At 42.9% G+C, this 115343-nt stretch carries 107 protein-coding genes (1 of these 107 cut by a window edge); 68 read left to right on the forward strand and 39 right to left on the reverse strand.

Annotated elements, in window-relative coordinates; all coding sequences use genetic code 11:
• The first annotated feature begins 90 nt into the window (after positions 1–90).
• From ACRHOZ_RS12560 to ACRHOZ_RS12590, 7 genes are all read left to right on the forward strand, one after another.
• Positions 91–1002, forward strand: coding sequence for an alpha/beta hydrolase (locus ACRHOZ_RS12560; RefSeq protein ID WP_431126128.1), 912 nt, complete (start codon positions 91–93; stop codon positions 1000–1002).
• Positions 984–2678: a sulfatase gene (locus ACRHOZ_RS12565; RefSeq protein ID WP_431126130.1), complete on the forward strand. Its 1695-nt coding sequence runs from the start codon at positions 984–986 to the stop codon at positions 2676–2678. The genes ACRHOZ_RS12560 and ACRHOZ_RS12565 overlap by 19 nt, the downstream gene beginning before the upstream one ends.
• Positions 2679–2829: 151 nt before the next feature.
• Positions 2830–4473, forward strand: a complete 1644-nt coding sequence (locus ACRHOZ_RS12570; protein WP_431126132.1) for a helix-turn-helix domain-containing protein — start codon at positions 2830–2832, stop codon at positions 4471–4473.
• Between the two features lie 119 nt (positions 4474–4592).
• Positions 4593–4736, forward strand: coding sequence for a hypothetical protein (locus ACRHOZ_RS12575; RefSeq protein WP_431126134.1), 144 nt, complete (start codon positions 4593–4595; stop codon positions 4734–4736).
• 31 nt (positions 4737–4767) lie between these two features.
• Positions 4768–6393: a S8 family serine peptidase gene (locus ACRHOZ_RS12580; protein ID WP_431126136.1), complete on the forward strand. Its 1626-nt coding sequence runs from the start codon at positions 4768–4770 to the stop codon at positions 6391–6393.
• Entirely contained in the window at positions 6393–8585 is a 2193-nt protein-coding gene (locus ACRHOZ_RS12585) for a peptidase domain-containing ABC transporter (protein WP_431126138.1), read from the forward strand. Before ACRHOZ_RS12580 ends, ACRHOZ_RS12585 begins: the two co-directional genes overlap by 1 nt.
• Positions 8585–9877 (forward strand): HlyD family secretion protein, encoded by a 1293-nt coding sequence (locus tag ACRHOZ_RS12590; protein ID WP_431126140.1) that lies wholly within the window; start codon positions 8585–8587, stop codon positions 9875–9877. Before ACRHOZ_RS12585 ends, ACRHOZ_RS12590 begins: the two co-directional genes overlap by 1 nt.
• Positions 9878–9882: 5 nt before the next feature.
• On the opposite strand, the gene ACRHOZ_RS12595 is transcribed toward ACRHOZ_RS12590, so the two are convergent.
• Positions 9883–10701 carry a thiopeptide-type bacteriocin biosynthesis protein gene (locus ACRHOZ_RS12595; protein ID WP_431126142.1) on the reverse strand — a complete coding sequence of 273 codons (819 nt, stop codon included), beginning with the start codon at positions 10699–10701 and terminating at the stop codon, positions 9883–9885.
• Positions 10691–12754, reverse strand: coding sequence for a lantibiotic dehydratase (locus ACRHOZ_RS12600; protein WP_431126144.1), 2064 nt, complete (start codon positions 12752–12754; stop codon positions 10691–10693). The genes ACRHOZ_RS12595 and ACRHOZ_RS12600 overlap by 11 nt, the downstream gene beginning before the upstream one ends.
• A 185-nt stretch (positions 12755–12939) precedes the next feature.
• Here ACRHOZ_RS12600 and ACRHOZ_RS12605 point away from each other — a divergent pair, with 185 nt between their 5' ends.
• From ACRHOZ_RS12605 to ACRHOZ_RS12625, 5 genes are all read left to right on the forward strand, one after another.
• Positions 12940–13779 carry an RteC domain-containing protein gene (locus ACRHOZ_RS12605; protein WP_431126146.1) on the forward strand — a complete coding sequence of 280 codons (840 nt, stop codon included), beginning with the start codon at positions 12940–12942 and terminating at the stop codon, positions 13777–13779.
• A gap of 233 nt (positions 13780–14012) precedes the next feature.
• On the forward strand, positions 14013–14300 hold the full coding sequence (locus tag ACRHOZ_RS12610) for a helix-turn-helix domain-containing protein (RefSeq protein ID WP_431126148.1): 288 nt from the start codon (positions 14013–14015) through the stop codon (positions 14298–14300).
• Positions 14301–14972: a hypothetical protein gene (locus ACRHOZ_RS12615; protein ID WP_431126150.1), complete on the forward strand. Its 672-nt coding sequence runs from the start codon at positions 14301–14303 to the stop codon at positions 14970–14972.
• On the forward strand, positions 14956–15612 hold the full coding sequence (locus ACRHOZ_RS12620; RefSeq protein ID WP_431126152.1) for an ATPase: 657 nt from the start codon (positions 14956–14958) through the stop codon (positions 15610–15612). Before ACRHOZ_RS12615 ends, ACRHOZ_RS12620 begins: the two co-directional genes overlap by 17 nt.
• 85 nt (positions 15613–15697) lie before the next feature.
• The gene (locus ACRHOZ_RS12625) at positions 15698–16825 is read left to right on the forward strand and encodes an endonuclease/exonuclease/phosphatase family protein (RefSeq protein ID WP_431126154.1); all 1128 of its coding nucleotides are present in this window, start codon (positions 15698–15700) and stop codon (positions 16823–16825) included.
• A gap of 79 nt (positions 16826–16904) precedes the next feature.
• Here the strand turns inward: ACRHOZ_RS12625 and ACRHOZ_RS12630 are convergent, their stop codons facing one another.
• Positions 16905–17576, reverse strand: a complete 672-nt coding sequence (locus ACRHOZ_RS12630; protein ID WP_431126156.1) for an N-acetylmuramoyl-L-alanine amidase family protein — start codon at positions 17574–17576, stop codon at positions 16905–16907.
• A gap of 247 nt (positions 17577–17823) precedes the next feature.
• Here ACRHOZ_RS12630 and ACRHOZ_RS12635 point away from each other — a divergent pair, with 247 nt between their 5' ends.
• Genes ACRHOZ_RS12635 through ACRHOZ_RS12670 form a run of 8 tightly spaced genes read left to right on the forward strand, consistent with a single transcriptional unit; the run spans position 17824 to position 24654 of the window.
• Entirely contained in the window at positions 17824–18117 is a 294-nt protein-coding gene (locus tag ACRHOZ_RS12635) for a hypothetical protein (RefSeq protein ID WP_431126158.1), read from the forward strand.
• 30 nt (positions 18118–18147) lie between these two features.
• Complete coding sequence (locus ACRHOZ_RS12640; protein WP_431126160.1) at positions 18148–18435, forward strand: hypothetical protein; 288 nt, start codon at positions 18148–18150, stop codon at positions 18433–18435.
• Positions 18419–20830, forward strand: coding sequence for a TraG family conjugative transposon ATPase (locus ACRHOZ_RS12645; protein WP_431126162.1), 2412 nt, complete (start codon positions 18419–18421; stop codon positions 20828–20830). Before ACRHOZ_RS12640 ends, ACRHOZ_RS12645 begins: the two co-directional genes overlap by 17 nt.
• A complete protein-coding gene (locus ACRHOZ_RS12650) occupies positions 20827–21408 on the forward strand; it encodes a conjugal transfer protein (RefSeq protein WP_431126164.1) in 582 nt (193 codons plus the stop codon). Before ACRHOZ_RS12645 ends, ACRHOZ_RS12650 begins: the two co-directional genes overlap by 4 nt.
• A gap of 2 nt (positions 21409–21410) precedes the next feature.
• A complete protein-coding gene (locus ACRHOZ_RS12655; protein WP_431126166.1) occupies positions 21411–22247 on the forward strand; it encodes a hypothetical protein in 837 nt (278 codons plus the stop codon).
• Positions 22248–22284: 37 nt separating this feature from the next.
• Positions 22285–22908: a conjugal transfer protein TraK gene (locus ACRHOZ_RS12660; RefSeq protein ID WP_431126168.1), complete on the forward strand. Its 624-nt coding sequence runs from the start codon at positions 22285–22287 to the stop codon at positions 22906–22908.
• Position 22909: 1 nt separating this feature from the next.
• The gene (gene traM / locus ACRHOZ_RS12665) at positions 22910–23824 is read left to right on the forward strand and encodes a conjugative transposon protein TraM (RefSeq protein ID WP_431126170.1); all 915 of its coding nucleotides are present in this window, start codon (positions 22910–22912) and stop codon (positions 23822–23824) included.
• 20 nt (positions 23825–23844) lie between these two features.
• Complete coding sequence (locus ACRHOZ_RS12670) at positions 23845–24654, forward strand: DUF4138 domain-containing protein (RefSeq protein WP_431126172.1); 810 nt, start codon at positions 23845–23847, stop codon at positions 24652–24654.
• Positions 24655–24680: 26 nt separating this feature from the next.
• Here ACRHOZ_RS12670 and ACRHOZ_RS12675 read toward each other — a convergent pair whose 3' ends face one another.
• The 10 genes from ACRHOZ_RS12675 to ACRHOZ_RS12720 all read right to left on the reverse strand — a co-directional run bounded on the left by ACRHOZ_RS12675 (position 24681) and on the right by ACRHOZ_RS12720 (position 33833).
• Positions 24681–25559 carry a hypothetical protein gene (locus ACRHOZ_RS12675; protein WP_431126174.1) on the reverse strand — a complete coding sequence of 293 codons (879 nt, stop codon included), beginning with the start codon at positions 25557–25559 and terminating at the stop codon, positions 24681–24683.
• 143 nt (positions 25560–25702) lie between these two features.
• Positions 25703–26455, reverse strand: a complete 753-nt coding sequence (locus tag ACRHOZ_RS12680) for a phospholipase D-like domain-containing protein (RefSeq protein WP_431126176.1) — start codon at positions 26453–26455, stop codon at positions 25703–25705.
• A gap of 164 nt (positions 26456–26619) precedes the next feature.
• Positions 26620–28161, reverse strand: coding sequence for a ParB/RepB/Spo0J family partition protein (locus ACRHOZ_RS12685; protein ID WP_431126179.1), 1542 nt, complete (start codon positions 28159–28161; stop codon positions 26620–26622).
• Positions 28162–28496: 335 nt separating this feature from the next.
• The gene (locus ACRHOZ_RS12690; RefSeq protein ID WP_431126181.1) at positions 28497–30122 is read right to left on the reverse strand and encodes a type IV secretory system conjugative DNA transfer family protein; all 1626 of its coding nucleotides are present in this window, start codon (positions 30120–30122) and stop codon (positions 28497–28499) included.
• Positions 30123–30127: 5 nt separating this feature from the next.
• On the reverse strand, positions 30128–31156 hold the full coding sequence (mobB, locus tag ACRHOZ_RS12695) for a MobB family relaxase (protein WP_431126183.1): 1029 nt from the start codon (positions 31154–31156) through the stop codon (positions 30128–30130).
• Positions 31157–31160: 4 nt separating this feature from the next.
• Positions 31161–31715 (reverse strand): BfmA/BtgA family mobilization protein, encoded by a 555-nt coding sequence (locus ACRHOZ_RS12700; protein WP_431126185.1) that lies wholly within the window; start codon positions 31713–31715, stop codon positions 31161–31163.
• Positions 31716–32158: 443 nt separating this feature from the next.
• Positions 32159–32608: a JAB domain-containing protein gene (locus ACRHOZ_RS12705; protein WP_431126187.1), complete on the reverse strand. Its 450-nt coding sequence runs from the start codon at positions 32606–32608 to the stop codon at positions 32159–32161.
• Between the two features lie 79 nt (positions 32609–32687).
• Positions 32688–33065, reverse strand: coding sequence for a DUF6876 family protein (locus ACRHOZ_RS12710; protein WP_431126189.1), 378 nt, complete (start codon positions 33063–33065; stop codon positions 32688–32690).
• A gap of 7 nt (positions 33066–33072) precedes the next feature.
• The gene (locus tag ACRHOZ_RS12715) at positions 33073–33276 is read right to left on the reverse strand and encodes a hypothetical protein (protein WP_431126191.1); all 204 of its coding nucleotides are present in this window, start codon (positions 33274–33276) and stop codon (positions 33073–33075) included.
• Between the two features lie 74 nt (positions 33277–33350).
• Complete coding sequence (locus ACRHOZ_RS12720; protein ID WP_431126193.1) at positions 33351–33833, reverse strand: single-stranded DNA-binding protein; 483 nt, start codon at positions 33831–33833, stop codon at positions 33351–33353.
• Between the two features lie 715 nt (positions 33834–34548).
• Between ACRHOZ_RS12720 and ACRHOZ_RS12725 the strand changes: the two genes are divergently transcribed.
• Together ACRHOZ_RS12725 and ACRHOZ_RS12730 are read left to right on the forward strand one after the other, a co-directional pair.
• Positions 34549–35442 (forward strand): hypothetical protein, encoded by an 894-nt coding sequence (locus ACRHOZ_RS12725; RefSeq protein WP_431126195.1) that lies wholly within the window; start codon positions 34549–34551, stop codon positions 35440–35442.
• A 31-nt stretch (positions 35443–35473) separates the two neighbouring features.
• Complete coding sequence (locus ACRHOZ_RS12730) at positions 35474–36931, forward strand: hypothetical protein (protein WP_431126197.1); 1458 nt, start codon at positions 35474–35476, stop codon at positions 36929–36931.
• Between the two features lie 26 nt (positions 36932–36957).
• Here ACRHOZ_RS12730 and ACRHOZ_RS12735 read toward each other — a convergent pair whose 3' ends face one another.
• The gene (locus ACRHOZ_RS12735; RefSeq protein ID WP_431126199.1) at positions 36958–37449 is read right to left on the reverse strand and encodes a hypothetical protein; all 492 of its coding nucleotides are present in this window, start codon (positions 37447–37449) and stop codon (positions 36958–36960) included.
• Between the two features lie 113 nt (positions 37450–37562).
• Between ACRHOZ_RS12735 and ACRHOZ_RS12740 the strand changes: the two genes are divergently transcribed.
• Both ACRHOZ_RS12740 and ACRHOZ_RS12745 read left to right on the forward strand, forming a co-directional pair.
• Positions 37563–38558 carry an AAA family ATPase gene (locus ACRHOZ_RS12740; protein WP_431126201.1) on the forward strand — a complete coding sequence of 332 codons (996 nt, stop codon included), beginning with the start codon at positions 37563–37565 and terminating at the stop codon, positions 38556–38558.
• Positions 38559–38567: 9 nt separating this feature from the next.
• On the forward strand, positions 38568–41093 hold the full coding sequence (locus tag ACRHOZ_RS12745) for a S8 family peptidase (RefSeq protein WP_431126203.1): 2526 nt from the start codon (positions 38568–38570) through the stop codon (positions 41091–41093).
• Between the two features lie 136 nt (positions 41094–41229).
• Here ACRHOZ_RS12745 and ACRHOZ_RS12750 read toward each other — a convergent pair whose 3' ends face one another.
• Complete coding sequence (locus ACRHOZ_RS12750) at positions 41230–42486, reverse strand: phage integrase SAM-like domain-containing protein (RefSeq protein WP_431126205.1); 1257 nt, start codon at positions 42484–42486, stop codon at positions 41230–41232.
• Between the two features lie 347 nt (positions 42487–42833).
• Between ACRHOZ_RS12750 and ACRHOZ_RS12755 the strand changes: the two genes are divergently transcribed.
• From ACRHOZ_RS12755 to ACRHOZ_RS12810, 12 genes are all read left to right on the forward strand, one after another.
• Positions 42834–43505 carry a hypothetical protein gene (locus ACRHOZ_RS12755; RefSeq protein ID WP_431126207.1) on the forward strand — a complete coding sequence of 224 codons (672 nt, stop codon included), beginning with the start codon at positions 42834–42836 and terminating at the stop codon, positions 43503–43505.
• Positions 43506–43629: 124 nt separating this feature from the next.
• Positions 43630–43923: a helix-turn-helix transcriptional regulator gene (locus tag ACRHOZ_RS12760; protein WP_431126209.1), complete on the forward strand. Its 294-nt coding sequence runs from the start codon at positions 43630–43632 to the stop codon at positions 43921–43923.
• A 23-nt stretch (positions 43924–43946) separates the two neighbouring features.
• Complete coding sequence (locus tag ACRHOZ_RS12765; protein WP_431126211.1) at positions 43947–45152, forward strand: DUF5906 domain-containing protein; 1206 nt, start codon at positions 43947–43949, stop codon at positions 45150–45152.
• Positions 45153–45357: 205 nt separating this feature from the next.
• Complete coding sequence (locus tag ACRHOZ_RS12770) at positions 45358–46212, forward strand: toprim domain-containing protein (RefSeq protein WP_431126213.1); 855 nt, start codon at positions 45358–45360, stop codon at positions 46210–46212.
• The gene (gene mbpA, locus ACRHOZ_RS12775; protein WP_431126214.1) at positions 46199–46735 is read left to right on the forward strand and encodes a mobilization protein MbpA; all 537 of its coding nucleotides are present in this window, start codon (positions 46199–46201) and stop codon (positions 46733–46735) included. Before ACRHOZ_RS12770 ends, mbpA begins: the two co-directional genes overlap by 14 nt.
• A complete protein-coding gene (locus ACRHOZ_RS12780; RefSeq protein ID WP_431126216.1) occupies positions 46732–47589 on the forward strand; it encodes a relaxase/mobilization nuclease domain-containing protein in 858 nt (285 codons plus the stop codon). Before mbpA ends, ACRHOZ_RS12780 begins: the two co-directional genes overlap by 4 nt.
• A 10-nt stretch (positions 47590–47599) precedes the next feature.
• Positions 47600–48046, forward strand: coding sequence for a DUF6730 family protein (locus ACRHOZ_RS12785; RefSeq protein ID WP_431126218.1), 447 nt, complete (start codon positions 47600–47602; stop codon positions 48044–48046).
• Positions 48047–48195: 149 nt separating this feature from the next.
• On the forward strand, positions 48196–49269 hold the full coding sequence (locus ACRHOZ_RS12790) for a Fic family protein (RefSeq protein WP_431126220.1): 1074 nt from the start codon (positions 48196–48198) through the stop codon (positions 49267–49269).
• Positions 49270–49473: 204 nt separating this feature from the next.
• A complete protein-coding gene (locus ACRHOZ_RS12795) occupies positions 49474–50031 on the forward strand; it encodes a hypothetical protein (protein ID WP_431126222.1) in 558 nt (185 codons plus the stop codon).
• Positions 50032–50052: 21 nt separating this feature from the next.
• Positions 50053–52917: a DNA methyltransferase gene (locus ACRHOZ_RS12800; protein WP_431126224.1), complete on the forward strand. Its 2865-nt coding sequence runs from the start codon at positions 50053–50055 to the stop codon at positions 52915–52917.
• Positions 52914–54833 (forward strand): ATP-binding protein, encoded by a 1920-nt coding sequence (locus ACRHOZ_RS12805; RefSeq protein ID WP_431126226.1) that lies wholly within the window; start codon positions 52914–52916, stop codon positions 54831–54833. The genes ACRHOZ_RS12800 and ACRHOZ_RS12805 overlap by 4 nt, the downstream gene beginning before the upstream one ends.
• Positions 54834–54844: 11 nt before the next feature.
• Positions 54845–56110, forward strand: coding sequence for a DUF2130 domain-containing protein (locus tag ACRHOZ_RS12810; RefSeq protein WP_431126228.1), 1266 nt, complete (start codon positions 54845–54847; stop codon positions 56108–56110).
• 310 nt (positions 56111–56420) lie between these two features.
• On the opposite strand, the gene ACRHOZ_RS12815 is transcribed toward ACRHOZ_RS12810, so the two are convergent.
• The gene (locus tag ACRHOZ_RS12815; RefSeq protein ID WP_431126230.1) at positions 56421–57170 is read right to left on the reverse strand and encodes a LytR/AlgR family response regulator transcription factor; all 750 of its coding nucleotides are present in this window, start codon (positions 57168–57170) and stop codon (positions 56421–56423) included.
• 3 nt (positions 57171–57173) lie between these two features.
• Complete coding sequence (locus tag ACRHOZ_RS12820; protein WP_431126233.1) at positions 57174–58970, reverse strand: tetratricopeptide repeat-containing sensor histidine kinase; 1797 nt, start codon at positions 58968–58970, stop codon at positions 57174–57176.
• Between the two features lie 196 nt (positions 58971–59166).
• On the opposite strand from ACRHOZ_RS12820, the gene ACRHOZ_RS12825 reads away from it, so the two are divergent.
• The 6 genes from ACRHOZ_RS12825 to ACRHOZ_RS12850 are packed head-to-tail and all read left to right on the forward strand — an operon-like array spanning position 59167 to position 65247.
• Positions 59167–59706 (forward strand): hypothetical protein, encoded by a 540-nt coding sequence (locus tag ACRHOZ_RS12825; RefSeq protein WP_431126235.1) that lies wholly within the window; start codon positions 59167–59169, stop codon positions 59704–59706.
• 15 nt (positions 59707–59721) lie between these two features.
• Positions 59722–60711, forward strand: coding sequence for a hypothetical protein (locus ACRHOZ_RS12830; protein WP_431126237.1), 990 nt, complete (start codon positions 59722–59724; stop codon positions 60709–60711).
• A gap of 2 nt (positions 60712–60713) precedes the next feature.
• On the forward strand, positions 60714–61757 hold the full coding sequence (locus ACRHOZ_RS12835; RefSeq protein ID WP_431126239.1) for a hypothetical protein: 1044 nt from the start codon (positions 60714–60716) through the stop codon (positions 61755–61757).
• A 1-nt stretch (position 61758) separates the two neighbouring features.
• Positions 61759–62973: a hypothetical protein gene (locus ACRHOZ_RS12840; protein ID WP_431126241.1), complete on the forward strand. Its 1215-nt coding sequence runs from the start codon at positions 61759–61761 to the stop codon at positions 62971–62973.
• Positions 62974–62977: 4 nt separating this feature from the next.
• The gene (locus tag ACRHOZ_RS12845) at positions 62978–64222 is read left to right on the forward strand and encodes a hypothetical protein (protein ID WP_431126242.1); all 1245 of its coding nucleotides are present in this window, start codon (positions 62978–62980) and stop codon (positions 64220–64222) included.
• A 32-nt stretch (positions 64223–64254) separates the two neighbouring features.
• On the forward strand, positions 64255–65247 hold the full coding sequence (locus ACRHOZ_RS12850) for a hypothetical protein (RefSeq protein WP_431126244.1): 993 nt from the start codon (positions 64255–64257) through the stop codon (positions 65245–65247).
• A gap of 101 nt (positions 65248–65348) precedes the next feature.
• Here the strand turns inward: ACRHOZ_RS12850 and ACRHOZ_RS12855 are convergent, their stop codons facing one another.
• Positions 65349–66560, reverse strand: coding sequence for a site-specific integrase (locus tag ACRHOZ_RS12855; protein ID WP_431126246.1), 1212 nt, complete (start codon positions 66558–66560; stop codon positions 65349–65351).
• A 434-nt stretch (positions 66561–66994) separates the two neighbouring features.
• Between ACRHOZ_RS12855 and ACRHOZ_RS12860 the strand changes: the two genes are divergently transcribed.
• Positions 66995–68251: a site-specific integrase gene (locus ACRHOZ_RS12860; RefSeq protein WP_431126248.1), complete on the forward strand. Its 1257-nt coding sequence runs from the start codon at positions 66995–66997 to the stop codon at positions 68249–68251.
• Between the two features lie 562 nt (positions 68252–68813).
• Here ACRHOZ_RS12860 and ACRHOZ_RS12865 read toward each other — a convergent pair.
• Complete coding sequence (locus ACRHOZ_RS12865) at positions 68814–69905, reverse strand: Fic family protein (protein WP_431126250.1); 1092 nt, start codon at positions 69903–69905, stop codon at positions 68814–68816.
• A 356-nt stretch (positions 69906–70261) separates the two neighbouring features.
• On the opposite strand from ACRHOZ_RS12865, the gene ACRHOZ_RS12870 reads away from it, so the two are divergent.
• The 7 genes from ACRHOZ_RS12870 to ACRHOZ_RS12900 all read left to right on the forward strand — a co-directional run bounded on the left by ACRHOZ_RS12870 (position 70262) and on the right by ACRHOZ_RS12900 (position 77205).
• Entirely contained in the window at positions 70262–71359 is a 1098-nt protein-coding gene (locus ACRHOZ_RS12870) for a helix-turn-helix domain-containing protein (RefSeq protein ID WP_431126252.1), read from the forward strand.
• 122 nt (positions 71360–71481) lie between these two features.
• On the forward strand, positions 71482–72390 hold the full coding sequence (locus ACRHOZ_RS12875) for a hypothetical protein (RefSeq protein ID WP_431126254.1): 909 nt from the start codon (positions 71482–71484) through the stop codon (positions 72388–72390).
• 25 nt (positions 72391–72415) lie between these two features.
• Positions 72416–73027 carry a hypothetical protein gene (locus ACRHOZ_RS12880; protein ID WP_431126256.1) on the forward strand — a complete coding sequence of 204 codons (612 nt, stop codon included), beginning with the start codon at positions 72416–72418 and terminating at the stop codon, positions 73025–73027.
• Positions 73027–74076 carry an alpha/beta fold hydrolase gene (locus ACRHOZ_RS12885; protein WP_431126258.1) on the forward strand — a complete coding sequence of 350 codons (1050 nt, stop codon included), beginning with the start codon at positions 73027–73029 and terminating at the stop codon, positions 74074–74076. Before ACRHOZ_RS12880 ends, ACRHOZ_RS12885 begins: the two co-directional genes overlap by 1 nt.
• A gap of 436 nt (positions 74077–74512) precedes the next feature.
• A complete protein-coding gene (locus ACRHOZ_RS12890; protein ID WP_431126260.1) occupies positions 74513–75277 on the forward strand; it encodes a metallophosphoesterase in 765 nt (254 codons plus the stop codon).
• A 278-nt stretch (positions 75278–75555) separates the two neighbouring features.
• Entirely contained in the window at positions 75556–76143 is a 588-nt protein-coding gene (locus ACRHOZ_RS12895) for a hypothetical protein (RefSeq protein WP_431126262.1), read from the forward strand.
• A gap of 3 nt (positions 76144–76146) precedes the next feature.
• The gene (locus tag ACRHOZ_RS12900; protein ID WP_431126264.1) at positions 76147–77205 is read left to right on the forward strand and encodes an XRE family transcriptional regulator; all 1059 of its coding nucleotides are present in this window, start codon (positions 76147–76149) and stop codon (positions 77203–77205) included.
• Positions 77206–77410: 205 nt separating this feature from the next.
• Here ACRHOZ_RS12900 and ACRHOZ_RS12905 read toward each other — a convergent pair whose 3' ends face one another.
• From ACRHOZ_RS12905 to ACRHOZ_RS12920, 4 genes are all read right to left on the reverse strand, one after another.
• A complete protein-coding gene (locus tag ACRHOZ_RS12905; protein ID WP_431126266.1) occupies positions 77411–79021 on the reverse strand; it encodes an anti-phage dCTP deaminase in 1611 nt (536 codons plus the stop codon).
• A 257-nt stretch (positions 79022–79278) separates the two neighbouring features.
• A complete protein-coding gene (locus ACRHOZ_RS12910; RefSeq protein WP_431126268.1) occupies positions 79279–80325 on the reverse strand; it encodes a relaxase/mobilization nuclease domain-containing protein in 1047 nt (348 codons plus the stop codon).
• Positions 80306–80662 (reverse strand): plasmid mobilization protein, encoded by a 357-nt coding sequence (locus tag ACRHOZ_RS12915; protein WP_431126270.1) that lies wholly within the window; start codon positions 80660–80662, stop codon positions 80306–80308. The genes ACRHOZ_RS12910 and ACRHOZ_RS12915 overlap by 20 nt, the downstream gene beginning before the upstream one ends.
• A gap of 139 nt (positions 80663–80801) precedes the next feature.
• Positions 80802–81092, reverse strand: coding sequence for a helix-turn-helix domain-containing protein (locus ACRHOZ_RS12920; RefSeq protein WP_431126272.1), 291 nt, complete (start codon positions 81090–81092; stop codon positions 80802–80804).
• A 1013-nt stretch (positions 81093–82105) separates the two neighbouring features.
• Between ACRHOZ_RS12920 and hypF the strand changes: the two genes are divergently transcribed.
• From hypF to ACRHOZ_RS12955, 7 genes are read left to right on the forward strand one after another with little or no spacing between them, the layout of a single operon-like run.
• Positions 82106–84394, forward strand: coding sequence for a carbamoyltransferase HypF (hypF, locus tag ACRHOZ_RS12925; RefSeq protein ID WP_431126275.1), 2289 nt, complete (start codon positions 82106–82108; stop codon positions 84392–84394).
• Positions 84391–85491, forward strand: a complete 1101-nt coding sequence (gene hypD, locus ACRHOZ_RS12930) for a hydrogenase formation protein HypD (protein WP_431126277.1) — start codon at positions 84391–84393, stop codon at positions 85489–85491. The genes hypF and hypD overlap by 4 nt, the downstream gene beginning before the upstream one ends.
• A gap of 38 nt (positions 85492–85529) precedes the next feature.
• Entirely contained in the window at positions 85530–86567 is a 1038-nt protein-coding gene (gene hypE / locus ACRHOZ_RS12935; RefSeq protein ID WP_431126279.1) for a hydrogenase expression/formation protein HypE, read from the forward strand.
• A gap of 56 nt (positions 86568–86623) precedes the next feature.
• Positions 86624–88741, forward strand: coding sequence for a TonB-dependent receptor plug domain-containing protein (locus tag ACRHOZ_RS12940; protein ID WP_431126281.1), 2118 nt, complete (start codon positions 86624–86626; stop codon positions 88739–88741).
• Between the two features lie 34 nt (positions 88742–88775).
• Positions 88776–89417: a TetR/AcrR family transcriptional regulator gene (locus tag ACRHOZ_RS12945; protein ID WP_431126283.1), complete on the forward strand. Its 642-nt coding sequence runs from the start codon at positions 88776–88778 to the stop codon at positions 89415–89417.
• A 16-nt stretch (positions 89418–89433) separates the two neighbouring features.
• Positions 89434–89691 carry a HypC/HybG/HupF family hydrogenase formation chaperone gene (locus ACRHOZ_RS12950; protein WP_012813789.1) on the forward strand — a complete coding sequence of 86 codons (258 nt, stop codon included), beginning with the start codon at positions 89434–89436 and terminating at the stop codon, positions 89689–89691.
• Between the two features lie 15 nt (positions 89692–89706).
• A complete protein-coding gene (locus ACRHOZ_RS12955) occupies positions 89707–90477 on the forward strand; it encodes an AAA family ATPase (protein WP_431126285.1) in 771 nt (256 codons plus the stop codon).
• 4 nt (positions 90478–90481) lie between these two features.
• Here the strand turns inward: ACRHOZ_RS12955 and ACRHOZ_RS12960 are convergent, their stop codons facing one another.
• The 13 genes from ACRHOZ_RS12960 to ACRHOZ_RS13020 form a co-directional block, all read right to left on the reverse strand.
• Positions 90482–91465 carry a DUF6503 family protein gene (locus ACRHOZ_RS12960; protein WP_431126287.1) on the reverse strand — a complete coding sequence of 328 codons (984 nt, stop codon included), beginning with the start codon at positions 91463–91465 and terminating at the stop codon, positions 90482–90484.
• A gap of 68 nt (positions 91466–91533) precedes the next feature.
• Positions 91534–92040, reverse strand: a complete 507-nt coding sequence (locus tag ACRHOZ_RS12965) for a hydrogenase maturation protease (protein WP_431126289.1) — start codon at positions 92038–92040, stop codon at positions 91534–91536.
• A 17-nt stretch (positions 92041–92057) separates the two neighbouring features.
• The gene (locus ACRHOZ_RS12970) at positions 92058–92858 is read right to left on the reverse strand and encodes a DUF6503 family protein (protein ID WP_431126291.1); all 801 of its coding nucleotides are present in this window, start codon (positions 92856–92858) and stop codon (positions 92058–92060) included.
• Positions 92859–92868: 10 nt separating this feature from the next.
• Entirely contained in the window at positions 92869–93195 is a 327-nt protein-coding gene (locus tag ACRHOZ_RS12975) for a hypothetical protein (protein WP_431126293.1), read from the reverse strand.
• Positions 93164–93562: a hypothetical protein gene (locus ACRHOZ_RS12980; protein ID WP_431126294.1), complete on the reverse strand. Its 399-nt coding sequence runs from the start codon at positions 93560–93562 to the stop codon at positions 93164–93166. Before ACRHOZ_RS12980 ends, ACRHOZ_RS12975 begins: the two co-directional genes overlap by 32 nt.
• Positions 93559–94113 carry a hypothetical protein gene (locus ACRHOZ_RS12985; RefSeq protein ID WP_431126296.1) on the reverse strand — a complete coding sequence of 185 codons (555 nt, stop codon included), beginning with the start codon at positions 94111–94113 and terminating at the stop codon, positions 93559–93561. Before ACRHOZ_RS12985 ends, ACRHOZ_RS12980 begins: the two co-directional genes overlap by 4 nt.
• Complete coding sequence (locus tag ACRHOZ_RS12990; RefSeq protein WP_431126298.1) at positions 94100–95974, reverse strand: nickel-dependent hydrogenase large subunit; 1875 nt, start codon at positions 95972–95974, stop codon at positions 94100–94102. Before ACRHOZ_RS12990 ends, ACRHOZ_RS12985 begins: the two co-directional genes overlap by 14 nt.
• 30 nt (positions 95975–96004) lie before the next feature.
• Complete coding sequence (locus ACRHOZ_RS12995; protein WP_012813798.1) at positions 96005–96280, reverse strand: hypothetical protein; 276 nt, start codon at positions 96278–96280, stop codon at positions 96005–96007.
• Positions 96281–96286: 6 nt separating this feature from the next.
• Positions 96287–96577, reverse strand: a complete 291-nt coding sequence (locus ACRHOZ_RS13000; RefSeq protein WP_041326879.1) for a hypothetical protein — start codon at positions 96575–96577, stop codon at positions 96287–96289.
• 1 nt (position 96578) lies between these two features.
• Positions 96579–96869: a hypothetical protein gene (locus ACRHOZ_RS13005; RefSeq protein WP_431126301.1), complete on the reverse strand. Its 291-nt coding sequence runs from the start codon at positions 96867–96869 to the stop codon at positions 96579–96581.
• Positions 96866–97192, reverse strand: a complete 327-nt coding sequence (locus ACRHOZ_RS13010; RefSeq protein ID WP_012813801.1) for a hypothetical protein — start codon at positions 97190–97192, stop codon at positions 96866–96868. Before ACRHOZ_RS13010 ends, ACRHOZ_RS13005 begins: the two co-directional genes overlap by 4 nt.
• Positions 97193–97211: 19 nt before the next feature.
• Positions 97212–97487: a hypothetical protein gene (locus ACRHOZ_RS13015; protein ID WP_148214262.1), complete on the reverse strand. Its 276-nt coding sequence runs from the start codon at positions 97485–97487 to the stop codon at positions 97212–97214.
• An 8-nt stretch (positions 97488–97495) separates the two neighbouring features.
• The gene (locus tag ACRHOZ_RS13020; RefSeq protein ID WP_049764813.1) at positions 97496–98650 is read right to left on the reverse strand and encodes a hydrogenase expression protein HypE; all 1155 of its coding nucleotides are present in this window, start codon (positions 98648–98650) and stop codon (positions 97496–97498) included.
• A gap of 298 nt (positions 98651–98948) precedes the next feature.
• On the opposite strand from ACRHOZ_RS13020, the gene ACRHOZ_RS13025 reads away from it, so the two are divergent.
• Positions 98949–100061, forward strand: coding sequence for an ATP-binding protein (locus ACRHOZ_RS13025; protein WP_012813805.1), 1113 nt, complete (start codon positions 98949–98951; stop codon positions 100059–100061).
• Positions 100062–100122: 61 nt separating this feature from the next.
• On the opposite strand, the gene ACRHOZ_RS13030 is transcribed toward ACRHOZ_RS13025, so the two are convergent.
• Together ACRHOZ_RS13030 and ACRHOZ_RS13035 are read right to left on the reverse strand one after the other, a co-directional pair.
• A complete protein-coding gene (locus ACRHOZ_RS13030; protein WP_431126304.1) occupies positions 100123–101385 on the reverse strand; it encodes a tyrosine-type recombinase/integrase in 1263 nt (420 codons plus the stop codon).
• Positions 101386–101567: 182 nt separating this feature from the next.
• On the reverse strand, positions 101568–101795 hold the full coding sequence (locus ACRHOZ_RS13035; RefSeq protein WP_431126306.1) for a helix-turn-helix domain-containing protein: 228 nt from the start codon (positions 101793–101795) through the stop codon (positions 101568–101570).
• Between the two features lie 98 nt (positions 101796–101893).
• On the opposite strand from ACRHOZ_RS13035, the gene ACRHOZ_RS13040 reads away from it, so the two are divergent.
• From ACRHOZ_RS13040 to ACRHOZ_RS13065, 6 genes are all read left to right on the forward strand, one after another.
• Positions 101894–102160, forward strand: a complete 267-nt coding sequence (locus tag ACRHOZ_RS13040; RefSeq protein WP_431126308.1) for a hypothetical protein — start codon at positions 101894–101896, stop codon at positions 102158–102160.
• A gap of 209 nt (positions 102161–102369) precedes the next feature.
• The gene (locus ACRHOZ_RS13045) at positions 102370–103800 is read left to right on the forward strand and encodes an alpha-L-fucosidase (RefSeq protein ID WP_431126310.1); all 1431 of its coding nucleotides are present in this window, start codon (positions 102370–102372) and stop codon (positions 103798–103800) included.
• 82 nt (positions 103801–103882) lie between these two features.
• On the forward strand, positions 103883–106663 hold the full coding sequence (locus ACRHOZ_RS13050) for an NPCBM/NEW2 domain-containing protein (RefSeq protein ID WP_431126312.1): 2781 nt from the start codon (positions 103883–103885) through the stop codon (positions 106661–106663).
• 10 nt (positions 106664–106673) lie between these two features.
• Positions 106674–107678: a metallophosphoesterase gene (locus ACRHOZ_RS13055; RefSeq protein ID WP_431126313.1), complete on the forward strand. Its 1005-nt coding sequence runs from the start codon at positions 106674–106676 to the stop codon at positions 107676–107678.
• On the forward strand, positions 107675–109819 hold the full coding sequence (locus ACRHOZ_RS13060; RefSeq protein WP_431126315.1) for a GDSL-type esterase/lipase family protein: 2145 nt from the start codon (positions 107675–107677) through the stop codon (positions 109817–109819). Before ACRHOZ_RS13055 ends, ACRHOZ_RS13060 begins: the two co-directional genes overlap by 4 nt.
• A 28-nt stretch (positions 109820–109847) precedes the next feature.
• On the forward strand, positions 109848–111182 hold the full coding sequence (locus ACRHOZ_RS13065; protein ID WP_431126317.1) for an alpha-L-fucosidase: 1335 nt from the start codon (positions 109848–109850) through the stop codon (positions 111180–111182).
• 6 nt (positions 111183–111188) lie between these two features.
• Here the strand turns inward: ACRHOZ_RS13065 and ACRHOZ_RS13070 are convergent, their stop codons facing one another.
• Positions 111189–112019 carry an amidohydrolase family protein gene (locus ACRHOZ_RS13070; protein WP_431126319.1) on the reverse strand — a complete coding sequence of 277 codons (831 nt, stop codon included), beginning with the start codon at positions 112017–112019 and terminating at the stop codon, positions 111189–111191.
• Between the two features lie 229 nt (positions 112020–112248).
• Between ACRHOZ_RS13070 and ACRHOZ_RS13075 the strand changes: the two genes are divergently transcribed.
• The 4 genes from ACRHOZ_RS13075 to ACRHOZ_RS13090 form a co-directional block, all read left to right on the forward strand.
• Positions 112249–112578, forward strand: a complete 330-nt coding sequence (locus ACRHOZ_RS13075; protein WP_420401900.1) for a YegP family protein — start codon at positions 112249–112251, stop codon at positions 112576–112578.
• 253 nt (positions 112579–112831) lie between these two features.
• Positions 112832–113962 (forward strand): galactokinase, encoded by a 1131-nt coding sequence (galK, locus tag ACRHOZ_RS13080; RefSeq protein ID WP_431126321.1) that lies wholly within the window; start codon positions 112832–112834, stop codon positions 113960–113962.
• Between the two features lie 2 nt (positions 113963–113964).
• Positions 113965–115005 carry a UDP-glucose--hexose-1-phosphate uridylyltransferase gene (locus ACRHOZ_RS13085; RefSeq protein ID WP_431126323.1) on the forward strand — a complete coding sequence of 347 codons (1041 nt, stop codon included), beginning with the start codon at positions 113965–113967 and terminating at the stop codon, positions 115003–115005.
• 11 nt (positions 115006–115016) lie between these two features.
• On the forward strand, positions 115017–115343 hold the 5' end (the start) of the coding sequence (locus tag ACRHOZ_RS13090; RefSeq protein ID WP_431126325.1) for a formylglycine-generating enzyme family protein. 810 nt of this gene lie beyond the right edge of the window; 327 of the gene's 1137 nt are visible here — the first part of the coding sequence; its start codon is at positions 115017–115019; its stop codon lies off the right edge, out of view.

A 115343-nucleotide genomic window follows, 5' to 3' on the forward strand; every position in this document is an offset into this window, starting at 1 on the left:
GCGGTAAATTGGTTCAAATAATTTCGATTTTAATAATAAAACTTAGGCTTTAACCTTTGGTCAACTATAAAAATATAATGCCATGTTATCATGAAAAATCTCTTTAACATAATCATCAGTGTTTTACTGACTTTTGGTCCATGTTATGCCCAAGATTCCATTATCAACATTTGGCCAAAAGAAATACCGAATCAGAATGAATCAAATGAATTCGAAATTCAGAAGGCTAATGACATCTTCTGGATTGAAAATGTTCAAGAACCTACCTTAGAGGTATTTCTTCCTTCAGCAGGGAATTCGACCGGCAAAGCTGTAATAATTTGCCCTGGGGGCGCGTATTTAGGATTGGCATATGATCTCGAAGGAACTGATGTGGCCAAACGACTCAATGCTGATGGAATAGCAGCATTCGTATTAAAATATAGATTGCCTACTTCCAAGTGTTTAATCAAGCCCCATGAGGCCCCATTGATGGATGCTAAAAGGGCAATTAGAACTGTTCGGCATAATGCGAAACGCTGGAAGATTCGTGCGGATAAAATTGGTATTATGGGCTTTTCTGCTGGAGGTCATCTAGCTTCAACTCTGGCTACCCACTACCACTCAAACCAAAAGCCTTCAGATACAATTGATCGTCAAAGTGCCAAACCCGACTTCGTTATTCTCGTTTATCCGGTGATTTCTATGGATGCTCAGATTGGCCATGCAGGTTCACGGGAAAATCTTTTGGGGAAAAATCCAAACCACGAATTGATCAAATATTATTCCAATGAATTACATGTAAACTCTGAAACTTCCCCAACATTTTTGGTTCACTCTTCTAATGATACAGTTGTTACAGTGAAGAACAGCATATTGTATTACCAGGCTTTGCAAAGGGAACAAATTTATTCAGAAATGCACATTTATCCCCATGGAGGGCATGGATATGGGCTTGCATTAGACAGTGGATATTTGAAGAAATGGACAAATTACCTTTCTGAATGGATAGAAGGTTTGTAACAAGATGTCTTATGATGATGCTAGCTCTCATTTTTCACCCGTTCAATGATATTATCTCCAAAAAGGTTAATAATCGTAACAGGTTTTTGAACCTTGCTCATCAGTTCATTGTTTGTTATGTCCTTTTTGCTTTAATCGGATGTTCATCATCTGAAGAGCGAATCGGGCGGGCTAAAACCCCCAATGTTTTATTCATTCTTGCTGATGACCTTGGAGCACACGACTTAGGATTCTCAGGAAGTGAATTCTATGAAACACCATTTCTTGACGGTCTTGCTAAGGAGGCATTTGTGTTTAACAACGGCTATTCAGCGAGTCGTGTTTGTAGCCCTTCGAGGGCTAGCATTATGACAGGGAAGTTCACCCCCAGACATGGCATAACAGATTGGATTGGTGCACCTTCAGGAGAGGATTGGCGCAAACTTTCCAGACATGATAAATTATTGCCTCCAGAATATCATCGTAAACTACCAAAGGACGATATCATTTTATCCGAATCACTTCAATTAAACGGGTATAAGACTTTTTTTGCCGGAAAATGGCACTTGGGTGGCGAAGGGTCATATCCGGAAGATCATGGATTTGAAATTAACAAAGGGGGATGGAGTAAAGGAAGCCCTGTCAATGGATATTTCTCACCTTGGCAAAATCCAAAACTAGAAAACCGAAAGGATGGAGAAAACTTATCGATGAGGCTAGCTATGGAAACAATTGATTTTATAAAACAAAATAGGGATTCTACCTTTTTCGCATTTCTATCATTTTATGCCGTTCATGCACCTATCCAAACAAGTCAAGATAAGTGGAAAAAGTATAAAGAAAAGGCCGTGAAAGCGGGTATAAAGGAATCTGGTTATAAAATGGAAAGAGTGTTGCCTATTCGTCAAGTTCAGGACAATCCAATTTATGCCGGTTTACTAGAATCAATGGATGAAGCAATTGGGCTGGTTTTAGAAACTCTGAAAGATTTAGGTCTCGATAAGGACACAATTATAATATTCACATCTGATAATGGAGGGGTGGCCTCAGGTGATGATTTTGCGACATCTAATTTTCCACTAAGAGGGGGAAAGGGATATCAATGGGAAGGAGGAATTAAGGTGCCTTTTTTGATACATGTACCTTGGTTGAATGGCAATGGTAAGCGGATAGATTACCCGGTAATAAACACTGATTTCTATCCAACTATCTTAGATTTGGCCGGGTTTGATTTGTTACCAGAACAACATCTTGATGGGGTTAGTTTAAAAAAATTATTAAATGGAAGAACCTTACCGGACAGATCTTTGTTCTGGCACTATCCACATTATGGTAATCAAGGAGGAGAACCCAGTTCAATAATATTGAAAGATGGGTGGAAATTAATTCATTATTGGGAAGATGGTAGAAACGAATTGTATCATTTATCAACAGATGTTTCAGAAAAACTTGATATATCAAAAAACAATCAAGAAAAAACCAAAAGCCTTTTCCTTGAGTTGGAAACTTTGTTAAATAAGCTTAGTGCACAAGTTCCCAAGAAAGATTCCAAATATGACAATGAAGCGGCTTTGGAGCGAAAGAAGAATATTAAAAATAACTTACTTCCCAAACTTGAAGCAGAAAGAAAGGAATATTTTTTGGAAGGTTTTTCTCCCAATGAGAATTGGTGGGGAAGTAAAGTTACCAATGATTAACGAAGCTCCTGAATTTGAAAGATTTAAGTGGAGTATCACATGGAGCCTTATATGTAAATAGTTTAATAAAACCTTAGAATGACTGCGCTTGTTGTACATTTCTCTTCCTCTATTTTTCAGTTTCATCAATCCAATACAGCTAGTGATTACAATGGTCCATAAAACAACAACATTCCTACTTCTGATAAGTGTTTCAGTTTGGTCACAGAATGGAAGTGGATTGCAGTTTGAATTGTTGCAAGACCTATATCCAAAAGCTGTTGATTTGTGGCGGGTTGAATCGGATAGTGTTGACCCCTATGTTGATGAGTTATATAAGCGGGCAAAAATTTCAGGAAATACTGACATCTATCTACAGTCCTATCATATGAAGGCATTGACCACCTTGGGAGAGCTGTCACGAAACTATACGGATAGCCTATACCAACTGGCAAAATCGAACAATGATGACAAATACTTGGCCACTGCCCATTTTTTGAAGGGCCGCAATGCCTACGATGCCGGACAGTACAAAACCTCTTTGGACCAATACCTTAAATGCAATGAGCTGTTGCGCAGCGATGTGGACAGCGTCCGGCTGGAAAACTTGGTTCGCGACAATATCGGGTTGATCCGCATCCTTGTCGGTGACAATGATGGAGCCATTGAACTGTATGGAGAACTATTGCACAATTATGGGGAACGTGACAACGGCGGTCAGCAATATCTTTGGGCACTCTTTTCATTGGCAGTGGCCCACCACCAGAACGGGGATTTCAGTGTTTCCCAACAATTGGTCCATGAGGGTCTGGGACTGTTGGAAGGAACGCAAAATGGACCCATGCCCTATTTCCTTTCCGTGTACGGGGCCAACCATTATGGGATGGGCGACTACCAGACCGCGATTGCCAATCTCCACAAGGCTAATACCTTTTTCAAACGTGAAAAGGATGCAATGCGACAGGCCATTGCCCACTACTATCTGGGCAGTGCCCATGAAGCCCTTGGGAACATCGACAGTACTATGTACCATATGGAAAAGGTGGATGCCCTCTATGAAAGGGAACCCAAAAGTCTTTACCCGCTGACCCGTGGTGCCTGGGAATATCTTTTAGGGCAAGCCCGGAAAAACGGGGATGCCGAAGCGGAACTCCGATATATCTCATCCCTTCTTGCCATAGACAGTGTGGTCAGCAGCAATTTTAGGTACATCAACCAGAACCTTGTGCGCCAGTACGATATGCCCAGATTGGTGAATGAGCGAAATACCCTGGTCAACAGGTACAAAGGCCGTAACCGGTACTATCTAATGGGATTGGTACTACTATCCCTTGTACTATTGGCCTTTTTTTTCGTCCGTAAAAGAAGGTCCAAAAACCAAAAAACAAAAGAATTGGGGAAAAATTATGGAGGGGGTGGCCTGAGCAAACCCTCATCCGAAGTGGTCCTAAGCCCGGATAACCTAAGTACCGTATCTGATGGTCTGGTGGATCTGGAGGAGGAAAAGTTTTATTTGGAGGCCGGTATCACGGTCAAAAAAACAGCCCGATTGTTGGGGGTTGGGGAAAAAAAGCTCTCCGTGTACCTCAATCGGCATGTGGGGATGACCTTTACCCAGTACATAAATGGGCTCAGGGTGGAACTTTTTCGGAAAAAGTTGCGCTCCGATTCCGACTTCGTAAAAACCTACACCTTGGATGCCATGGCCCAGGAATGTGGTTTCAAGAATAACAAATCCCTCAGCAAGGTCTGCAAACGCAGACTGGGCAAGACTTCCTCCGAACTAGTACGCGAAAGCAGAAACCCCCTTTCCTGAAAAGGGACTGCCCTCCCCTAAAAAGGGATATCTCCTTTCGGGAAAAGTGACTTTTTTGATTGTGAAAGTAGGGCGGCTTTGGATAGCTTTATCCCGTTGAATCTTAAAATCATTTAGAAATGGAAAAGCAAAAAAACACTTCGAAGAACAACACCTTGAAACTGGAAACCTTTAAGGTGATGGAAATGACCCATCCCGAAAAGATACAGGGAGGCGATGGCGGCTGGACGGTCAGACAGGACAAAGATCCCAACCGTTGCTAGGAAACATAGGAACAAACTTGAAACGACACTTATGGTCAACGGAAGATCAATCATGATGGTGCTTTCGGTATCAGTTCTACTTTATGGATGTGGTACCGGGGGTACTTCCGAAAATCCAGAGATTACGGAACAAACAGGCTGGCAACATTTGGACTTGGAAAGTGACTCCATTGTGGGCATCAGCTTGGAAAGGGCCTATTCCGAACGGGTGAAACCCAATGGCAGGGAAGTGGTCGTGGCCCTTATCGACAGCCCCTTGGACATCGACCATCCTGACCTGAAGGCCCAGATATGGACCAACGCGGATGAAGTGCCCGACAATGGCCAGGACGATGACGGCAACGGCTATGTGGACGATGTGCACGGCTGGAATTTTTTGGGCCATGGCGATGGCCAAACACTGCGCTTTTCGAACTACGATTATATCCGAGCTATAAGGCGATTGGAACCGAGGTTTGGGGGAATCGACAGTACGGAAGTGGAACCAAAGGATTCCCTTGAATATAGAATGTACCAAAAAGCATTGAAGCTAAGAGAAAACGACATACCTGACATCCAGGGGGAACTTGATTATTATTCGGGCCAACTGGAAGTTTTTAATGAATGTACATCCCTGTTCGAAATGGCCTATGATACCAAAACAGGTCTTTTCAATGGGGCTCTCCTAGATACTTTACAGCCATCGACCGAGCGCCAAAAGGAACTTCTGGAGCAAGCCAAGGACTATGCTTATTACGGTTGGTATCCCTCCATGATGGAAAGCTTCAGGTACCAAGGGGAAATGCGAAAGGCCGTCTGTGGAAACATAGATGCCGAGCCTAGGTCCGTTATCGGGGACGATATGTATGACCTAACGGACATCCGAGGGCACCATGTGGTGGACGCGCCGAAGGGTTGGATCAGCCATGCAACACAGGTAGCGGGCATAATGGCCGCGACCCGTGATAATGGCACGGGCATCAAGGGGGTCAGCAATAACATCCGCATTATGCCCCTGGTCATCTTTCCGGAGCGGGGCGATGAGACCGACAAGGATCTGGCCAATGCCATCCGATATGCCGTGGACAATGGTGCCCAGATCATCAACTATAGCCATGGACGCTATTTCGTGGAACGTCCGGATTTTATCTGGGAGGCCCTCGAATATGCAGAGGACCATGGCGTTCTGGTCGTTACCGCAGCAGGCAATACGCCCGTGGACATTGATAGACCCGAGGATTCGCCCTTCCCCATGGATAACCCCGATAACGGAGAGGAGCGGCTCACCAACCTTTTGAAGGTGGCTGCCTCGGCCAAAAAATTGGAATGGGTCAAGCCCTCATGGGCCAGTTATGGGAAGAGGAACGTCGACCTCTTTGCACCGGGACGACATCTGTTGACCACCAATTCAGGGAAGCGGCCCTACTTTACCATTGGGGGTTCCTCACTGGCATGTGCGCTCACCTCTGGGGTGGCGGCCCTGTTGTGGTCCCAATATCCCGATTTGGACCACCAACAGATAAAGACCATTCTCATGCTGTCCGGTACACGAATCGAGCAGGAGGTGAAAATGGGGGAAGACATCGCTGTGCCTTTTTCGGAACTATCCAGGACCGGACGTATTTTAAATGCCCATGATGCCCTTTTATTGGGGCGTGAGGCCAGTACCCTGGACTGATGGGCCTGCTCGGTTTCGGTCGAAGGACCTTTCCATTTATCCTTCAATGGGATGCTATGGACTGTGGCCCGGCCTGTCTGGAGATGGTGGCGCAATTTTATGGCCTGCGGACGGACCGTGCCCAGCTCCGGCAGTGGAGCTATCTGGAACACAATGGATCCTCTTTTGCCGGGCTTAAAGAGGCCGCCGAAAAGCTGGGGTTCACATGCCTGCCTGTTGAGATTGGTTTTGGGGAACTGCGAAAGGAGGCCCCTTTGCCCTGCATCGTGCACTGGGAGAACAAACATTTTGTGGTGTTCTATGAGTCCCAAAAGGGAAAGGTGGTCGTCGGAGATCCTGCGCAGGGCGTGCTAAAACTTTCCTTTGACAATTTTTTGGGGCATTGGCTTCCCGAAAGGAAGGCCGAAAAGGGCTTTGCACTCCTGTTGGAACCGCTTCCCGAAACGGATCCCATATACCCACAAGAGGAGCATATTAGAGGCTTTTCCCGCTTATGGAGCTATTTCAGGAGCTATCGGAAAGTGGGCCTGCAATTGGGGATTGGGCTGCTCTTCGGCAGTTTGGCACAGTTGACACTGCCCTTTCTGACCCAGGCCCTGGTGGACTACGGGGTGCAGTTCCTGGACCTCCATTTTGTGCATATTGTACTGTTGGCCCAAGTGGTCTTTTTCGTTTCCCTCTCCTCGGTGGAAATCATCAGGGGATGGACTCTGCTGCATCTGACCCAAGAGGTCAACCTGCGGTTGGTGTCGGACTATCTGCGGCGGTTGCTCCGTTTGCCCATCCCTTTTTTTGCCTCCAAACATTCCGGTGACCTTATCCAGCGGATACAGGACAATAGAAAAGTACAGGAGTTTGTCTCTTCCCAAAGCTTGGGCACCCTCTTCAGTACGGTAACGCTCTTGGCATTTGGGATTGTTTTTTGGTACTATAACATCCAACTGGCCTTGGTCTTTGTGATGATGTTGTTGGGCTATGGACTTTGGTCCCTTTACTTTCTCAAAAAACAGCTACGTTGGGACCACCAACGCTTCCAACGAGAATCAGATACCCAAAGGTCCATCTGGCAGCTTGTCCGCGGCATTGTCGCCATCAAGGACAACCTGTCGGAAAACAAACATCGGACAGTATGGGCCAAACTGCAACGCAAACTCTTCAAGATACAGCACGCTCAACTTGCATTGGTACAAAAACAAAGGTATGGTGCCCTTTTCCTGCACCAACTGGGATCGTTGCTGTTGCTGTTCCTTTCCGCTCGTTTGGTCATCGAGGGCCAATTGACCCTGGGGGCCATGCTCTCCATCCAGTTCATTATCGGGCAGGTGGGGCTGCCCTTGGGCCAGATTGCCCAGTTCTTTGTGAAGGCGCAGGCGGCCCGATTGAGCCTCGAAAGAATGGAAGAGGTCCACACCCACCCCGAGGAGGAAATGGGGGGTGCCGCACCCTATCCAAAGGGCAGTATCCACATTGAAGACCTCACTTTCCGATATGGGCCGAAATCCCAGCCACTGGTACTGGACAAGGTCAGTTTTACGATAGCCCATGGAAAAACGACCGCATTGGTCGGGGCCAGTGGCAGTGGGAAGACCACCCTTTTGAAACTGCTTTTGGGGCATTATACGGATTACGGGGGAAGCATCCAATTGGAAAATACCAATCTAAGGAATATTTCCAAAAAGGATTGGCGGAAAGCCTGCGGTGCGGTGATGCAGGAGGGTTTTCTCTTCGAGGACACGCTGTTGTCCAACATCACCGAATCCGAACAGGGACGAATCGATGAAGGGCGTCTGCGTGAAGCGATACGACTTTCCCATCTGGAAGGGATGGTGAATGGACTTCCCTTGGAACTACAGACGCGCATTGGGGCTGATGGCGCATCGCTCAGTGGTGGGGAACGGCAACGGGTACTGTTGGCCCGTGTGCTCTACAAACGACCCGATTTCTTTTTTTTGGATGAGGCGACCAGTGCCCTGGACACCCAATTGGAGCACAAGGTAATGCATGGGCTACAAGAATTTTATCAAGGGCGTACCGTATTGGTAATCGCCCATAGGATGAGCACCGTGCGCAATGCCGACCACATTGTGGTGCTGGAGAAGGGTAAGGTGATGGAACGGGGAACCCACGGGGAACTGGTGGCCCAAAAGGGACATTACTATGGACTGGTACAATACCAATTGGAGTTGGGCTGATGAAGGACATACAATTCCATAGCCTGGAAGAATATTGCGAATCCCATCAAGGGATGCCCAGGGCATTGCTACGCTACGGGACCTATGCCATTGTCGTTTCCACGATACTTTTGTTCTTGATGGGCCATTGGATCTCATATCCCGATGTAGTATCAGGGCCAGTAAAGGTGATGGGCAGTAATCCCGTGGTACACCTGTCAACCCAACTGGACGGCCGCATCGGTCAGCTTTTCTTCAAGTCGGGGGATATGGTGATGGAAGGGCAGGTCCTCTTGGAGTTGGACAATCCCGCTCGCTATGATGACATCCAAAGGGTATGGCAATTGATCGATACCTTGGAGCTAGCGGCAAGCGATTCCCTCCCATCAGACCATATGCATTTCCCAAAAGGGATGCAGCTCGGCAAGGTACAGCCCTACTTTTGGGCGTTTTTGGAACAATGGAAGCAAAAACTGCTCTGGCAACGGTTGCAACCCGACGACATGCACGGCTCCATTACCCGGGACCGTGTGTCCCACAATTCGCGATGGCTATTGGATTCCGAACGCTTGGAGCGGGAACTTGAAATTGCCGTCCGATTGGGGGCCAGGGATGTGGAACGGTACAAGACCCTTTACCAAAAAGGGGTGGTCAGCACCTCGGAATATGAGGAGCGGCAGCGGCAACAGCTTCTTCGAAAACAGGAACTTACCGCGCTGCGCCAGCGTATGGCGGAGACCCGGTTGTTCATTCTTTCCCAGGAGGATGGACGGCTTCTTCAGGGACTGGAACTCTCACGGGAACAGGGGCTGTTGGAGGACAGGCTCCGCCATACCCGGGCAGAACTGCTGGGTGCTTTGGAAGCGTATGAACGAGATTATGTATTGGTGGCCCCAACATCCGGAACGGTCAATCATTTGCAACCCTTGGCACTCCGTCAACAGGTATTTGAGGGGAAGCCCTTGTTTGCCATATTTCCCCAAAAAAACGGATCGGGCATCGGGCAGATGGAGGTAACGGCCATCAACAAGGGCAAGGTCCGAAAAGGACAAAAGGTGCTGTTGCAACTGGAGAACTATCCCGCAACCGAATATGGCACGTTGAAGGCCCAAGTCCATGGGGTGAACCAAGTTCCCCATCCTGAAACGGGCAGCTACGGAATCACATTGCGATTGCCATCCATGGAGACCAGCTATGGAAGAACCCTCCCATTAGACGGCGTGTCTTTGGGCACAGGACGAATCGTTACCGAGGAGATGAGCCTGCTGCAACGGCTCTTCCGAGGTATTCGGGCACAGTTCCAACGGAACTGAGCCAATTATTTGCCCATACGTGCTTTGCGTGAGGCGTAGGCTCGGTCAAGAAACTCATACAGCAGGTATTCGAATTGGGCATGGTCCGTCAAAAAGCATTTATTGACCTGCATGTGGAGGATATCCCTGATGATCCGGGCCTTGGAGTTTTGGTTATCTCCCTCGATGTCGGATAGGCCCTTGGCCATTGTTTGTACCAAGGGGTATTGGCTTTCAACGTTGATTTTTTCGGTTTCCTGGGGCAGAATGATTTTAGGAACCAATTCCCGATAGGCCTTCGAAATGGCCTTTCGGGAACGCTCGGAAAACTCCAGACGCTCCTTAAAGAATTTTTGTTGTTCCTTGATAAACCAGTGTTGATTCGCACAATCGGGATAGACGGCTGCCAATAGTCGGGGCCATAGATTGGCCAATCTTATCAACCGCTGTTCCTCGGACAACCGTTTCCCAAAAAGGTCTTGGGCATAAACACTTTGGAGGTGGAAGAGCTGGTGCACCGTTTCCATATTGGTTACCCCATAGCGTTCCAATTCCGGGACATAGGGTTTCCATTGGATTTTCCAAAGTTTACGAGCCTCTAGATAGGGGTGCATTTGAGAGGTGATATGTTCTTTGATGACCTGTTGTTTCAAGGGATGTACCAATATCCGAAACCGCATTTGGGGCAGCCCGTCCCAATACCTTACAAAAAACCAGGAAACGATCCATGGCCGAAAGGCATCGATGCGAACAATGGGCAGGAGGTCCCCCATCCCTATATTGTGGGTCATTTGGGGCGTGCCCCAAATCTCTAGGGAAAGCCAAAGCGGGGCGTTATTTCCCATCGCCGTTTGTTTTTTTGAGGAAGGAAAACTGGAACTCACTGGCATAGGCATTGCCATGGGTATCCCTGACCACCGGCCCGCCAGGGGGCAGGTATTCCTCGAAGACCAAAGGCCGATCATTGGGATGCCGTTTTATGAAGATTTGCATAAGCCTCAGATCTTCGGTATCCAACACCAATCGTTGGTCGTCAAGGGACCAACATATTGTTTTTGGCAGGTCGTGATGCTGGCAGAATTTAGGCCACTCAGTTTTAAAAGTGTTTCGGCCATGGATCATTGCTTCTAGTTGGTCAATGGATCCTTGGGCAAAATGCCATTGTCGTTTGGCAACCAACACATCCCTGTACAGCACCCGCGGAAGCCGTAACGTGCTCTCTGGCAACGGGCCCCAATTAAAGTGGGCATAACGGCGTTTCCCTCCAAATTGGTGGTCCCCTAGAAAACGGTAGAGTGCCAACGGACTGCGATGGTGGTCGTGGGCAGTGGTCAGATAGGGCTTGACGTGTTTTCCTGCTACACCATGGGTCAGAACCAGTTCCTTTCCGGTATGGTGCAGCCACAGGTCATCCAAGGCAATGGAATTGGTATTGTCCCTCCGCATCCCGTTGTTCAAATGGAGAACATGCTTCCGCAACATCGGACGGCAGGCCACAAGGGATTCATTGCCAGGCGGAAGATAGGCCACTTCCGTGGAAAGTGTCTCCTGACCATTTTCTTCCCTATCACAGATATGCCCCGCCCATTTTTTGAATACCACGTTTCCAATACCGTGTCGGGCGTGCAACACGGCAGCCGAGGCACCGCCAAAGGAGAGCGGATGGCAAAACGTTTTTTCGCCCCAACCGATCCATTCCACCAGACCAAAAAAGGATTGCCCAAAACCAAAATCGGGCAGCACAAACAACTTTAGGTCCTCATCCCATAATTGGATGGTATCTTTTTCGGGATCGGCTTTCCATTGGGCCAATAACCATTTTTGGCCGGAAGTGGGTTTCGCGAGATCCGTGTTTTCCTTAGAAGCAATTTCAAAGTTTCGAAGATAGCTGTTTGCCTTTCGGTATTGACCAATGGGATAGCCCAGGCCATATTCACCATCCATGGCATCCACCAATCGCACTTTTTCGGTTCCGAATAGGGTAAGGAACGCCTTGGTAAACTCTGCGTAATCCGAATTTTGGTTGCCATCGGAAAAGAGGCCGGAAACCTTCAGGGCATCCCCGAGCTGATGCATCAGGTGATGGTCCAATTTGGCCTGTTGGAATTGGGGATAGCTATTTATAAAAGTGTTCATTTTATTCTTTTCACCCTCATCCTCCTGTACGGTGATATGGGGATGGAACACCGAGGGAGCCGTTTCGGAAAGCAATATCTTGCTGTCAACCAGCTGTTGTAAATATGCGTTGGATAGTGCCTGGGAATGTCCCAGATTTGAAAGGGTGGCAACCAACGCTGGCTTGGTGACCCCATTTTGTGCCCTTTCCAGCAGTCGTTCAAGTGCCTTGGTCCGAGCCACTTCCCGGAGATTTGGGTTTTTTCCAGATTGGTTGAAATCCCAATAGCGCCAGCAGTCCTTTCCTGAATAGAGCATCGGATTGGGGAACCAAAGAGTCTTGTCATAGGACGGTATTTGTTCAAGGGTTTCCCCATTATATTCCAAATTGATTTCGAATCTTTCCACCGAACCTCGGATGTTTTGGCAGCACAATTCAGTGGTGCTCGCAAAACGCCCTAGGGTGGGTCCGGCGAACAGGCCAAAGGGCGTTGCCCTGGTACGGCTGCGGATATAGTATTTCATCAAAGTGTACCATAGGCCATCTGTTTTTTTGGGATTCTTGTTCTCCAGCCACCTCTTGATTTCGCTTGATAGTCCCGGGGCAGCATGCTGTACGGCCCTTCGAAAAGGGATTTCGGACCACAGCTTCCTAATACCGGTTTGGGGAGGTTCCCATTCGGGATTGGGGCCTTGGCTTCCCAAGGGCAATAAGGGGATACGCACAATAAAGGTGTCGTCAATGGAATAACGGTCGAAAAGGTTGCTGTCGCTTTGATCCACAAACGGGTTTTGTTGGGGAATGTAACCCGATTACAGACCCCGGACAATCTTTTTGGAAAAAGGGATTTCCCTTTGTCGGTATTTTCGTTCGCTTTTCGGGATTGGGGCTTTGAAACCCAAGAAAAAATGGCCTTTGAAGCCTAATTTTATAAGAGGGAATCAATACCAAAAACACCCTTACTACCATGGAGGTTTCCACCATCATTTCGGAATTTGACGAAGCCCTTGGTAATCTTCGCCAGGAAAGGCTCTCGGCGCTGGAACGTGCGAATAAGGGAATCGGCCTTTGCCGGAAGACCTTGGGCCTATTGCGTAACGAAGTGGTGGCCAAGGGCTTTCCAAACGAAATTTCGGAAATACATTTTTTTAAGGAAATCAAACCGATCCCCATGCAACATTTGGTATACTACACCGAAGTCCACAAGTGCGAACTGAAACTGCCCAGGCTTGGGCTAAAATCCCAACTGAAGTTTCTCCAAATAGAAAGGAAGCGTCTCAACGCCTTTTTTGGGTCGCACTTGGAATTCCATCGTTATCTATTGGAGGGACGGACGGACCTGGATACGCTTTACTTTATACGGGAAAAGGGAACGGGGCATCCCATCCGGGAGGGTTATGCCTATCGGTACGACAACGAATTCGAGACCTCCCATGACATGCTCCTGGCCACTTTCAAGGGCCTTGAACGATATGGCAATTATCTCGCGGAACTGGAAAACCGGTTGACGACCATGGTAACCGGGATTCCCGAAACCGCCATGGATCGTGCTCCGAACTTTGTATTTACCCTGCCTGATACCGCCGCTGTGGAACTGGCCTATGCGCTTCGAGAGGCAAGGGCGATCAACCACGGGGATTTCGAGATCAAGGCCTTTGTGGAATATTTCGGGAAGGTATTCGGCATTGAGGTCAAGGAGCCCTATATGCTGTTGTCCCAGATTGCCAACCGTAAGAAGGAACGGGCCAAATATTTACGACGACTGCTCGATGCCTTTCTTGGTTTTCTGGATGGAAGGGATGCCTGAGTTTTTATATAGTTGTTATCTACTATATAAAAATGGAATTGGCCGATTTGGCACACTTTTTCCAGACCCTTTCAATCATATTTTTACTGGAATTGTGCTTTTTGGACTAGGCTCCGGCACATTGGAAAAAACCATATAGTCGTTATATACTATATAAAAACTTCGCTTAGGGATAGTCAATTTTGTATCGAAAACAACAAGGACCCTCGGGTTCCTATCAAATACAAAGACAAATGCCCACATCCATTGTTACCACAGAAGACCTTGAGAAGTTCCAGCAGGAACTCCTTGGGGAGATCGGACGGCTTTTGGACGAAAGGAAAAAGCTGGCCAAACCCAAAAACTGGTTGCGCTCGACGGAGGTGATGGACCATCTGAAGATCAGCCATGCCACTCTCCAGAATCTGAGGAACAACCGGACCATTCCCAGCTATAAGATTGAGGGACTGATTTACTATGACCGTGAGGAGATAGATGCGATTATCGCCGAAAACCGGTTGTTCCCCATAATCCAACAGTAGATGAACTATATCCAGCACTTGAACGCTCGTTTTGTGGATTTCTATGATGATGACCGACTGCATCCCGGACATTTCTCCCTCTACATGGCCCTGTTCTTTTATTGGAACTTGCACCGCTTTCCGGAGGAGTTTTATGCCAATCGTGCCGAGTTGATGACCATGGCCAAAATCGGTTCCAAGTCCTCCTACCACCGCCTCATCAAAGAGTTACAGGATTTTGGCTATATCGAATACGATCCCGCCAAAAGTCCCCACGAACTTTCAAGGGTCGCACTGTCCCAAAACTGTACCGATAACAGTACACTAATGGGACGCACCCGTACCATATTTGGGACGTACCGTCCCAAATCTGTACCGGACACTTTATATAGAAAACAATACAAACCCAATAAACGCTCTTTGGGAGCAAAGCCCAGAAGCCAATTGGAAGTATTGGATTTTTTTAAGGAAAAAAAGTATGATTTGGAAGAGGCCTTCAAATTTTTTAACCACTACCAGGCCATCGGTTGGAAAATCGGCGGCAAGGTCACCATCCAGGATTGGAAGGCCGCGGCCGACAATTGGATGCTAAAGGCGCTGGAACTGGCCCGTGAAAGGAAGGAAAAAAGGGCTTTGGACAGCGGGGACCATTTGATCACCACAACGGAAAAGGACTATGGCGAACCCCTCTAAGATAACCGAAGGCAGCGTGGTCTATTCCCTTGGGGAACTCAGCGGCAACCGGGTGGACTACGATTTCAAGAAAATCATCATCTACCTAGAGGCCAAGGGACGGTTGCTCTTCGGTAGGCAGTTCAAGATCTACGATGAGGACAGGGAAATCCTCTTCAAACTTTGCAACTATGCGATCCGTGACTTCGGGACCTGCCGCAAAATGGGCATCGACCCCAACAAGGGCATCCTGCTCTCCGGGCCGGTGGGCTGTGGTAAGACCAGTCTGATGAAATTGCTCCGGTATGTGACACCACATTTCAAACCCTACGAAATGATGCCCTGCCGCAATATCGTTTTCGGTTTCAACCATATCGGGCACCGCATCATCGAGGATTATGGGGATGGGAGGTTCTATTGTTTTGACGATTTGGGCATCGAGCCGATGGGAAGACATTTCGGGAAGGACTGTAACGTGATGGGTGAAATCTTGCTTTCCCGGCACGAGCTGTTCCTGAATTCGGGCCTCCGCACCCATGCCACCACCAACTTGAACGCCCAAGAACTGGAGGAGCGCTACGGAGCGCGTGTCCGCAGTCGGATGCGGCAGCTGTTCAACTTGGTGGCCTTTGACAAGGACTCCAAGGATAAACGCACCTAGGGATCATTGATCCTTTTATTATAAAAATTAAAACTGAAACAATAAGGATTTCCGGCAATTAAGGAATTACAAAACAAAATGAACAATGAAAATAGCAAGCTTTAACATCGAGAATTTGTTCCATCGTGATAGTGGATTGGTGCATGGGAACAAGAGCAGAAACTTCCAATCCTGGGTGGACGAGTTCCACAGGCTGATGGGCAAATCGCTCCGGTCGGATACGGACTATGGCCGACTGCGCGAACTGGCCTTTCTGTTGGGGTTCACTTCAAAGGCAACCGAACCTTACCTGGTGCTCCGTCAAAAAGGGGGACAATTGTACGTCAAGCCCAGGGGAAGCCAAATGGAGGAGCGAGCCACGGACAAAGTGGGCTGGAACGGATGGGTACAGGTACATTCCCTTCCCATTACCGAAAAGACGGTAAAGAACAAGGCCTTGGCCATCGCCACCGTGAATCCGGACGTGTTGGTCTTACAGGAGGTTGAGGACGGGCTTTCCCTGGCCGAGTTCAATGCGATGACACTGGTGGAACATGGGATGGCGCCTTTTGAGCAACTGTTTCATTTGGAGGGGAACAGCAAAAGCGGGCTCGGCATGGCCATATTGACCAAGAAGGGCTATGAAGTGGACTCCATAAGGAGCCATGCCCATAAAAAGGGTGCGGACGGTCAGCATCTTTTCGATATCGATTGTCCGGAATATACCATTATCACGCCAAGAGGGGAATCCGTAACGGTCATCAACGGCCATTTTCCGAAAGGGGGTACAGATAATCAAGATCATTTCCGAAGGAAGGCGCAGGCCGAACACGCTAAAAACCAGTATAAAAAATTACTGATGTCGGGACACGAGCACGTGCTGATCTGTGGTACCCTGAACGATGTCCCCTATAGTGATGCTCTTTCACCCTTGCTAAGGGACACCTGTTTAAGGGACATATCCAAGCATGATGGTTTTGAGGTGGATTCTGACAGGGGCGGCGATGCCACCTACTTTCGGATGGGGGCCTATCGTAAGGGCGTCAACCTGAAGCAACGGGACTATATGCTGTGCTCCCCCGTACTTTTTGCCAAAATGGATACCTGTGGCATGGAACGTCGTGGGGTATGGCCCATCAAAAAAACCCAATGGAATGTCTATCCGACCGTTACCTCGAAGGAGAACCAGGCCAGTGGACATCCTTTATTGTGGGGTCAATTCCAGAATTTATGAGCCACGTAGAAGGGAGCGCAGGGATTCCCATAAAGCCAATATGATGGACTTCAATTGCGCTGCCAATTCCTTGAATACCTCAATCATGGTCAAAATATTCATGGATGCTTTCCAAAATGGCCAGGGCAAGACCCGTGCGCCCGTTCTTGGTTTTGAGATAACCGGACTCCTCTGAGTTGGATAGGAATCCCATTTCCAGTAAAAGCGATGGACATAGTGCTCGGGTGTCTCGAAGCACCTGAAAATTGGCTTGTTTGACACCGCGGTCCCTGAACCCGAGCTTGTCCCGAAGTTTTAGGGCCACTGACCTAGCCACCGATTCGGACACTTTGGCATATGGGTTTTGGGCACTCTGGAAAGGCCGCCATACAAAGACCTCCAACCCTTGGGCCTTTGGATTGGGGGCATGGTTCCCATGCAGGGATACATAAAGCTTGGGGGCCAAAACCTTCGCCAATCTTGTGCGGTCACCTAGGGATATCAGGGTATCGTTATATCGGGTCAGGTAGATTTCCAAGGTATTGCCATGGAGTTCACGATTGAGCTGGACCACCTTCTTGGCCACCTGAAGCACGACGTCCTTTTCGAAGATGCCGTTGGTGCCCACCGCCCCGGAATCGACCCCTCCGTGGCCTGGGTCAAGGACCACCCGGATTGTTTTGACCTGTTCCTGTGCATGGATTTTTATGTGCCAAATGGGAAGCTGGATCAATAAAAATAGGAACAGAAATGTAACATAGCTTTTCATCATGGTTATGACTTTTATCTACTGCACAATTTTCAATGATTAGTGAAATTAGATGTGAATAATTTAAATTTTAACTCTAAATGGTGTTAATTTTTATGTTTTATTCGATGACATCATAAAAACGTTGGAGATTTCGCAGAGAAATGTTCCGGGCCTCATCAGCCGATCAAGGAGCATGGAGTTATTCATCAATCATTAACCCGGCCGGACCTGTTCCTATCGGTCAAGGTTCGGCCTTAAACGAACACTTATGAAAAACCATCGAAGGATAGCCCTTCTATCAATGTCATTGTTGACCGTCTTGCCGCTCCAGGCCCAGATTGGGGGCATCGAGGATTCTGTAAATGAAATCTCTGACACCATAAGGGTCATCTTCCCCATTATCCTGGGGGTCATCTTTTTGATTGGGTTCCTGTTCAATGCAGGCCACTTCTTTGGGGAGAACGCCGATATGAAACGGGGCATCACCCGAGTACTGGTCTTTGTGCTCATAGCTGGGGCCGTCGTGGGCATCTTTACCTATCTCATCACCCTGGTTGTCTAGCCACATTGTGGCTTTATTTATTTAAACCGTATGAAAACATACCATATCCATCGGGACATTCGGGCACGTGCTTTGATCTTTGGTCTTCCCGTATCTTTTTTCGCAATCCAGATGCTGGGGGTCATCGCATCCCTTTTGGCCATTATCTTCTCATTCAGCTTTGCACTGATATTCGGGGCACTTATGGGGAACGGCCTGCTCTACACCGTATTGTTGAAACTGGAGAACCGACCAGATTTATTGGCCAACTCCAGGGTGTTCCCTAACGCCATCTCCAACAAGAAAACAAACCTGTTGCACTATGCCGATGAATCTTAACGATCATTATCCCTTGGTGGACATCGAAGGGAATCGGGCCTTTGCCAACAACGGCAACATTATCTTGGGCTACCGATTGGAACTACCAGAGATCTATTCCCTTTCGGAGAAAGATTTTGAGGAACTGCACGGTACCTGGTTCCAGGCCCTCAAATCCCTACCGACCGGAACGGTGGTGCACCGACAGGATATTTACCTCAAAAAAGCTTTTGGGGCGACAAACCTTCCCAATAATACTTTTTTGGAACGTGCGACCCATCGGCACTTCAAGGGCAGGGAATTTATTTCCAATTCCGCTTATCTCTTCTTTATCTGGCCCAAGGCCAAGGGGCTGCACAGGGCCAAATATGTCAATCCGTTCAAGCTGGTCCCAAGGACGTTGAGCGGGGAACTCTCGGAAAGTGCCACCTCCTTTGTACAGGCCGTGGGCGATGCCGTCCGCTTTCTCTCCAACAGCCCGAAACTGGACTGCCATCCCCTGAACCAAGTGGATATCCTTTCGCTTACCGATACCTATTTCAACGGGTACAATGAAGGTTGTGACACTGACATTCTATTGGAAAAGGACAAAATCCAGATCGGGGACCACCATTTTGGGGTATTGGCCCTGAACCATGAGGCCTGTTTTGGGGAAACGGTGCGGACCAGCATCGTCAATCCAGCCCTGACCTCGGACGATTTCAGTTTCCATCAGGGCTTCGTGGACAGCTTGGGACTGTCCCTTGACGGCAACCATATTGTCAACCATATCCTATACCTGGACGACCGCTACAAATGGCGCAAGCTCTTGGAAAAACGTATCGAAGAACTGGCCAAGAGTTCCAGTTTCGGTTCGCGCAATAAGGTATTGCACGAAAAGATATCCAAAACACTCGATGACATCAACAGGGACGATTCGGCACGTTTGGTACGGGGCCAGCTCAACATCATCCACTGGGGCCGTGATGCCAGGGAACAGGACCATATGGCCTCGGAGATCAAGGTCCGGTTCAAGGAATTGGATATGGTGCCCTATGCCCCAAAGGGCCAGGAGCGGACAAACTATTTCCTGAACAGTTATTGGGGATTTTCGCCCAATTTCTCTGACAGTGACCTCTTTGTGGCCGACCTCAAACATACGCTCTGTCTTTATGGCAATGCGACCAACTACAAATCGGATGCCACTGGTATCGTCTTCAACGACCGCCAGCACAACATCCCGGTGCTTAAGGATGTTTGGGACGAGGGAAAGAAACGCATCAAGGCCCGCAACTTTGCCATTTTCGCCCCGACGGGAGAGGGCAAGTCCTTTTTGGCCAACAACATTTTAAGGCAATATTTTGAACAGGGTGTTCGACTCGTCATCATCGACCTCGGGGGCAGCTATGCCAAGTTCGCCAAGCTCTATCCCCATGACCATACCATCCTTCGGTATGAGCATGGAAAAAATCTGGGCATCAATCCCTTTTATATGGCAAAAGCCGACGATGTCAGCCCCGAGCGGCTGGAGGACCTGATGGTGTTTCTGTTCGAGCTGATGGGCGGGTCCTCCAAACCCACCAAAGGGGAGGCCGTGGCCCTCAAACGCATCCTGCATTCCTATTACCAGAAAGTGGACAAGGACCATTCTTTGACCGGATTCTATGGGTTTGTGGAATCCAACAGGGAAGGGCTATTGGAAAAACTGGGCATCGACACGGCCTATTTCAATGTGACGAACTTTCTGCACATCCTTTCGGAATATGTCGGGGAGGGACTCTACAGTTTCCTGTTCGAGGTGGACGGTGACCAATCCTTTCGATTGGAGGAAAAACGGTTGATTGTATTTGAACTGGACGAGGTACGCGACAACAAGGAAGTGCTCTCGGTGATGCTCAAGCTCATCAAGTCGGCGATCCAGCGCACTATTTGGCAGAACCGCACTGAAAGGGGAATCATCCTATTCGATGAGTTCGCCAAACAGCTCAAGTTCGACAACGTATTGGAGAGCGTGGAGTTCTACTACCAGGCTATCCGGAAACAGAACGGGGCCATTGGCATTATCCTGCAGTCCGTCAACCAATTGCCGGACAATTCCACATCGGCCAGCATTTTGGAGAACACCCAGGTCATCTATAGCCTACGCAACGAAAAGGGGTATGAAGCCCTAAAAAAGAGGCTAAACCTAACAAGCCATGACCTGGACCAACTGCGCTCCATCCGCAACGACCTGAAAGGGGAACGGAAATACACGGAGATCTTCATCAAGATCGGCAGCGAGAGCAACGTGTTCAGATTGGAGGTCCCGCCCGAGGTGTATTCGGCCTATCTCACGGATGGTAGCGAATCCGAGCGCATCATGGCCCTTTATCAAACAGAAGGCTGTATGGAAAAGGCCATCAAAAAATTCTTAAACCCAAAAAACACAACAACATGAAGAAAAGACTCAAGACATTGGGCATCTCCCTAACATTTGCTCTCTTATTGCCTGCAGGCGCTGCCTGCCAGGGGATGCCAGTCTATGACAACACCAATTTTGTGAGTTTGATAAAACAGTTGGTGGAATCCGGCAAGCAGACCGCTGAGCTTCTGAAGATGGTACAACATTTGAAAGAGGCCAAAGAAAAACTGGAAAAAGTCAACAATGCGGTACGTCAGTACCAGGCCGTTCGGGATATCACCCGTGACAACCAAAGGTTGGTGGATTTGGTACGGAACGATCTCCGGGAAATATTGAACTCCCCCTATATCCATCCAGATGAAGTGGGCATCGTCTCACGCGACTTCGATGCCATCATCGAGAATTCCCTAAGCCAACTGGAGTTTATGGAACAGGTGCTGAGCAATGACTTTTTGAACATGACCGATGCCGAGCGGCTGACCATCTTGGAGGGGCATCGGGAAAGCACAAAGCAAATGGTGGCGGATATACGGGTCAAGAGAAAGCGGTATTCCCTGGTTATTTCCTTTAGGGAAATGCGGGACCGTATCAACAATCGCGAAACCAATTTCTGAAAATGTTCCTATCCATCGGCCTCGAATATGTGGATACGGTCTTCCAGACCATCAAGGACAGCAACTTTGCAACCTATGCCATAGGGGGCATGAAGGCCCTGGCCGTACTGTTCTTTCTGGTCAACATCCTTAAAAAATACTATGAGGGTGGGGCGAATCGTGAAGGTATGACCTGGGGGCTGACACCGACCGATCTGATCAAGAACTTTGCAGTGGTCTTGGTTGTCATCTTTTCCACAGAAGTACTCGATGCCTTCGATGCCATTTTGGTGGCTATAGAAGGTCAGTACCGGGATACGGCCCCAATCCTGGTTCCATTACAGTTGCAGGAACTGGCCATCGAGGAGGAGAGTACGGGCCTTCTGGATGCCACGGCAAGGGCGATGGCCCTCCTGTACGAATGGCTGGCCACCCCCTTTTTTGGGCTTAGAACCCTAGCATATGCAGGTGGATTGATACTGTGGATCTTGGACCTATTCATCTATCCGCTGTTCCTCGCAGAGCGTTATTTCCTTTTGGGCGTGATGCAAGCCTTCTTTCCCTTGGTCATCAGCATGGCGGTATTTGAAAAGTTCAGGGAGATGGGCTATCACTTTTTCAGGCTCTACGCCGCGGTCTACATGATCGTGCCCGCCTTTTTCTTGGTCAATGTCTTTGTGAACGAGCTCTACCAAGAGGTCACGGACAATTTTTGGCCCAACCTGTTCGGGACGGACTTTGGGAGCCAGCTCTTTGCTCCGATCATTGAACTGGCCGGAGTCGGTTTTGTCATCCTGCTCAAGTTCAAGCTCTATAAACGTGCGACCAGTTTCACCTTTCGCCTTTTTTCCAGTGGCTAAACCAGTCGATAATTGACATTAATCAATAAAAGATAAAATGAAAGCAACTTACAAAAACATCAGCGAGATTCTAAGGCTCAATCGCTTTGTTGTCATAGCGGTCACAACACTGTGCCTGCTAACGAGCGGATTTTCGCTCTGGACAGCACACCGGGCACAACAGACACTCTTGGAAAGTGCCTTTGCGGTCAATACAGACGGCTCGGTCATCCCTTTGAAGCTCGTCACCCAGAGGGAGAACCTGGAGGTGGAGGCCCGTTCCCACCTTCAGCTTTTCCACCAATATTTTTATGGCATTGACGAGAGCAACTATGAAAGGAACTTGGAAAAGGCCTTGTGGTTGGGCGACGGTTCCGTGGATGAGGCATACCGCCAGAAAAGGGCTGATGGGGTTTATAATCGCCTCTTGCAATATTCTTTGGTGGAAAAAATCATCGAAATAAGGATTCAGTTGGAAATGTCAAACGAGCCCTATGGTTTTCAAGTGGAGACCTGTTTTGAAATTGATCGTGGAACCGTTACGGACCGCTACCGTTTGGTCACCACCGGAAAGCTCATCCATGTGGATCGCCATTTCCCCAACAACACCCATGGACTGTTGATTACCGATTTCTTTGAAAAGTCCCTACGGAAACTGGAAAACGAAGATATACCCAAGTAATATGAAAGCTCACAATAACAAAATCATTTTTATAGCAGTCATCGTTGCCGTCATCTTCTTGATGGTCGGGTATTATGTGACCGCAGTGGCCAAGGACGACAGTGCCCAGGAGGAACTCCTACAGACAGAGGTACCAACATTGGAAGAGCGGCAAAAGGAGTACAGCTCCAAATTGGAAGCTGTAAATGACGTCAAGGAGGAAAAGGAGAAGACCGCCCCTAGTGTGTACTCCGATATCGATTCCACGGGTCTGTACGACCCTGACCTGGAGGAGAAACGGCGGCAGAAACTGGTGGACAGCATCTACCGCCATGGACGTATCAACTATACCCAGGTCCCGGAAAAAGGCGTACCAAACACCTATCAAATCGGAATCAAATCCAGGGCACCATCAAAAAATGAGGTTCGGGAAACAAGGGATTTCTCTCAGGCCCACGCGGCCTTTTTTAATTCGGTACCGACAACGGCGACTCCGGAAGCAGATTTGGATTTACCATCGACCGATGCCTTTATCGTCGTGGAGGTGAACGGGGAGCAGACCATTCGACAAAATGAGCGTTTAGAACTGCGTCTCGCGGTGGATGCGGAAATCGGTGGTGAGGTGGTTCCCCGCAACACTCTGGTCTATGGGTTTATTACTTTCCAACCGAATCGTGTACTGCTCGACATCACCAATATCGAACACCGAAAGGTATCCTTGAAGGCCTATGACCTTTTGGACGGGAACGAGGGTATCTATATACGGAACAGTTTCCGGGCGGAGGCACAACGCGAGGTGCTGGACGACGTGGTCCAGGATATCAATGTTCCGGGCATGCCTCAGGTCGGGGGCATCAAACAGGTCTTTAGACGCAACAACCGCAATGTGCGGGTGACCGTCAGAAACCAATATCAACTTATCCTAAAAGGGGGCTGAGCCCCAATAATTCCAAAACCATGAAAAAATCAGTTTTACTTTTTCTTCTAATGCTTTCAACAATAAATGGGACTGCCCAAGAGGTTCTGCTTGCCAACGATAGCCATGTGGTTGTACTTTTCTTTCCAAGTCCGATTCGACAGGCCGTGACCGGAGCCGAGCATTTTACCTTCAGCTACAACAGGGATAGTGGGCAGCATTTTGGGCTCTTGCAGGCCAATATGGGGAGCGAAAGCAACTTGTTAGTATTGACGGAGGACGGTCGTGCCTATTCCTATGTCCTAGCTTACAGTAAACGTCTATTGGAAACCCATCGCTTTATCAAGATGGGTGAAAGCATCGGTAAGGAAACGGAAACTAAAGTGTTTTCTGTTACTCCGGCACGGGATTCCATTCCCATAATTCAAAGGACCAAGCGAATCGATCCCGAAAAAGAAATGATGGCAAAGGGCGCAGAATATATTTTGGGACGAAAAACGGGAAACCTAAAGACCAAGCGCAAGAATGGTCTGATAATTCGATTGAAAGAGCTTTTTTATCATGGAAACAAGGTCTACATCGAACTGGAAATCCAGAACCGCTCGGAAATCGACTTCGAACTGGACACTTTGGAAATCTATCAGGTCAATGGCAAAAAAAATAAAAGGTCCTCCCATCAGAAATTGAAATTGAACCCCATTTTTAAATATCTGTTCCCCGAGGTCGTACGAAAAGGCCAAAAACAGGGTTTTGTGTATGTATTGCCCAAGTTTACCCTGGGAGACTCCGAAAGGTTAATGGTTGAGTTTAATGAAAAAAACGGGAATCGAAGTTTGGTGCTAAATCGGTAAAAATCATTTATTTTTGAAGATACCTTCTATTTTTTCGGGTCCTTTTCAACAATCTCCCTTTGAGTATAAAAGCATACCATTTCATCTTTTAGTTCGGTCATACTTACTTCAACCCTTTTTAGGTATTCCGGGAGAAAATCTTCAGTAATCACATCAATTAATAGTCCATTTTTTGAATCGGAATGCTTTTTAAAATCAAAAATTATGTGCTTTTTCTTTTCGATTTCGATTTTACCTTCATTTTCACTGACCTCAATCAGGTCGTTTTGAAGTACCAATAGTGGGAAAAGCATCACGGTAAAAACCTCATCTCTCCAAGCGGATCTGGGCATCCATTCACCTATTTTCCGTATATCATATTGTGAGAAGTCCATTAGTTTGCTGAAGGTGTCATGGAGCGCATCGGGATGCGATGCCATCCATTCCTTTTTACTCCCCTTTTTAAGTGAGAATGAGCAATATTGTGTGTTCTTTGGAATCTGGTTGTAATGGAAATGTTTTGATTTGGTTGTATAGGTATTAAATTGAAAATCAGGTGGTGTTCCCTTATATTTTTCAACCAATTCCCTTTCCATTTTACAATAATAAAATTTACCAAAAATCGAATGAGAATCTTTATCTGGTCTTTTAAAGAAAGCGACTGGTTGAATATTATTGATGCATTCAATAACCAATCTGAATTGGTATTCAAAATGTAGATGCTGATTGATGCTTATGTTCTCCGTGATTCTCGGAGCTTCGGAATAAATGTCTATTTCCCTGGATTTTTCCGTTATGGAATCAGGATACGTTTGATTGGGGAAGTTTTTGTATCCATTTTGAGCCAATACCTCAAGTACCCTTGATTCTAGAAAATACCCTGAACGATTGAGCGCCGCAATTATTTCGTCATCATTTATTTGCACCTTTTCTAACTTTTAAATACTGTGGACCAAAAGCCAATGCTGTATCTTTCCTGCATTAATTTTTACCACCTTAAAAGTAAGGAATTGAGGTATTTTTTGGGAAATAGGAATTGCTTGAACCGGGTTTGGCTATCGTTTTGGAATCAATTTATGGGCTCTCTAAAATACTGAATAGCCAACACACTGAAATCCGATTCGGGAAATGGTGCCTCGTCCATCAGGTACCGGAATTCCTCCACAATCTTGCATACCGATTCCCTATCGGTCAACCGTACCCGGGTCTCATAGTTGCTTTCCGTACCGCTGTAGGTGAAGTTGAGAGACCCCAGATAGGCAATTTGATCATCAATGATATATATCTTGCTGTGCAGGTAGGTGGTCCGTTGCCCATGTCCATCATAGTTCCGAATGACCTTTAAGGGGAAATTTGAAGCATAGGAATACGAATAGATTCGGATGTTTCGAATGGCCTTCCGGAGCAATACGAGCGATAAGCCCAAAATACCCATCCCAGCCAGGAGGTAAAGCATGGCGACCACCAACTGTTGACTAAGAAAGTACCAGCCGCATACCATTCCCAATCCCACAAAGGCATAGCCCATGTGCAATGCCATCCGTATCCGTTTCCTCCGGTTACGGGCGGTGCCATCCACATGGACATGCTGCTGGAATAATGCGGCCAACGCTTCATGTTCCCTATGGGAGTTTCCTTCCACGGTGATGAGTTCCACTTGGATTCCCTTTTCATGGAGTTCCTCCAGTCCCCCTATCAAGTGCTCGGAAAGGAAAGGGGAAACAATACGAACGGATGTCTGGGCCGAGGCCATTTCCGACATGAGCTTCTTTCCGGCACCCCGACCGATATAGACATCACACTGTGCATTGTTGAAATACATGGCATGTTGATTTTGCTGAATCAATTAAAGGTACAATACGGAAATCCAAAACCACGCCCAATTTGGAGGCCATCCGATTAGTTTTGCACATATTTTCCGGGAGGGTGTTCATATCTGTCAAGGGTTTTGTAAAAGCCCCCGTTGCCGAGGGCCTTTGGTTCAATTCAACATTGCTCCTTGAGCTTTTGGATACGCTCCTTGGTGCGTTTAATCCGCTTCCGGGCCACCTGTCGCTGTTCCTTTTCGATGTCCTTGATGGGCACCGAGGAAACCGCTTCGGCAAATTTCCTGAGGGCCATGCCCTCGATGAAATTCGGGAGACTGTGCCTCCATTTGGCAAATACGGTGAGCCGTACCAAATGGGCTACTTGTGCTTCGGTCAACTTTTCCAAACGCTGCAGCATGGTTTTGTTGGCCACGTTGGAGCTCCATTTGAAGGCCTTGCACAAGGTTTCCTGTACATCCCAAGGTGCCGTGTTCCAGAGCCAGAGCCGTAATAGCACGGTATCCATAGGCTGTATTGGTAGTTTTCCCAATTTGTGGAGTTCCTCAACCTCGGCAAGGGATTCAATGATACGCTTCTGGACCTTTTCGGCGTCCAGTTCCAAGGCACGTGCCGCACGTTGTTCAATGCGTGCGATCCGCTCCTTTGGTGGGAGTTCCTGCATCTTGCCCCTGGACCTTTGGGGCAGAAAGATCTTTTCCGGGTGGCCCTTACCGGAACCGTTGAGCCATAGTCCCTCCTTGGCCTGGTCATCGCTGCCATGGAGCTCAAAATCCTCATACTGCTCCAACAGTTTGATATTGTGCTTTTCGAGCAGTTTTACCAAGCCCCTGGGCAGTTCATCCGCATAGGGGCTGTAGATGAAATATACGGGTTCTGCACCGTTTACGATTTCTTTGGCCCGCGCCATCAGATGTGCCTGTACTTTCAGTTCGTGGCAGGTCTTGTCAAAGCACTGGTCATCGGCCTCAATGTCGGGGAACAGCCGTTCGTTGGCACCGGAGCGTTTGTTGCAGGTGGTACACGGTCCTGCCTTTTTGACCAGATTTTCATTGCAGACATCGAAAGGTGCCTGTTCCAATTTCCGGCTGATCTGTCGTTCAATGAATTTCTCCAGTGCCGCCTTGGACTTGATACCGCCCACATGGTCCATGGCATTTTCGGCCAGTTCCTTTTGACCATCCTTGGTCAATCGTGCCACGATTAGTGCCTTGACCAAATTGATGTGATCTTTCAGAAAGGCATCTTTCCAGATCTTGACCAATTGGTTCAGGCTCAGTCGCTGGATGATAAAGGTCTCGGACTTGGCCAGTTTGGAGGCCAGGTCACCCAGGGTGTATTTCTCGGTGTCCAACATGTGTTGGAGTGTCTCCGCCTCTTGGAGGGGGTGGACGTCCTCCCGTTCCAGGTTCTCGATGAGCTGTACCTCCAGTACCTCTTCATCAGTCAGCTCCCGTACCTGTACGGGCACCTCGGTCAATTTGGCTAGGGTCGCGGCCTTCAATCGGCGTTCCCCACAGACCAGTTGATAGCCCTTTTTATGGGGACGTACCAATAGTGGTTGCAAGATGCCCTTTTCCAGGATGCTCTGGGTTAGTTCCTTGAGGGCCTCGGTGTCAAAGACCTTTCGGGGGTTCGACGAGCCGATGGCGATGTCCTGCAGGGGCAGGGTCCGCAACCGGGCTTTTGTTTGTGTTTCCATAATAGAAAAATTTAAGATGAAACTTTGTTTTCGGGGTGCCCATCCGTGGGATGGCGCTGGCCCCTTTTCGGCGCATGCAAAAGGAAACCGCCCTTCGGAATAAGCCCTAGATTCAAGGTGTAATGGCAGACGGGAGGTGCCATCTCTCCCACGATGAAATAAAAAAACTGCCCATTGGCAGCGTTTCCGAAAGGTTTCCAAGCTTTGCGCCCAACAAAAGGGGACCGTGGCCATCGGGTGGCCCGAAGGTTTCATTGTGGTTTTGGAACTATACAAAAAGGAAGTGCGTTGTCTGACTCGCACGCCTTGTCATGACCGAGGTAAATCCCTAAAGATCAGCCCTTGTCTGGAAAAAGGGCACGGGCCTCCATGTAGATGCGCTCGAAATGTGCCTCGAAGCGGTTGTCCAGGTTGGGGTAGCTGGGCGGCGGCAGTGCTCGCTCCCATTGGGGCATGGGGAATCGGATTTTACGGTCCCGTCCATCGGCAAAGGCGATGAACTCCCCCTGCTTCAAGCGGAAGAAGACAGCCGAACGTACCTTGCTCACCTCCCGTTCGCCACGGGTAATGCGGGTATCGCTTCGGAAGGGATCTTGGCCCTTGCTCACGCTCCGGGTGGGGCGTTTGACCAATTCGAAGAAACGTTCGTAGTACCGGGCCGTATCCGGGTCGTTGGCCTTTCCGAAAAACTGGTAGGAAAGGTTCGAGAGAATGGCGCGGCTGGCCCTTTCCCCGTACATCAGGTCGTTCTGCACCTTGTCCTGTAGCACATAGACCGTGGCGATGCCATAGCTGCGCAGGGTGGCAGGGATGCGGTGCATATTGATCAAACGGATCGTCGGGGCCTCCTCCACCAGCATAAAGGAATGCAGCCGGTCCCGGACCGCCATCTGTTTGGTGATGGTGTGGAGGATGGTGGCGATCACCGGGGAATAGGCGGTCTCATATTTGGGATTGTTGACCACGGCCACCACCGAGGGATGATCGGGATTGTTGACGTCCAGATTGACCTCGTCGGCTGAGAGGGCCATAAAAATGCGCTGGGTGCTTATCTTTTTCAGGGCATTGGCCAATGTGCTGAGCACCCCTGCGGTCTGTCGCTCCGAAAACCGGCCGGAGATAAAAGCATCGGCCATGGCCTTGGAGGTGGTATTGCTACAGAGCCATTCGATGAGTTCCTGGGTCTCCAGGTACTGGTAGACGGCTATCAAATGAGGCAGGGTACAGTACTCGGGATGTTGGGTCTTTAGCTTCCACATCAGGCCCCCCAGCAAACCCTCCACGGCATCGTTGAAGAACTTGGAGGAACCGAATACGGTGGATTCCCGCTGTTCGAGCAGGTTTTCCAATAAGACCCGGGATACCTCGTTGACGGATTCCTCATCGGGCAGGTATCTTGGCGCGATCGGGTTGACCCGGGCATGGATATTGTCAAAGGAGACGATATGGAAGGGAATGGCCCCATCCTTGAACAAGGGCCATGCCAGTTCGGTAAGCTCAAAATGCTTGTAATCATGGATGACCCCACTGAAACCGTTTTTTTGGAAGTGCTGCAACAGCCCATAGACCACCGATTCCGTCTTTCCGCTCCCTGCGGAGCCGATGATGGATACACCGCGACGGATGTTTTCCAGGGTCTGGGTGCCGTTGCGATGGGCAAGACGGACCTTGTACTGGGGTGGGACCCGTTCCCGATCCGTTTTAAAACTCGGCAGCGCATAGACCACCAGATTGATGAATTGGAAGGGCATCGCCAGTACCGCCATCCATTGCCAAAAGTTTCCGGACCCCAACAGTACAAACTGTAGCACCCCCCAAAGTAGATAGGACCCCGAAATCACCAAAAAGGCCCAGTCCGTTTTTCGATGGAGCCATACCGTGCCCCCGATCACCAAAAGGTAGGTTGTGGCTAGGGCCCATATTGGCATTACCAAACCCATAAACAGCAGTTGCTTCAGCATCTTCATCAAATTTCAATGGAGCTGGCACCGCGTGCTGTGTCGATGCCCTTTTTGATTTTTTTCAAAGATTTCAGCATCAGGTCCAGTTTGGACTTTGGAATCTGGGGCGGCAACGGCAGTTTGACCCCTGCCTTTCCCATAAGTTTCAATGCCAGGGCCTTTTCATTTTTGGGAAGCCCCGCAATCTTGGCAAAGTACTGGTAGGGGTTGGTACCTAGGGTCTTGCGCCCCTGATAGCTTTCCACATAGTTGCGGTCATAGCCAAAGAGCCGGTCAAAGGTCTTTTCCGCTGCCTCGAAGAACTGGTCCCGCTTGAAGCCACGTTTCCGTACCTCCCCGTTGAGCAAGGCCTCCGATTCGCGATAGCTACTCCCCGGGGATAGGCTGTAGCGGTTGTAGGCATCCTTCCGGCTCATGATGATATGAACGTGCATCTGCTCCCCCTGTTTTTTCATCCCCTCCGCAATGGGCTTACCATCGACCTGGTGGGGCATTTCCTTTTGGTGTGTGGCAATTTCCTTTTCCAGTTTGCCGATATCGCCCATGAGCTCGCCCAGTTCCACTTTTCGGATATCGTTACGCAACTTGGCGATCTTGGCGACATAGGGGCGGTTCTGCTGGATTTCCCGGTCCTTGCCCGAATAGGTGCGCTCGTGCTCGATCTTGGCGTAGTACTTCAGCTGGTCCACATGGACAGGGGTCTCCCGGTAAAAGGCCGCGGCATAGTCCTTCATCACCTCGCGCACATAGTGGCGGAGCAGCGCCGGATCATTGTTTATTGCCCTGAGCTCCCGCTTGCTGGGGTTGATGGTCAGGGAATAGAACTTGGGTTCCCGTTTTTTGAGCTTGGCGGTATTGGCATCGATTTCCTTGACCACGGTCTTGGCATCCACACGGTCGTTGTACTGGTCAAAGAAATGTCCCGCTAGCTCCGGGTGCTTCCCTTCGTTTTCCTTTTCGAGATAGTCCACGAAATCGGAGGCACTGGGATTGTAGGTACTGTCAGGATGCTGTCTTGTGATGGTAATGTACATGGCGTCAGGTCTTCGGTTTGTATTTGGCGATCAGGGTCTTCAGTTCCTCCGGGTACAGCTGCAATTTGATATAGGGCCTTCCCAGAGTCGGCTTTACCACCTCTGTCTTTTTGGACAGCAGGCCATGGATTTCACGTCGCGCCAGTTCCAGGTCGGCGGCCAATTTCAGTTTCTCCTCTTTCAGGTCGATCACGGCAAAGGCCTTTTTGAAATCCGTTTCGGTCATGGGCCCGCCGGCTTTGGAACGACCCTTTTTCGGGCCACTTTGCTCCTGTGCGGAGGAGTAGCCAAAGAGCACCTGCAACATGCCCAACATGGGCTTGATCTGGTCCTTTTCAATCTTGCGCAGCAGGGCGATAATCCGGTCCGCATTGGTGTCGGAGCGGTCCATAATCGACTGGACGGACTTGGATTTCTGGCCGGACTCCTTGGCCAGTTTCAGGTGGGCATCGATCAGTGTGTCCAAGGCCTCAGACTGGGTAGGGGCCAACTTTTGCGCATAGCGGCGGAACCGCTTGGCGGTGGCCTTTACCAATTTTATATTCGCATACGCTTCCATTGTAAAAATCAAGGTTCGTTATCCATAGCTGAAGGCAGTGTTGACAAGGGTTTTCGCGTGGTCATGGATAATAAAAAAGGCCTATGGATAATCCATGGATAATGATGGATAACCCATGGATAAGGACCCTTTTTGCCTCATTTCATAACCCATTGGAAACCGCAGGTTTACAATGGCGCAAACACCGCAACACCGCCCTGGCGTGTTGCCCTCTTGCTATTCCTTTTTCCCCCGCAGGGGAAAATTTTCAGCTTTATCTGAAGGTAGCTTCGATAGGATTTAAAACGGAAGAATTTTCAAATTTTAAGACGGTAGGTGATTAATTATTATGGAATTTCTTCCGATTCGTCAAAAAGGGTGAAAATCTTTCAAAGTGAAATAGTGGTATAAAAAACGGATCATTTTCAAAATGACCCGTTTCCAACCTGTATTTGGAGTTTGTTCTAAAGAAGCCCATTATCGGCAAAGCTGTAATAATCACCGCTGGGTACGATGATTAAATGGTCAAGTACCCTGATGTCCAACAGCTCGCCCGCTTTCTTAATCTTGGCGGTGAGTTCCCTATCGGGTCCACTGGGTTTTAGGGTGCCCGAAGGGTGCGAATGTCCGAGTATCACGGCAACACTCGCGGTCTTTAAGGCTACCCCAAAAAGCAGTCGCAAATCCACGAGTGTTCCCGTAATGCCCCCGGTGGAGAGTTGATAGATGCCCTTGACCTTGTTGCCGTTGTTGAGCAACAAAATTTTGAAGGATTCCTGTAATTCGATGGTGTCCTTATCCCAATGTTCAAACAGGATTTTGGCCGCATCCTGCGAGGATTGCACCTTTTTCCAAAACGGGGAGGCGATGCCCTCTTTGTAGCTCACTTTTATTTCGTTAACTTTCATCGTCATTGTTTTACCATCCAATGGTTTTTAAAATGATAAAAGAGGGGGTGTTTCGTTCGCAATGTCGCACCCCCCTCCACTTTTTTTAGTATTCACTCGGTAGCATCAAAGTACCGTTGACAAAAAACAGACGGAGTTTTTCCAAGGGAAAATCCGTTAGGTGGTATCGCTGTACCTCGAAGGTCAACCCATTGCCATCGGTATAGGTAATGGATGCGGCATAGCCCGTTTCTTCCCGTTCCCTTTCGTTGTGCATCTTGAAGTCCACGGTGATAAAGCGGCTCTTTCCCATAAGGCTACGGGCAATGACCGAAGCGTCCGTAACGAGCCAAAAGCAATCGGCTGCCTGCGCCAGATAGTGGATGCCTTCGGTATAGTGGGTACGGATGAGTGGAATATGGTAGAACACTTCCGACCCGTGGAAGTGCTGCAGGTTCTCGTTGATAGTGATGGCTTTTTCCATAGTATTGTTATTTGCTTCTAGGGTCATTGTCCTCTATAAAATCTTCATCCTTCACGCCATTGACTGCCCGTTCCAATCCATGAAGTACCTCTAACAAGGTTATGCGCTGACATTCCGCAGGGATATTGCCCTTTTGGGGCATTTTCTTGATAAGGTGCTGCAGTCCCCCGATAAGGGTTTCTGCTTGCCGTTTGAATTTTGTTGCATTCATGTGTCCTATCTTTTTATCGTACATGGGATAAACAAGGGATGCCCTTTGCGGGACGCCCCTTGTCCAAATCCGAATCACGATTTTTTGACATTGCCTTTGCCGTTTTCCGCTGTGGAATCTGTATCGCTTCCCTTGCCACCGTTCTTGACGGTGTCCGACTGCTCTTGCCCGTCCTTTTCATTGGACTTTTGGCTACTTGCTTTTGGCGTGGAACTGCCATTGGTTTTGCTCCCCAACAAAAGGACTTCGTCAGCCACGACCTCGGTCACATAGCGTTGGTTGCCGTCATGCCCCTCATAGGTTCGGGAACGGAGTTTCCCGATGACCCCGATCTCACTCCCCTTGGAAGCGTATTTCTCGATGATTTCGGCGGTCTTGCCCCAGGCCACAATGTTGTGCCAGTCCGTGCTTTCCACCTTTTGGCCTTTTCCATTTCGGTAATACTCATTGGTGGCCAATGAAAAGCGCACCAATTTTTTACCACTCTCCAAATCGGGGATGGTAAGTTCGCTCCCGATGTTCCCAATCAACTGTACATGGTTTCTAAAACTGCTCATAATGAAATGATTTAATTGCCCACATTTTACCGCGGACAGGGTTAATAAATCCCCTTTTGTTGTGAACCTTTTTCTTTTGTTTTTTGTCCATTTTAAGGGGTGTTTGTTTGATTTCTTCCGTGCGCAGCACAATGGACAAAGTGGGTTTTGTCAAGACTTTTGGAAGCAAATCAGGAGGAGTACGCGACGTAGTTTTTACCCACGGGCTAAAAACAAGGAAGTGGAAACCTTATTTGTGCCCAAAACCGGCTTGGTCTTGACGAGTTCCACAGGGGCATTAGCAATTCCCATAAACCCCTTTGCAAGGGAGCGTATGGGAAATTAAGCGACCGCAGCAAAACAGGGTTTGGGATGGAATTGGTTATGTCCTGCCTGTTTTTCGATGCCCCGAAAAACAACCCAGGCTTTATCCATTAGAAACCCCTTAAAATGATTGGGGCAAAGACCATGGTTTTTAGCCATTTTCGAGCAAGGGCAGCAGTAGCCCTTGCCGGAAATTGCGTAAAGAAAACTTTGGGATTTGCAGTAATGATATTGGGCCTATGCCGGCTATGCTCGGCGAGTAATTAACGCTGTCCTTGAAAAGATTGCATTATTCCTAGTTGGGGGTGTTGATATTCTCTTGTATAATGATGCACTTCTATTTGTAAAACTGTGTAATTTGTAATGGTGTGGAAAGCAACAAAACCCTTAATAAATTAATTAGAGAAAAGCCATGATACATCAACTCATCATAGATTTGGCCCATGATAAGGTTAGTCTAGGGAAAGCCTTGACCAGAGGAAAACTGATTGCCAATCAAATAAAAAATGAAACGTTCAAAAACTGGTTGGCCAAGGAATTGCTGGGCTACGAGCCCCTTGACCCTTTGCTTCCAAAATACAGAAGGATTTGGGGGGAAATCGAATTGACCGCTGAATTTCCATATGGGCATGTCAGAGATTTTCCCGTTGTTCTCCCGGATAACGCCGACGATGACCTCAAAAACGAGATTTACCACCATAGGGTTACCGAGCCAATTACAATTGTTGAACAACACATAGCAGAAATGGAAGGCAATGTGGGATACATTCACCTACCTGCAGGAATGGTGCAAATTTTGGCAAAATTCTACGAGAAATCTGTAAAGGGCCAAGGAGGTCAAGTCCGAAAAGGACAGCGTACCATCGGAAAGTCACAATTGTCGACTATTGTTGAGCTCACAAAACAGAAACTATTGGACACCTTACAGGAACTGGAAAATGAATTTCCTGAAATAGACAAGAACTATAGCCCTAACCCAGAAAACATTGAAAAAGTAAAGAATATTGTCAACACCAACATTTATGGAAACAATAACCCGGTAAACGTTGTTGCTGGTCAAGATGTGGGTCCAGTGGATATCCAGGTCAGTATTACCTATGAGCAAAAGGAACAATTGAAACAATGGGGCGTGGAGGATGAGGCCATTCAGGAACTTGAGGAGATTGACAAGGACAATCCGAAGGGAACACCTAGTCGCAAGGAAAAAATCATGAATTGGCTGGGCAGGGTTACTGCATCGATGGCCGGTAGGGGCATTTATGAGAATATACCGCAATTGGTTGAATACATTGGAACCATAACATAGGCATGATAGCTAAAAGTAATATCCTTTAATTGTGCTTAGGGCCCTAAATGAAAATAACGGGAGTATACATCCTACAAAAGGTGCGATGGGTTATTGCCCGAACTGTGGGAAAGGAGTCCGGGCTTATTGTGGTGAAATATATACCCATCACTGGAAGCATTTGGAGCTGGAACATTGCGATAGCTGGAGTGAAAAAGAATCCGAGTGGCATCGCACATGGAAAAAAGCATTTCCCTTGGATTGGCAGGAAGTGATTATCAAAAAATGGGGGGAGCAACACATCGCGGACATAAGAAATCCGAGTGGAACGGTCTTGGAACTACAACATTCCTCAATTTCATCTGAAACCATACGCATTAGGGAGGAGTTCTATGAAGACATGATATGGTTGCTGGACGCCCAACCTTTTAAACACAATTTTCATATCTACAGTTTGGTACGTTACCAATTGCGCGTAATGGAAGATTCATATAGTAATCTTATTGATTGGGGAGGCCCTGAAAACGAAGATGAGCATATAATAGGGGCCAAAAAGGAGTTGGAGGAAATAAAACGGAAAATTTCTGATTTGGAATGGCAACATAACCGAACGAAAGGCAGTATTGGCGAGCTGCAAGAGAAATTGAAAAAACCAGGCACCCATCTCAGAAAGGTCCTTAGGCCCAACAACTTTTATCTAAGGCATCAGTCGGGATTCAAGCCAACCGCTAAAAAGGAGTATGAGGAAAAGAAGGCCAAAATCAAAAGCTCAGGAGAAGTGATAACTATTAAATCTGAGAAACTGGAGAAAATCATCGACCTTGAAGATTGTCGCTTTGTTGGAATGGAACATTTCAAATACGTGGGAAGTGCCAGAGTAGCCCCACGCAATTTCAAAAGATGTTGTGCAATCCAAAAAGAATCAGGTGGAACCCTTTTCCCTGAAGTAAGATACTTTAACTCCGAGTGGGATTTCAAGCAGACGGCAACAAGTCCGAAATACCATCTCCTTATTGACCCTTCGGATATTGTTGAGGGTTTGAGAGTAGAAATTTCCCATTTGAGAAAAGAGCGTAAAAACCTAAAGAAAGAAAAGAGGGAATTGTTTCAGACCATGGAAGCTGAATTCCTCAATTTCCTGCAGTCGAATTTGGTGCAAACCAAAAAGGAATTGCAAAAAATAATTTCAGAAACTGAAAAACTTCAAAGAAAAAAGAAAGAGGTCAAGACTAAGATTGCTGGTTTAAAAGAGGAGGCCAAGAAGCGAAGGGAGGCGTCGGAAAAGGCCCTAATTCAGCAAAGAAGAATTGAAAAAGGGGATATAATGAAGCGTTACCAAGGACTCTACGGTTATAGATGGAAACACCGTCGTAAAAGCTGGGATTTTTCATCAATGCCAATATATCTAGATTTTGGTCCGCATATATTTAAAGTACTTGATCAGAGTACCTTTCGCAAAATTTCGAAGGACGCTTTTATGGATACCTTTAAAAATGGGGGGATTCCCTAGTTCCATAGGTTTTTCAAGCTATACCATTATGGCTCAAACCCATGATTTTCGATATCCTCTAAAATTCTAGTGGCTTTAAGGATAATTTCGCCCAATTCGCTGTTTAATTTCTTCAACTCATTTGGTTTGACAAATTTAGCCCCTCCATATTCCCATCTTCTACCATTATCTAATTTTTTATATTTAATTTTTTTATTCTCCACCATAATGGAGTCTTCTGTAATGGTCCAAACCCCATGGATAAAATAGTTTCGAATTTTGATTTTGGGCTTGACAGATGCAATAAATCCGGAAATCGGATTCGAATAGTCATTGTGGAAGTGGTTCAACTCTTCCAGAAGTCCCAGGCGCTTGCCGAGAGTCTGGTCCTTTACAATGGTAATCCCGAACATATCGTCAATTTCGTGTCCATTTCGGACGATGATTTTGACCAAGATATCATGTACGAGCTGTTCAATGGTGGCAAATTGCGTGGCCAATAACCCTAAATCCGCATAGATTTCTTTACTTTCTAGCATGGTTTTTGAGTATATCTATCTACTTAAAATTACCTATGGCCGATTGGGGTCGGAGATAATTTTTGGCCAAAAGAATGTAATATTTCATAGTTTTGTTTTAAGATTGCCTTGGTTTGAACAAAGATATTTTAAAAAGACTGTTTAGGAGTATTGACGGTAATCCCGAAGATGATATCGTCAAAGTTGCCTATGATATTATCAAGGACGAGGAGGAAAAGGGACATCACGTATTATCAAAGCAATTGAGTGCAATTTTGGAGGAAAATCTCCAGACCTCAAAAAAATTGGGCAAGGAGCTCAAGGACATATTTTCGGGGTCCAGTGCAAAGGGAAATGCAAAAGAATTTCCGTTGGCTGTCCAAATACCACGTGATAAGCTTAGGCACGAAATGGTCCTGTCCAAGGAAATCGAGGGCAAATTCCAGCGTATTGAAAAAGAATTTGTTGCACGGGCAAGATTGGCCAAGCATGGTTTACGGCCAAAACAAAAAATATTGTTTTTTGGGCCTCCCGGATGCGGCAAAAGTATGGGCGCGGAACGCCTGGCATGGAACATTGGGCTCCCGTTTTATAAAGTACGTTTTGAGGCGGTCATCTCCTCCTATTTGGGGGAATCCCTGATAAACCTAAAAAAACTATTCGATAACATAACGCATGTGCCTTGCGTTCTGCTTTTGGATGAGTTTGACATTATCGCCAAATCCAGAAACTATGGGCAGGATGTTGGTGAAATGCACCGGTTGGTGAATATGGTTCTTTTCCTTCTGGAGGAATACAATGCTCCGGGGTTATTGGTGGCAACCACCAATCTGGAAACCTCACTGGACAAAGCGGTCTTTAGACGTTTTGACGAAGTCATTGAAATCGCAAAACCGGGAAAAGATGAAATTCTGCGACTCTTGGAAATGACTTTTTCTTCAACCAAGTTGCCTAAAGAGATTGATTTTTCGAAATATTTGGACAAATTGGATGGCTATTCTTCTGCCGAAATCGTTAAGATTGCGGAAAATGTTATAAAATCCGCGGTAATTGATGGCAACAGTGGTATCGAGAGTAGTAGTTTTGACAAAATGATCAATGAAACTATAAGATTTCATGAAAACAAGTAGTGAATATCTATGGCATTTGATCACCTACCCTTACCCTTCAGATTAACAAACCCATACAATTCGCCATACGGTCCGGGCAAGCGGCCAGTGGTAAATGACCCAGATGAGCGAACCATTAAGAATAGGGAAAACAGAAAAGCGCATGGTGAAGGCTTAAACGAGAAGTCAAATGAAATCATTGGGTACTGGCAGGACAACCTTAAAAAAAGAAGGGAGTTGGGATTGCCGGAGCTACCCGAAGCCCTACCCCTATTTCTCCAAGTAGATCCCAATGTTTTTGATCCGGACAGACTTCGCTCTTTTGGTATAGACGTCATATCCGAGGAAGAGGACGGGTTTTTAATTGGTGCCTCGGCGGACCTGAACCTAGGAACCTTAAAAGATAAAATTGAAAAATTTCTAAAGGAGGAGGGAAAATTCGGGAATACCGCGGCTCAGCTCTGGGATATAGTAAGTGGAAAACAATGGAGGATTGATAGAATCCTATCCAAGGAACTACTTGCAAAATGGGACGAAATCGATGATTCGGAACTATTTGTCGTGGATATTGCCATAGCAAGCCATGTGCATATTCCGGCCTATCCGAACTGGGACAAGGACAAAATATCCAAAGAGGAATACCAGGAAAAGATAGCACGTTGGGAAGCAAAAAGGGATGCCTTTCAAATCGAACAGGATGAACTCTCCATGCAACGACAGGGAGAACTTGAAGCCTTTATTCAACCTTATCAAGCTTCCTTACTCAGTAGCTATGTTGAGTCCGCAGATAGTTTTTCATGCCGAATGGAAATATCCGGAAAGGGACTTAAGGACTTGGTTTTAAACTATCCGTATCTATTTGAGGTTGAAGAGTACGATGATTTAAGGCAGGCCGTAGCCCTTGACGAAGGTTTGGTGGATCATTCAAAGTTGGAGATTTTTAGTCCGGCGCAGGAAGATCCAAACGTATGCGTTATCGATAGTGGCATTCAGGAAAACCACGCATTGTTGGAGCCAGGAATAGCCACGGCCCATTCCATTAGCTATATTAAGGGAGATCCCGACGATACCGCAGATTACGTCGAACGTGGTGGGCATGGGACACGAGTTGCGGGAGCCGTTCTTCACGACCAACTTCCTATAACCCAAAATCCCTTGCAATTGTCGAAATGGGTCCAAAATGCGCGAGTCCTCGATAAGGATAATAAAATGCCCCCATATCTCTATCCCCCAGATTTGGTAGAGGAATTAGTGGGCCGATTTTATGGAGAATACAATACAAGGGTCTTCAACATGTCGATAACTTCCAAGTATGGCTACATAACCACCAGGATGTCGAAATGGGCAGAAGCCATTGACCAGGAACAGTGGAATGAAGATATCGTTTTTGTGCTTCCCTCTGGCAATCTGACCAAGGAAACCATCCATAATTATTTACTAGGAGATACGGAATACGCAGGTTTTTTGTTGGAGAACAAGTCCAGGGTTGCCAATCCATCACAAAGTCTGCTTTCGTTAACAGTGGGTTCAGTAAGCCACGGACACTATGAAGATGAGGATGTAAAATCAATAGCACAAAAAGATTATCCCTCATCATTTACAAGAACTGGACTTGGCATATGGGGTTCGATAAAACCCGAGCTGGTTGAATACGGCGGGGACTACGTGGTTGAAAAGGAAAGTGAGGAAAAACTGTTGTCACAACGCCAAGACACTTCGCTTCATTTGGTCCGATCAACAATGCATGGCGGCCCAGCAACCGCCATTGATGGCATAGGTTCTTCATTCAGCGCACCAAGGGTGGCCAGTATACTTTCGACGCTTGAATCCCTTTTGCCAAAAGAATCCGCGCTATTGTACAAGGCTCTTGTGATTCAATCGGCCAGATGGCCAGAAGATATTTTTAAAAAACAGGCGACCTTGAACTACCTAAGGCTCTACGGATACGGAATGCCAAATTTGGAGAGGGCCACTAGCAATAATGACCACAGGGTAACGCTGACAGGAACCGGCTCAATTGTGCCTAAAGAGGCAGATATTTATGAGGTGAAATTACCTGAAAGTTTAAGGAGGCCAGGTGATTCCTATGATATTTTAATTGAGGTGACCTTGGTTTTTAAAGCTAAACCAAGACGGACACGAGTAGGTTTTCGTTCCTACTTTTCGGGTTGGGCAGATTGGCATTCTTCAAATTTTGGGGAAAGTTCGGAGGCTTTCAAACAAAGGCTGCTGGTTAGCGAAGAACCTGTTGAAGTTGTAAGAAATGTAAATGAGGAAAAAATCCCATGGACCATCAATGATAGGGCCAATGCTGGAATACGTGATGTTAAATTGAACAACAATGTACATCAAAAAGATTGGGCCCTGGTCAAATCCAACAAACTGACCGAGAGTTTCGGTATAGGTGTGGTTGGACATGCTGGATGGGACAAGGACTTAAAACAAGAAATCCCTTATGCAATTGCAGTAAGTTTTGAAGCCGTCAATAAGGATATTGAAATTTATAACAGGATTAGGGTCCAAAACCAACAACAGGTTCAGATTGAAATATACTAAGAGAAGATCAATCACGGTTAATTTACACAAGATTCAAAATTTATTTTGCTTTATCTTTTCTTATTTGGATACTCCCAAGCTTCTTATGTGAAGAATTTATTCTTCTGCAAAACAAGGGTGAGTTGTTCGGTTTGGATTATGTTGTTACTAATTCGTTTACTTCATCCAAAACTTCGTTCTCAAAGTCCTTTAAGTAAATCTCTGTGGTCCTGAGGGATGCATGACCCAAGCTTTCACTTATCAATGCGGTGGAGATTCCAATATACTTGGCAATGGTCGCCCAAGAATGACGGATGGTATAGGTGGTGAATTTTGCTTCTATTCCGGCATCCTCTGCAATTACCCTAAGACGTTCGTTCATACGACGGCGCTGGCTCTTGTACTTCTGGAAATGTTTGGTGGAGCCGTCATAGTTGGTGGGAAAAAGATAGTCCCCTTTCTTCTTTCCGGCCAAATAGAAAAACAACAGGGTTCTCAGTTTTGGATGAATCTTGACCGACAAAGGGGTTCCTGTTTTACTTCGGCCGTAATGGAGCCTATCTCCTTGGATGTGGTCCGTTTTAACCTTTACTAAATCTATGAAGTTCATCCCTTTACAATAGAACATTATTAGTGCATAGTTCCGTGCATTCCAAAGGGGGCCGAAAGGCTCGTATTCGAGTTCACACAATCGTAAAATCTCTTCTTTGGAAATAGCTCTCTTTTTTGTTCTGATGGTTGCTGGAATCTTATAAGACTCAAATACACTTTTTGTTGGTTTATAGTACTCTTCGACAATGGCTTTGTTATAAATGGATCGAACGGCTCTTAGTATTATACCAATAGTATTTACACTGTTGCCTTTGCCCCTATGGTGGGCTTCAAAGTTTTTAAGGAAAGTGACAGTAAGGTCGTATAACATGATGTCCTCTCCATTGTTGTATTTGACGATTTCATCAACACCCTGTTGGTACCACCCTGCTGTATGAGGGCTATCTGCATTTAAACTCCGTTGTATCACGATGTTTGACCATTGTATAAGGGAAATCTCATTTTCCACCTTGTTTTTGATATGAGATTCAGGATTTTCATCCCATTTCTCTTTAATGTGCTGAATGAGACGGTCAACAGATATAAGCCCAACACTATCACCTATTTCTCGCAGTAGTTCTTTTGCCTTAAAAAACTTGCGGTCCAAGTCTATGTTAATCGAATCGCAATCCAGATTTTTATTTACAGGTGCGGACTTCTTTAACTGAGATTTTGACTCATCCCATCCTGAAGCCAAGGTATAAACATCCATTCGTATAAACCTAGGCTTTTTGTGATACACGCTTAAGACCACTGGATACTTTCCTGAGAGTTTACTTTTGGAGTGTTTTCTAGTATCCAGAGTTAGGGTTATCTTAGCCAAAGCTGACGTTCTTTTTCATGAAAGTAGAAAAAGAATTGTGCATAGTTTGTGCAAAGTTTTTATGTTATTGATATACTATGATATCAATAAAACAATCATAGATTTAAAGATATATAACTGGAAATCAATTAAATAAAAATAAATCTGTTCATTTATAATTTTAAAAATTAAAGGCTGTCACGCAGGGGGTCGCGGGTTCGAGTCCCGTCCAGACCGCACCAGTAAACACAAGGCTTCCGAGAAATCGGGAGCCTTTTTTCTTTCCCTTGGGTACAACATAGGTACAACACTTTCCAAAGGTAATTTCTTTTGTTTACATTTAGGTTAATCTTGTGATTTTCATTAGAATGAAGGGAGTTATTGAGGCCATAGGAAAGTTCTTTTACAAGTTTCTAAAGAAAAAGGAAAGCTTTTATCATTCCTTGGATAAGAGTGAAGGGAAGAAAATCCTTTTTCTTTTGACCTGTATGACACCTATCGCTTTCATCGCGGCCTTCACTTTTTCCGACTCCTTCAAGACACAGCTTTTGATTTTCACAGGGTATTTGAGCATGGCCTTCCTAACCATTATTCTTTCAGCTGGCTATCAGTCAGGGCTAAAAAGATTCCATCGGGACAAACATGGATTGGAAATGATCAAAATCAATCTTTACGGAAAGGATTTCCCAAAATTATTGTTGACGGATGAAGATTTGGATAATTTTCATTTGTTATTGATGGGATATATTCCCCAAACCAAAATAAACAATCGTAACCTCATAAAAAATGGCAGCTCGGCCAATTATTTCTTTGTGTTTTCTTTAATGCACCGTTTTGTCAGGAATGGAATAATTGACATCGATACAGCTCGTCGTAAAATGCTTTTTGAAATAATCAGGGAATCGTTCTCGATGAACGGGAATCCTGTTAATCCCAATACGCTGGAATCAAGTTTCAGTAGATGGAACACTTCAATGAAAGATAAGCAACTGGTGGTTCTTGAACATGAAAAAATCATCGAAGTATTCGGAGAACAATAAACTTACCGCAATTCTTTGACAAGCCCCTCTTATTGTTCCAGTTAACGTGATTAACTTTCCTATGTTTGCCTAGCGCATTCACGGTAAAGGCCTTTACTCAATCATTAATTTAAATCGAAATCTAATGACTGAGGAAAAGAAAGTCGTAGGACTATTAACTGAAATTAAAACCCTGCTTTCCCAAAACAAACGGGTTATGAACGTAGATGATTTGGTGGCCTATACGGGACTGTCAAAAAGTAAGATCTACAAACTCACTTCACTCCGCTTGATTCCCATGGGCGAAAACGCCCATGTACGACAGAAATTTTTTGACAAAGAGGCTATTGATGCCTGGCTCTTGGGTAAACCGGATTTATCCGATGAATTTTTGGAACAAAAGTTCAATGAGCAGCTGTTGAAAAGAAAAAGAGTTTAGCTCAAGAATCTGAAAGTTTAATTATGGAAACAATCCCCTACGTAAGGGTGGGCACGACGTATTATAAACTGGTAAAATCGCCCACAATTTCAGGCCATTTTAACGAACAATTGGTTTCGTGGAGTGAACACACCATAAAGCAAGATCATGGTAAGGATTTTTTGAGCAAGGTTCCAAAATATGATGGTTTCACTTGTATTCCCAACCATATAGATTTCAAAAAAGAACACCATGGCTTCTATAATATTTACTCTCAGTTAAGCTTTGTTCCAAAGGAAGGCACCATCGATAAGACATTACAATTCTTGGAGCACATCTTTGGGCACCAAAAGGAATTGGGATTGGATTATCTGCAATTATTATATGTAAAGCCCATCCAGATTTTGCCTATTTTGTGTCTGGTCTCTTCAGAACGCAGTACAGGAAAAAGTTCTTTCTTAAAATGGCTAAAGGAAATATTTGAAAATAACCTTACCTATCTCACCAATGACAGCTTTGGCAGTCAGTTCAATGCGGATTGGGCCAATAAGCTTTTGATATGCATTGATGAAGTATTGTTCAATAAAGAGGAACTGACCGAGCGCATAAAATACCTGAGTACCACCAATAGAAACAAGTTGGAGGCCAAAGGGAAAGACAAACGTGAAGTGGAGTTCTTCGGCAAGTTTATTCTCTGCAGCAACAACGAGGATAACTTCATAAAAATTGATGGAAATGAGACCCGTTTCTGGGTTCGTAAAATTCCTCCCATCAAAAATGAGGAAACAGACTTTTTGGAAAAACTCATCGCTGAAATCCCAGCATTTCTATTCTATCTGGGCAATCGTAAAGTCAGTACTATTCAATCCACTCGAATGTGGTTTTCACCCAACCAACTATTTACTCCAGCGCTTAAAAAGCTAGTGAACAACAACCGCAACAGAGTGGAAAAAGAACTGGCCAGTCTACTACTAAGTGCCATGGACAAGTTTGAGTTGAGCGAGATTCAACTATGTCCCATGGATGCCCTCCACATGCTCAACAAGACCAGAGTGAAGACTGACCTGACCCAATTGCGTAGACTGTTAAAGAAGGATTGGAAATTGGAAAACCAGAAAAACTCAAACAGCTACCAGCGGGCAACCATTTGGAACAATGGTGAAATCAATCTAGAGGATGCAAAAGGCAGGTACTTTTCCATATCCAAGCATTTTCTACTGAAAAATTTTGATGAAATGATGACATCCTAGGACCATCCCTTTGTTTATGGGATTTAAATCCGTCATCACTTTGTCATCATTCCGTCATCAAAACAAAGAATGATGACAAAGCCTAAACCAAGAAAAGAAGAAACGATGAAACGATGAAAAAATGATGAAGCCAGTAAGACCAACAGGAATAACCCTTTTGAATGATTCTTCATCAAGTCATCAAAATTTAAATGTACAAAGAGCCATGAAAGAAAAAAGATTTAACTGTGAAAGAGCCCGTACCGTTGGCATCGTTGAGACGATGGCAAAGCTAGGGCACTTTCCAGTAAGGGAAACGGAAAAAGAAGCTTGGTTTCTGAGTCCGTTCCGGTCAGAAACCCAAGCCTCTTTTAAGGTCTCCAAAACCTTGAATAGATGGTACGACCATGGTGAAGGCCTTGGAGGAAATATAATCGACCTTGTTTGCCGATTGAAAAGCTTTGGTGTCGGGGAAACCTTGACATGGCTCCAAGGCCAAACAAGTTCTTTTTCTTTTCACCAGCCCCCATCAGTTGTGAGAGAGAAAAAGATTAGTATTGACGCTATAAGGCCAATAAGTCATGTGGCATTAATTGACTACCTACAAAAGCGTCGAATCCCGTTGACCCTGGCCTATGGATATATTAAACAAGTGCACTTTGGAATAGGCAAAAAATCCTTTTTTGCCCTGGGGTTACAAAACAAAATTGGAGGTTGGGAATTACGCAATTGTTTTCAAAAATATTGTGCATCTCCTAAGGCCATCACCATAATAGAAAATAACAATCCAAGCCTTACCGTAGTTGAGGGAATGTTCGATTTTTTGTCGCTTTTGGTCATCCGGCCAAAATGGTTCACTGAATCCGATGTACTTGTTTTGAACTCACTAGCCTTTGCCACGAAAGTCAATTCCATCCTAAAAAAATATTCCGGCCTCAATCTAGCGCTGGACAATGACAGCGCAGGAGATAAAATAACCCAATATTTAATCGGATTGTATCCAAAAGCTACAGACCGAAGAAATTGTTATGCCGGATTCAAGGATATAAACGAAAAATTGATGCATCATGGGCGGGAGTAATTTGGAAAAAGAATTGGATGCACTTGAAGTTGCATTACGTCGTTGGGCAGAAAAAAATAACGTACCCCTCACCCAAGAAAAGGCTGTACCTACTGTGACATTATCAGAATTGGTTGATGAGACAGCTAACCCAAAACGTAATTCTGTTAAGAATTCGAGATGTGTGTCTGTGGACACAATCTCGCCTGCTCCCGATGGTCGCAGGGAAAAAAAAGAGTTGTTTAAGGGGAAAACCCAGTTGGTGAAATTCCGTTGTACCATGTATGAAAAAAAGTTGCTATTGGCCAAGTCCAGACTCTGTGGATTGTCATTAAGTGAATTCCTTCGCAGGGCGGCCATGGAACAAGCTACAATTGAACGGCTGTCTGAGGAGGAAATCGAAATCTATCAAATGTTGGCCAAATACCACAACAACTTCAAATCTATTGGGAATATGTTCCGGAAGAAGAGTCCAAAGCTGACTGAAATGGTCTACGAAACCGCTAAGCAAATCAAGGAACATCTTAAAAGATTCAGTAAATGATTGGCAAGGGAAAATCCATATCACATACCCGTGCCTCGATGGGTTATGGTTGGAATCAGGAAAAGAATGCCGAAGTGGTGCTCAGACAGCACTTGGTCGGGGAAAACCCCAAAGAGATTACCGAGGAGTTTCAGCGCATACAGGCAATGAACCATAACTGTGAGCGCAACACACTATCTTTTGTGCTCAGTCCTACAATCAATGATGGGCAACGTCTAAAAAAACAAGAGCTTGAAAGAGTCGCTAAGGAGTTCATGGAGAAAATGAAGCTTGGTGAACGACAAGCCATCGCATTTGTCCATAGGGATAAAGATCATACCCATATCCACTTATATGTGAACCGTATTGACTTTAAAGGAATCGCCTACAATGACAGCTTTATTGGCAAACGGAGTCAACAGGCCGCTGAAAAAACTGCTGAAACATTACGGTTGACCACCGTTAAACAAGTACAAATGGTACGGGAATTCCAGACCAAAGAATTACGCAATGAAATCAAACGAAGACATGAACTGACCTTAAGACATCAAAAACCTGAAAACTACCAACAGTATCTCGAGGGCATGAGGGCCAATGGGGTTCAAGTCATCCCTAGCATCAATAAGCAAGGTAAACTCCAAGGGTTTCGGTTTGAATTTCAAGGACACAGTTTTAAGGGAAGTGAGATACATAGAAATATGGGCATGGCTGGAATTGGCAGGGAATTGACACGTTACAATGCACCAAATAAAATCATCTCGCCAAAGAACACTATCAAATTGTTGGACAAAGTGGTTCCGGTTCCTCAGAAGTTGGCAATATCCCTTGCCAAAAAAGCAATCAAGAAATCCATTGACCTAGGAATGGGTATTTAAATTCTATGCCATGAATAAACTTGAAACAATCACACAACTTTTGGTCAACGAGCTGACCGATTTTGAGGCCAATGTTAAAAGACTGGAAAATGGTCTCCAGAGGGCCGAGGATTTAAAGGTCAGATTTGACCTGGCTCCCATTGATAACTTAGTATCTGAACTAAAAAGTTTTCAGCAAAAGGAAACCGAAGATCGGGAAGCCTATGTAAATAGATTGAATAGAAAATTAGAAAATGCTAAGATCTATCCGAAATGGGCGGTGATTACCTTTATCAGTTCCATGGTAGTTTCTGCAGTAGCAATTTTGTTTGGCTATATCCAATACGAATCCAAACAGGACATAAAAAAAGAAGCATATAATCTGGGAATAGAAGCCTATCAAACGCATCTGAATACGTTTTTCGAAGAGCATCCAAAAACCTATGAGGTTTACAGTGATTGGAATAAAAAGCAATAAGCAATTCATTACTATCTCAAATGCCTTTAAAAAGATAATCCTTGTGCATGTTTTCATAACGTGCACAAAAAAAAAGATTATTTGTGCATAAAATGACCTTTATGCACAAAAAAAGTTGTTTCTTGTATAGCAAAGCAAATAAGGATTAGTTGGAAACAGAAATTCAAATTCCCTTTCTACCGCCAAAGGTTCAAATAGAGACAGTTGCTGTATTGAAAAACTTAAATGCAGCAAGCCGTGCCCTGGCCCAATTAAAGGGAGAGGTAAAAAAGATACCCAATTCACAGATACTTATCGATACCATTTCATTACAAGAGGCAAAGGACAGTAATGAAGTTGAAAATATTGTGACTACGGATGATGAGTTGTACCAGGCTGCTATCGAGACCAAAAATATCTCGCAAGCGGCTAAAGAGGCGCAAAATTATGCCCAGGCCTTAAAATTGGGTTTCAAAATCATCAGGGAAAAGGGTGTGCTTAGCATTAACGATATCAAAAGGATACAAGAGCTGGTGTCACCAAACCATCCTATAAGAAAAGTACCTGGTACGGTTCTAAAAAACCCAAGAACCCAAGAAGTTGTATTTACACCGCCCCAACAATACAGTGAGATTATGGCCCTGTTCAACAACTTGGAAACTTATATTAATGATCCTAAAGCACATCCCGTGGATCCTTTGCTCAAAATGCCCATCGTGCATTATCAATTTGAGAGTATCCACCCTTTTTATGATGGAAACGGTAGAACTGGGAGAATACTGAATATGTTGTATTTGGTCCATCAAAACTTACTGGACATCCCTGTTTTGTATTTGAGCAGTTACATCATTAAAAACAAAGCGGACTACTACAGATTGTTGCAAAAAGTTCGAACGGATGAAAGCTGGCAAGAATGGTTGTTATGGATGTTAAAGGGAGTAGAAATTACTGCTAAGGACACTATTGTGGTGGTCAATAATATCAAGCACTTAATGGATGATTACAAACAGAAGATTCGACGTGAATTCAAGTTTTATAGTCACGATTTAATCAATACCCTTTTTAAGCACCCCTACACTAAAATTGATTTTTTAGAGCGTGAGCTTAATGTACATAGAAATACTGCAAGCAGCTATTTGAATGCGCTGGCCCAACATGAAGAACAGTTTTTGACCAAGTTGAAAATTGGGAAGAGCAATTATTTTATCAACCATAGATTGCTACAAATTTTAAAAAGTAGGTGATCGAAAATTAAGGTCACTTCTTTTTCTGGCTTATCGTAAAATATATTATACATCGAAGAGCTAATTAGAGACTTTCTTGATTGGACAAAAACCACAGTTTTTTTATAGGAAAACCCCAAATAACAATTGCCATTTTTTAATGCGACTTGGTTTGGTTATTTTGGTGATAACGTTGAAATCCCCCTTTAATTTAGAGAATCGTTTATGCCAGAGTGTATCGAATGCGCAGCTTATACCAAATTTAAAAATGGGCTATGCAGTGATTGTTATAATAAGCAAAATGGAAATCCTTGGGTTTCAGGAGTAATTAAAGGAAGAATAGCAGAGACTATTGTTGAGCAGCTCTTTATTTCATTGGGCTTTCAGGTATTTAAATATGGAATGGAAAACTCTATTCCTGGCATTGCGGACTTACTTAAAGGTGTTCGTGGGGATGTATCAAAGAATATTCGACAAATGCCGGATTTTGTGGTTTTTAAAGATAAAAAGGCACATTTTATTGAGGTTAAATTCAGAAAAAGCGGCAGACTTGCTTTAAAGGATATCGAAAAGTATGATGACTACCCTTTTGAAAATGCCTTGTTCATCTTAATAACTCCTAAACATATTAAGTGCATTTCTTACTCTGAATTAAAGGCTGGTAAAGAAATAACCGAAAATTGCAGAAATTGGTTAGGAAATCGAAAAGAATTTGAAACGTGTAAAGACATGATAATTGACTATTGCAAGTACGCTGTGAAGTTTTTCGAAAACGTGGAATGATAAGCTCTTAAAGCAAATCTTATGACCGACCAAATAAATGATTTTGTCCAATATGCATCGAGACTTGATGGCGATGAAAAGGGAGAGGCGCAAGTCTTTTGCGATAGGCTATTTCAAGCCTTTGGTCATGACGGATATAAAGAAGCCGGGGCCACGCTAGAATTTAGGGTAAAATCAAAAAAGAAAACCAACTTCGCTGACCTGCTTTGGGGTGAAAGGGTACTCATTGAAATGAAGAAAAAAGGCGCACAGCTACCGAGTCACCGTACCCAGATTTTTGATTATTGGTGGAAGCTAAGACCAAACCAACCTAAGTATTCCATCCTCTGCAATTTCGATGAATTTATCATTTATGATTTTGCCCTTCAAGATGAACCCCTTGACCGCATAAGACTTGAAGAGCTTGCCGACCGATATACGGCCTTCAATTTCATGTTGCCAAAAGCAACAACCCCTATCTTCGAAAACAACCTAGAGGAAGCCACGAGGGAAACCGCTGATTCGGTTGCAAAGGTTTTCAACTCAATCCTTGAACGTGGTGTTGAAAGGGAGAGGGCACAACGGTTTATACTACAATCGGTATTCACCATGTTCGCGGAAGACTACCAATTGCTTCCCAAGGACATATTTACCAAGATTTTGCTCGATAGCCACCAAGGGAGAGGAAACCCTTATGATTTGATAGGTGGTCTTTTCAATCAAATGAATAGCAGAGAGCCTGCAAGGGGTGGCAGGTTCAAAGAGGTGCCTTACTTCAACGGCGGTTTGTTTGCCGCGCCTGAACCTATTGAATTGACCGATGCAGAAGTCAAGATGCTATTGAATGCTTCCAGTAAGCTATGGAACAAGGTCAACCCTGCCATTTTTGGAACCATTTTCCAGAGCAGCATGGGCGAAAAGGCTAGACATGCTTTTGGAGCACATTTTACCACCGAATTGGATATTCTAAAAATTGTCCATCCCACTATTATTCAACCATGGCGTGAAAAAATAACTAAAGCCAGAACCTTAAAGGACATGAAGCAGCTTCGACGGGAATTGGCTGTATTCAAGGTTCTTGATCCAGCTTGTGGGAGTGGTAATTTTCTCTACGTGGCTTTTCGAGAGTTAAAACGTATTGAAATGGAACTTCTCAACAAGATACATACTGAATTTCCTAAAAGCGCGGCTGAAATTGGCACACAATCCATAGTAAGTATCAAGCAGTTTCATGGCATGGATTATAATCAGTTTGCTGTGGAATTGGCAAAGGTCACCCTAATGTTGGCCAAAGAAATTGCTATTAAAGAGACAAGGGATTGGGTAGATACTATTCAAACGGGTATCCCTTTTATAATGGAAGATACTTTGCCGCTGGATAATATGGACAAGAACATACTCTTTGCGGATGCCTTATTTACAGAATGGATTGAAGCCGATGTGATAATTGGCAACCCACCTTATCAGAGCAAGAATAAGATGCAAGAGGAATATGGGATAGAATACCTTAATAAACTTTGGAATGCCTACCCCGATGTGCCTGGAAGGGCTGATTACTGTGTGTATTGGTTTTACAAGGCACACCAAAATATTAAAAAGGGTGGATTTGCAGGTTTGGTAGGCACAAACACTATACGGGAAAATTATAGTCGCGAAGGAAGCTTGGATTATATTTTGGACAATGGTGGAACAATATTTAATGCCATTTCATCCCAACCATGGTCTGGTGACGCAGCAGTTAGTGTGTCAATTGTGAATTGGACAAAAGGTAAATACAATAAAGCCAAATTCCTTTATATCGCGAACAGAAATGGTGAGTTTGATGAATTTAAGTTAGACGAAATCAACAGCAGTTTAAAGGTTAGCACAGATGTTTCAAAGGCGAAAATTTTGAAATGCAACAAGCAGCCAAAATCTGTATTCCAAGGACAAACCCATGGTCATAAAGGTTTCTTACTTTCCATAGAAGAAGGCCAAGATTTGATTCGCAGGAATAATAAAAATTCTGATGTTGTAAAACCTTTTCTCATTGGGGATGTGCTTGTATCACAGATAAATAGCCAGCCCGACCGCTATGTTATAGATTTTACCAGTATGGACATTATGGAAGCAGCCAGCTATCAAGAGCCTTACGAGGTACTAAAGCAAAGTGTTTTACCAGATAGAGAAAAGAAAGCCTTGAATCAAGAAGCAAAGAACAAAGCTGCGCTTGAAAAAAATCCAAATACCAAAGTAAATAAACATCATATTAACTTTTATAAGAATTGGTGGAAGCTGTCTTACGGAAGAGAGGATATGCTGGAGGCAATTTCAGAGTTGCAAAGAGTGATAGTTGTCCCAAGAGTTAGCAAAAGACCAACATTCGAATTTTGTTCAACAGAAATTAGTCCAAACGATGCCCTGATGGTTTTTGCTTTTGAGGATGACTATATGTTCGGTATAGTACAGTCCTCGATTCATTGGGAATGGTGGAAGGCCAAGTGTTCTACATTGGAAGAAAGATTAAGATACACAACAAACACAGTTTGGGATACCTTTCCATTTCCACAAACCCCCAGGTTAGCGGATGTAAAGAAAGTAGCCGTTGCTGCAAAAGAGTTGCGAGACAAACGCAACGAAATAATAAACAAACACAATTACACCCTTCGTGACATCTATCGAATATTAGAGGAACCAGGAGCCAATCCATTAAAGGACGCTCACCGAAAACTGGACGACGCAGTTTTAAACGCCTATGGCTTCAGCAAAAGAAAAGACTTGCTTACTCAATTGCTGCAACTCAATTTCGAAGTTGCTGATACAATTGAAAAGGGTGAAGAGGTTCAAGGTCCGGGTTTACCAAATTGCGTGAAAAGTAAAAAGGAGTTTGTCAGTGATGATTGTGTGAAAATAGAGTTGAACAAATGAAATTAAAGAAACTAAGACTAAAGAACTTCCGATGTTACTCGCATGAGACGGAAATTGATATTTCTGACTTAAATGTAATCATCGGAAAAAATGATGTGGGAAAATCATCAATACTAGAGGCCTTAGATATTTTTTTTAACGGGAAACCAGATAAAAATGACCTTTCGGTGGTCAATGACAACTCACAGATTGAAATTACCTGTGTATTTAATGATTTGCCAGAAACCTTAATCCTTGATGATTCAGTAGAAACCTCATTACAAGACGAATTTTTGCTGAATGCAGAAGGTGACTTGGAAATCAAAAAAAAATTTCCAGTATCAAGAACTGGAAGTATTTCAGAAGAAGCAGTAATCATTTGTGAACATCCCAACAATGAGAACCTCGCTGATTTACTTGCTAAAAAGCGCACTACTTTAAAACTCCTATTCGACGAGTTGGGAATAAACTCTGAAGGAATTGACCAACGAAAAAGTAAAGAACTAAGAAGGGCAATCAGAAATCATTATTATCCTGATCAAGAAATTCAGGCCACCAATACTGAAATCAAAATTGATGGGCGATTGGACAATGAGGATAATAGAAAAAAAATATGGACTGGGTTAAAGAAATATCTCCCCATTTATTCACTGTTTTTTGTAGATAAACCACTTAATGACCAAGATTCCGATATTCAGGACCCGATGAAAGAAATCGTCAAGGAAGTTCTGAAAAGAGATGCTATTTCTCCTTTATTGGAACAACTAAAGGATGCCGTCCAAAAAGCTTCAACCACAATGGCCGATGAGACTATTGAAAAGCTGAACGAGTTAGATTCCAAATTGGCAGAGACTTTACGCTCAAATTTTCCAAAGGAGCCGTCATGGAGTACGATATTCAAATTGACTTTGGAGGATGATAGGGGAGTTCCATTGAATAAAAGAGGAAGTGGAATGAGACGCTTGGTTCTGCTCAGTTTTTTCCGAGCACAAGTTGAAAACAGAAGAACATCTAATGCTCCAAATATCATTTATGCACTGGAGGAACCAGAAACCTCTCAACATCCCGACTTTCAATTAATGATTGTAAATGCGCTTAAAGAGCTGGCAGAGACAAATAATGCACAAGTTCTCTTTACCACCCATAATTCAAATCTAGCAAAAGAAATACCAAAAGAAGCATTGAGGTACGCATTTACTGATAATGGAGGAATTCATGTCGAAAATGGGACAAACCCAGATGGTACTGACAATGCTGACATAATTGATCGGATAATCGAAACGCTTGGTGCTTTGCCAGACCCAAAAAACAAAGTCAAGGTTTTGGTATTCGTTGAGGGAGAAAATGACGTAAATGGTTTAATCAATTACTCGAAGTTGCTACATATTGACGATGATAGGATTATCAATCTTGAAAACAATGAGGCCGTTACTTTTATTCCTACGGGTGGGTCCCAATTAAAATATTATATCGAAAAAAAATACTTGGATGGTCTGTTGCAAGCCCAAGTTCATATCTATGACTCGGACAAACAGCAATATATAGATAGTATTGCGGCTCTCAATGCAGAAGGTAATCCAAAAAAGGCCGGCTTTAACACTGTAAAACCAGAACTGGAGAATTATCTACATCATGATGCAATCAACGAATGTTATCGAGAACAGAATATCGAGATTAGTCTAACGCAAATTTTGGATACCGAGGATGTACCCGAAAGAGTGGCAATCGCTGTACATTCAGCCTCAGGAGGTGATTGGACGGCAATAAATCCTGACCCCGTTAAAAATCTAGAAAAACAGAAAAAGAAAATATCAAGAGTAAAACGCCAACTAAACATGGCGGCAATTGAAAAAATGAACATTGCAAGGTTGCGTAGCAGAGGTGGTTATGACGAAATAAAAAGCTGGCTTGACAAGATTAACGAATACATTGATTAAAGAGCGTAGATATGAGCGAATCAACTCAAATAAAATGCCCCAATTGCGGAACCTCCATTGATGTTCAAGATATTTTGGCGCATCAACTGGAAGACGAAATCAAGCAAAAATATCAAGCCCAGCTAGTTGATGAAAAAAAGAAGTACGAAGCGGAGCAAGAAAAACTTGACAAGGCAAAACAAGAATTCGAGGAAAAGAGAAAACAACAAAATGAGCTGTTTCAGGAACGTTTGGAAAAGCAGCTAAAAGAAGACCGAAAGGTTCTTGAGGAAAAACTTAAGGCCAAGCTTACGGAAGAACAGTCCGAGCAATTTCAGGCTTTACAGAAAGAACTCAATGAAAAATCAGAACAAGTTAAAGAACTGAACCGTTCCAAAGCTGAAATTGAAAAGCTGAAGCGTGAAAAATCTGAATTGAAAGAAGCTGCAGAAGCCGAAGCACAAAAGAAGCTAAATGAGGTATTACTTGCTGAGCGTGAAAAAATCCGAAAATCAGAAGAAGAAAAAAATGAGTTGAAATTTCGAGAACTCCAAAAACAGTTGGAAGATCAAAAAAATCTGACTGAGGAGATGAAGCGGAAACAGGAACAGGGATCCATGCAGCTTCAAGGTGAAGTACAGGAATTGGCAATCGAAGAATGGCTTGCTACTCAGTTTCCGTTGGATAGCATCGATGAAGTAAAAAAAGGAGCACGTGGTGCCGATTGCATTCAAGTGGTAAATACACGGAGCCGTCAAAATTGTGGGAAAATATATTATGAAAGCAAACGAACAAAAGATTTCCATACTAGTTGGATAGAAAAGTTTAAGGCAGATATGCGGGAACGTGATGCTGATATTGGCGTACTTGTTACTGAAGTGATGCCCTCTGGTCTAGACAGAATGGGAATGATGGAAGGTGTTTGGATTTGTACCTATCAAGAATTTAAGGGTCTTTCAGCTGTTTTACGTGAATCAATAATCCAATTGAGCCTGGCTGTGGCCACACAAGAAAATAAGGGTGATAAAATGGGCATGTTATATGACTTTCTGACCAGTACCACTTTTCGGATGCAAATAGAGGCCATTGTGGAAGGCTTTTCTCAAATGAAATCAGACTTGGAAAGCGAAAAACGCTCGATGCAACGCATTTGGAAACAACGGGAGCGTCAAATTGAAAAGGTCATTACCAACACCATTGATATGTATGGTTCAATAAAAGGTATTGCTGGTAATGCCATACAATCCGTAAAAGCATTGGAACTGGGTAATGGTGAGGATGATTTTGATGACGATTAGCTTTGTTCTCTTTAGTATTTTTTTGAGTTAATTACCAATTTTTGGGTATAAACTCGAATTTTTACTAATTGATTTTTGATTACCTCCTAGATAATTTATAGAGCTCAAATGGTATCAAAAAAGGTGAATTTACGGAACTACTAAAAAAGAAGGCAAATGGGACTGGTAATGATTTAAAGGAGTACACAATCTCTCGGTGCCGAAAATTGGCGGTTTTTTAAAACAGAATCGGTTTAAAAAAGAATGCTATATCTGAGTGAATATATCCTAGCGTTCATTTTAAAAAGTCTGGATGGATTTGTGATTGCCCTTACATAGAATTCAGTTTTTGCAATAAAGCTTCTTTCCTTCGAACGGCCACCTCCAATTTTGAGCCGTCCGATAAGGCAACATAACCGCCCTTTCCCTTAAGATAAGAAGTAATGTATGCCGTGTTAACCAGATGTGATTTATGTATCCTGAAAAATTGTTCGGAGTCAAGTATTTCCTCAAAGTATTTTAGGGTTTTGGGTGTGGTTATCTTAGTGTTTGGCTCAATAAAAATGTGGGTGTAGTTTACATCGGACTGTAAACGTACAATCTTATCGACATCTACCATGAGCAGACCTTCCATAGTGGGGATGGCAAGTCTTTTGGACTGCCCGACCTCTTTCTTAAAATTGTGGAAAAGCGTTTCTATTTTTTGGGAAGCATCCTTTAGCCCTTTTTGTTCCAATACTCTTTTTACAGCCTGGTTCAAGTCGTTTTCATCAATGGGTTTTAAAAGATAATCCAAAGCCGAAAATTTAAAGGCCTGTATCGCATAGTTGTCAAAAGCCGTTGTAAAGATTACTTCAAAATCGATATTTTTTAATTGGGACAACAAATCAAAGCCTGTTTTGTCATGTAACTGAATATCCAAAAAAACGATATCTGGTTTTAGGAGTTCGATTTCCTTCTTTCCCTCAACAACAGAGGTACAACTCTTAGCAACCAAAACGCTCTCTGAATGGCTGTCAAGAAGCATCTGCAACCTATCGATGCAATGCTGCTCATCATCTATAATCAAGGCTTTCATCATCTTTTAGTTAAATTGAAGTTCAAAGGGAATCATCATCTCCACACGAAATCCCTCGGCAACATTCAACAAATCTATCTTGCCCTTGGTTTTTTCAAGAGTATTGATAATCTCCAAACGGTTACGGGTAATCTTGACCCCCATGGAGCTTTTGCCATCTTGGGTTGGCAATGTCTTAGCGCGGCCAACCCCATTGTCCTCCACCACACAATGGATCAACCCATCGACCTCCTTCATGGTAATGTTTATATGCCCCCCATCTGGTTTTTTGGCCAAACCATGCCAAATGCTGTTTTCGATAAAAGGTTGCAAGATCAAGGGTGGAATGAGCGTGTCTTCAACGTCAATAGCATCATCTATTTCGATGGTATACGATAGCTTATTCTTTAACCGAAGGGACTCAATTTGCATATACAGTTCCATCAGTTCCAGATCTTCCTGCACGCTGATCCATTTCTTTTCGGAGTTTTCCAGAATCGCCCGGGTGAGTTTTGAGAATTTTATCAAGTAATCATTGGCTTTTTTGGTATCGTTCTTGGCGATAAAGTCGCTTATAGAGTTTAGGGAGTTAAAAATAAAATGTGGATTCATTTGTGAGCGTAAGGCCTTCAGCTCCGTTTCTGCCACTTTTGCCTTGAAATCAGATATCTTTTTCTTTTCGATTTCATCGCGCCTACGCTTGTAGAACATGTATCCTACAATGCCCAAAATGACCAAAAAGATTGCTCCAATTAGATACCCATTCTTTGTGAGTTGCTGGCGTTCAAGCTCCAAAGCTGCCGCGGCTTGTTGGTTTTCCATTTCAAACTGCATCTCCTTTCGGGCAAGCTCTGCCTTTTTTTCCTCATTGAGCACACTATCCCTGTAAACAATGTGTTTTTTATAGGCATCAAGGGCATCGGAGGTGTTTTTTTGATTTTCATAGACAGTGCTCAATACCTCCCATGAATCGGCTTGCCATTCTATGTTGCCTATTTCTTGTGAAAGTGATAGTGCTTCTTTACCTGCTTCTTCGGCGGCACCATAATTTTCTAAAAGAATGTTTACCTTACCGATACTGTTCAAAGCAGAGGCCAATACATATTTGTTGTCGATATTCTTTGCGATTTTTGCGGTTTCCTGATAGTACTCCAAAGATTTCTGGTAGTCTTCCAGACCCTTGTAACCCAAGGCCAGATTGTTGATGATGGCTGCCTGAAAGAACTCGTTACCCTCCTGTTTCGCCAGCACCAAAGCTTTTTCCAGATAGGGCAGCCCTTCTTGATAATTTTCAAGGTCATTGTACACGATTGCGATATTCGACAACCCCCTTATCTGGTTGGGTATGTTGTTAGATGCTTCGGCATGGGCCAAAAAATCCTTATACTTATCCAATGCCCTGTCATATTCCTTTAGATCTGCATGTATGTGCCCGATATTACTGTTCAAGGTTGAGCTGAGTTCATCATCACCCATAACTGTTGATAATCTGAGTGCTTTTTGAAAATGGTCCAATGCCCTTAGGTTATCTGCCTGTACATAATACAGATTTCCTTTTTGTCCTAGGGCCAGGGCTTCTCCCTTAATCCAATTAGTCTCTTGGGATATGGCCAATGCTTCATCCACATAAGTAAATCCTGCTTCGGGGTTGCTATAGGTCAGTTCTCCTGAAGCATTTATCAATGTTTTTATGCGCAAAGTATCCCTAGACGTATGTTCTGCAAGCTCATTTTTTAAGGAATCAAGTGTGGTTTGTGCATTGCCTACCACTATGGTAAGGAGAAGCGAGTGGAAAAGGAAATATCGTTTAAGTCGGTATGGCATGGCTGGCACTGGAAAATATCAAATTTAACATTTAAAAAACTGAAATTGAAAGAATTCCATCCGTATTTAAGAACTACGAAAAATGTATAATTTGTTACGTTCAGACAAGAATTGGCTACGGTAAATAATTGGCGGTGGGCTGATGGTCATATTATGACTAGATTAATAAATTAATCGATAGCAATTTCAGGCCACCATGAAGATCAATCAAATATTATCAATGCTGTTTCTATTGTTATTTGGTATCTGTTGCAGTTCAAATGACGATGTGGAAACGGACGAAAACCAAGAAAACACTGTACAGGGCACCATACGTTTGACCGGTGATGAGACTTCTGAATTTGGCACATCACTTGCCGTGGGCAATATTGAAGTGGCCAATACTGTTTTGACCGGTACCGACAAATCAGTGGTATTGCTTTCGGAAAACATAACGGTAGAGAACAATGAACTGGTCTTTGACGAGAGTGACCTAAACGGTTTTGTAATCGTGGCTGCCGACTTCACAACGGGCGGATCGCCCGATATCGAAAAGACCATCTCCATGAATATCACTTCGGATGGTGAGGAATTTCTCTACGCTTGTTCTTCCCCTTTTCGTAATTTCTTTATCGCTTGTGGGGAAGGGTACCAAGTGGATTTCGAGGCCAAGACCGTGACCTTTGAAGGTACAACGGTCATCAACACCGAAAATGATATTGTATTGACCATGGATGGGGTCATTACTTGGAATTAGAAAACAGTTCAGAAAATGAGAAAAAAATATAGTTTCCTCCTTATAGTACTTTTGGTTACTCTTACCAATGCCCAGACCGCCGGTGAAGAAGAACTTATGGTTTATAGATCCCCCTCCGTAAAGTTTCACGACATCACTATACAGAAACATCAAGGTTTGCCACGATTTGGGGTGTTCGACAATTATTTGCCAGCAGGACAAAAACCGACCCGAAGTGTCTTTACCCCTGAGATACGGAAAAAACAGGCATTGACACAAAAAGGGCTCAAAAACTACTCCTTAATGGTTTCACTTAAATATGTCAAACCCTTGATGAAGGATTTGGATAAGGATAGATTGACAATGCCATCTGGAAATACCGATGATACACGACGAAACTCAATCTTTTTGCAAAATTTCTTACTACGTCAGGTCGCACCCAGTATCTGTGTTACCGATGACTGTCAAAATGCAGGGCAAGGAAGCAATGAATTTGAACGGTTGAGAAATTACAAAGCATTTGTTGATAATTGTCTGGGGCCACTTCAAAAATGGAGTACCTCTTTTATGGAGAATGACGAACTCACCGCCTACCATGTATCCCAATTGGCTATTGGGAACAGCTATGATTTTGACCGGAAAGGGTATTGGACCTACCATTATTTTTCATTGAACGATATATTTCCGCACAAAATGGCAGGCGGATTTAAAAAAATCTCTTTTGAACCTGTGGCTACCTATGAGAACAATTTAAAAAACAAGCTCGATAGAAGGGCAGGTCTCCAATTTTTACTGCAACTGGATGAGAAAGCCGCGGAGCGTTTTCAGGTAAACCGGGTCTACAGTTTGTACTTGGTCAAAAAGATAAGGTTGAAACATTTGGACAAAGAATTGATCAATGCGTCCCAACCGTTGGAATTCATCTATTCGCATGAGAGCCCGAAGGTCATGGTGTATGAAGATGCGGGATTGACAAAATTGGTCACTGAACTGTCGCTTGAAAACCTAATCTTCAAAACTAATTGACTATGACCAAGATTACAGCGGTACTATTCTCATTTTTTTTCGTGATTCTGAACGGTCAAGATATATCAAACAATGTAACTACCATTATATATGACCCTCCGAATGCATCTTTTGTTCCGCTAGCATTACAAACCCACAAAGGCAAACTCCGCTTTGGGGAACAAGATCAACATTACGTAAAGTCTGATGGCACATATTTTAAGCCAAATGACAACGACTACGAAGAGATAAGCAAAAGGTCAAGTCATAACCTGATGAGCCAATACGCATTCAGGCAGCTGTTGAAGATTAGGTATCAGCAAGAAATTTTTGACGCGATGGACAAACAATTGTTCACCGAGCGCAAAAACAATATGTATGACAAAGAACTGAAATCGCTCACTGCCCAAGAACAGTTGCTCGTACTCGTCAATGTGCTGCTTACCAAAAAGGAACAAAGCCGATTGTTCTGTAATGAAAAACAAGAAGATTGCCCGGCCCGATTTAGAGATGATGGCTATTATAGAGCCTATAATGATATCATTCCATGGGGTGGCAAGGGAGCCACAGAATTCCAACAACTGCGGGCCTTCAAAACGGCCGCCGATGAATTTTTTCCAAAAATGCAAGAATGGGGCAATTCCCTACATCCTGATAACGAAATTGACGGTTACTATGTGGGCAAGGCCCGATTGGGCACCTACGATTTTAAAGATGCTGGCTATTGGTTGGATACCAACCAGTTTTACAACCAAGGATATCTCCTGCAATGGAACGATTTTCAGCCAAAGAGTACATCAGAGCGGAAACTGAAACACCCCAATGGCTCGCAACTGCTTTTTGGACTTACCCCCGAAAAAGCGGAGGCATTCTCAGAAAAATATGAAGCTCTTTATCTTGTCTTTGAGGTAAATGTGGCCCTAGATGGTATCGAGAACTATCGAATGAACCAGTTAAAAACGCTTTTCACCTTGGTCAGCCCGACAATTTCATTATATGTGGATGACGGCCTAACGAAGAAGGTCGGCGAGCTTGACTTAGACAGTGTGACCATAAAAACAAGATAAGATGGAGAAGAGAAAATTTACGAATCTGCTATTTGCGAGCTTCTTTTTTATAGGCGTTTTTCAAAACATACAGGCCCAATTTTTCAAAAAGCTGAAGCAAAGTGTTGAAAACCGAATTGCTGAAAAAGCCGACAAAGAAATCGATGGGATGTTCAAATACAATCACACGGAAAAGCCCAAAAAAGAAAACGAAACCGTTCATATAAACGGGCAGCAAGAGAATACCTCCATTGCTCCAAAGAAACCTGCCGAAGAAGTTGCACAGTCAAGCGACACCGATGTGATCACCTATAAGGCTCCCTCGGCAGATTTTGTTGACATCATCATACAATCTCACAAGGGACTGCCAAGATATGGCGACCTTCATTACAGGCTCGGGGTAACGACACCAGTAAACAATGAAGGATACAAGAAATTGGTGGAGCTCAAATTTTTAAGGGAAACCTACGATGATATGAACCTTGCAAAGTTGACTTCCTATGAAGAAAAAAGTTCGGGCGATCAAAGGCAAGGGAATTCCTATTTTGCACAAAGCCATTTGAAGAATCTTGCCGGGCAGGTCTGTTCCGAAGAAGTGCTGAAAACCTATTTCTGTGATGAGACAGCAAATGCGTCCAATACAAACACAAAGAGCAAATACCAGTCCTCGAGACAAATTCCGTGTGAATTCTCCGATTCGTATAAAATAAGAAAAGTTCCTTCACATTGGGGCGGTAGTCGAAACAACGAATTTCAGCAACAAAGAAGCTATAAGGGTTTTTCAGAAAAATATTTAAGAACCCTACAATCTTGGGCCGATACCTTTTTTGGAAACGGTGAGCAGGTGGCCTATCTCGTCAACACCACCAACATCAACGGTAAATACGATTTCAAGAACAAGGGTTTTTGGCTTACGGGTCTGATTCGGTCAAGTGGCTTTATGCTACATCCATCAAATTTTTTGGCCTACTCTGAAAATGAAAAGAAAATCAAAAATAGCCATCAACAATTCTTTTTTTCCATAGACCCCCAAAAAGCAAAAGAATTCAATCTTCAAGAAAGGGTGCCCTTAAATTGTGTGTTCAAGGTGAAGGTATTTCCAAAAGTGGTAAACCATACCCAAGTTCAATTTGACTTTGAACTGGTAGATCCAATCATTGAAATCTACAGTAAGAATGAGGCATTGACAGAGAAACTAGGGGAAATCGACATCGAAAACCTCCAATCAAAACAATAAACCCATGGTAAAAAGAAATTTTGTGATCATCGCTTCCATTTTCGTGTATTGGATAAACCCTATGGAGGTGCACGGACAGTTCTTCAAAAAGCTGAAAAAACAGGCCGAGGAAAAAGCGTTGAACAGGGCCGATGAACTACTGTCAAAAGAGAAAAGTACGGGTCAAAAAGGGAAAGTGGAAAAACCCTCACCCAGCAAGAACGAAACAGTATCGAACAAAAAAAATCAAGAAACGAAAACTACGCAGACGGTACTCGACGATTCGGATATCTTAATCTATAAATCTCCAAATCCCGCATTCAAAGACGTTGTGATACAGCAATTCAAAGGCCTGCCCAGGTTTGGATCTTGTGACTACTATGAAAAATCACATAAAATCGTGGCATCCCAACCCGAATTGGCCAAGGCAATGAACGAAAAGCGGGAAAAATTGAAAATCGGTTACCTTGGCTTTCTGAAATTGGCAAAAATCAATCTTTTGGGAGACTTGTTCAAATCGATGGATAAAACCGCCCTTACCTTGGAAAATCGGAATCTGCTTGAGGAAGAAGTAAAATCGAGAAAAGCACAAGAATTACTGCTTGATTTTGCTTTTTGGATGGGCACGAACGAAACAAAATTGAAGTATTTCTGCGATAATCCATCCGATTCGGGCCGTTGCGGTTTTGCAAGGAAATGGGGCGGTCAAAGGGCCGATGATTTCACCGAAAATGAAAAGTATGTAGAATTTGTTGAAACGTATTTGGATGACATTCTTGCGTGGAGCCGTGATTTCTTCAAAGATGGCCATCAAACCGTATATCTGGTACACCATCTAAGGGATTTGAGTACTTATGATTTTGACAAAAATGGTTTTTGGGTATCACTGCCCCATAAAATGCGGAATAACTTCCATTTGGATTACAATAACACAGGTGATGGTTATTTCCAAGAGTTTGTCCCGGAAAACGGATACGGCCAGCAAATGCTCAACAAGACCAATCAGGTCGAGTATATCGACGGAAAAGTGCTTTTTAAGATTGAACCGGGAGAGGCAGAGACATTACTGAACAACAAAGAGAAAAAAATTCAGGCCGTCTCCAAAGTGAGCATTGTGTTCAAAGGATTGGACGAGGCCAATAGACTTCTATTCTTCCCCACGTTCAGTTATCATTTCGTTGAGCCTATGGTAGAAATCTATGAAGACGTGCAACTGACGAAAAAAATTGGAAGTTTGGATATGCGACAACTGACCTATAAAGAAAATTGAGTATATAGAAGGTGACAAAACATAATATTAATATGGGTATTAAAAGTGTTCTTTTTGGAGGTTTGATGATATTCTCATTGACTTCTTCAGTTCAGGATGTTGAAAAAGTTTCAGCAGATATGAACGACCAAACTCTGGAGTTGAATACTGAGGGGCTGTACTATGCAGAATTCTTTGATTACATCTTTAGGGGCCATTTTGAGAATATTGAAATGACGAGGGAAGAACTACAATTCTCGATGATTTTTGAACAGTACCTTAGGGCATTTGGCAGTCAGTGCCCAGATGTATTACCCGATGACAAAGTAGAAATCATGGAAGATGTGTGTGCCATGGAAGAGGTAACGACGAACGGGTATGGAATCGAGACCAGCAGAATCTGTGTGCAGTGGAGAACGGTAGGCACGGGCCTTTATGCGCGTCCCGAGCTTTACAGTGCCAAACTGGCCGTAGAGCGGCTTCAAAGTGCCGAAGCGCTTCGTACAACAATCAACATGATTACCGACCCAAACGCCATGGGCAATTCCATTGATATGGTACACAAGGCCAAGGGCCTTAAAAACGATATGGCGCAGATTTTTGGTCTCAATCCTTGCAGTGGAGCAGCAATCCGCCGTTTTGAAGAAAATCTAAGATTGTTCGCCTTGGGCAAGCCTTCCATTCGCATGAAGGAACCCAGCAAGTATGCTGAAATGAAAAAATCCGGAGGGCCTTCAGGGGAGCAAAACTTTGATAAATTGATTGATGATCTGGTATCAGACCAAGCAAAGACTTGGGCCTTCAATCGATATATTTCTGGTAGCATATCAAATATTAAAAAATATGCCAATTCTAAAGGGGTGCCAAGTGAATTGATTGCAAATTACTCATACAAAGGTTTTAGTGGCAGTAGTGCAGGTTCGGTGCGGATTACCTTTGATAATGGCCTGCCCAAGTGTATCTATTTTTTTGATTTTCCCAATAACTGTAAATCTCCCAACAGTGGAATTCTGGCCTCTTACGCCAAGGGTGATTATACAAAATAGTTTTACGCCAAGATATAGATTGAATGGCTGTTTGAGCATAATCATAGCTTTTACAGAGGTGTCGTTTATCCAACCTTTTTCGGCACAATGAAATTTCAGTTCTAATTAAGAAGCACTTCTACAGCATCATCCACAATTTCATTGCCCAATTCCTTTAGGTAGACTTGGGTAATCTTTATATCTGCATGCCCAAGTGATTCCCCGATAATGTCTGTAGCCACACCTTTTTGTTTAAGGCAATTAGCATAACTGTGCCTGGCCACATAGGAACTTAAAGCTTGATTGATACCGCAGAGTTTAGCAATTTCTTTTAGACCTTTGTTATATTGGGCAAGGGTTTTCTTTTTCCGGTGGTCTAACTGCAAAGGAGTCAAATCGTTGTATAAGAGAATTGGAAAAATATACTTGGTCCCTAGGGAGTATTCTCGATAATAATCTAAAATGGCTCTCAATGGGGGATTAATTTTTACAGAAAACGGGCGTTTTGTTTTATTACGGATATATCTAATTCGCTCTCCATGAATGTCGCTCCATTTCAGTTCAATCATATCCGCGAAGTTCATGCCCCTTGAGTAAAAACTGAACATGAAATAATTTCTATGATCGACCAGATGTGGATACTTGGTTAAATCAAGATTGTGAATCTTATTAATCTGTTCCAAATTCAAGGCTCTCTTGATGCCTTTCCCTTTTAGTCTTGATATTTTATAAACATGGAAGGGATGCTTTTCTACTTTGAAGATATTCCGTTCTAAGGCTTTATTGTACATAGCACGGATTGTTCGCATTTTTACACCTATTCCGCCATCCGTACCTCCCCGAGAACGCAAAAAGGCATCATACTTGTTTAAAAAAGTAGCATCAATCTCAGAAAAACGAAGACTTTTAAAACCAATGAATCGTTTGATTGAGTTGGAAGCATCGTGATAAAGCTTGGCGTTACCCATTCTGCCAGCGTCACGCATTTCCTGTATAATCTCGTCCCAAAACCGGAAAACATCTTGAGAAGCTGGATTGGTATCTACCCGAAAGTGTTTATCGAAATCATCAAGAGTAAAATCTTCTTTTTCAAGCTCCAGGTCATAATAGGTTTTTAAGGCTCTGTCTTTTATTTTCAGAAGGACTCTATTCTTTTGGATATAGTTCGCATTTTTTCCATTGAAAGAACCTGTATCTTCGTTCCACTCTTCCAAATTGGTATTCAAAGGAGTGCGGTAATATTTGGTTCTACGGTTTTTGGTTACCCTTAAAAAGATGGGAAATGAGCCATTGGCCAATGCTTTTTTTCTTAAAACGACTTTGATTGAAGACATACTTTTTTGGTTTTGGGTACAACATAGGTACAACAAATGGATACTTAAATGTAGTTCCAAGGAAGCTAAAAGAAAAGCGAAAAATCATAAAATACTGATTTTCAAAACAAAAGAAATCAAATGCAACCATTTGAAAATCAATATTTTGCGACTGTCACGCAGGGGGTCGCGGGTTCGAGTCCCGTCCAGACCGCTAGAAATTGTTCAAAATTATCCAAAAAGCCTGTAAATCAATGATTTACGGGCTTTTTAATTTTATATAATATCAAAAGTCACCATATAATATCATATAAAAGGTGACTAATTCGGTGCCTTTTTTATCCCTCAAAAAATGCTCACCAGAATCGATGTAATTCACTGTTAAAGAAAACTTTACAAAGAAATTTTAACATTTGTTTTTCGTACCTTCTGGTGAGCATTTAAAAGTGTCACCTATGTATGGAAAAATAAACGTCTTATTTTACCCTAAGAAAAGGGAAACCGATAACGAAGGAAAATCAATGATTTATGCTCGCGTGACTATTAATGGCAAGCGTAGCGAATTCAGTCTAGGTCGCCGTATTCATGAACAAAGATGGGATTCAAGAGGAGGAAAACTAAGGGGAACTACTACTGAAGTCTCTAATTTCAATCGCTTTCTAGACAATGTCAAGAACAGGCTTTTCGACATTTACGATTCGTTGCTAAAAGAACGAGAGGATATTTCTGCTACTATCATAAAGAATATTTATCTGGGGAAAGAAGGTAAAGAGCATATGCTTCTAGAAATCTTTCAGGAACATAATGATGAAATCGAAAGTCTATTAGGGAAAGGTTTCACCAAAGGTACGTTACAACGCTATAAAGCAGCCTATAAGCACGTATCGGCCTACATACAGCAAAACTACCATAGAAATGATATTCCTGTGCGTAGAGTTGACCATAAGTTTATTACAGGATTGGAATTCTTTTTAAAGTCACAACGGAATTGCGAAAACAATACTGCAATTAAGTATGTAGTGAACTTTAAAAAGATAATTCGAATTGCTTATGCGAATCAATGGATAACCAAAGACCCCTTCTTTCATTGGAAAGCCAGTTGGAAAACAAAGGAAAAGCAATATCTGACCCAAGCCGAATTGGATGCGTTACGTGATAAGAAGTCATTTTTGCCTAGACTGGACTTGGTTAGGGATATTTTTGTTTTCTGCTGTTACACAGGCCTGGCCTATGCAGATGTGCAACAATTAAAAGAGGAGCATATCATAATTGGAGTCAATGGGGATAGATGGATTAAAATGCCAAGAAAAAAGACCAAAGCTATCAGTAGTATACCATTATTAGCTCCAGCTGAAGAAATTATTCTTAAGTATCGCAACCATCATTACGTTTTGGACGGAAAAGGCGTTTTACCAGTATTGACCAATCAGAAATCCAATGCCTATCTAAAGGAGATTGCGGATGTCTGCGGAATCAATAAAAACCTTACTACGCATTTAGCCCGGCATACATTTGCAACTACGGTGACATTGTCAAATGGGGTGTCGATTTCCACAGTCAGTAAAATGTTAGGACATCGTTCTTTAAAGACAACTCAGATTTACGCGAAAGTTCTGGATAGCAAAATAGCCGAGGAAATGGACCGATTAAAAGAAAAGATAAAACCTGTTGAAAATTCCAACCCAAAAGACAAAGGCAGCATTGAAAACTAAAATTGTCCCAAATACTTACCCCTAACTTTTGCGAGCGGTTCCTGTTGAAATTTTGTAGCGTCCAGATAGGTAAGCGTGAATCAAAAATTCAATAGGTCGCAACCGACCTTCTTCTTAGAATAATAATAAACTTCTTTTTAGTATTGCTTTGCAATAGGTTCGGAGAAGCAAGAGGATAACCTGCTTGCGCAGGTTATTATTTTCAACTATTTGTTTATGAGTGCTTTAGATTTCACTTCTTTCTTCAAAAATCTAATTTTTTAGTAAAAAACTCAATAACTTGCTGAAAATCAGTTCATTTTTTAGTAAAAAAAGACAAACCAATAAGTAGGAGTGCCCTATTTCGATGTCATAAAATCGCTGATCTACCAGAAACGCGATGCCATCGAAACAGGATCCTGCACTAAGTTTTAAGGTAAGCTTTGGGGCTTGCAGCACTTCACTACGTTCGCTCGCTTTTTTTAATTTAAATTGTATTTTCTTTTGCAACCATCGGGAGCAAAACAAGATTGTCATGACAATGACACATCTTGAATTAAACGAAATCCTGATTTCATTTGGACTATAGATTTATTTCATATCTCGTACTCCTACCCCCGCCAGTAGGTTTGAAAATACCTTTTGCAACCAAATCTTGTAAATCCCTAGTGGCTGTTGCTTTGGAGGTTTTCGCCAGTGAAACATATTTTCGAGCGTTCATTCCACCCTCAAAACCTAGATGACCTTCGTCCAACATTCTTTTAACTACTTTTTGTTGACGGTCATTCAGTGAGTCTTTATGTTGGTCAAAGAATTTCGTTTTCTTTAAAGTAAACTCGATTTCTTGCTCTGCATCTATTTGGGCATCAAGAATTGTTTGGACAAAGTAGTTTATCCAATTGGTGATCTCGTTAGAACGCTGAGCGGCTTTTAAAGCATCATAATATTTGTTCTTACTACGCTCAATGGATTTAGACAGACTAAACAGCACTGGACGACCTATACTTTGTGAAAGTGCTTTTTCCGCTACAGCTCGGCCAATTCTACCATTTCCATCTTCAAAAGGGTGTATGGTTTCAAAGTAGAGATGGGCAATAGCAGCTCTTAAAATAGGCTTCTTGATATCGCCTTGTGAGGTATTAAACCATTCTATAAAGCCATCCATTTCAACAGAAACCCTTTTTGAAGGAGGAGCTTCAAAATGTACCTCTTCTCTCCCAATTGCACCTGAAATTATCTGCATAGGTTCTTCATGGGTGCGCCATCGGCCTATTTGGATTTGGGTATTCCCCTTCATTAGCATCGTATGCCATTTAAACAAGGTATTAATAGATAAAGGTTTTGAGAATTCATTTCGAACTGCAAGCATCAATTCCGCAACGCCCTCAGCTCTTTTGTCTTTGGTCAAGGGCAATTCTGGGTTAAGCCCAATATTTCTGCGGATGGATGACATCACATCGTTTCGGCTCAAATATTCTCCTTCGATTTCAGAGGTCTTTATAGCCTCAGAAACCATGAGGTTTATCATTGCCTCGGTTTGCTCAGTTTCGGAAAGCCCTTCCAATACTCCACTAATACGACCAGTTCGTTGCGCAAAATCAAAGAGCATATCCTCAATATTGGTCATCTGATATTGAAAATTGGGCCAATCTTTTTGTTGCCAATTGTATTTCATGAGCCGATTAGAAAAATTATTCGGCTCAAAAATAATAAAAATATGAGTTGAATGTTTATTTGATTTGGCTCAATCTTCCCAACCGCAAAGAGTTCTTCCCATATATCTTGCTTCATTTGTCGATACACGTGAAATGGATCCCTTGAAGTTTGAAAGATCAATACAATAGGGTGATAAATGATAGCACTTTGAATATTTGCCATTACAGATATATACAGATTGTGATTTAAAACAGGTTTTGGCGTTATTGGAACCGGATTATTTTTACTTACCATTGGCGTTTCTCTCGCATTTATGCAACTAATGAAAAATTGGCTTGTCTTTAAAAAGAAGGAATTCTGAAAATAACCCCCAGCATGCAGAAAACAATTTTGGACTTCGTCATGATCGCAAGTGTTGTGATTGGCTATTTTATCAGTATTGCACTAATTACAACCACGTTTTATAAAAACAGGGCCAACAATTATCTGGCACTTTCCCTCTTTATCATTGCAAGCCTAACATTTTTTGAATGGCCCAATGCTATTTTGGAAACCGTCGTTTTTCAACTGATCATCAATTTTAGGCTGGACTTTCTTTTCGCAGCAAGCTTGTTCAGCTATTTTCTAATTCAGATAAAGCATCAACTGATCCAACACGTTTGGTTTAAACTTATTTACCTCCCATTTGTAATATCAGTTTCCTTGGAATTGTATCTCTTCCTGTTTGACCATTATGGTTCTGAATTGGATGTACTCCTATATTTCATTAAGGATTTTGCATCCATAGGATTTAATATCCTAATGATCCTTTGGGGAAAACGTTTGGTGCAGCAGGCCGATACCATTTCCGAAGATAAAAAGCGTTGGTTGCTACGTTTGAATCGTTACATATACATCACCATTGGAATTTGGGTCTTAACCCGGGTGGAATTTTTTCTGTACCAAAGTTTTTACAGCGCCTACCTACTGCAATCATCACTTTCCATGTTCCTATGGTGGGTACTGTACTACGGGATATTCCGCTTACAGCTCATCACCCAAAAAGAGGAGTTGCATGCCTTGCTGGGTATACAAAAGAATACAGGTTCGAGGACAAATCTTCCAGCAAAAAAAATCAACAACGAGAAAACGGATGAATTGATTTCCGAATTGTACCGGGTCATGGAGGAAGAGGAGCTGTATAAAAATCCCTTGTTAAGCCGCTGGGAAATTGCAGCACGCTTGGGGATAAGTGAAGGGAATTTGTCTATGATCATCAATCAGAACATCAATAAAAGCGTTATCCAATTCGTAAATGACTACCGCGTAGAAACCGCTAAGGACCTATTGCACGATTCCCGTTTTGACAAATATTCCGTAGAGGCTGTGGGCATGGAAGCGGGCTTTAAATCCAAGAGTGCTTTCTATACGGTTTTCAAGTCCAATTTGGCCATGTCCCCTGGTGCTTATAGAAAACTTCCCAAAAGGTCCTGATTCGTTTTAAGCTGCTGTTTCCGGACTTCTTAAGCTTCAAAATCAAGGTTTTACAATTTTGGGCGGAATACTTTTACATCGATTTTATAATTAATATTTCAATGATAAAAGTAAACTTTAAAATGACAAATCAGTATCGTTTTTATTTCGTAACCAATATAGCCCTCATAGTGGCCTTGGCCATTATAACAGCTTCCTGTTCCAATGACGACAATGGGGCCCCAGTACCGGTGGAACCGACTACCAATGGTATCACGGATATTTCAGAGGAGATAAAGAATTTGATTTATTTCCAGGGGGAGGAACAAGCTCCTACTGTGCTTATCACCGTGCCTGGAGGTCCTAGTACAGAATTTGGCACCGATATCGTAGACACCGTGTTTGAATCTTTTGACACGACCGATATGCTAACGGTTACCGTACACCAAGCACAGACCTTGGATTCCACAGTAGTAAAAGGCACGGACCTCTCCTTAGAGCAGGCGGTTGATCTTAATGATGAGAGTATAGCGATGTTGGATGAAGTGATGTCCTATTTTAAAGGACAGGGAAGAACAGTGTACCTGTTTGGGCTTTCGTTTGGGGCTTTCATTACCCAAGAAATGATTGCAAAAAATGGTATTGATAGTGCGGACAAATACCTGATCATTACCGGAAGATTGGATATGGACCAGCTTGTTTGGGAAGCGGCCGCCGAGGGACGGGAAGCATGTTTTGAAAATGGGCTCACACCCAAAGTGGCTCCAGAACCCGATCCGGACGTGAAGGAAAGAAACTTGAATAGAATAAGTGCAGGCTATTCAAGAAATAGGTACACGGAGCTTTTTGCCCCAATAACGGACCTGTCCAGTGTTACCTACGTATATGGCGCGATGGATGAAGCCGTTGGGCGATTAAGCGAGGCGGAAGTGGCTTTTTTAGAAAGTAAAAACACCAACCTTTTTGAAGGCCCCGGCGATCATACCGAGACTTTGGAAGGCTTTTTCTTAGTTGGATTGGAAACAACCTTTGATCTTGAAGCTCGGCAATAAATCCCAACCTAAAGTTTTTTAACAGATGAATAGATATATCATTCTTTTACTACTGATAGTAATGGCAAAGCTCCATGCCCAAAAAAAAGGAGAAGGAGCCTCATTTTTAGATAAAACAGCATTCAAAGCTGGCTATTATGGCGACGTTTTTTCAGATAACGGGCTGCAGTTTGGCGCGGAATACCTTTGGTTGGAAAAACAACGGACCAAATCAAAGCAACGAGGTCCGAAAACCACTACGCACCAACTATTGATTAATGGAAGCTTGGGCTATTCCACCAATTTTAACAATCGTACAGATAATGCCCTACATACCTATTATGGGCTTGTCTATAGGCGAACTAGCGCAAAACGTTGGCAACTGCATGTGGAGTTGAACCCCTTGGGCTATTCCCGTTCGTTCTTATCGGAAACCTTCGAAGTGGAAGGAGATGCGGTTTCTAGGGTGCCATTTCCTGGGAGAAGCTACTATGCGCCTTCCATTGGTTTTGGTTTGGGAAGGTCACGCAAGAAAAACAAACTGGCGGGCTGGTACCTCAACTTCAACTATACTTCCATACTATCTTATAATGCAGGGATTTTACCCACATTTTCGGTACAATACGGACATCGATTTAATTTTAAAAAGAAGAACTAATGAATTATAAAATAAAAAGGAAATCAGCAGTGCTGATTTTAACAATACTAACCCTTGGGGTGCTTTCTTGTTCCAAGGAAAGCGAAGATTTAACAGCATTGCGTGAAACCATTTTTGTACGGCATAAAAATGCCGATATGCCAGCACGAATATTTGGCAATGCCTCAGAAAAAGTATTCTTGATCATCTTGCACGGGGGTCCAGGAGGAACTGGATTGGAGTATCGCGTGAATACCATCCGAACAGAAGTTGAGAAGAACAATGCTGTTGTGTATTTCGATCAACGGGGATCTGGGAGCTCCCAAGGAAGTTATTCGGAAAAAGAGGTAAGTATCGATCTTATGGCTGAAGACGTGTTGGCGTTGGCAAAAGTAATAAAGGCCAAATATGGGGAAGATTCCAAATTGTTTCTAATGGGCCATAGCTGGGGAGGTGCTTTGGGACCGGCCACCTTGTTGAAAGACCAGAACGACTTTCTGGGGTGGGTCGATGTTAATGGTGCACATGATCCTAAAGGCCTTTATGACAATTATCAGATTGCACTCCCAGAAATGGCCGATGAGCAAATAGCATTGGGAAATAGTATCGCGTATTGGGAACGTCTTCGTACGTTGGCCAATACTATTGGGCCTTATAGTTTGCAAAACTACTACAGCCTCAATCGTGCTGCCAATGGGGTGGCCCAAGTTCTAGCGGCTGACGATGTGATTAACGAAGCTGTTGCTGATTTTGGCAACGATACCCCCTCGGAGAAACCTCTTACGGTTAATTGGAACAAGAATCAAATTGGACGCATATTGGATGAGAAGGGATTGAACGAAAATGTCTCGTTCACCAACCGCCTTTCTGAAATTACCATCCCGTCTTTGGTGCTCTGGGGTACTTACGATATTGTTGTGCCAACCTTATACGCACAGGAGGCTTTCGATAATTTGGGATCGGATGACAAAGAGATCTTCATTTTTGAAAGATCTGCACATAGCCCTATGTATACGGAGCCCGATCTCTTTGCACAAAAACTGATCGAATTTATCAATACGCATAAGTAAGCCCATTTGTAAATCATTGCTATTATACAGCTGCCAAGCACGAAATAATGATTGATTCCATTTCGAATTTCATCAATGAAAGTTATACAAGTGTTAAACTTTGTTAAAAGGTGAGCCACGCGGTGAGCCCAAAAAACGACCCCTTGGCAGGCCTTGTATATAGGGCGTTTTAAAGAAAAGTTCGAGTCCCGTCCAGACCGCATAAGCCTCGATTTTTCGAGGCTTTTTTATTTATAACTATTTATAATTCAATGTTATAAAAATGTTAACGTTAAAGAAAAGTTAACTAGCGTGCCGCAAGCGTGCTGCATTTTTGACCCTTTTTTACTTCTTGGCAGCATTTTACAATAACTTTTTTTCAAAAAAAGGAGCTCTAGTAAAATAGAATAAAACGAAGTTATCTCCTTACTTTTCTGTTCAAGAAAAAAAGCCGAAAGTGAAAATACAATACTGTTCCGATTTACATTTGGAGTTTCCCCAAAATCGAAAGTGGTTGACAAAACATCCTTTAATCCCATCGGGGGAAATTCTAATTATTGCTGGGGACACCCATTATCTCGGATCTGATTTTGAACACCTTGATTTCTTTAAATGGGTGTCCGATCATTACGAACAGGCCTATGTAATACCAGGCAATCATGAGTACTATGGTGGATTTGATTTGTCTTTACATCAAAAGCCTTTTCAATGGGAATTGCAACCAAATGTGTTCCTTCTAAACAACCAAGCAATGGAAATAAGCGACATTAGGTTTCTCTTTTCTACACTTTGGAGCCACGTTTTTCCTGAAAACATCGCTTCGGTATCTGCTTACGTCAATGACTTCCATAAAATACGGATAGGTGATAAAATTCTAACGATTGAAGATTTCAATCGAATTCACACCGAGGCGTTTGATTTTATCTCAACAAGTATAAATGACCATGAAGGCAAAATAATTGTGGTCACCCATCATTTGCCGACACCGCGTTGTAATTCTCCTGAGTTTAAGGACAGTGCTATCAACAATGCCTTTGTTGTAGACCAAACCGATTTTATTACCAGGTCCAATATCGATTATTGGATTTATGGCCATGTGCATAGAAATGTTGGTAATGGCTTAAAGTTAGGAAGCACTACCATGTTGAGCAATCAATTGGGGTATGTTCATATGAATGAACATCATGATTTTTCTACGGATAGTTTCATTGAAATCGTATAATAGCTGTTAGATTATCCAAACACAGAAAATACGTTTGCTGAACACTTCAAAATTTGTGGTAAATCGCAATCATTTTTTAAGCTTGCTGATAAAGTTGCTTTTAGACCCAACAGACCCAAAAATGTTCAACTTTGTATAGGAATACTTTATAAGGAAAAGAATGATGAAGCCTATACATGGTGTAGTTTCTAGAATATTGGAATAAAAAAATTATTACTTTGTACTTAAAATGGAATAATTTTTATATGTTTGTTGCGTTGGACGCTTAATTTCTAAAAATGTTTCTCGAACAATTACAACTTTTCCCCACGAAAGAGTCCTTTGACTCAGCCGATTTTGAAAACCCAAATAACCCAGAATTCTTCAGAAGTATAACTTCTAGCGTTTTTGAGGCTTTTGAGCTTTTCTCCAAGGATAATAAACCCTTTTATGACAAAACTAGTAAGTCCAATATGCTTAATAATGCAATTTCTCATATTATTAAAAGGAATTGCTCTAGTGCTAATTTTGAATTCGTAGAATCTTTATCTAACACACGGAGAAGTCTTGCCATTCTCGATAAGAAATATGTTATAATGTTTAAGAAAGCACCCGTTTCTAATGTAAAAACAAATCAAGATGACCAAATTAAGTATCAAGAGCTAGATAAACACGTCATATTTTTGACCTACGAAGTAGATGATTTCTGGAGCGAGATTAAAAAGGTGGAATTTCGTTATTACTCAACACCTAAGAACATAACATATATATACGACGTAACTAATCTTGTTGAGAGTCCTACTACTAGGATTATTGAGCCAATGGAAGTAATCCCACCAATAACTATTAAGGAAGATGCCAAGAAAGAAAGGAAAAAATCTTTATAGTGTATGTTGAATGATATCAACCCTAGAATGTTAGTTCTTGCAAGGGAGTCACGAGGACTATCACAATCAGAATTATCCAAAAGATTGAACATCTCTCAGGGAAAACTTTCCAAAGCAGAAAAGGGTGAACAATCGATTAATGATTCTATCCTAGTAGAGCTAGCAAATCAGCTGAACTATCCTGAATTATTTTTTTATCAACAAACTCCAAGTTCTCCAGTAAGCCATTATTATTATAGAAAACGTATAACTATTTCTAAAAAGGTAATGGCGAAGATGGAATCTACGATTAAAGTTTTTAGGAACAATATAGATTCTTTAATGGACTCTGTAGAATTACCTGATTTCAATATTCCAACTTTTGACCCTTCGGATGATTTTCCAGAAGAAATAGCACGTAAGGCGAGATATTTATTAAAGATTCCAAACGGACCCATAGGAAATCTCACAAATATCCTCGAAAGGAATGGTATTCTAATTGTGAAGACTGACTTATTCAATGAAAAAACAGACGGACTCTCAACTATTAGTGATAGGGGAGCACACATAATATTCTTAAATGAGAGAATGCCTAATGATAGACAACGCTATTCTTTAGCTCATGAATTAGGACATATGATAATGCATTTTGATATTCCATCTGACTCTGAAAAAGTCGAGGAAGAAGCTGATAGGTTTGCCTCAGAATTTTTAATGCCCGAAAGCGAAATTAAAAATTCGCTAAGAAATTTGAATTTTAATAAGCTTGGAGATTTGAAAAGGTATTGGAAAGTTTCAATGAGATCCTTAGTTCGAAGAGCAAAAGATTTAGGTATGCTAACCTCACAAGAATATAGAAATTTCCAAATTAACTTTTCAAGAAGAGGAATGTCGAAAAGTGAACCAATTCCACTTCCCGAGGAAAAACCTTATTTGCTTAATCAAATAGTCAAACTTCATTTAACAGAGTTGGAGTATTCTGAGGACGAACTGGCACGAATTGTGAATTTAAATTTGACTGAATTCAGGGATCGATTCATTGAAAAGGAAATACCAAAACTCAAGATTCTCCGAGATTTTTAGACTTGAAAGAAAAGAATAACTGGTGTCTTAGAAAGAGTGGGAGTTTTGAATTATTTTGGAGATAATTAAATTTCTTTTATGATTAGTTAAACTAATTACTCTCCCTTTTTCAACGTTATTAGTTTCAATAACATTTTCAGGGAATTCTATTCTTATTTGATTAGATTTATTTTCTAATTTAATCTTTTGAGTGTTTTTTTTGGAATTAGTTGCCATTTATTAATCCCTTTTCTTGTAAAGATAGAATAGCTTGATCCTCTAGGGTTGGTACAGCTTGTAAACTTATCTGTGACTTCGGAGTAAAATTAGTATTTTTTTCAATTATCAAATCACCTTTATCATTTTTTCTTTCATTCTTCATACTAAAGAACTCAAGAAATCTACGTGGAGCTACACCATCATATACTAAAATTTTTACTTTATTTTTCGCGTCTTCATCTTCAGTTATAGCATCGGAATGCAATTCCGTACATAAACTTTTTACGTAAGGTTCGATATAATATATTTCCTTTATCCCAGCAGCAATAATATGTCTTGCACAGTTATGACAAGGGTAAGTAGTGCAATAAAGTTTACCTCCAACCATTTTATCACCGGCCAACTGGCTACCAATAATAATTGCATGCATTTCAGCGTGAACGGACCTAGAAAACTCTATCAAATCTTTGATTTTAGAAGATTTCCGTATGATTTTTTCAATTGAATTAGCTATGGTCTCATTTTCGTCAACACCAATTTTCTTCTCTAAATCTTCATTCTTTAGCAATAGATTTGTTATCTCTTTTGCTATTGAATTTTTGGTTCTATCATTACTACAATAACCAAGTTTAAAACATCTAAAATCATCTTTTAAATCTTCTGACTTATAAAGATTACCCCCAAATTTTGGGACATCATTCCACCCTCTTGATATGATTTCACCTATATTATTTGTTATAGTAGCTCCAACTTGTCTTGATAAACAAGCCGAATTTCCAGCAGACGATTTAGCCTCATACATGGCAATCTCATTAGGTAAAGGTGTCACAACTGAACTATCGAAAATAAGATGTAAGTATCTTTTTAGTTTTTCTTCAAGGTTGCTCAAGTTGGATTCCGAAACTCTAACAATAAAATCTCCTTCAACGAAGGTATCTCTTACATTTTGCCCCTCATTTTTATTTTCGAATTCATCTATCCTAACCAGCTCATCAACTTCCTCCTGAGCTAGTTTTCTTCTGGCTAATAAATTATCTTTTCTTTCTTGTAACGGAGATAAAATACTGAAGGAATAAAAACTAGAGCTGTAAACTGCTCTTAACAACTTTAGTTCATTTAAATTTTTAATTGAATCGATGATATAGCAAACTCTTCTTGACTTGAATTCATGTGAAGCCGCTACTTCACTTTCACTTGTATTTGGCAAATCTTCTTCCCTATCGACTCTAATGTCCTTAATGGCAAATTCAGCAAGTACTTCTGGAGTAAATTCTTCTCTTAAACTATTCCCTCCTTTAATTTTATTTATCAAAGTTGTATAACCTTCTGTTTTAAATTTATGACTTTCACTCCCCTTGGGGCCATATTTGTCTATATACTCACTAATTTTTATTTCTTTTACCTCCTTGTATTTATATTCTTCCTTAAGAAGTTCTGTCAATTTCTTAATAACAACTTCCTTCTTTGAACCGATAGGTGCACAAATTCCAAAAATCAATTCTTCTGTAAGCGTGTTACGAACTTTTTCAGATGTAGTTTCTCCCTTTTTGTTTTTAACATCTTCATTTGATTTACTACTAGTATCTTTTAAAGCTAATTGATTATTTGAATCACTCATTTATAAACCATATTTGATTCAGAAAAATACTATTAAAAAAATTAGTTTCCAACGAAAAAGGTAAGACTAGAAAACCTATCGGTCACATTTTAATTAATGACAAAAGAACTATTAAATTACAAGGAAGTAAGAATTTTACAAAAGGTGAGCCGCGAGGTGCGCCAAAAAAAGGCCCTTTGGCAGGCCTTGTGTAAAGGGTGTTTTGAAGAAAAGTTCCAGTCCCATCGACATCTAGCCCCAAACAACGCAAGTGTTTATTAAAATCTCGGGCCTTTTCTTTTTTGCTTCTTCTTTTTGAATCGCTTATTATCATCAAGCTCCAGCGTAAAAGCATTCCATGGACTATCATCAGTCTTACTAGGAATCAATCCAACTGATTTAGCTTTTTCCAGATAAGATTTTGGTTGCTCAGCAATTTTGATATGCCCTCGTGAAATAGGTATTGTTTTTCTTTCACCTGATGTTGCTGAGTTTGAATTTTCCCCAAGAGGTTTATCAACTCCTCGTTCTGCGCTATTAGTTTTGAGAATAATTGTATGGTCTCTGTCTTGTTCATAATTGACGCGTTTGATTATATTGTTCCATGAATATTTTCGGCCTAAGGTGCTTCCCTTGTAAATAACATCATCGTATCTGAAGGATATTCCTGTTACCCTACCCGTACTTTTGCCAATGTTAAACTTGGGGTGTATCTTATTTTTGCCCAATTCCCTAATGAGTTCTGTTGTATTCCTGGAATTTAAGATGGCGTTTTCGAGATGATGCTGAAGCATCAATTTAATGGGAGCTTCCCCTGTTCGAAAAGCCTTTTGTATTTCTTGATGGGTAATCGATGCTTTTCTTGTTAATTGGACATCCTCCAACTGCGAAAGTCCATACTTTAATTCCAGTTTCCTGACTAGTCGTTCACTTCGTTCATAATCTTTGCTATCGCTTGCCAGTTCACCCGAAAACTTTACCCTGTTGGCAATGATATGGATATGCTCATGTTCCTGATCGCTATGTCGATACATGATGTATTGGTTGTCATCGAACCCCATCCCTTTTAGATAATCGTTTCCAAGGGACACAAACTTTTTGTCACTTAATTTATCCTCATAGGGTAGGTTCAACGAGACGTGATATACCGCCCTTCCCAATCTTGGCCGAAGCTGTCTGACTATATTGAACTCTTGGGTCATGTCAACGGTTTCTCCGTATGAAATGTTGGTGTCCAATACATATCCCATTCCCTGTTCAACCTTTCTTTCGTTATAGGCCAGCACGCCGTAGAAGTCCTTTCCCTTAATCTGCTTTGCTATCACGGTTTACAATATTTGCTTTTATGGCATCCAATGTGTCTCTCACTTCGGACAACTTTTCTATCAATAAAGGGGCATTGCACATTCCCAAATGCACCTTTTTGGTCAATTGGTTGATGTTGTTTCCGATACGGCCTAATTCGATGAAAAGCTTTCTATCCTCAGGTGATATTCTTTTTCTGGGCAATACCTTTCCCGTTACTTTCATCCGAATAAAATCGGTAATCGTAATTCCCAAGGTATCGGCATTGTCAGCTATTATCAGATAATCCTTTACGGTCACCCTCACATTAAGCCGAATCGCTTTTAAGTCCTGTATGTTCTTTTTAGGTCTTGCCATATTCTAGGGGTTTGGGGAGAATCCCCAACAAGCCATGCGAACAGAGTGAGCAGTTTTTGCATGCAAAAACATGGCTTGCTTCACGAACTCCGATTACTATTTTAATTGAACTGTACATTTTGATTTTCCCATTTAATAGTTAGGAAGATGCCTCCCTCATTTTTTCGATAAGGGCATTGATGTCATCTGGATGAAAAAGCACCCTGCCGCCAAGTGGTATCTTTTTTAGAAATCCTTTTTCAATCCAAGCGTAAATCGTAGGTCGGGTTACCCTAAATTTTTTAACGAGATCGGCTATTGTCAATAACTGGTCTTCGACTTCTATTTCCTCTATGGGATTTTCTGCTGGTGGCGGGATGTTCTTTTGGAGAGAATCAGCGGGAACGTATTCTCTTATTCCATTGTCATCCATGATAAATATTCGTTTCATGATTCAGTGATTTATGATTTACTTTATTGAACAAACCTAGCAGCATTAAACGACATTTTCCATGAGTGTCGTACATGAATTGATGTACGGCACTCATAGAAATATTCAAAAATAATTTGTATAGGAATTTTAGGATAGGGATGGAAAAGCTTATTAGCTTTTCCATCGGTATCCCCCTGTTTTGAGGGGGTTCTCAAAAAATTGGTTTTTTGAGAACTTCCGCAGAAAACTCTTTGTTAGGGAAAGAAGAATTTTTCAATGGCAGCCCAATATTTTCAAAAAGCTTCCCCTAGCCATCTTTTTCCCCTAACCACAAAAATCCTAAACGTTGCTTTTGGCTTTCTTTGAAACAAGGGTTAAGTAAAGTTGTGGTGAGGGAGAAAAGAACTATTAGGTTTTAAAGGTTCAGGACGAACAGTCGGGCTATCTAAAAAAGGACTTTCCGAAATGTTCGACACTACATCGCCATGTACAATGCTTTATATACACATAGTAATGATTAATCAATTGAATATTGAAAACATTATCGCTATAAATAATGCTATAGTGCTATATAGCATTGACCATTTCGTCACATCATCATATGATCATATGACCATATAAGTGGAAGCAAGAAGTATACTGATTATAAGTCATTTCAAATTCTTGCCCAGACCAAGTATTCCTTATCAATAGGATTAGAAATTGGTTCCATAAAAGGTTAATTAACGGTACTATTAAAAAAGACCAAAAATGAGACTATTAGATAAAGTAGATACGATTTTGGTATAGTTGTCTTGTAAAACTGCCCTTTTTTAAAAGAGTTCTATTTGATACTGGTAAACGCGTCAACTTTTGCGGTAGATACGATGTAGTAAGAATAAACTTGCCATGCCTGTTTGTTCTATAATTAGGTAATTACCCGCAAAGTGATTTTTCAAACCTTAACCCCATTAAAAACTGGACTTTTTGGGGTATAGTTTTTAGATCTTTCAAACTAACAAATTTGTGATATTACCTATATTGCCAAGAACATGAATAGTTGGCACATTCATATAGAAGGGAGGGTTCAGGGTGTTGGATTTCGCCCATACGTATATCGAATTGCTCTGGAAAGAAACTTAAATGGGGTGGTCTACAATGCCCTTGATGGTGTGCATGTAAAATTTTCTGCATCCCAAGAGGAGGCGAAAGAGTTTTATACCGCTTTAATCGATAAAGCACCTTCCCTAAGCAGGGTAACCAAACACAAAATCACCAGGGAAATAGGAGAGCACTACAAGGGTTTTCAAATCCAGCAAGACCAATCCGATGTATCCGCCTCCCTTATGCTTCCTCCAGATTTTGCAATATGCGAAAATTGCAAAAATGAAGTTTTGTCAAGCAACAACCGAAGAAAGGGCTATCCCTTCATTACCTGTACACAGTGTGGTCCTCGTTATTCCCTAATTACTGAGCTCCCTTATGAACGGGCATTTACCACAATGGAAAAGTATCCAATGTGCCCTACTTGTAGGCAAGAATATGGCAATTCTGAGGAAAGCCGTTACCATTCACAAACCAACTCATGTGCAGCATGCGGTATTCGAGTGGCTCTTAGGAACAACAAGGGTCAGAAAATTGTAACCAATACGCAGTTGGCAATCGAAAAAATAGCCAGGTTATGGGGAGAGGGGAAAATTATAGCAATAAAAGGGATTGGCGGATATTTACTAACATGTGACGCCACAAATGCGAAAGCTATCCAAACGCTTCGGGAGAGAAAGCACAGACCTTCCAAGCCTTTTGCCTGCATGTACCCAAACATAAATAAAGTACGGCAAGACTGCCATCTTGATTCCACCGAACAGTCAATGCTTACAGGTGAGGTAGCACCTATCCTATTGCTACAATTAAAGAAGAAATCCTTAGATATCGCTTTGAGCCATATTGCTCCAGGCCTGAATCAAATCGGAGTGATGCTGCCTTATACCCCATTGTATCTCTTACTGATGCAAGCCTTTGGGAAACCTATCGTTGCCACTAGTGGGAATCTAAGCAACGCATCCATCGTTTTTGAGGACAAAAAGATATTTTCAGAACTATTGGGCATTTGGGATTTTGCACTGACCAACAACAGGGAAATAGTAACCCCACAGGACGACAGCGTAGTGCGCTTTAGTCCATTTAAAAAGCAACCTATACTTATTCGCAGATCCCGTGGTATTGCCCCAAATTATTTTTGGCCGGATACCCCAACTGAACAAAAGACAATTTTGGCTTTGGGAGCCTCACAGAAAAGCGCTTTTGGATTGCTTTATGGAGGCCTTTTATATTTAAGTCAATATTTGGGCGATTTGACTTATCTAGAGAGCACGGAAAACCTTAAAAGAACTATTCAACATTTCATCAATATGCTAAATTGTCGACCCGAAATTATTTTGGTCGATAGACATCCTGATTACTATTCTACCGAATATGGTAAGCACCTAAGGGACGCAAACAGAACCAAACTTGTATACATTCAGCATCATTTTGCTCATTTTGCAGGAGTTTTATCCGAACATTCACTCCTAAATAAGTCCGAAAAGGTATTGGGAGTTATTTGGGACGGCACGGGTTATGGAAATGATGGGAACAGCTGGGGTGGTGAGTTTTTGGCTTATGAAAACAGGAAGATCAAAAGACTTACTCATCTGGCATATGTCCCTCTAATTCTAGGAGACAAAATGGCTAAAGAACCTCGTCTTTCAGCTCTGGCACATGCAAAGCAGAGCCCGGTCATGCTCCCCTTGTTGAAGGACAAGTTTAGCACGAAGGAATGGAAAATATATCAAAGACTATTAAACAGTGACCCCCCTTTAAAGACGTCAAGTATGGGGCGCTTGTTTGACGCTGTTGCCTGCCTATTGGGAATTATGGATACTCAAACCTACGAAGGCGAAGCTGCTCTACGACTAGAAACATTGGCGCAAACCTATTTTGATCACCATGTAAATACGCCCGATTCACGCTATGATACCCAAATATCGTATCTTGAAGGAATATCAACTATCTCCATCATTGAAGGTGTGGTTAGTGATTTGAATAATGGCACTTCCAAGAATGAAATCGCATTCAAGTTTCATTATTCACTGGTGAAAATGGTCGAAGAAATTGCTCTTGAAAATACAATGGAGAAAATTGCTTTTAGCGGGGGTGTTTTTCAGAACGGACTTTTAGTGGATTTATTGATGATGCATTTAGAAAATAGGTTTCAACTCTATTTTCATCAGCAGGTATCTCCCAATGACGAAAGTATTGCCCTGGGGCAATTAGCATATTATCAAAATATTGAAGAATGAAATTTCTAAGCGAATACAGGGATGCCGATTTGGCAAAAAAATACTTGGATGAGATACATTCCACGGTTACCCGGGAATGGAATATTATGGAAGTATGCGGCGGGCAAACCCATAGTCTGGTCAAAAATGGGATTATGGACCTGTTACCTAAAGAAGTTCAAATGATTCATGGGCCCGGATGTCCGGTTTGTGTTACCCCGCTTCATTTGATTGACAAGGCCATCTATCTCGCTGAGGACAAAAATGTCATTCTTTGTTCTTTTGGCGATATGCTGCGTGTGCCCGGATCAAAAAAGAGTTTGCTCCAGGCCAAAGCTGGTGGGGCAGATGTACGCATTTTATATTCTCCCTTGGAGGCCGTCCAAATTGCAAGTGAAAACCCTGACAAAGAAGTGGTCTTTTTTGCGGTAGGCTTTGAGACTACCGCTCCTGCAAATGCCCTTTCAATTGATAAGGCTTATGACCTGGGACTTACCAACTATTCCATTTTAGCTTCCCAAGTGCTGGTACCGCCGGCTATGGAAGCCGTTATCGAAGATGAGGAAAGTAAAATCGATGCATTTTTGGCTGCGGGTCATGTATGTACCATAATGGGTATGGATGAATATTATCCCTTAGTGGCCCATTACAGAATCCCGATGGTAGTCACTGGTTTTGAACCTGTGGACCTTTTGCAGGGTATATTGCTCACTGTTCAACAATTGGAGAAGGGTGAGGCCGAGCTTCAAAATCAATACAGCCGAGTGGTTAAGCCGAAAGGAAACCCAAAAGCCCAAGAACTCATCCGTAAGACTTTCATGGTCTCTGACCGGGAATGGCGGGGTATAGGCACTATTCCTGCCAGTGGGTTTGAGGTAAGACCCAAATATGCCGCCTTCGATGCCAATCTAAAATTTACTATCCAGGTCAAAAAAGTGGAGGAGCCCAAAGAATGTATTGCAGGATTGGTTCTAAAAGGCATTAAAAAACCAAAACAGTGTTCACAGTTCGGCAAAAAATGCACGCCCCAAAATCCGATGGGCGCCCCCATGGTCAGTTCTGAAGGAGCTTGTGCCGCATATTATCACTTTAGTGGAGCCGCAGAAACCATTGCATAATCTTACCCATCCCAACAATGTCAAAAAAAAACTTGAAAATGAAATTGCAATGTCCAATGCCCAAATTGGACTTTGATATCATCACCTTGGGTCATGGTAGTGGTGGCCTTTTAACCAACAAATTATTGGATTCCGGTGTCTTTCATCTTTTTGACAATGAACATCTGCAACAGCGCCATGATGGAGCTATGTTGACCTTAGAGGGAAAAACCGCATTTACTACCGATAGTTTTGTTATATCCCCTATTTTTTTTCCGGATAGTAACATCGGTGAACTGGCAGTAAATGGCACGGTAAACGATTTGGCCATGTGCGGGGCAATTCCACAATACCTTTCCTTGAGTTTTATTCTGGAGGAAGGCCTAAAAATGACCGAGTTCTGGGAAATATTGGTATCCATCAAATCCGCTGCAGAACAGGCAAATGTGCAGATTGTAACCGGAGATACCAAAGTGGTCGAAAAAGGAAAGGGGGACAAAATATTCATCAATACTACAGGAATTGGGCAATTACATGCCAAAGCCGATATCGCTCCTTCTAATGTGGAGCCAGGGGATAAGATTATCGTAAGTGACTCCATTGCGACCCATGGTGTTGCCATAATGTCCGTGAGGGAAGGGTTGGAGTTCGAATCCGAATTAAAAAGTGACACCCGTGGACTAAGTCAAATGGTTTCTAAGCTGCTCGACACATTTGGGGTAGATATTCATTTGCTCAAGGACCCCACTCGAGGTGGGGTGGCAACGGTTTTAAATGAAATTGCCAGGGACAGAAATCTGGGTATAGAAATCTTGCAAAAAAAGCTTCCCTTACAAAATGAAGTAAGCGCGCTTTGTGAAATTCTCGGCTTGGACCCGCTTTATGTAGCGAACGAGGGCATCTTCATTGCAGTGGTCAAAGATGCGATTTCCGAAAAAGTGGTCGAAAAGCTTCAAAGTATGGAATATGGCGCAAATGCTTCCATTATCGGTGAAGTAACAGAAAACCATCCAAAACAGGTGGTGCTCAAAAGCGCCATTGGGGGTAGACGCATTGTTAATATGCTGGCAGGAGAACAATTACCACGGATTTGTTGAATATTTTTGGTTTAGAAATTATTTTCTATTTTGTCTATCAAACCAAACCTAAACTCATGAAAAACATTGCTCTTACTGCTATTTTGCTATTTGCGCATGCACTTTTCTTCGCACAGGAACAAACTCAGGATACCATACAAATAGACCCTGTAGAAGTTACAGCAGTTCGGTCTTCTTCACCCTTAAAAAACCTACCGATTACGATAGCTGTGGTAAATCAGCTCGCTATTCTAGAAACGCAGCCCCCTTCAGCCACGGAAACCTTAAAGTATATTCCAGGAGTCGCCATTCAAAACGATGGAGGCATCACCAGCACCCCCATCATAAGAGGGCTTTCCCGGGAACGGGCACCGATTCTCATTGATGGGAATTCATTTGTGGGCGGACGAATCAGAAGCTACGCCTTGATTGACCCATGGCAAATTGAGAGGGTTGAAGTTATCAAAGGCCCTGCCTCTGCCTTCTGGGGCAGTGATGCAGTAAGTGGATTGGTCAATGTAATTACCAGAAGGGCAGAAAATGGATACGGCAAAGATTTTAAGGTGGGCACCAGCCTTTATGGGGGCTATCAGTCCGTCAATTCCTATTCGAGAGGACGCCTTGAAGTGGAAGGAAGAGGTAATGGTTTTGATTTTTTAATCGGAGGAGGTCTGCGTGATGCCGATAATACAGACACACCTGGGGGTGAGGTGCCAAACAGCCAATTCGAATCAGCCTATTTTGATTGGAATATTGGATATTCCCCTGCCGAAAACCATCGTTTTGAATTTAGCGGAAAATATTTTAAAAATGACAACGTGGGCTTTCCAGGTGGGTTGGGAGCACCGGGTCCGCCGGTACGTGACCGTGTTTTTGCTCCCGATGAACAGACCGGTTACAATTTCAATTATACCGGTAAAAATATATCGAGCACTATTGAAGAGGTGGGGTTCAATGCATATTTCAAACAGCAAAGACTGCACATTGACCAAGTGACCAATGTATTTTTTGAAGACACTATGGACATCAATCGAAGAATCGATGTCAGCTTGGATGTGGATGTGGATTTTGGTGGTTTCAAGGCCTTTACAGCACTTCGATTGGCAGAAAATTCCAAGTTGACCGTTGGTGCGGATTTTTTGAGGGAACATCGTTTTGGTACCAAAAGGGAGTTGGTTGTGGACATATTCAATCCTATGGGTGTACAGGTGAATCAAGTGGCCCCTCCGCCGGGACAAATCCAACCGGATAGTGATGCGACTTTCTTTGGGGTATTTGCCGTTGAGGAATGGAAACCCAGTGAGGTTGTTGATCTATTGTTCGCACTTCGGTTTGATAATGTCAAGACAGAAATAGAGGACGAACCTTTTTTTATTCCAGAAATCGCCGATTTATACAATGAGGACAACACTTCAGATAACAACACCGCCCTTACCGGTAACATAGGTGCTAAAATCCATGCATCGGACAGATCAGATTTCTCGATTAATTTGGCCAACTCATTCCGGGCCCCAGATTTGTTTTCCAAATACAATTTTGCCGATGGGGTCATCCCTAACCCCGATCTTGGTCCTGAAAAAGGAGTGTTCTACGAATTGGGTTATGCTTACGATGGTTCGAAGTTCGATATCGGCCTCAATTTTTACCAAAATTTCCTGAATGATCTGTATGTCCCGGTCAGTGTGGATTTTCAGGGTACTCCAAATGTTCAGAACCAAGCCGTGGGGGAAGCCAGACTGACAGGTTGGGAATATCAGCTGAGCTATACTATTGGCAAGTTGTCCAGTGTTTTCTGGACAGGTTCCTATATTAGGGGAAAAGACCGGGAAACTGATGAAAACCTTGCCTTTATGCCTGCGGATCAAAACATTTTCGGATTTCAACTTCGAGATAACCGCAATGCATTTTTCGGACGGGTGGAAGGCATCTTTACAAGCAAGCAGGATAGACCAGCCCCTACGGAAAGGGAAACCGATGGCTATAGCCTTTTCAATATCAGTGGCGGAATAAATCTGCATGAGGTCTGGCCAAAGTTTCCCTATTCCAAGTTGGTGCTATCTGTGGACAATCTTACGGACAAAGAGTACCAAAGTCATGTTTTTAGGGGTACTCCGGGAAATCAAACCCGATTTTTTGCTCCGGGTCGAAGCATTAATGCCCAACTCATAATCAAACTGGGCGTCGCTGGTAAATAGTACATCAATCGTGGGCAGTACAAAACAGAAAATATTGAAATCAGCTATTGGGCTTTTTAACCAAAAGGGGCTGGTCAATGTTCGACTGCAACAAATTGCTGATGAGACCGGAATAAGTGTAGGGAATCTTGCTTATCACTATCACAGCAAGAAGGCCATTGTTCTCGCCATAGATTCCGAATTGGGGGAAGAATTGGAACTATTGCTTTCGATAGACCAAAACTTTCCTTCATTGCTTGATTTTGACAATCATCTTGGGCGCTATTTTTTTATACTGAATCGTTATTCGTTTTATTTTCTAGATCTTTTGGAAATTGAACGGGCCTATCCAAAGTTGCATTCAAAACGGGTGGATTATGTAGAGAAAATGATTGCACAAATACACGAATGGCTTTTGCTCAATGTGGAAAAAGAAATCTTAAGGCCCGAAAAAATGGAAAATCAGTATCAACATCTTGCTGAGTCCATATGGATGATCATCACGTTCTGGCTCACCCAACGTCAAGTGCGGAGTAAAACCGATATCGGTGAAGGCCATTTTAAGGAGTTTATCTGGAACCAATTGATACCGTTGTTCACGGAAGCAGGTTGGATGGAGTTTGAAGCGGTGATCCTTCCACAATTAAAATTTTATTTGGACCAATCTATCTCAGTGGATTTCCGTAAATTACCTTAATTGTAAATCCTAGTTCATGTGTTTGGCAGTACCTGGAAAAATTATTGGCTTTGAAGATACCGTTGAAAGTGTGTTCAAAATAGGCAAGGTTTCCTTTGATGGAATAGTGAAGAAAATCAATCTGGGGCTGGTACCGGAGGCAAAAGAAGGTGATTATGTACTTGTGCATGTAGGTGTGGCCATGAGCATTGTTGATGAGGAAGAGGCGAAGCGAACCATGGATTTTCTTCTGGGAACCGACGAACTTGATGACATTCGACCCGATGAGGAATAATAATACCAAATTGAAATGAAGATAGCGATAGCAGGAAAAGGAGGGGTAGGCAAAACGACCATTAGCGGTACACTTTGTCGTATTTTAGGAGCCAAGGGGGATAAAGTACTTGCTATTGATGGCGATCCCAATCCCAATCTCTCCATTGTTTTGGGAATTGACAAATCTGATGCGGGGCCACCTAATTTAAGTACCGATATCATCGAAAGGGTCGAGACTGAAGATGGCAAATGGAAATTTCAAGTAAGGATTCCATTTCAGGAAGTCTTGGAAACCTATGGGCAAAAAGCCACGGATAATGTGACCTTATTAATGGTGGGCAAGCCCGAAAAGGCCGGTACCGGATGTATGTGTGGTTCCCATACCGTGGTCCGTGAATTGGTGAATGCTGCACTAAGTTCAGAACAGGGACAAATCATGGTTTTGGATACGGAGGCATCCTTAGAGCATATGAAACGCGGTACTTCGAAGTACGTTGATAAAATATATACTGTGGTGGAACCCTACTACAGATCTCTTGAAGCCGCTTCAAGGTTTGCCGAGATGGCCCAACAATTGGGTATTGGACAGGTTGAGGCCATCGCGAATAAAGTACGCACCAAAGAGGATGAAATGGCGATACGCGAATACTGTGCAAAGATAAACCTACCTATAGCGGTATTTGTGCCCTTTGACGAACAGGTCATGGCAGCTGACCTAAAGGGAAAGTCTATAATAGATTTTGATCCAGAGGCGAAAGTTGTAAAAGCGCTGGAAGCACTAAGTGATGCTATTTTGAAGAATTAGTCTACTACCGCCCCACAAGTTCTGAGCCATCTCTTCTGTTGAAGAAACCATCGGGCAATTCACGGTCTAAATTCACATCTGAATATACATATTCGTCCATGACCTTGCCATTGGGCCAATAACGGGTCCAACGATGGCTGAACGTAATCCCGTCCACGGTTTTGTGATCGGTCCAATAAATTTCTTCAGGTCTGGTTTCTCCCTTATCGGATTTATTATAGTATTCAATCTTGTGTATCAATTTATCCTGTGGGTCGACATAAAACCGCCAACTGTCCTTCCCCACCTCGGGGTCATACGAAATATCCAATAAAGTGGGTTCTTTGCCCGAACCCCCCAATAAGTTCAACTCAGCGATATTGAAGCCCGTAGACGCCAAACTTGCGTTCACACCCCTATCCTTTAGTTTAAAGGGCATAGAAAACCTGAAGAAGGCCATGGACGAAGCGCACTGGGGGTCGCAGAATTTAGAATCACACATCATGCCCTCTTCCTTGGCGGCAATCATCGGATCAACGGTTTGATTGTCCTTTGTTGCCCAAAAGCCATAATCATCTTTGCCCACAACTACTTCACTGTGGTCATCACCTACGGATTTCACCTGTAGCTTTAGCCCTTCCACGGTTCGTTTAAAGTAAAAGGTCTCTTCGGTAGATTTTAATAATTCCCCCGTTTCGTCATATAAGTTGTGGGTACGGGTGAACTGTCCTTGATCAATATCGTTCCATGTATCCAGGCCGCCCGCAGCGTCAACAATCTCATCCACAAATTCCGCTCCCGTGGGCTCCCTTAGAAAATTTTCCCACGCATAATAACCTACAACAGCTAGGGCAAGCACCAATGCCCCTGCCGATAACAATTGCATACGCTTAACGGTGATAGGTCTTACCAAATCCTTGACCTGCAAATCAACCCACCAAGGGATTTTTTCTTCTGATTTTTTTTGTGATTCTTTTGGGCCTTTAGTAGGCCTAATGTCTTGATTCATAACAAGCTGTTTACTTTCTAAATGTACGAAATTCAGGTATATAATGAAACAGTTTCATACGAGGATCTTTATTCAAAAGTTGCGAGTTTATTGATACTCAACCAATTTTGTAACCGACGCCTTGCTTTCGGGAGGGCTTCCACCACCACTTCGCTCATACCAACCGCAAAATCATCATGCTGTGCAGCCTCACAACCCAGTATATACACTTCATTGGGCAATACCTTCAGTGCTTTTGCCAACATCAATGCCCTAATGGGGTTGGTATAGTGCATATCAGCCAAAAAAGTTCTTTTTTCAAAAACAGGCATTTCTTCAATATCCGAAACCTTTTCCATCTCCCTAAAGTAGATGTGGCCTGCTTCTTCTCCCCAAGCCACGGCATCCGCCAAAATCAGAATATCATAGCCTGCATGTAACTCTTGTACCAAATGTATCCCCCCGATACCTACCTCCATGACCATAATATGGTCTAAGTGCGAGACAGCATCCCTAAACTTTTTGGCGAACTCAATACCAAAGGCATCATCCTGCTTCAATTCATTACCAACTCCCGCAACCAGGATCTTTTTCAACGCATCAGCCAACCCATCTAGTTCTTTACTTTAAACAATTCCTCTGGTAATTCTATGTCAAATTGAATATCGGAATTGCTGTATACAGTTCTTAAGTATACAGGTTCCCTATTTTCATTGGAAACATAACTTTTTCTTTCCTTGGTTACCACTATGCCGTCAACTTCTATAAAAGTGTCATAATCGGTATAGGTGTATCCTTTTCCATGATCCAAAAAATTGGCCACAAACTGATAATTGTCTGTATTCAAATAGTAGTTCCATGTATGCATCCCTCCTGAGCTTCCCGCTCCCTTTTCATAGGTGACCTGAAGATTGTGAACTATTCTGTTATTGGACAGGGTATCAATTCCTTCATATTTCAATAGGGTTCCGGGAGCCTTTAATTTAAATGGCATACATACCATATATTGTGAGCCGAATGATGAATTCCAGGCTGAATTTACGGCCACCTTATCTTCTTGAATTTCCCCGTTTACCAGTTTCCAGGCCTGTTTGCCGTTATTGACTATTTCGTGTTTGTTACCATCGAGTTCCCAACTCATATAAGCCTTGAAGGAAGGTTTTAATTGGTACTTATGTATTTGTGCAACGGTTCGCAATAAAGTTCCGGTGGAATCAAAGCTTTGAATGTTTTTTATGTAGGACATTGTCTTCTTCGCAGACCAATTGGCCATACCTCCGGCACTATGTATCGCCTCTTTGACGAGTTTCTCGGCCTTGCCCAATTCTTCCTGGGTAGATTCAGTTTGTGCTGCCGCGCTATCTTTTTTGGGTTCACCCTGGCATCCCAGGCCCAAGAGGGCAATCAATACCACAAGAAAAAGATTATTTCTTCTTTTTCGTATCGGGAAGATTGGTATTTTCAAAATCATAAAGTTCCAAAAGTGTGTTTATGGTATAGTCTTGTTTCAGGGTATCCTTCAAATCGGGATAACTACGTTCAATGGCCTGCAGCATTCTTGAAAGTGGCTCCCGGTGCATTAAATCAAAATACTTTAAAATTTCAGCCGTAAGTTCCCTGGTTTCTTCATCAGGAATGTTCCCCGACTGCTTCACCAGTTCCTGCACATACTGCATAATCTCCTTAAACTCTACGTTGTTGAATAGTACGGGTTTCATATTAGTGGGAGCCGCTTGCACAGTTATGGACACAATTGTCAAGTTTGACACCGTCTGGACCGTAACAGAATTCACAATCAGGGCCGCATTCGCCATGACCTGCTTTTTGCATACCCTGAAAAGCTTCAGCAAACTGTCGCCCCCCCTCTTTTTTGCCTGATTCCGATAATTTATAGTGGATATTTCCATCTTTATCCAGCATCACTAACAATCCGGTATCTGTAAGCTTATTTAGATGGTATTCCAAATTTTGATAGGACGTATTGAGAAAGGGAAGCATTTGGGTGAGGCTGACCTCGCTGCCCATACCTTCACCATGCATCCAATACATGACCTGCAGTATTTCTTCCTTCCAGAACAAGGAGCGCAATGCACTATCTTCTATCGATTCATTTTTCATACACTTTCTTCAAACAAAGTATCTCCCCTTAATTTTTCGGTCTCTAAAACAATATCGTTTTCTTGAGCCAACTTCCCTAAAATACGCAAAATTTCAGGAATTTTTGCCTCAACTTCAGCTGTTAGATACTCCCCCGCCTGTTCCGCTCCAGGTTCAACATCAACCAAATAGACCTCTTTGGGCCAAATCTTGAAGTGCTCACCAATGACCAAGAGGTTTTCAACCGAGATTACCCCGGTGGCCGCATCACCAACACAGGCCTGAATTTGTTTTTCAGAAGGTAAATGACCTAACCACTGATATACGGATATATCACCAATTTTTCTTTCGGGCCTTTCAATAGCAACCAAAAAAATCACCCGATCAAAAGACTTTTTTAACGTCTGGAAATATTGGACAATGGCTATAGGTCCCCAGTTCATTTCTTCTACGGTAACCGGGCCATTCCATGAAATGGATTGTAATTGATGTAGCAGAATTGGCCCAACCGAATGGTTGCGAAGTAAATGATAGCCTACCGTACCAATAAGCACATTTTTACTCGACCCCACAGGCACAGGTTGTTACTTCCCGTGTTACCATATGGTCGGTATCCTTGGCCATAATATGCGTGGTACATGGCATACAGGGATCAAAACTCCGTATGGCCCTTAGAATATCTATTCCTTTATAATCCTCCGGATTGTCGAACTTTTCAAGGATAGGGGTATTTAGAACGGCTTCCTCATAGGGGCCCATTTCTCCCCAGGGTGTTCTTGGTGCCGCATTTAATGTGGAAGGAGTAATAATCTGATAATTATCGATGACGCCATTCTCAACAATAAGATGGTGGGTTAAAAAACCTCTACCGGCGCCCCATGCACCAAATCCAATATGTGTTCCTTTTTTAGGAATTTCGTAGGGTACACTTACTTTGGTTTCCCCATTCTTGATTAGATCCATGGCCAACAACCAATTCTCCATGGCTACCATGGCAGAGTAAGGAATACAATAGGCCCTTGCCCTATTGCGTTCAAAGGCATTCCAATGTTCGGGAATCTTCCATTCCAAAGTTTTCTCGGGTAGATAGTGCTTGGGCACATGAATTTTCATGCTGGTGCCTGTATTTTCCAAGAACCTACTTGCAGGAGCTTTTTGAGCCTTGGCAGTCAGATACATTCGCGTATATGCACCGGCTTCCATGGGCATTCTATCCCAGGTAGGGGCAGTATCCCAACTATAACGGTCTTTCCAGCTTTGCTTTCCAGGTTTTGGAATGGTTTCCTTGTTCCAAGGATGGTTGGGACTTAAGGGAATTCCATTGGCATCTTCCTTAAAGCGATGTCCGTCCCATTTTTCATAATAAGAGTGCTCCACAAATTCTTCTATCCCGGCATTGAGTTCGGTGAGTTTTGTGGTGACCACTTCTCCATCCACCAACACACCTGGAGTGGACCATCGTGCCTCCCCCCATTTATCACAATTTTCAAAAGAGGCATCGTAATGTTCCGGTCTATCCCATACGCCAGTATCCATCATGGTGGCTGGGCGAATACCGCACTTGGCATACTCCGGATTGCTTTCCAAAAAGAAATCGAAAACATCGTCCCAGATTCCCGTTACCTTTTGGCTGTAGTCAAAAAACTTGATCAATCGACTATAGACTTCGTTAAGTACGGTAATGTTGACAGTTACGGAAAGTCCGCCTGGGACAACTGATTGAGGGTGTGGGTATTTACCACCTATCAACACATAGGCTTCCCGAGCCACCCGCGTCATGCTCAAGGCCTCCAAGTATAATTTCCCTTTCAAAGGGTTTAAATCTTTCATGATATCCAAAATGGTATCATAGCCGTGTACATCCTTATTCTTGGCTTTTGTATTAGCCGCCTTATCCAAAAGTTCAGGATTGGTTTCACGCACCAACTCCTCTGAATAATCAGGGCCTGCCAATAGAAAAAGATGTAAAGGGTGATCGTACAGGTACTCTATCGCCAGAAGAATATTACGCATTACAATTCCCAATGGTGGTGGTTTAATCCCCAAGGCCATTTCAATGGCCAAGGCAGCAGTAGTAGCGTGCACTCCACCACAAACTCCGCAGGCTCGACTACTGATATAGGCAGCATCCCTTGGATCGCGCCCTTTGAGAATTACCTCATAACCACGAAAAAGGGTAGCCATGGAATTGGTAGATAATACTTTCCGCTTTTCCAGATCAACCACGCTATGAAAAGCCAAAGCCCCTGCCACTCGAGTTACGGGATCATAGTCGATGTTTCTGATGAATCCATTGCGTTCCAAGAGCCCTTTTAAAACTTCCTGTTCCTCGCCTAAGTCAACTACTTTATGTTCATAGGGGTCCGCAAGGCCCTCTTTTAGATAAGCATTTCCTTGTTCATCAAAAGCAATCGGTAAATTTTTAAAGCACATAGGCGATATCGTTATTTCAATTTAAATTCTTTAGGCCAGTTTAAGCACTTTGGCAATTGCCACTAAATGGGAATCCACTGAGGACAACCCCCCATGCAATTTTTCCAAAGCTCCATTGATGACCCCCACCTTTTCTCCTAAGGGACTGGTATCATCCTGTATTTTCTGTAAGCCCCCCGCCAAACCTTCCAAATGAGTGCCGGCTCTTCTAAGAGCAACGATGATAAGTACTAAATATACAACTAATACAAGCACTAAAAGTGTTACTATTATTATTGTGGCTATAAACAGAGTCGATGAGTTCATACGCTTTCAGTTAATTTTTTCAGCTCGTGTGGCCAAAGTTGTTTTTAGGGTATCTGCATTTTCATTGATAGACCCGGCCACATCCAACATACCTGAAGCAACACCAATGGTATCGTTTAAAGCTTTGATATGTTCCGTATTGCCTGCCACACCAATACCTGCTTCTTTCATTTCCTTAAAATAGCGCTCAATTGACCTTGAAGCCAGCCAGGTCCTATGTAACAGGCGCACCAAATAAGGTAATATAAGCACTGTTACTATTAACAAAATCAACCATAAGATGTTTACTGCATTCATATCAAACGTTTTGCTTAACGGCTGCATTTATTGATTCTTCAAGTTGACCATCCACCACTTTAAGTCCCTCGGCCACTTCGGTAAGTGCGCCATTCAGCTTGGTGACTTGAACGGGAAGATGTCCCGTCTCGGTTTCGATTGCCCTGAGACCCAATCTCAGTTTGGCGAGATAACTTTGACCATCTCCTCCAATGCTGGTAAGAAGTTTTATAATTCCGTGCAGGTAGTACACCAAAACATAAACCAAAAGAAGTACCGCCAAAATGGTAATGATCATTAATATCACGTTCATAAACTAGAATTTTTAGAGCTTTGCAACATACAATGTGGACATCCCGGACAACCTTCAATGTGTTGGGTAATGGCCTTGGAACCTCCAACAATGGCCACTGCGGAGTTCAGTATTTTACTGGCCACTTGATTGGTCTTGGTCAAAAACAAGGGGATATGTATGGTGTTGTTCGCTGTCAATTTACCTTGCGTCCAAATATCAGCGGCTGTACGGTCAATATCTTTTGCGGTCTTTTTTATCAAATTGAGCAGAAAGGCAACTACCCCAATAACCACTAGGCCAATTACCAGTGATATTATCCATAATTGTATTCCCGTATCCATATAATTTTCAATTAATACATTATTCCAAAGCTTCTGCCACCAAAGTGGCATGTGCTTCAATGGCCTCTGCTTCTTTCTGAATACCCGCGGCCACGTTGTTTGTGGTCTCTAATTCCCAAATACTGTTCGTATTGTTCTTTATCTGGGTCACTATTTCCAAAGCGGCCCCAGCCAGTCTAAGAATACGTTTGGCAGCCAACCATACCAAAATCAATAGTACTGCAGCAATAACAACAATTACCGAGACCAAGGCTAGTCCAATCAACCATTCGTTTAAAAGTGCTTCGTTTTCCATTTCCATTTTTATTTATTGGAACCAGGTTTAGGGCTATCACTAAACTGCATTTTCTCATAGGTATAATGCATCACCTTTTTGACCAAATTGGGCTCTTTGACATGTCCCCAGCCGGAGGGTACCTTGCCCTCTTTGTTCCACTTTGGGGTCCGGTTTTGGAACGCCATCGTCATTTCGCGCAAATTGCGGATAACTGTGCCGGTTACACGTGAAATATTGGAGGAAACCATTGTTCCCGGAGCCGTTTTATAAAATGGTGCAAAACTATCGGGAAACCCGGGCATGGTGCACCCTATACAAGGAGCACCCACATTCATACATCCACCTGCGTGATTTAGGGCTCCTCTTTTGTTTATGTTGCATTGCACCACTGGGCCCCAACATCCTATTTCTACCAAACATTCCTTGTCCCCATGTTCTTCGGCAAAAGTACCTTCCTCATAAAATCCTGCTCGGGTACATCCTCTATGGACCGTTTCATCAAATAACCATGATGGTCTCCCTAGCTCATCGAATTCCGGTAAGGGGGCCAATCCATTGAGAAATAGCAACACGGCCGCAATGGTCTCGGTAATATTATCACCCTGTGGAGCACATCCAGGAATATTGACCACTGGGAGCCCAAGAGCACTTCGATAATCCTCACCCAATAAATCCATGACACTAGCTGCATTCGTTGGATTATTTGCAGCAGCAGGGATTCCTCCCCATGTTGCGCAGGTCCCTACCGCGATGACTGCTGCAGCATGTTCTGACATTCTGGTTACCCAACTTGACGAAGGTATGGGTTGTGGATCACCATTCTCATCCTCATCGGCCCCGAGTCCAGACCAGTATCCTCCTGTCTGCGCCGCTATACTTTCGTCCATAATTGAACCTTCACATAGCACTACAAATGGAGCGCCAAGTTCTCCCTTGGCCGCCAAACGAAAAGGTTTAATGAACTCCTCCCCAGCATTCACGGATAAAACAGGATGATGTAAAATAACTTTCGCCGCTCCGGGTATTGTTCCGTTTAGAAGATTTTCAACCGAAGGATTTGTTGCACCTACAGTAGCAATAGAGCATCCATCACAACTGCCTCCTGCAATCCAAAAGGCATGTACCACATCAAAAACATTGGAAATGGGACCTTGAAAGTGTTTGGCTAGATTTTGTGTCATATCTTCATAAAATTAGAGCAAAAGCTTTTAAATTCTTAATAGAATTACACATTTATTATAGAAAATATTTTCTAATCATAGGTTAATTGATTTCGGGATTGTTTGTAAAAGGGTGGTTTCAAATCAAACTGGAAAACCAAATTAAAGTGTGCTCTAAGCATAGAAATCCATTACCATTCATTTTGATAGGTTATGGGTTTTATAAACGGGACCTTTTTCGAGACAAAATTTTTAGACGAAAAGAGAATTATATTCACTAAAAAGCATTACTTTTAGTGAATACATTCACTAGATTCATATGATTAAGCGGATTTTAGAAGAAAAAATCACTCAACGGCTTGATAAGGGAAAAGCAATTCTGGTCATCGGACCCAGACAAGTTGGAAAAACGACCTTGATCAATTCCATTTTGGACAATAGGGAACATCTGTTTTTGGATGGTGATGATTCCACCGTCAGAAACCTATTGACCGACCCCAATACCGAGCAATTAAAGAGCATTATAGGCAACCACAATACTTTGTTCATCGATGAGGCCCAACGTATTGAGAATATAGGGTTGACCTTAAAAATCATTACCGACCAATTCAAAAAAGTACAGTTATTGGTAAGCGGATCTTCAGCCTTTGAATTGAACAACCAGACCAGCGAACCATTGACCGGAAGAAAATGGGAATACAAATTGTATCCAATTTCTTGGCGGGAATTGGAGGACAGTATTGGTTATGTAAAGTCAGAGCAGCAGCTCGAATTGAGAATCCTTTATGGTATGTATCCTGATGTCATTAACAATCTTGGGGACGAAATCGAGGTTTTAAAACAATTGACCAATAGTTATCTCTACAAAGATATTTTGGCATTTAGCGGAATACGAAAGCCCCAAATGCTGGAAAAGTTACTTCGTGCTCTGGCCTTGCAGTTGGGCAGCGAGGTGAGTTACAACGAACTTGCCCAATTGGTAGGCGTTGATAAGAACACCGTTGCCAATTACATCGATGTTCTTGAAAAAGGGTATGTTGTTTTTAGGCTATCTAGTTTCAGTAGGAATCTAAGGAACGAAATAAAGACCAACCAAAAGATTTACTTCTACGATACAGGTGTTAGAAACGCTGTCATCGGTAATTTCAATCTGTTGGACAGCAGAAGCGATAAGGGGGGGCTCTGGGAGAACTTCTTGATAGCCGAGCGTATCAAAAAACTGGCCTACGATGGCTCTTTGGCCAATTCCTATTTTTGGCGAACAAAACAGCAACAGGAAATCGATTACGTTGAAGAAGTCTCAGGCCAAATAACAGGTTATGAGTTCAAGTGGAGTGAAAAAGCAAAAGCAAAGCTTTCCAAGTCCTTTATGGTAAGTTACAATGCCGCTATCGAAGTAATCCACAGAAATAATTTTAGGGAATTTGTTTAGCACTTTCCAGATACTAATCTCTACTAACATATAAACGGGCTGAAAATCCTTTAAGACTAATTCAATCCAATCCCCAAGCCTCCTTCAATTTTTGGGCAGCTTCATAATTAGAGATTTTCAGATAACGGCGAAAGGCCTTTTCAGATTTATGCCCTGAAATTTTCATTATCAACTGTACATCGATGCCATTCAAGTAAGCATTGGTACAAAAAGAACGCCTGCACGTATGGGAACTTATTAATTTGTATTTTTCTAAAAGTTGTGCCTCTTTGATAGTTCCACGTTTATGTTCGATTTCAACTTTCTGGTGAAGTTTGGCCGAATCGCCCAGTTCTTTTACGCGCCTATTAAAGGTAAAAGAATCAATATCAGGGGCATACCCGCTGTATTTATCTAAGATTGCTTTGACCTGCTTACGAAGCGGCACTACTATTCGGCCAGAAGTTTTCTTTTGCCGAATATTCAAAAATCCTTCACTATCCAAATACTCAGGTCGGATTCTAGAGATATCGGAAAATCGAAGTCCGGTTAAACAACCGATTACAAAGAAGTCTTTTACCTTTTCCAATTCTTTATCTTCTTTACAATCGACATCGGCAATGGCCTGTATCTCATCATCGGTTAGGTAAATATGGTCAACCTCTTCCTGAACTACCTTGAATGCAGATAGGTCAATGGGTTTAATACGGTTTCTTCGCACTCGATCATTTAGAAATGCTTTTAGGTTTTTAACCAATTTGCCGATGGTATTGTTTTTCATACCAACACCTCCATTTTTCAAGGGCGCATGATAGGCAAGGTAATCCGTCCACTCTTGGTAAAAATGATAATCGAAGGCGTTAAAGTCTATTATAATACCGGAAAACTCTTCAAAACCTTCCAGATGCTTTTTAAGGGAATTGTAATCTTTAATAACATCCTTAACTACCTTTCCTTTTTTACTTTCCAAATAATCTTCAAACTCGGTAAAAAAGTCTTGAAGTGGTTTTTGATTTACCGATGGTTCCCCTTCTTCAAATTGTTTTTTGAATAGTTTTTTTGAAAGTGGTTTGCCTTGGTTTTGAAAAGAAGTAACTATTTGATTTGCTAAACTGTCCATTTGGGTCAGTTGAACAAATTCGGATGCCACTTCTTTGGACTTTTTAAGAAATGATTTTTCCTTGTTCCAATATTTTAAGGGAACTTCAATTCCGGTATCAATCTGAACACGAGCATGACGATCTTCATAATATCTTAGTTTTATACTATGAGTTCCATTAAGGTTTGATTTATCAGATATGTAAAACTTATAATTGTACATCAGCGTGCTGCATTCGTGCTGCATTTTTCACGAAAAGTAGTGTTTTATGATGTAAAATAAAAATCAACATTCATCTAAAATATTGATAATCAATAGAATAATGTATGTTAATGAAAAGTTAAATTGTTGTGGAAGCATCCCGTCCAGACCGCAAAACCCTTCAACTTTGTTGAAGGGTTTTTTGTTTTGAGATCATTTCATTGTAGTTACATCCCTTTGAAAAAATCCCCCAAAGAAATACCGTGTATTTTAAGAATTCTGATTAAGGTATTGATGGTAAAATTTTCTCCCTTCTCCAAACGCCAGTAATTTTTGCGTGGCAAGCCATTTTCTATGGCAAAAGTTTCATAACTGGTATACCCAGCTTTGATTCTTAGCTCCTTAAGCCTAACGGCTACGGCCTCCCTTTCCTTTATAAAATTCTCTTTCTGCATAAATGGAAAGTTCCAGAAAACCCTTGATTCACATTACGTCATAAATAGCGTGATTTTTATTATATTTAGATACTACTTAACCTATAAACTCAAAATTTATGTTGTCCCAAACTCTAAACAAAACCAGCTATGCTCTTGGCGTCAATACAGGAGCCAAATTCCTATTTCAAGATTCCTTGGATACCCTAATGAAATCAAGCTGTTTTGACTTTATGGTATATAAAGTTGTCAATGGAAACACCGAAAACCTATCGGATTATGATTGTTGGCTGGAAACCATCGAAATTGATAAATGTACTTTTCAGCTTCTTCATTTGAATCTCTGTCAAAAATTGAGAAGAATTATAAGAAGAGAAATCCCGTAGTTTTTAGACCGTCATACTCTGCTATTTCTTAGAATAAGCAAAAAAAGTATCGACAGAAGCATAATTTCTAGAAGCTAACCTTGGCTAAGGCCGCTATTTTTACAACTTGCTACAACATTTACTCCAATAATTCCAAAGAACTGGACTAAAACATCGATATGAACAGCTCAAAAAAACTAACTGTCCTTATACTCTTTTGTTTATTTAGCATGGCGCTAATACACGCCCAAAAACCTTATGAACCCACATGGGAATCTCTGGATTCCAGACCAGTTCCCGATTGGTTCCAAGATGCCAAATTTGGAATCTTTATCCATTGGGGCCCCTACTCCGTACCGGCATGGTCGCCCAAAGGAACCTATTCTGAGTGGTATCAATATTGGTTACAAAGCTCCGCCCTTTTTGGGAATGGGGATTTTAAAGGGGACGAGGTCACCCAATACCATAACAAGAAATATGGAGCGGATTTTAGCTATTACCAATTTGGTGATCTTTTTAAGGCCGATTTATTTGAACCAGACGAATGGGCACAACTCTTTGAGAAAGCCGGAGCCAAATACATTGTTCTAACCTCCAAACATCATGATGGATTCACCCTATGGCCCAACGAGCAAGCCAATGACCGAGGTTTTGCCTGGAACAGTATGGAAATAGGCCCCAAAAGGGATTTGGTTGGCGAACTTTCTACAGCCATCAAAAAAACGCCCATTAAAATGGGGCTATACTATTCTTTATACGAATGGTACCATCCATGGTGGCAAAATGACAAGCCCCGCTTTGTAGACGAGCACTTCCTCCCCCAAATCAAAGATTTGGTGCAAAAATACGAACCGGATGTGCTTTGGGCGGACGGAGAATGGGATATGGAAGATGACAAATGGAAGTCCAAGGAATTTCTTGCCTGGCTCTTCAATGAATCCTCCGTCAAGAACTCCATTGTAATCAATGACCGTTGGGGAAAAGGGATTCGAAAAATACACGGAGGCTATTTTACCACGGAATACGAATCCGAAGCTCCTGAATTTACCAAACCCTGGGAGGAATGCAGGGGTATGGGTTTCTCCTTTGGATATAACCAAAATGAAGATGCCCAAGATTACAACTCTCCCAAAGCCTTGGTCTTGATGCTTGTCAACATTGTTAGTACCGGTGGGAATTTGTTGTTGGACATTGGACCGGATGGGCGCGGTTCCATTCCACCCATCATGCAGGAACGTCTCCTGAACATTGGACAATGGTTGAAAACCAATGGCGAGGCCATCTATGGCACTAGACCATGGAAGCACTCTTTTCAATGGTCTGAAGGTATTCAAAATTACAAACCTGAACAGCATTATTTGGGTGGGGATTTTATCTTGAAGCAAACCGTTGACCCGGAAGAAGGATATGCGGTCAAGGAAGCATTTTTTACGCAAAATCAAGAAGCCTATTTTGCCATAGTCCCAAAATGGCCTGGCAAGGAACTTACCATACGGGATTTTAAGCCTAAAAAAGGAGCTAAAGTAGTACTGCTCGCCACTGGGGAAGAAGTAACTTGGAAACAAGCTGGTAAGGACATGATTCTAGTAATGCCAGAATATGATCCCAACAAGATTAAGCCCACGGATCTATATGCTTATACCTTTAGAATAACAAAATAAGGGTAAGCTATTTTTGGGCTATTAGCGGATTAAGGGACAAAATCCTTTATGACCAACTCCCTATAATACGAAAGTGGATGAGATGAAAACACTTAAGGTTTTAGTATTCATTTTGATGGGCGCACCTTTGATCTATGCCCAATCCCATGTTGATGTTGGTGACTTGGAAATTACCCTGGCCCAACAAAGCTATAGCGCTCCTGTAAAAAACAAATCCGTTACAGGTGAACCATTGTCTATAGCTGGTGAAGGGTTTGACAAAGGAGTTGGTGTGCATGCCAGTTCCTCCCTCAAAATCAAAATGTATGATGGATCTAGTTTTTCGGCCAAGGTCGGTATCAACGATTCCAAGATAGACTATTCGGCAAGCTCGATCAAAAGCATTCCGTTGACTGATGGTAAACGCATGTTTTATCAGGTAACAGATACCCGCAAACAGTTTGTAGGCCTTGAAGGTGTCAACGGAAAAGTTGATGAAGGCAGTGCCATTTTTAAAGTGCTTCATAATGGCAAGGAGGTCTATAACAGTGGTTTGATGCGCATGGGCGATAAAGCTAAAATTGTGGATCTCCAAGTCAAAGGCGGCATGATGGAATTGATTGTTGAAAATGGCGGCGATGGAGCCAGCGGTGACCATGCCGTTTGGGCAAATCCAAGCATCGAGTATTTTGAGATTGCCCCAATCATTGTGGAAACCGAATACGTTGGTGAAGCTCCAACAATGGACAAAACCCTAGAGGAACGCTTGATGGCGAAGATAAGCGCCCTGCCTCGGATAGAAACGCCTTTGGCCCAACCCAAATACGATTGGCTTCTAGACAGTTCCCATGCCAAGGCCAATATCTATCGCACCAACACCAACAAAGATATTGTTCTGTCCAACGGACTTGTAGCTCGAGTTTTTCGCCTATCCCCCAATCTGGCAACCATTGATTATATCAATCAAATGACAGGTGAAAGTTTACTTCGTGCAGTTTCCAATGAAGGAGTATTGACCATAGATGGCAAACCTTATACCATAGGCGGACTCAGCAAACAACCCGAATACGCATACACCCTAATGACATGGGTTGATCAGTTGGCCGCCACTCCAAATGCCTTTCTAATCCAAGATTTCGAAATAAAAAAAATCGAAGACCGTCTGGAATGGAAACGCGTCCGATGGGCTTCAAACCCAAATATGCCCAAGGGAAAGGAATTGGTGTTCACTTTGGTTAAGGACGATATCAAAGTCAAAGTCCATTATGCACTATACGATGGATTGCCCACTTTGAGTAAATGGATAGAGGTCATCAATGAAGGGGATTTGTTGGTGCAATTGAATCATTTTAAGTTGGAACAATTGGCCATGGTTGAAGGCGAAAGTTTGGTGGATATTCCAAAGCATTTTGAAAAACCGAATATTCACATTGAAACAGATTATGCCTTTGGGGCTATGCAGCAAAAAACATCGGATAAAACCACCTACTGGGAAGTAGATCCCCGATACACTTCCCAAACCAACTACCCACTGCAATTGCCGTGTGTCTTGGAGGTACGACCGCCGCTGGGACCGGACACAGGCATTCCTCCTGGGGAGACCCTGACCACTTTCAGGGTATGGGAAACCCCGTTTGATAGTTTTGACAAGGAACGCAAGGGGCTTTTCTTAAGAAAAATGTATCGGACCATTTCACCATGGACCACAGAAAATCCCATTTTTTTGCATCTGACCTCAACGGATCCACAAAAGATAAAAACCGCGGTGGACCAATGTGCTGAAGTGGGTTATGAAATGATTATCTTAAGCTTCGGAAGCGGATTGGATATGGAAAAAGAGTCCGAGGCCTATTACCAAAAATTCAGGGATTTGGTAGCCTATGCCAATTCCAAGGGAGTGGAACTCGGAGGTTATTCCCTCCTCTCCAGTAGATGGATCAGTGATGAGGTGGATGTCATCAACCCTAAAACCGGAAAACGAGGAGGTATGATCTTCGGTTCATCACCTTGTTTGAGCAGCGACTGGGGCTACGATTATTTTAGAAAAATCAAAAAGTTCTTTACCAAAACGGGGATGCAGGTCTTTGAAAATGACGGATCCTATCCAGGAAACGTTTGCGCTTCAACCCGACATGCGCATCACAATGGATTGGAAGATTCCCAATGGAAACAGTATGCCCAAATCCAAGGATTGTACAAGTGGATGCGTGCCCAGGGGATTTATATGAACGTCCCCGATTTCTATCTCAATTCAGGAACCAACAAAACGGGTATCGGTTATAGGGAAGTCAATTGGTCCTTGCCCAGAAACAGACAATTGGTATTGGGGCGTAGCAACATTTATGATGGGCTATGGAAAAGCATTCCCAGTATGTGCTGGACATTTGTTCCCTTGACGGAATATCATGGTGGTGGCGCTGCTGCGACACTTGAACCTTTAAATGAACATTTGGATGCCTACGAAAGCCATATGATGCAGAACTATGGTTCTGGGGTTCAGGCTTGTTACCGTGGTCCTAGATTGTATGACACCCCAAAGACCAAGGAGGTAGTCAAAAAGGTCATTGATTGGTATAAGAATTATCGGGAGATTTTGAATAGCGATATCATCCATTTAAGGCGTCCTTCGGGAAAGGATTGGGATGGTTTTATGCACGTGAATCCTAAATTAAAGGAGAAGGGCTTGCTTATGGTATTCAATCCCACAGACAAGGATATGACCAGAAAAATTGACCTTCCTTCATACTATACCGGGCTAACTGATACGGCCAAGGTTAGGGAAAAGGAAGGGTCGTTCAAAACGTATCAGCTAACTAGGGGTTATAAAATCAATATTGAGGTAAGCATTCCAGCGAACGGATACACCTGGCTTGTAATCGAATAAGAAAAAACAAATGGGCACAACGGACAAAACAATCAAGAGTCATAAAAGCAGAAGGGATTTTATCAAACTCTCCGCCATGGGGGGCGCGGCCATGATTTTGCCTTTGGAGGTATTTCCCCATAGCTTCAAAAAGGAATCCCTTGAGATTGGGCTAATTGCAGATGTCCATCAGGATATAATGCATGATGCAGAAGCCCGACTGCAAGCGTTCATGGATGAGGCGAACCAACGCAAGCTCGATTTCATTATCCAACTAGGGGATTTTTGCATTCCTCGGGATCAAAATCTAAATTTCATGTCCATTTGGAACAGCTATTCGGGTCCAAAATACCATGTATTGGGTAATCATGATACTGATCTAGGCTTTACCAAAGAGCAGACCAGAACATTTTGGGACATGCCTTCCAATTATTATTCTTTTGACAAAAAAGGGCTTCATTTTGTTGTACTGGATGGCAACGATCCCAATCCAAAACCTTGGGAAGGCTATAATCGCTATATAGGCGAGGAGCAGCAAAGATGGCTTAAGGAAGATCTTGAAAAAACGGATAAACCCACCATTATCTTCAGTCATCAAACCCTGGAATTGGAAGATGGTGGAGTTGCCAACCTAAAGGAAATTCAAAAGATTTTGGAAGCGGCCAATGCATCTGCTGGATATCAAAAAGTGCTCTGCTGCCTGAGCGGTCATCACCATACCGACTTTATGACCAAAATCAATGGCATTTATTATGTACAGGTCAATAGTGCATCCTATCGCTGGGTGGGCGGTGACTACCAAACTATTCGATATAGTAAGGAAATTGACGCGCAGCATAAATGGATCAAATACACCATTCCCTATAAGGAATCTTTGTTCACCTTCATGAAAATTGAAAAAGACAAAATCACCTTGGAGCCCAGAAAAACGGAATTTGTTGGTCCTGGCCCCAAGGAAATGGGAATGCCTGAACCTGCTCCGCATGACCCCATCGTTCCAACCATCACTGGATTCCAAATGAAATTGAAGTCATGAAGTATCTCTTTTGTTGGCTGACCCTGGTTGCAGTTCTGATATCGTCATGCCAGGATACAAGCCCTTCTAACCGAGCGACCGTTAAAATAGCCTGTGTGGGAAACAGCATTACCTATGGCGCAGGAATGGTCAATCGGGAGATGAATTCATATCCCAAACAATTGCAGCGTCTTTTGGGAGAACAATTTCAAGTTAAAAATTTCGGGGTCAACGGTGCCACACTCCTAAAAAAGGGAGATAACCCGTACTGGGAATCCGGCAAATATCAGGAAGCTTTAGACTTTAACCCTCTCATTGTTCTCATAAAATTGGGCACCAATGACTCCAAGCTTCAAAACCGAACGTATCTGGACACCGATTTTGAAAAAGATTATAAAGAATTGATTGAATCTTTTAAAGTCCAACATCCGTATGCAAGAATAGTATTGCTCTTACCTTTACCCTCTTTCCTTCAGGATTCAACCAGCATTTGGAATCCCATTATCCAAGAAAAGATCATCCCACTTACCCAAAAAGTGGCCTATGAAACAGGAAGTGAAGTTGTGGACCTAAATCAAATATTTGCTGGGGACGAATCCATTTTCCCTGATAAGATTCATCCATCCTCATTGGGAGCCACTAAAATGGCGCAGCGGGTTTATGAACAGCTGGTGCAAAAAACCATATCAGCTTATGACATTTTAGAAAATCAAGATGTTCAAATTGAAAGCAAGGAAAATTTTCACGGGTTTCAACAGACCAATTTCAAATACAAGGATCTGAATTGTAAAGTTGTACAACCCAAACGGACGGTAAATGGAAAACCATGGGTGCTTAGAGCCCGTTTTTGGGGCCACGAACCCCAAACAGATATTGCCTTGTTGGAAAGAGGTTTTCATATTGCCTATTGCGATGTGTCCAATCTGTTTGGAAACAAAGAAGCTGTGAGCCGCTGGAACGACTTTTATGATTTTATGACCCAGGCAGGTCTTTCGGAAAAAGTAGTTTTGGAAGGCATGAGTCGCGGCGGATTGATTATCTATAACTGGGCTGCCGCCAATCCGGAAAAAGTGGTCTGCGTATATGCCGATGCGCCAGTTTTGGATGGTACAAGTTGGCCTGGAGGTAAAGGAAAAGGTAATGGGAGTCTTTCGGACTGGGAAAGGTTTAAACAAGTTTACGGTATTTCTCCTGAAATGGATCTTGACAATTTCAGTGGAAATCCAATACATAAAACTGCAGCCCTCGCCAAAGCAGGGTTTCCCATGCTCCATGTTTGCGGGGAAGCGGATAAGGTAGTTCCAGTTGAAGAGAATACAGTGATTTTCGAGAAGGAAATTCAAGCTGCAGGTGGAGATATTACAACGATTTACAAATCCGATGTAGGTCATCATCCCCACGGTTTGGAAAATCCAACTCCGATTGTGGACTTTATCTTGAGAGCCTCTGACCGAAAAATCAATTTTGCATCCATCCCTTCGCCTGGTTCTGAATACCGTTCCGCTGCTGGATGGAAAGAGGGTAAAGGTTGGTGGTACCAAATGCAAGATATTGACTCTTTAAGTAGAAATTCTGGAGAACTTGATTTATTGCTGATCGGTAATTCAATAACCCAAGGCTGGGGTGGAAACCGTACGCTGACCACCTATAAACCTGGGCTCCCAGCAGCCGAAAAGTACCTTAAAAACTTAAATTGGGTCTGCGCAGGTATTTCGGGTGACCGAACACAACATACCGCCTGGAGAATTAAAAATGGCCATTACGATGAAGGAAATCCAAAGTTTGTCACTCTGGCCATAGGGGTAAACAATTTTCCATATAACTCCGCAAAGGAAATTGCCGACGGCATTCGCTTGAACGTTGAATTATTGAGGGAGAAATTACCCAACTCCAACATCCTACTTTTTGGCCCACTCCCCACTGGTTTGGATAAAAACTCGGATAGAAGAAAGAAGTACAAGAAGGTTCATGAGCTCATCAGTTCCTTCGGAGATGGAAAGTCCGTTCATTATTTCAATTTGATTAAAAATTTCAGTGATGAAGAAGGCAAGCTGGACAGCAATTATTATAGTGCTGACGGCATTCATTTGCAGCCTGCGGGCTATGAGGTGTGGGGCGCATTTATTGCCGAACAAATTGAAAGATTGGAAGCCAATAACTAGAAAATAAAAGTGAATAGAATACTATAAAATGAAAAAACTAATTATCGCCATATCCTTACTGGTTTATCTCCCCATGCACGCCCAAATGCAGGATTCCTTTGCAAGGAAGGAGAAAAAAATGCAATGGTTCAAAGATGCCAAGCTTGGAATTTTTATTCACTGGGGGCTCTATGCCGTGGACGGCATTGATGAGTCCTGGTCTTTTTTTAATGGGTACATTTCCCACAAAGATTACTTAAAACAAACCAAAGGATTCTCGGCAAAAAAATACGATCCACAAGCTTGGGTACAACTAATTATGGAAAGTGGTGCACGCTACTCGGTTATCACCTCCAAGCATCATGATGGTTTTGCTTTGTGGGATACAAAATTTGGCCAGTTGAATGCCGTCAAGGGTTCCGCAGCCAAAAAAGATGTATTGACCCCCTTTGTTAACGAGTTGAGAGAGAACCAACTTAAAGTTGGAATTTATTACTCCTTGCCAGACTGGTCCTATGAGGATTATACCCATTTTACGCGGGACTCCATTCGCTATAAAATTGAAGAAGAGCCCAATCGCTGGAAAAAATTCCTGAACTATTACCAAGGACAGTTGAAAGAGCTATCCGAGAATTACAATCCAGACCTTTATTGGTTTGATGGAGACTGGGAACATAACTCCAAGGAATGGGAAGCTCCCAAAGTAAGGCAGATGCTCTTGGACAAAAATCCAAATACCATTTTAAATTCCCGATTGCGCGATCAAGGCGATTATGCAACTCCAGAACAAGGAATGCCCATTACCAAACCTAAAAGTAAATTTTGGGAACTGTGCATGACCATGAACAACTCCTGGGGCTTTCAAAAAAACGACATCGACTATAAGACTACAGGACAAATCATAGGAATTTTTTCGGATGTAATTGCAAACGGAGGCAACCTCTTGCTGGATATTGGTCCCAAAGCCGATGGAACCATCCCCAAGGAGCAAGTTGATATTTTAAAGGGCTTGGGAAGATGGACCAACAAACATCAAGAGGCCATCTATGGAACGGTTGCCGGTATCCCTAAAGAACATTTTTATGGTCCAACCACTTTATCCAAAGACCGAAGCATTCTTTACCTTTTTGTAAAAGGTAATCCCAAGGGAGAAGTTGTGGTCCGTGGGCTTAAAAACAAAATCAACCGTATTTGGGTGGTAGGTCAAGGTTCAAAACTGTCCCATAAGGTTGTTGGAAAAGTGTACTGGAGCCATTATCCCGGAATCACCTATATCAACGTCCCTGACCATGTTCTGGATGAAGAAATGACTGTACTTGCCCTCCTTCTGGATGGCAAAGTAGACCTATACCGTGAAGATGGAGCGGTTATAGAAAGCAACTAAAACAAGCTATTTCAAGTTGTAAAATGCCATGGCATTGGCACCCATTATTTTGTCCTTTTCGGACTGGCTCAAGCCTGCAATGGCGTTAGTTACCAATTGCTTCACTTGTTGGTAATTGGCAGCCACGAGACAAACTGGCCAATCCGAACCAAACATGACACGATCCGGACCGAAAGCCTCCAAAACCAAATTGATATACGAATCAAACTGATCGGGGACCCAATGTTTATAGTCGGCTTCGGTAACCATTCCTGAGAGCTTACAATGCACGTTTCCGTGCTCTGCAATCTTTTGCATGAGTACGGCCCATCCATCATAAAAACCATCTTTGATATAGGGTTTTGCAATGTGATCAATAACAAATTGCTGGTTGGGAAATTGCTTTACAAATTCCAAAACAGCTCCCAACTGATGGGGGAAAACCAAGATGTCATATGTATAACCGTACTTCTCCAAGAGTAATATCCCTCTGGTAAAACTGGGGCGTAACAAGAAATTATGGTCAGGCTCCCCCTGTACCACATGCCTCCACCCTTTTAGGAAAGGGTTGGATTGGTATTTCTCCAATTCCTTTTCAACGGAAACACTTCGTAAATCCACCCAACCGACAACTCCTTTTACAAATTCATGGGTAGCAGCCAAGTCCAGTAAAAAGTCCGTTTCCTCCAAACTTTGGTCCGCTTGCACTGCTACACAACCGTTGATGTCGTTCTCTGCATAGACCTTTTTTAATTGTTCTGGAAGAAAATCACGGCGGATAATGGCCATTTCATCATCAATCCATGCGTGTTTCTCTGGATTGTAATTCCAAAAGTGTTGATGGGAATCAATGGTCATTTTAGCACTGGTTTTATTGGGTTGGATGTATCAAATCTAATGTTTTTCTTTGGGCAAAGACCTCAATTTTAGAGGGAATTTTGTGATATGAACGTTATCCATTCCCAGATTGGATAACTGGAAAATCAAAGGTGAACAGAGATGAATTGTGACTTTATAAATATTGCTGTGTCTAATTAGCATAGTTTTAAGAAAAAACTTAGTTTTATTACAATTAAAAAATACTACCATGGGTAAATTCGAAATTAAAACAGACAAATCAGGGCAATTTAGATTCAACTTAAAAGCAGGCAACGGGCAAGTAATTCTAAGTAGTGAAGCATACACTACTAAAGCTGCCTGCGAAAATGGGATTGAATCGGTTAAAACAAATTCCCAAGATGACAATCGATACGATAGAAAAACGGCCAAGGATGGAAGTCCTTATTTCAACTTAAAAGCCTCCAACGGTCAGGTCATTGGAGCAAGTGAAATGTATTCCAGCTCTTCTGCCATGGAAAATGGAATTGCATCGGTGAAAAGCAATGCTCCCGGTGCTGATGTAGAGGACAATTCGTAAGGTCTACCAAGGAAATCCTTTTTACATCCAAAAGTTAAAACAGCCCGATTGGGCTGTTTTTTTCTGTTGCCATCATTTCTTCTGCAAGGCCAACACAACACAAATCCAATTGCATAATTCAACAAGTTTCAAATGGAAAATCACAAAATGGGTTTTCTTTTTGAGAATAAATCAATGTCCGATACCAAAAAAAATAGGAAATTAGACGCGCAAAAATCACCCTGGAGAATTACGATAAAATCCTGTCCATACCATGTCGGATTACAAAAACTTTGAAGCTGAAATACTTGTTGAGTCCCCTGGAAGAATCAATCTTATTGGCGAACATTTGGATTATAATGGCGGCCAAGTGCTTCCGGCAGCGATCAATCTGAAAGTCAGACTTCATTTTAGAAAAAACAATAGCTCCATATGCAATTGCTACTCCAAAAATTATGATGATCATTTTGACTTTGACCTAAACCAAATCAAAATCAGTGAAAAGGAATGGCATAACTATTTCTTGGGTGTGGTCCACTTTATTGATCAAGCGCATCCCAATAAAATTGAGGGGTTTGATTGTATTGTGGAAAGTGAACTGCCCATTGGTTCAGGGGTTAGTTCTTCCGCTGCCCTTGAATGTGGTATTGCGAAAGGACTTGACCAGCTGTTTTCCATTGGGCTTACGGATGACGAAATCATAACCATGGCCAGGGATGCCGAGCACCATTTTGTAGGTACCAAATGCGGTATCATGGATCAGTTTGCTGTGGTCCGTGGCAAAAGAGGAAATCTAATTCGTTTGGATTGCAACGATCAATCCTATCAATACATTCCTGCGGATTTCAACTCCTATTCCATTGTGCTGCTAAACACCAATGTATCGCATAATTTGGCCACGAGCGAGTACAACCTTAGACGGCAAGAATGTGAATCGGGACTTAAGTCCATACAAGCCAAATATCCAGAGCAAAAAGTATTGGCACAGGTTCCAGAGGAAATTGTAAATGAGATAGGATCTGGTCTAGCTTCCAAGACTTTTGATAGAATTCGCTATGTGGTTCAGGAAAATGCAAGGACGATTGCCGCTAGTGAAGCTTTGGTAAACGGTGACTTAACAACTTTTGGTCAAAAGCTATTTGAATCCCATTCCGGCTTGAGCCAACTCTATGAAGTCAGCTGTCCTGAGCTTGATTTTCTTGTGGATTTGGCAAAAGGCTTCGAAGGCGTCATTGGATCCAGAATGATGGGAGGTGGTTTTGGAGGCTGTACTATCAACTTGGTTCAGCAAGATCAAGTGGAAGCATTTATTTCAAAGGCGTCCCAAGCCTATTTCGAAAAATTCAATATTCAACTAAGTCCATTCACCGTTGCCATCGGGGATGGGGTAAAACTTGTAAGCTAAGCATGTCAAAAATGTTGACCGAACAACCGCACAGGAGGTATAATATTCTCACAGGGGAATGGATTTTGGTATCACCACACCGAACCAAACGACCTTGGCAGGGAAAGACCGAAAAGTCAGCTGCTGACCAGCGACCACAATACGACCCCAACTGTTACTTGTGCCCTACCAACACCAGGGCCAATGGAGAGATCAATCCAGACTACAAAAGCACTTTTTCCTTTATAAATGATTTTGGTGCCATTGTAATGGACGGGGAACAAACCGAATACAACAAGGGCCTTTTCAAAGCTACATCGGAACAAGGGATATGTAAGGTGATTTGTTTTTCACCTGATCACAGCCTCACTTTACCACTTATGTCGGTAGATGGAATTACCGATGTGGTCAAACTTTGGAAAAAAGAATACGCTGAACTGGGAGCAATGGAAGCTATCAACCATGTCCAGATATTTGAGAACAAGGGAGACATTATGGGATGCAGTAATCCCCATCCCCACGGACAAATTTGGGCGCAATCATCCATTCCGGAAGAACCACGCAAAAAAACGGCGACACAGTTAGCATACTTTCAAGATCATGGAAGGAGCCTTTTGGGGGATTATATAAAACAAGAGCTGGAGGCCAAAGAAAGAATCGTTGTTGAAAATGAGGATTTCGTAGCCCTGGTTCCTTTCTGGGCCATATGGCCCTATGAAGCCATGATCATTCCGAGAAAACACTATTCCAATATTGGGCAACTAAACGCTTCCGAGGAACGATCTTTTGCTGCGATCATCAAGGCATTGACCATAAAGTTTGACAATCTTTTTGAGGTATCCTTCCCATATTCCGGTGGGATTCACCAAGCTCCAACTGATAGCAAAGAGCATCCCGAATGGCATTTCCACATGTCCTTTTACCCTCCCCTATTACGATCCGCCACGGTAAAGAAATTTATGGTGGGTTATGAAATGTTTGGAAATCCGCAGCGCGATATTACTGCAGAAATGGCAGCCAAAAGCTTGAGGGAATTATCCGAAGTACATTACAGCCAATCTTAAAAGACCAAAACATGAACAAAGGAAATTTAATCCGATTCTCGTTTAACTTCCTCCTAGTAGTGGGGGTTTTAGTTATGGGCTGTAAGGAAAAAACTGCCCCGAAAGCCGTTGAAGCTACCCAACCCCCCGTAAAAAAAGAAACGCCAATTACAGTCTTAACCAAAATCCCTGAAGGAATTGAGGTACCAAAAGGTATGGTTTGGATTCCTGGGGGAAACTTCTATCAAGGTGCGGTTGCCAACGATCCCATGGCCATGGGCCACGAAAAGCCGAGCCATCCCGTGGCTGTTGACGGATTTTTTATTGATGTTTCCGAAGTAACCAATGCCCAATATGCC

Origin of the sequence: Flagellimonas flava (assembly GCF_050617915.1) — a bacterium.
Lineage (GTDB): Bacteria > Bacteroidota > Bacteroidia > Flavobacteriales > Flavobacteriaceae > Flagellimonas > Flagellimonas flava_A.

Coding starts and splice junctions, on each gene's coding strand:
- ACRHOZ_RS12885 (WP_431126258.1), top strand. CDS start 73,027: ATGAATTATAAAATAAAAAGGAAATCAGCAGTGCTGATTTTAACAATA.
- ACRHOZ_RS12845 (WP_431126242.1), top strand. CDS start 62,978: ATGGTAAAAAGAAATTTTGTGATCATCGCTTCCATTTTCGTGTATTGG.
- ACRHOZ_RS12955 (WP_431126285.1), top strand. CDS start 89,707: ATGAAGATAGCGATAGCAGGAAAAGGAGGGGTAGGCAAAACGACCATT.
- traM (WP_431126170.1), top strand. CDS start 22,910: ATGAAAGCTCACAATAACAAAATCATTTTTATAGCAGTCATCGTTGCC.
- hypD (WP_431126277.1), top strand. CDS start 84,391: ATGAAATTTCTAAGCGAATACAGGGATGCCGATTTGGCAAAAAAATAC.
- ACRHOZ_RS12780 (WP_431126216.1), top strand. CDS start 46,732: ATGATTGGCAAGGGAAAATCCATATCACATACCCGTGCCTCGATGGGT.
- ACRHOZ_RS13010 (WP_012813801.1), bottom strand. CDS start 97,192: ATGGATACGGGAATACAATTATGGATAATATCACTGGTAATTGGCCTA.
- ACRHOZ_RS13005 (WP_431126301.1), bottom strand. CDS start 96,869: ATGAACGTGATATTAATGATCATTACCATTTTGGCGGTACTTCTTTTG.
- ACRHOZ_RS12580 (WP_431126136.1), top strand. CDS start 4,768: ATGGTCAACGGAAGATCAATCATGATGGTGCTTTCGGTATCAGTTCTA.
- ACRHOZ_RS12560 (WP_431126128.1), top strand. CDS start 91: ATGAAAAATCTCTTTAACATAATCATCAGTGTTTTACTGACTTTTGGT.
- ACRHOZ_RS12915 (WP_431126270.1), bottom strand. CDS start 80,662: ATGGCAAGACCTAAAAAGAACATACAGGACTTAAAAGCGATTCGGCTT.
- galK (WP_431126321.1), top strand. CDS start 112,832: ATGTCGGATTACAAAAACTTTGAAGCTGAAATACTTGTTGAGTCCCCT.
- ACRHOZ_RS12960 (WP_431126287.1), bottom strand. CDS start 91,465: ATGAATCAAGACATTAGGCCTACTAAAGGCCCAAAAGAATCACAAAAA.
- ACRHOZ_RS13060 (WP_431126315.1), top strand. CDS start 107,675: ATGAAGTATCTCTTTTGTTGGCTGACCCTGGTTGCAGTTCTGATATCG.
- ACRHOZ_RS12765 (WP_431126211.1), top strand. CDS start 43,947: ATGGAAACAATCCCCTACGTAAGGGTGGGCACGACGTATTATAAACTG.
- ACRHOZ_RS13075 (WP_420401900.1), top strand. CDS start 112,249: ATGGGTAAATTCGAAATTAAAACAGACAAATCAGGGCAATTTAGATTC.
- ACRHOZ_RS12860 (WP_431126248.1), top strand. CDS start 66,995: ATGTATGGAAAAATAAACGTCTTATTTTACCCTAAGAAAAGGGAAACC.
- ACRHOZ_RS12590 (WP_431126140.1), top strand. CDS start 8,585: ATGAAGGACATACAATTCCATAGCCTGGAAGAATATTGCGAATCCCAT.
- ACRHOZ_RS12625 (WP_431126154.1), top strand. CDS start 15,698: ATGAAAATAGCAAGCTTTAACATCGAGAATTTGTTCCATCGTGATAGT.
- ACRHOZ_RS12620 (WP_431126152.1), top strand. CDS start 14,956: ATGGCGAACCCCTCTAAGATAACCGAAGGCAGCGTGGTCTATTCCCTT.
- ACRHOZ_RS12715 (WP_431126191.1), bottom strand. CDS start 33,276: ATGAATGCAACAAAATTCAAACGGCAAGCAGAAACCCTTATCGGGGGA.
- ACRHOZ_RS12615 (WP_431126150.1), top strand. CDS start 14,301: ATGAACTATATCCAGCACTTGAACGCTCGTTTTGTGGATTTCTATGAT.
- ACRHOZ_RS12800 (WP_431126224.1), top strand. CDS start 50,053: ATGACCGACCAAATAAATGATTTTGTCCAATATGCATCGAGACTTGAT.
- ACRHOZ_RS12710 (WP_431126189.1), bottom strand. CDS start 33,065: ATGGAAAAAGCCATCACTATCAACGAGAACCTGCAGCACTTCCACGGG.
- ACRHOZ_RS12940 (WP_431126281.1), top strand. CDS start 86,624: ATGAAAAACATTGCTCTTACTGCTATTTTGCTATTTGCGCATGCACTT.
- ACRHOZ_RS12700 (WP_431126185.1), bottom strand. CDS start 31,715: ATGGAAGCGTATGCGAATATAAAATTGGTAAAGGCCACCGCCAAGCGG.
- ACRHOZ_RS12785 (WP_431126218.1), top strand. CDS start 47,600: ATGAATAAACTTGAAACAATCACACAACTTTTGGTCAACGAGCTGACC.
- ACRHOZ_RS12680 (WP_431126176.1), bottom strand. CDS start 26,455: ATGTATTTCAACAATGCACAGTGTGATGTCTATATCGGTCGGGGTGCC.
- ACRHOZ_RS12815 (WP_431126230.1), bottom strand. CDS start 57,170: ATGATGAAAGCCTTGATTATAGATGATGAGCAGCATTGCATCGATAGG.
- ACRHOZ_RS13040 (WP_431126308.1), top strand. CDS start 101,894: ATGTTGTCCCAAACTCTAAACAAAACCAGCTATGCTCTTGGCGTCAAT.
- ACRHOZ_RS12830 (WP_431126237.1), top strand. CDS start 59,722: ATGAGAAAAAAATATAGTTTCCTCCTTATAGTACTTTTGGTTACTCTT.
- ACRHOZ_RS12720 (WP_431126193.1), bottom strand. CDS start 33,833: ATGAGCAGTTTTAGAAACCATGTACAGTTGATTGGGAACATCGGGAGC.
- ACRHOZ_RS12725 (WP_431126195.1), top strand. CDS start 34,549: ATGATACATCAACTCATCATAGATTTGGCCCATGATAAGGTTAGTCTA.
- ACRHOZ_RS12770 (WP_431126213.1), top strand. CDS start 45,358: ATGAAAGAAAAAAGATTTAACTGTGAAAGAGCCCGTACCGTTGGCATC.
- ACRHOZ_RS12610 (WP_431126148.1), top strand. CDS start 14,013: ATGCCCACATCCATTGTTACCACAGAAGACCTTGAGAAGTTCCAGCAG.
- ACRHOZ_RS12840 (WP_431126241.1), top strand. CDS start 61,759: ATGGAGAAGAGAAAATTTACGAATCTGCTATTTGCGAGCTTCTTTTTT.
- ACRHOZ_RS12795 (WP_431126222.1), top strand. CDS start 49,474: ATGCCAGAGTGTATCGAATGCGCAGCTTATACCAAATTTAAAAATGGG.
- ACRHOZ_RS13030 (WP_431126304.1), bottom strand. CDS start 101,385: ATGCAGCACGAATGCAGCACGCTGATGTACAATTATAAGTTTTACATA.
- ACRHOZ_RS13050 (WP_431126312.1), top strand. CDS start 103,883: ATGAAAACACTTAAGGTTTTAGTATTCATTTTGATGGGCGCACCTTTG.
- ACRHOZ_RS12810 (WP_431126228.1), top strand. CDS start 54,845: ATGAGCGAATCAACTCAAATAAAATGCCCCAATTGCGGAACCTCCATT.
- ACRHOZ_RS12950 (WP_012813789.1), top strand. CDS start 89,434: ATGTGTTTGGCAGTACCTGGAAAAATTATTGGCTTTGAAGATACCGTT.
- ACRHOZ_RS12670 (WP_431126172.1), top strand. CDS start 23,845: ATGAAAAAATCAGTTTTACTTTTTCTTCTAATGCTTTCAACAATAAAT.
- ACRHOZ_RS12820 (WP_431126233.1), bottom strand. CDS start 58,970: ATGCCATACCGACTTAAACGATATTTCCTTTTCCACTCGCTTCTCCTT.
- ACRHOZ_RS12760 (WP_431126209.1), top strand. CDS start 43,630: ATGACTGAGGAAAAGAAAGTCGTAGGACTATTAACTGAAATTAAAACC.
- hypF (WP_431126275.1), top strand. CDS start 82,106: ATGAATAGTTGGCACATTCATATAGAAGGGAGGGTTCAGGGTGTTGGA.
- ACRHOZ_RS13085 (WP_431126323.1), top strand. CDS start 113,965: ATGTCAAAAATGTTGACCGAACAACCGCACAGGAGGTATAATATTCTC.
- ACRHOZ_RS13065 (WP_431126317.1), top strand. CDS start 109,848: ATGAAAAAACTAATTATCGCCATATCCTTACTGGTTTATCTCCCCATG.
- ACRHOZ_RS12875 (WP_431126254.1), top strand. CDS start 71,482: ATGACAAATCAGTATCGTTTTTATTTCGTAACCAATATAGCCCTCATA.
- ACRHOZ_RS12755 (WP_431126207.1), top strand. CDS start 42,834: ATGAAGGGAGTTATTGAGGCCATAGGAAAGTTCTTTTACAAGTTTCTA.
- ACRHOZ_RS12805 (WP_431126226.1), top strand. CDS start 52,914: ATGAAATTAAAGAAACTAAGACTAAAGAACTTCCGATGTTACTCGCAT.
- ACRHOZ_RS13055 (WP_431126313.1), top strand. CDS start 106,674: ATGGGCACAACGGACAAAACAATCAAGAGTCATAAAAGCAGAAGGGAT.
- ACRHOZ_RS12595 (WP_431126142.1), bottom strand. CDS start 10,701: ATGGGAAATAACGCCCCGCTTTGGCTTTCCCTAGAGATTTGGGGCACG.
- ACRHOZ_RS12640 (WP_431126160.1), top strand. CDS start 18,148: ATGAAAACATACCATATCCATCGGGACATTCGGGCACGTGCTTTGATC.
- ACRHOZ_RS12645 (WP_431126162.1), top strand. CDS start 18,419: ATGCCGATGAATCTTAACGATCATTATCCCTTGGTGGACATCGAAGGG.
- mobB (WP_431126183.1), bottom strand. CDS start 31,156: ATGTACATTACCATCACAAGACAGCATCCTGACAGTACCTACAATCCC.
- ACRHOZ_RS12605 (WP_431126146.1), top strand. CDS start 12,940: ATGGAGGTTTCCACCATCATTTCGGAATTTGACGAAGCCCTTGGTAAT.
- ACRHOZ_RS12850 (WP_431126244.1), top strand. CDS start 64,255: ATGGGTATTAAAAGTGTTCTTTTTGGAGGTTTGATGATATTCTCATTG.
- ACRHOZ_RS12565 (WP_431126130.1), top strand. CDS start 984: ATGGATAGAAGGTTTGTAACAAGATGTCTTATGATGATGCTAGCTCTC.
- ACRHOZ_RS12905 (WP_431126266.1), bottom strand. CDS start 79,021: ATGAGTGATTCAAATAATCAATTAGCTTTAAAAGATACTAGTAGTAAA.
- ACRHOZ_RS13045 (WP_431126310.1), top strand. CDS start 102,370: ATGGCGCTAATACACGCCCAAAAACCTTATGAACCCACATGGGAATCT.
- ACRHOZ_RS12900 (WP_431126264.1), top strand. CDS start 76,147: ATGTTGAATGATATCAACCCTAGAATGTTAGTTCTTGCAAGGGAGTCA.
- ACRHOZ_RS12690 (WP_431126181.1), bottom strand. CDS start 30,122: ATGCTGAAGCAACTGCTGTTTATGGGTTTGGTAATGCCAATATGGGCC.
- ACRHOZ_RS12995 (WP_012813798.1), bottom strand. CDS start 96,280: ATGAACTCATCGACTCTGTTTATAGCCACAATAATAATAGTAACACTT.
- ACRHOZ_RS13070 (WP_431126319.1), bottom strand. CDS start 112,019: ATGACCATTGATTCCCATCAACACTTTTGGAATTACAATCCAGAGAAA.
- ACRHOZ_RS12630 (WP_431126156.1), bottom strand. CDS start 17,576: ATGATGAAAAGCTATGTTACATTTCTGTTCCTATTTTTATTGATCCAG.
- ACRHOZ_RS12660 (WP_431126168.1), top strand. CDS start 22,285: ATGAAAGCAACTTACAAAAACATCAGCGAGATTCTAAGGCTCAATCGC.
- ACRHOZ_RS12835 (WP_431126239.1), top strand. CDS start 60,714: ATGACCAAGATTACAGCGGTACTATTCTCATTTTTTTTCGTGATTCTG.
- ACRHOZ_RS13035 (WP_431126306.1), bottom strand. CDS start 101,795: ATGCAGAAAGAGAATTTTATAAAGGAAAGGGAGGCCGTAGCCGTTAGG.
- ACRHOZ_RS13015 (WP_148214262.1), bottom strand. CDS start 97,487: ATGGAAAACGAAGCACTTTTAAACGAATGGTTGATTGGACTAGCCTTG.
- ACRHOZ_RS12870 (WP_431126252.1), top strand. CDS start 70,262: ATGCAGAAAACAATTTTGGACTTCGTCATGATCGCAAGTGTTGTGATT.
- ACRHOZ_RS12585 (WP_431126138.1), top strand. CDS start 6,393: ATGGGCCTGCTCGGTTTCGGTCGAAGGACCTTTCCATTTATCCTTCAA.
- ACRHOZ_RS12575 (WP_431126134.1), top strand. CDS start 4,593: ATGGAAAAGCAAAAAAACACTTCGAAGAACAACACCTTGAAACTGGAA.
- ACRHOZ_RS12655 (WP_431126166.1), top strand. CDS start 21,411: ATGTTCCTATCCATCGGCCTCGAATATGTGGATACGGTCTTCCAGACC.
- ACRHOZ_RS13025 (WP_012813805.1), top strand. CDS start 98,949: ATGATTAAGCGGATTTTAGAAGAAAAAATCACTCAACGGCTTGATAAG.
- ACRHOZ_RS12895 (WP_431126262.1), top strand. CDS start 75,556: ATGTTTCTCGAACAATTACAACTTTTCCCCACGAAAGAGTCCTTTGAC.
- ACRHOZ_RS12705 (WP_431126187.1), bottom strand. CDS start 32,608: ATGACGATGAAAGTTAACGAAATAAAAGTGAGCTACAAAGAGGGCATC.
- hypE (WP_431126279.1), top strand. CDS start 85,530: ATGAAATTGCAATGTCCAATGCCCAAATTGGACTTTGATATCATCACC.
- ACRHOZ_RS12865 (WP_431126250.1), bottom strand. CDS start 69,905: ATGAAATACAATTGGCAACAAAAAGATTGGCCCAATTTTCAATATCAG.
- ACRHOZ_RS13020 (WP_049764813.1), bottom strand. CDS start 98,650: ATGACACAAAATCTAGCCAAACACTTTCAAGGTCCCATTTCCAATGTT.
- ACRHOZ_RS12880 (WP_431126256.1), top strand. CDS start 72,416: ATGAATAGATATATCATTCTTTTACTACTGATAGTAATGGCAAAGCTC.
- ACRHOZ_RS12570 (WP_431126132.1), top strand. CDS start 2,830: ATGGTCCATAAAACAACAACATTCCTACTTCTGATAAGTGTTTCAGTT.
- ACRHOZ_RS12920 (WP_431126272.1), bottom strand. CDS start 81,092: ATGAAACGAATATTTATCATGGATGACAATGGAATAAGAGAATACGTT.
- ACRHOZ_RS12745 (WP_431126203.1), top strand. CDS start 38,568: ATGGCATTTGATCACCTACCCTTACCCTTCAGATTAACAAACCCATAC.
- ACRHOZ_RS12650 (WP_431126164.1), top strand. CDS start 20,827: ATGAAGAAAAGACTCAAGACATTGGGCATCTCCCTAACATTTGCTCTC.
- ACRHOZ_RS13000 (WP_041326879.1), bottom strand. CDS start 96,577: ATGAATGCAGTAAACATCTTATGGTTGATTTTGTTAATAGTAACAGTG.
- ACRHOZ_RS12825 (WP_431126235.1), top strand. CDS start 59,167: ATGAAGATCAATCAAATATTATCAATGCTGTTTCTATTGTTATTTGGT.
- ACRHOZ_RS12635 (WP_431126158.1), top strand. CDS start 17,824: ATGAAAAACCATCGAAGGATAGCCCTTCTATCAATGTCATTGTTGACC.
- ACRHOZ_RS12980 (WP_431126294.1), bottom strand. CDS start 93,562: ATGAAAAATGAATCGATAGAAGATAGTGCATTGCGCTCCTTGTTCTGG.
- ACRHOZ_RS12990 (WP_431126298.1), bottom strand. CDS start 95,974: ATGTGCTTTAAAAATTTACCGATTGCTTTTGATGAACAAGGAAATGCT.
- ACRHOZ_RS12685 (WP_431126179.1), bottom strand. CDS start 28,161: ATGGAAACACAAACAAAAGCCCGGTTGCGGACCCTGCCCCTGCAGGAC.
- ACRHOZ_RS12735 (WP_431126199.1), bottom strand. CDS start 37,449: ATGCTAGAAAGTAAAGAAATCTATGCGGATTTAGGGTTATTGGCCACG.
- mbpA (WP_431126214.1), top strand. CDS start 46,199: ATGGGCGGGAGTAATTTGGAAAAAGAATTGGATGCACTTGAAGTTGCA.
- ACRHOZ_RS12855 (WP_431126246.1), bottom strand. CDS start 66,560: ATGTCTTCAATCAAAGTCGTTTTAAGAAAAAAAGCATTGGCCAATGGC.